The sequence below is a fragment of the Undibacterium sp. Tian12W genome (assembly GCF_049339405.1).
In the GTDB taxonomy this organism is placed as follows: Bacteria; Pseudomonadota; Gammaproteobacteria; order Burkholderiales; family Burkholderiaceae_D; genus Undibacterium.
Genome location: NZ_JBMPPK010000014.1, coordinates 1 through 115343, shown reverse-complemented (window position 1 = coordinate 115343; position 115343 = coordinate 1). Strand labels below are relative to the sequence as shown.

Here is a 115343-nt window from a genome sequence, read left to right as displayed (position 1 = left end):
GAAAGCGTTGCACACCCTTGGTCTTTATCAAGGGCACCGGCGTCGAATCAGCCGCAATCTCAGTTGCTCTGTGCTTTTTTAAGAATGCTGGCACTTTTACTGCGGCCAGCTTGTTAATGTCTTGCAGCAAACGCGGGTCTATCGCAGCATAGCCATAGCGCTGGCCCAGCTCGCTGGCTATGCGCAGGATCAGATTTGATGCGACTTCTGCATCTGCCTCTGCCCTGTGAGCAGAACCTTTGAAACGTATGCCCATGGAAGCCGCCAATGGCCCCAGAGAATAAGTGCTCAAGCCAGGAAATACTCTGCGCGCCAGTTTGACGGAACAAATCACGCCGTCATGAGCAGGCCACAGGCCCAGCCTGTCACTCTCGGCCAACAAGAACTTTTCATCAAAACTGGCATTGTGGGCAGCCAATGTATCAGTACCGATAAATTCCACCAATTCAGGCAGCACTTCGGATGCTGGTGGTGCCCTGTCCACCATGGATTGGGTAATGCCTGTCAATTCAGTAATAAAATAAGGGATACGCACATTGCAATTGATGAGACTGACATAACGATCGACGATTTCACCACCGACTATGCGCAAGGCTGCCACTTCGGTAACGCGCCCTCCCTGGTCTGGTGACATGCCGGAGGTTTCAAAGTCAATCATGACTACTGGTTTTTCAAACATCATATTTTTTTCACTAGCGGGAACTTATGAAGAGCAATACAATCTATTCATATCTTGCGTCAATAAAAATTTTTGGCGCTGGGTAATTATCTGATTCAATTCACATTCACTTTCAACCCTCAGGACTCGGGTAAATGCACTTTCAAACTACAGCGTCACTAGCAACACCGTGGTGCAACCAGGCTTTTCAGCACTGGCGACGTAGCTTTGCGCATACCCCAAGCCCCATTAAGTTCGAATAGCTCTACGAGTTCGACTAATCTGCGCTAGCCGCCAGATGCTCCGATGATACGGCAGTAATCGCTGCCCCAGTTTGTTCAGCCATACAGGCCAAACCAGGCATTACATATCATCCATCTTTGCTTTTTTTGCTACATCCTGGTTGCGCATAGACGCCCAGACCTGTGTACTACTATTCATCTCGTCAAGAATAAAGACACGGGCAAATTATTGTATTGCTCATTATGAAAAATAAAATCTTAGGACTGTTTTCGCTCCCGGAAAGGGATTTATTACGCGATCTTGTGTATCGGCGTCTCTGGACTTCGATATTGATCAGCTCATTTGGTGCCCAGGTCACCATGCTCGCCCTGCCGCTGACTGCCGCCCTGTTGCTGCATGCCAGTGCCACACAGATGGGCATGCTGACCTTCATGGAAATCCTGCCCTTTGTCTTGCTGTCACTGCCCTCTGGCGTATGGCTGGACAGGGTACGCAAGCTGCCAGTGTATGTAGTTGGCGAAATCATGATCTCCATCTCGGTCGCCAGCGTGCCTGTAGCCTGGTGGCTGGGTTATCTGAACATGAGCTGGCTATATGTAGTTGGCTTCATGATAGGTGTGGTCAATACCACGGCGGGTACGGCTTCGCAAATCGTACTGACACAGATCGTGCCACGTGACCGCCTGGTGGAAGCACATGCAAAAAATGCACTGGCAACCTCAGGGGCTGAAGTTGCGGGCCCTGCCACGGCTGGCGCATTGATCAAGTTGCTGGGGGCACCGATAGCCCTGCTGGCTGATGCAATTCTTTTACTGACATCCGCTGTGATCTTGCGCGGCATTCATGTCAATGAAGTCAGGGAGCCACGTGCAGACGCACATTTCTGGCGTGACTTGAAGGCAGGCCTGTCCTTTGTCGTCAATAAACCTTTGCTGATCGCACTGGCACTGACGGTGGGTGGCTGGCAGCTTTGTTATAACGCGGCTCTGGTGGTGCAAATTCTGTTTGCTACTCGCGAACTAGGTTTGTCCGAGCAGGCCGTTGGCCTTAGTTATATGGGTATGGGTGTGGGTACGATTATCGCCAGTGTATATGGCAGCCGTATCAGCCGCAATATCGGGCCTGGCCCATGCATGGTACTGGGCGTGGCAGTCTGCGGTCTGGGCTGGGGCTTGCTGGCTTTAGCACCGACCAATAACTGGGGTATCGCCGCATTTGGTTTCATGCTGATGTGCTTCTCCATAGGTGGCGTGCTGATTTTCATTAACTTCCTGGCTTTGCGCCAAGCTGTCACGCCAGAAGCCATGTTGGGCCGCATGACCAGTACTATGCGCTGGCTGATATTGATACCCGCCGGGCCTGGTGCACTGATAGGTGGCTGGTTGGGTGAACACATGGGTTTGCGCTATGCCCTGGGTTTTGCCGGTGTGGCAGCCTTGTTGCTGGCGATACTTGCCGCAAAAAATCCTATCATCCGGGGCATTACGGTCTTGCCGCGCCTGAGCAAACAGGAGGAGATGCAACAAGTTTAAGGATGGCATTGCAAATAGGCTGAAAAAAGCGTGATAATGCGCGAATATTTATGTTTTTTTAGCTACCCCCCTCAGGAGACCAGAGGGGGATTATTTATTCGCCGTGCTGGAAACAGATCACCCTCTTATTCAGCTTTTTTGACAACAATAGGTAGACCAATGCCAACAGAAATGTCAACACCTGATGCCAAGCCGGGTTTCAAACCCTACATCCCAGCCTCAGCCCAGCTTCCCGAAATGACCGCAAGAGCCCTGATCATGGGTGTCTTGCTAGGCATGGTTTTCGGTGCATCTTCATTGTATTTGGTACTCAAGGTCGGTTTGACCGTCAGTGCTTCTATACCGGTAGCGGTGATTGCCATCACCCTGTTCCGTCTGGGTAATAAGCTGGGCGCAAAAGATGCGACCATCCTGGAAAACAGTATTACCCAGACCGCAGGTTCCGCTGGTGAGTCCCTGGCCTTTGGCCTGGGCGTGACCATGCCGGCTATCCTGATCCTGGGTTTTGACCTGGAAATTTCCCGCGTCATGCTGGTTGGCTGCCTGGGTGGCTTACTGGGTATTTTGCTCATGATCCCCATGCGCAGAACCATGATCGTGGAAAAACATGATGAGCTGAAATACCCAGAAGGCACGGCCTGTGCCGAGGTCTTGAAAGCAGCAGCGACTGACTCTTCCCGCGAAGCTGCTGGTGAAACAAATAATCCCAACGCAGCAGATGATGCCAGCAAACGTGCGGCGATTATCTTTGGCGGCTTTGGTATCGGTCTTTTATACAAGATCGCCAACGTCGCTTTGAAGGGTTGGAAAGATACGCCGGAAGTCGTATTCGGTGCCCCACTCAAAGGTGGTTCGCTGGGCGCAGAAGTATCGCCTGAGCTGCTGGGCGTAGGCTACATCATCGGCCCGCGTATTGCATCCGTCATGGCAGCTGGTGGTGTCATGTCTTATCTCTTGCTGATACCCATGATCAAGTTCTTTGGTGATGCATTGAGTGTGCCTCTGGCCCCTGGAACCAAGCTTATCAGCGAAATGAGCTCACATGATGTGCGTGGCGCTTACATTCTGTACATCGGCGCTGGCGCGGTTGCGGCCGGTGGCCTGATCAGCCTGATGCGTGCGATGCCGACTATCTGGCGCAGCCTGTCGGCTGGTTTGTCCGGTCTCGGTAAAGGCGCAGCGGCAGCCACTGCACCGCTGCGTACTGACCAGGATATCCCGATGAAGTGGGTCGTCATCGGTGCGCTGGCCATTATTGCTGTCATTACATTTGCGACACCGCTGCACATGAACTTCCTGGGTGCCTTGCTGATCCTGGTATTCGGCTTCCTGTTTGCCACCGTATCGTCCCGTCTGACTGGTGAGATTGGCTCTTCTTCCAATCCTATCTCTGGCATGACGGTAGCGACCCTGCTGTTCACCTGCCTGATCTTCCTGATCATGGGCTGGACTGGTGGTCAATACTATGTGACGGCCCTGTCTGTCGGTGCGATCGTCTGTATCGCTTCCAGTAATGCCGGTACGACGTCACAGGATTTGAAGACCGGTTACATCGTTGGTTCGACACCGCGTTTGCAGCAATATGCAATTCTGGCAGGTGCGCTGTCGTCTGCCCTGATACTTGGCCCTATCCTGTTGAAGTTGAATGATTCTGGCACGGTCTATGTACCAGCAGCGCAAGTTGCCCCAGCTCTGCAGACAGATGCATCGAAACTGACTGACACTGCGCAACTGCAAGGACCACAAGCTGATACAGACAAAGGCACATACAAGGTCTGGCACAAGAATGACAATGTCGGCGGCCCTGCCGGTAAATACTTTGTCGACAATGCAGGTAAGGCAGTCTATCTGGTTGACCCGGGTATCAATGGTGCTTACAACAAACGCCCTGATGGTACTGAAGTCAAGAAATACGATGCACCTAAAGCCGTGCTGATGTCTTACATCATCAAGGGTATCCTGGACAGGCAACTACCATGGACCCTGGTCTTGTTTGGCGTGATGATTGCGCTGGTACTGGAAATGGCAGGCATCCCATCGTTGGCCTTTGCGGTGGGCGTGTATTTGCCACTATCATCCTCTGCCCCGCTGTTTGTTGGCGGCATGATACGCTGGGCGGTAGATCGTCGTAACAACAAGCTGGAGCACAACAAGCATCTCAGTGAAGAAGAGAAACAGGCAGCGGGCGACCGCAGTTCTGGTGTCTTGCTGTCTTCCGGCTATATTGCCGGTGGTGCGCTGGCTGGTATTGTGATTGCCTTCACGGCAGGTATCCTGACTGATTTTGACAAGAAAATCGGCGACTGGGCGACGGCAAACAACCCCTTCTTTGAAGGTGTCAATGCCAATGCCCTGTCCATGATCCCTTACGCATTGATCATCATTGCGCTGTATTGGGTAGCACGGGAAAAGAAAACTTCCTGACACCAAGAGTTGAAATCTGAAAGGCTTGATTGCTTGAAACAATCAAGCCTTTTTATTTTGCCTGCGGCAGAATGGCAGAGACCAAGTACAATATCTGAAAATAATTTACCGGAAATAGCCATGTCTGCACCTCAAGCTGCTGTCGATTGCAAAAACCAACCCGTCGTTTTAGGTGATATCGTCCGCGTAGTCAATCTCGACAAAAGATTTATCAAGAGTTTTCCTGCAGATGAACGCATCCTCATAGAATCGATGATAGGTCAGTTTTTCAAGGTCATTGCCATTGATGAAGAAGGCGCACCTTGTGTCGTGCGTGAATGGCATGATGAACGTGGCATCATGCAAACCCATGTCATAGCACTTGATGCAGAAGATATGGAAAAGATTTAAAAGTCAGGATGACCTGAAAAAAAAGCAGCCGAGGCTGCTTTTTGTTTTTGAACCTGAATTTAAACCTGAATTTAAACCTGAATTTAAATCTGAATTTAAATCTGAATATCAGAGACTCTTAACGGATATAGTCAAACAATGACAGGCCAGATGTCTTGACAAATGACTGCTGCGCTGCCTGCAAGGTAGTTTGTTGCTGATTGAGTTCAGTAATCGCCTTGGCATAATCCAGGTCCAGCAAAGAAGACAAATCCTGTTTGAAAGCGACGCCTTTGGCATCACCCTCACTATCAAGGTCATCAATCTCTTTCAGGCTGGTGCCCAGTTGCGCGCGCGCGGTCAATACATTATTCAAAGACTTGTCGATATTGTTATTGCCTTGTGTAAGCGCTGCAGTCAAATCTTTTTTTGCTGCCGCAGTACCCGCAGGCGTGTTCAAGGCATTGATGATATCGGTGACAGTTTCAAAGATATTTTGATTACCTGGCTGCACTGAAAACTTATCGTTTGGGCCTGGCGCGGCAACTGGTGGACCACCCGCGTTGGTGACATTCAAATCTATACCATCAAAAGTAACCGTCGCGCCGCTAACATACGGGGTCAATGGAACCACCACATTACCTGTGGTTTTATTTGTCACAGTGAATGAAGTACCCAGATTATCAAACGCCACTTCGTAATTATTACCCGTCAGATTCGCTGAAGTAGCGGTATTAATTGTAGCTGCAGCGACCGCGGTGCCTACATTAGACGGATTTGGCTGCACATTGAACTGGCCAGCCGAGGTACGGATATTTTGGAAAATATCTATGCCAGGGCTACTGAGGGGTATTTGCCTTGAGGTGTCTGCCTGGATAAAGCGCTGCCCCTGATCACCATTATAAACAGCACTACCCGCTGTCTTGGTATAAGGGGCGGTAGTCGTATTAAAACCAGAAAACAAGTAATTGCCGACACCATCAGTCGCATTTGCCTGACCAAATAACTGATCAAGATTGCCTTGCAATTGCTGGGCGATAAATCCACGGTCGGTATCGTTGTAAGAACCATTGCCCGCCTGCACAATTAACGCCTTGATATTGTGCAGCGTATCGGTAACATTGCTCAGCGTACTTTCAGCAATACTGAGATTATTCTTGGCAGCTTGCCTGTTCGTGGCGAACTGGGTATTTAAAGAATCTGACTGGGAAATCACCAGCGCGCGTGCAGAGGCAATCGGATCATCTTCCGGTGTCAATACACGACGGCCAGCAGCGATTTGCTGTTGGGTCTTGTTCAAACCGAACTGCAGATCGCTAATATTGGAGCCGCCAGTTTGATAAATAGTGCTGGTACTGATACGCATAATAACCTCTATCTGCCCAACGCCAATAAGGAGTCAAACAATGTACTTGCAATTTGCATCAACTTGCCTGCCGCCTGATATGCCTGTTGATAGCGCAATAAGTTGGCGGCTTCTTCATCGAGATTCACACCTGATTCAGTTTGCTGTGCAGTGATATTTTGCGCCAGCAATTTTGTTTCTGAAGCACTGGTAATTTGCAATTCATGTGCCTTGTTACCCACCAGGCTGACGAACTGGGCATAACCACCCTGGAAGGTGGTCGTGCCACCACCTACAGTATTTTTCGTTTGCAGATTGCTCAACAAAACCGCATTACGGTTATCACCAGAGCCATTGGTATTCGGAGCAATATTAAACACATCGCCATTGGCAGGATTGCCAGACACAGAGAAGCTGAAGCCGTTATAACTGATCGTGGAACCAGATGTATATGGTACTGCCGTACCTGCCGGATAAGTGGTTGCTACACCCGCATTTGTTACCGTGACATTGGCCGTAGCCGGGAAACCAGTGAGCGTATTACCAGCGGAGTTAAATGTCAGCGTACTAGGTGCTATCGGCAAAGCCTTGGATACCGTAAACACATCGCCATTGGCTGGCGGAGCAGCACCATCCTTGATAGAAAAGCTGACGCCACTAAAACTGATGGTTGCACCACTGGTGTAAGGAACAGTCGCTGGTGGCGGATAAGTAGTTGTAACAGCGCCGACTTTAACCGATACTGTTGCACCCGCAGGAAAACCGGAAATAGTATTCGCTGGCGAAGCAAATGTCAGGTTGACTGGTGAATTCAGGGTCGAACCAACATAAGAATCATCGGCAGTTGCCGGGCTAATCGTCGCCGTTGCAGAATTGCTGGCAGATGCCACCTGCGAATCGGCAACACCAACACTGATCTTGCCCGTGCCCGTATTGGTGGTCGGGAAAGATGTCGTCAAAGGTCCAGCTGCGGCCAGCTTGGCAGGGTCTTGAATCGCCACCGCCAAACTCGAACCACCTGCTGCTGTCGGCCTGATCAGGAATTCATCGCCTGCTGCCGGAACTGCCGCAGCCGGCGGTGGGGCCAATTGAAAATTAATACCATCAAATTTCAAAGGCAAAGTTGCAGAAGACTGCGTTGCACCATCAGACAAACGGGTAATTTTATAATTGCCACCCACAAATTGCAGGCGATAGTCGCTGGTCGTCAAAGCGCTTGTATCAGTGATAGACGCATTGATCGCAGCCGTAGACGTATTGAGCGCGCTCGGTGTTGATACAGGAGCCGCAACTGTAAAGAAGTCACCGCCAACCTGCCCGTTCAAATCCAGCCCCAGTTTTTGCTGGTCGTTAAATTGCGTGGCCAGGCCTATCGCTATCCTGCCTATGCTGTTTTTGGCGACATCCAGTGTACTTGAGCGGAAGTCGAACAAGCCGCCAAGTTTACCACCGCCAAAGCTATTTTCAGGCAACAAGACTGAAGAACCGTTGACGAGGTAAGAAACTTCAGTACGGCTGGGGTCAGTCAATGACTGGCCGACTTGCAGTTGCGTCACATTGCTGCCAAGTACCAGTGGCTGGCCATTGCCAATAAACACATTATATTTTTCGCCTTGCGGCACAACGCTGACCTTGGTCAGCTTGCTCAGTTCAGTGATCAGTTGATCCCTTTGATCCAACAAATCATTGGGGCCACTATTACTGCTAGACAGACCCTTGGCTCTTTCTATAGTGTCATTCAAACTGGCTATTTGCGAAGCATAGCTGTTGATGGCACCGACAGTCGTACCAATTTGCCCATTGACGTCGTCAGTGATCTGGTCGAGACGTGTTTCCAAACCATTGATGCGGCCAGCCAGCGATTGTGCTGACGACAATGCAGCCTGGCGCGCAGCAGCGCCAGCCGTACCGTTAGGGCTGGCAGCCAGATTCTGGAAAGCCTTGAAAAAATCTTGCAAAGCAGGCGTCACACCTGCGGTGGGGTCTGCCACCAGGTTATTGATCTGACTGATCTGGCTGTAATACACATCAGCCTGGTTTTTTGTTGATTGGGAAGCATTGACCTGACCAGCCAGGAAAGAATTGTATTGGCGCTGTATCTGCGTAACCGACACCCCTTGCCCGATAAATGAGCCGCCGAGATTTTGCGGTTCATTCGCAGCTTGCAGGATAGTTTGGCGGTTATAGCCAGGAGTTGACGCATTGGCAATATTATGACCGGTCGTCGCAATGCCCAGCTGTGCAGCGGACAGTGCTGATTGCCCAATACCAAATATATTTGATCCCATAATTGAACCTGCTCTTTTGCTAAGTTAGCCACCCAGTGCCATCAATCATGTTTTCGGTGCGTTTCGGTAAAACTTTAATCTGATTGCACTTTCACTGGAGAAACCTATGGTGAGATTACGTAGAAAGGGAGTTTTTGATAATCTTTGTCAACTTGTTGGCATACTCAGGGTCGGTCGCATAACCGGCTTTTTGCAAGCCCTGGGCAAAGCTTGTTGCATCTTTGGCATTAGCCATCACGTTTTCATAACGCGGATTCTTGGTGATCAATTTAGCATAGTCTTTGAATGCATCAGCATAAGTATCGTAAGCCTTGAATTTTTCAACCCTGCGCTGGGCTACGCCATTCACATATTCTGTTGTAACTGCATCAACTGTCTTGCCTTTCCAGCCCTTGGTCGCCTTCATGCCAAAGATATTATGGCTGGTCGAACCATCCACGGTCTTGATTTCACGGCGCCCCCAACCACTTTCCAAAGCAGCCTGGCCCAACATGAATTTGGCGGGGATACCGGTTTCCTGGCTGGCCTGCTCAGCATGGGCAGACAATTTCTCCTGGAACTCGCGCACGTGGTTTGGCCCGGTAAACGCGGTTTTTGGCGCATTTGCGGGCATTTGTTCGAATTTGAGGTTATCCAGATAAGTGTTGATACCGCGCATGCTGGCAGGGTTGGTCAGACTACCCGAGCCGGTGGCAGGGTCTGATTCCAGCGCCTGGTTCATGGCATTATTTGATAACTGCCTGACCAGCACATCTCCCAGGCCCACGCCTTTCTTGGCCATGGTCTGTGACAATTGCTGATCCAGCATGGAGGTGTACATACGGCTTTGCTCACTGTCAAACATGCCATCCTGACCACCGGCCTGGCGCATGGACTTCAGCATCACGTTCAAGAACAGCGCCTCAAACTGTTGAGCAGCACCCTTGATTGCGTCGGGCGAATTATTCCTGGCCGATTGCTTGAGTTCATCCAGACCTTTGGTGTCAAAGGCTGTTTTATCGGTGAAATCGGTGCGCCCTATCATCGCGATTCCTTAGATAATTTCCAGGTCTGCACGCAAGGCACCGGATGCCTTGATGGCCTGTAATATGGCCAGCAAATCTTGCGGTGTCGCACCTATGGCATTGAGGGCCTTGACCACTTCAGCCAGTGAAACACCAGCCTTTAGTATCATCAATTGACCCGCATCTTTCGAGATCGTGACGGTTGAATTGGCAGTAGGCGCTGTCTGTCCGGCCGCCAGTGCATTTGGCTGGCTCACTGTATTGTCGGTATTGATGACGACAGACAGATTGCCGTGGGCGACCGCACAGGTTTCCAGCGTCACTGCCTGGTTCATGACGATAGAGCCAGTCCTGGCATTCAAGATCACCTTCGCTGCCATTTGCGCTGGCGTCACATCAATATTTTCCAGATTGCCGAGAAAGCTCACGCGTTGATCGGCAGAAATTGGTGCTTTCACCTGTATCACACGGCCATCCATGGCGGCTGCCGTGTCCGGGCCAAAGCGGCGGTTAATCGCATCCACCACACGGCTGGCGGTAGAAAAATCAGAGCTGTTCAACTCCAGCTGTATGGTAGATCCCTGTGAAACTGAATTGGGTACCGCCCTCTCAACCGTCGCACCACCAGAAATTTTACCGACACTTAAATGATTGACCTGGGCCTTGCTGCCGTTTGCCGAAGCACCCACGCCACCAACCAGCACATTCCCTTGTGCCATGGCATAAATCTGGTTATCCGCACCTTTTAAAGGTGTCATTAACAGCGTGCCGCCACGCAAACTTTTTGCGTTACCCATGGACGACACCGTGATATCCAGGGTCTGCCCGGGTTGGGCAAAAGCTGGCAAGGAGGTAGTCACCATGACTGCGGCCACATTCTTTAATTGCAGGCTGGTTCCCACAGGGATGGCGACGCCCAGTTGCTGCATCATGCTGATGATACTCTGCACTGTGAACGGGGTTTGCGTAGTCTGGTCACCACTGCCATCGAGACCGACCACCAGCCCATAACCAAGCAACTGATTTTGCCGCACGCCCTGTATGCCTGCCAGGTCCTTGATGCGCTCTGCCCGACTTTCCGGCGCGATCATGGCAGTCATGACTGCCATGGCAAGCATGGCTGCCCTGATCATTCTGGAGGTGGAAAGTGCGTTCATAAAACTACCCTGAGAGTTTGCTAAAAAATTCGCTATAAAGGAAGGAAACTAAGGAAAAACCGCGAAAACATCGAACTCATTTCTGTCATATCAATCTTCGATGTAGAGCGATATTCAAATCGCGCATCTGCCACCTGCGTCGAAGCGACAACATTACCTGCTGCTATCGTGGTGGGATTGATCACACCAGAAAAACGCACGAATTCTGCTCCTTTATCAAAGGCCAGTTGTTTCTCACCGCTGACCAGCAAATTCCCGTTAGGCAGCACATCAATGACAGTGACGGCGATCGTGCCGGTAAAATTATTACTGGCAGTCTGTGCGCCCTTTTCATCATATTTGGTCGATGAAGAAGTCGCCAGACCAGCCTGTGCCGTGGTCGTTGCCGGCACACCAAATACCGTAGGGGCAGCAAAGGACGCTGCACCAGATTTGCTGTTCGACGCTGCAGCTGCCTTGCCCGCAGAAGTTTTTTCGACGATGGATATGGTCAGAGTGTCGCCTACCAGACGGGCCCGCGCATCTTCATACAATGGGCGATAAGTGGCTTGCTGGAAAATTGCACCATTCGCCTGCTTTTGCGGCCTGGCTGATTGCGCCGGAATGGATGTGGGCTGGTGCACGATAGGAGGCGGCGTCATCGCGCAAGCCGTCAGTGCCAGCAGCGGCAAGAGTAGGGATAATTTTGTATAGGTCATCATGTGCTCACTCACCAGGGTACATCCATATGGATGCCGGTTAATTCATTACAGTTGCGACAGTCGTTGCAACATCTGGTCTGAAGTAGTGATCGCCTTGCTGTTGATTTCATAGGCTCGCTGGGTCTGTATCATATTGACCAGCTCTTCTGCCACGTTCACATTCGATGTTTCAACAAAGCTTTGCATCAGCAAGCCGGCGCCATTGGTACCAGGCGTATTCGTCCCCGGGTTGCCAGAGGCTGCAGTTTCTACATACAGGTTTTCACCCATCGCCATTAAACCAGCAGGGTTGATAAACGTAGCCAGTTGCAGTGAGCCGACCTGCACAGGTGCTATCGAACCTGGCTGGGTCACCGAGACCGTGCCATCACGCCCGACCGTAATCGATTGTGCATTGGCAGGAATAGTAATCGCAGGCTGAATAACAAAACCGCTGGAAGTGACCAACTGCCCCTGGTTATCAGTCTGGAAGGAACCATCACGGGTATAGGCAGTAGAACCATCAGGCAGCAAGACCTGGAAAAAGCCCTGCCCCTGAATTGCCACATCCTTGCTATTACCAGTTTGCTGCAAATTGCCTTGCGTGAAAATCTTTTCTGTTGCAACCGGGCGAACACCTGTACCGAGTTGCAGGCCAGACGGCAATTGCGTTTGTTGCGAACTTTGTGCTCCAGGTTGGCGTATATTTTGGTACAGCAAATCCTCGAACACGGCACGTGAACGCTTGAAGCCATTGGTGCTGACGTTGGCCAGATTATTGGATACGACATCCATCTGCGTTTGCTGCGCATCGAGGCCAGTCTTGGCTATCCATAGTGAACGTATCATTGCTTTCCCCTTTTGCCCTGGTTTACTTTGCATCGCTTGATTTTCGCGGCAAAGACTTCTACAAGGCTATTGTGCTACATCAGCACTCAACTCAAAGTCAGGATCTGACTGGCTTTAGTGGCGTTATTCTCGGCATTCTGCAAAAGCTTCATTTGCATTTCAAAGCTGCGCGCGAGATTAATCATGTTGACCATGGATTCGACGACATTCACATTACTGTTTTCCAGCATGCCACCAGCCACACCGACCAGAGGGTCAGCATCAACGGCTACGCCGTCCTTGGTTTTGAATAAACCATCATCGCCGCGCACCAGATTTTCTTCTGGTGGGTTGACCAGCTTCAGGCGGCCTATGACTTGCACTGCATTTGGCTTGGTGCCGGTGGGTATGGTCGATACCGTACCGTCTTTGGCAATCGCAATTGATACTTCCGGCGGTATGGTGATGGGCCCGCCATCACCGACGACATTCAAACCACTCTGGGTTTGCAAAATACCGTTTTCATTGACCCTCAAACTGCCATGCCTGGTAAAGGCCTCGGTGCCATCTGCCTTCTCCACCACCAACCAGCCCTTGCCTTCAACTGCCACATCCAGTTCACGCCCGGTGTTTTGCATGGCGCCGGTAGAAAAATCAGTACCGACCGTGGCATCCACGACGAAAGCGCGGGTAGCGAGACCATCGCTTTTGACAGGCACGGCACGGAATGAATCCAGCTGCGCCCGGAAACCAGTGGTCGAGACATTGGCCAGATTATGTGAGACGGTAGCCTGCTGCTCAAGGATATGCTTGGCACCGGTCATCGCGGTATATACCAGTCTATCCATGAGCTGCTCCTGTTTGCCTGAGATTTAAAAGACGCATGTCAATTCAAATAAAAATCACTATTAACGCAGGTTGACCAGCGTCTGCAAAACCTGATCCTGGGTTTTAATGGTTTGTGCATTGGCCTGATAAACACGTTGTGCCGTGATCATATTCACCAACTCACCCGTCAAATCTGTATTGGAATCTTCTGTCGCAGACGAAGTCAAGGTTCCCAATGCGCCAGAATTTGGTGGGCCGACCAGGGAATTACCAGAAGCCGCCGTTTCTATCCACTGGTTGTCACCCGTCGATTGCAAACCGTTAGGATTGGTAAAATTCGCCAGCACCACTTGCGCCAGAACAGATGTCTTGCCGTTGGTGTAACTACCGACGATAGTGCCATCCTTGGCCGTATTGAACTTCGCCAGTTTGCCGGACGCATAACCGTCCTGGGTATTTTTACTGACGCTGAAATCAGAACCGAATTGCGTCGTACCGGTGAAATCGTATTTGATATCCAGTGTTGTATTAATTGGCGTCACCGCACCTGTACTGACGGGCACTGTCAAAGTGGTTGCACGCGGATCAGTTGCAGAAAACTGTGGCGTCACATTACTCAATCTACCCAGGTTATCAAAGCCAAGGCGAGTAATGGAATTTGTTGTAGCACCAGCACCATTAATCAAGACACCATCCACCGTAGCGAAGACATCCCATTCGATGGTGACAGGTAAGGTTGGAGGAGCCGGATTAATATTGTCACGTTTAACAAAAAATGACTGGACCACATGCGAGTTACCCAGACTATCAAATACCGCTACCGAGGTCGAGCTACTATAAGTAGTCGGATCAGTCGCACTGAATGCGATAGGGGTAATCACTGGCGGTATGGTCGCTGGCAATTGCGTGCCTGGAACCAGCTTACGCGAATCGAGATTCATGACTGCATTGATGGTCGTTGTTTGCGCAGGCGGAATATCAGCAGTATTGATATTGATAGGCGCAGCGGCACCAGTCGACAATACACCGGCGGCATTGGCTACATAACCTGTCAATTGTGCACCTTGCGCATTGACGATATTACCGAGTTTGTCGAGCTGGAACTGACCATTACGTGTGTAGGTAATCGCACCATTGGTCGACATGCGGAAGAAGCCGCCACCGTTGATTGCAATATCCAGCGGGTTATTCGTCGTTGAGATATTACCCTGCGTGAATTGCTGCACGACGCCCGACACCTTGGTACCAATACCAACCGTACCTGCAGAAGAGCCATTCAGTGAGTTGGCATAAACGTCGGCAAATTGCGTCTGTCCCTGCTTGAAACCCACGGTGCTGGCATTGGCAATATTATTACCAATCACATCCAGGGATTTGGAAGCGGCGTTAAGTCCACTCAGTCCTTGTTGAAAACCCATGATATTTCTCCCTTACTTAGGCTAGTTCGTTCACTTTTTACTGCAGGATTTGATACAGGATTACTCCAAGGATCAATAAATTTGTCTTACATCATTCATGCTTATATCACCAATATTCGGCAGACTGAGCTTCAAGCCCTGAGAGCCAGAGGTGATGCTGGATACCACGCCAAATGCGAGGCTGGTTGCATCCAGTTTTTTATCTGCCGCATTGGCGACAAATTCAAACTTGTAGGCACCGTTGGCGGCTGTCGTACCCGCATCGGTTTTACCATCCCAGGTCAGGGTATTTACACCTTGTGGCAAAGCACCCAGCGTTATCTTCCGGACTACGGCATCTGAGCTGTCACGGATCACCACGTCAACATTGCTGGCTGCCTGTGGCAATTCAACACCGTAAATCCCTTTGCCATCAGTGACTACCATGGTATTGCCCGGGGCTATCACGCCATGGCCTATCATATTGGCAGCCTGCAGGTTTTGCCCGCTCTGGAAACTGGCACCCAGAGCGGTCACAGATGCATTCAATTTATCGATACCCGAGACCGTTGATAATTGGGCAAGCTGGCTGGTCACCTGGGCATTGTCCATGGGGTTCAGCGGGTCCTGATTCTTTAGCTGGGTGACCAGCAAGGTCATAAAGGTGTTTTTTGCATCTTCAGTCGAATTTGTCGAAGCTTTTGCTCCGTTCATCGTCGCCAGCAATGTTGGATCGACGGTGCTGCTTTGTACGCCAGTGGTAGCCATGATCTATTCCTTACAGAAAATCCTATTGCCCTAAAGTCAAGGTTTTCAGCAGCATGGTTTTTGCTGCATTCATGACTTCTACATTGTTTTGATATGAACGTGATGCTGAAATCATATTCACCATTTCTTCCACTACATTCACGTTCGGCATGGCGACGTAGCCTTTTTCATCTGCCATAGGGTGTTTTGGGTCATACATCAGTTTAGGCGGATTAGTATCTTCTACAACCTCATTTACCTTGACTGCTGTAGAAGCCGTGCCCGCGACCGGCACTGCAGTGAATACCACCTGCTTGGCCTTGTAAGGCGTACCGTCTGAGCTGGTGACACTGTCGGCATTGGCAAGATTACTGGTCACCACATTCAGACGCTGAGACTGCGCACTCATGGCTGATCCGGCAACATTGAAGACATTAAAGAGTGACATGATGGTTATCCTTGATTATCCCTGTATCGCTGCCAACATATTCTTGATCTGCATATTGATGATGGTCAGGCTGGCCTCATAACGCAGGGCATTGTCGGTAAATTGATTGCGTTCCACATCCATATCAACGGTATTGCCATCAACACTGCCCTGTACTGTGGGGCGATATTGTGGTGTCATGCCTGCCACGCTACCCGGAGTGTCTATATGCTGATCTGCAGTCTTGCTCAAGGCGGTTGGCGACTGGTTCAGGTTTTGCCCCAAGGCATGGCTCAGCGCGCTGGAAAAATCAATATCCTTCGCCTTGTAATTGGGCGTGTCAGCATTGGCAATATTGGATGCGAGCAACTGCTGACGCTGTCCACGAACTGATAGTGCAGCCTCATGGAATTTCAAAAAGTCATCTAACCTGCCAACCATCTTCCTCTCCTTCGCCATCGCGCCATACGCTTAAGGCACACAAGGGTTTTCTATACCTTGCATCTTATTCGTCAGGGCGCAAGTTTGATCAGGCGAGCAGAAAGGGAAAAACCCGTTTATTCAAGCATTCAAAAACGCCTGCGAATCCTAAAATGGAGTTCAGCACAACCCCGGCAGAAAACATGATGAAAGCCGCAAAGATATTCAGCAAACCCAACTACAAGCAAGTTTTGGCTCTGTCCTTGCTGAGCCTGACATGCCTGAGTCAGGCTGCACCCATCAGCCAGGTTCAGGACGCTGCGCAGTTGCGCAAGATCGCTCTGGACTTTTTGACAATGCAGGCATCCGGCCTTAGCAATGACGTACAGGTAACAGTGGGCGAAGTCGATAAACGCCTCAATCTGCAAGCCTGCGACAACCCCAGCCCTTATTTATTACCTGGCAGCAAACCCTGGGGGAAAGTCACCCTGGCAATACGCTGCACGGCCCCCGCTCCCTGGCTGGTGTATTTGCAGGCGAACGTGCAAGTGACTGCAGATTATTACGTGGCAGCCAATGCGCTTACCCATGGGCAAGTCATCTCACTCAGCGATTTAAACAAACAAAGGGGTGATATTGCGAAATTGCCCGCCGGCGTCATCACCGCGCCCGAGCAGGCGATAGGCAAAACCATGCAGGTTTCGATGGCTTCTGGCGGCGTCATGCGCCTTGATGCCCTGAAAAGCCCTGCGGTAGTGCAACAAGGACAATCGGTGCGGGTCATCAGCAATGGCCCAGGTTTCCAAGTGACAACAGATGCCATCGCCCTCAATAATGCGGCAGATGGACAAATTGCCAAGGCCAAGACCAGTTCAGGGCAAACCGTCAGCGGTGTTGCCAAGAATGGTGGCATTATAGAAATAGTTTACTGATAGCAAGATATTTGTAGCTGGAATTAAGTACATGCAATATTTTTTCACAGTAAGGTTAAAGTTTAAAATTACACAGCCGATAAACTGGATGTAGATGTTTGTAAGTCCCACACTGAGGGTATCGCTGTGAAAATTGATGACGCACTAAATAAGACCGCGGGACTGCCAGTCAGCCCGCAACAGGCTCGCACGGAAAAACCCGCAGAAACCGCGGTACCCGTGGCGAATTCGTCGAAAGTACAAATTTCGACCCTGTCTTCACAGCTGCAAGCCTTGCAAAGTACGCAAGCAAGCAGTGCTGTGTTTGAGACGAAGAAGGTGGAAGCTATCAAGCTGGCCATTTCTGAAGGACGCTTCCAAGTCAATTCAGAAAAAGTCGCTGACGGGCTTCTAGAAACAGTTAAAGATTTGCTCAACTCCAGAAAACGTTAACAAATGAACGCAACAGGTTCCGGACATAGCGCTATTCAACAATGCCTGCAAGAAGAAGTGAGCATCATGTCTTCGCTCGCTGATTTGCTCAAGCAAGAGCAGGCGGCATTGGTAGAAAGCGATATAGTCCAGCTCAATGATTTTACCCAGAGCAAGGGACAGCTTGTGGTCAAAATGACAGAACTGGAAAAAAAGCGTAACAGCTTTTTGAATGAACTTGGATTTAATGCTGACATAGACGGCATGCAGGCTTATTTGCAGCAAGCTGGCGTCGCTCAAACCAGTGCTCAAGACTGGGATGCGCTATTGCAACTGACTGTGCAAGCCAAAGAAGACAACCGCACCAATGGTTTGCTGATCAATCGCAGACTATCGCTGAACCAGGCAACCTTGCATTTACTGCAAAAAAATAATAATCAGGCCGGCTCCATGTATGGGCCCAACGGTCAATCGACCGTCAAAACTACGCTCGGCAAGGGCTATATCGCTACCTGATCGAGCTTGCACGATCCTGCTTGCGCATTGATGACGCTCTGGTGATTTCGCCGGAGACTATCTCTGATCACGACTTCCTTACCTTTATCGAACTGCGCTGAACATACTCAGCTGACAATACTGCGCTGACTATCCCGCCCGCAACTGGCAAAACTTCTTAATCTCCAGGATTTTCAGGCTTTCAAGGCCCCGGCGCCGTGCCAGACAAGGATGCCGCCACTGGCCGCGCCGCTTGTGCAGGCAATGATGTTGCTGCCGGCCCAGATGCCGGGCTCAAGGGTACCTCTACCGCAGGCTCAGGCAATACTGCCAGTATGGTGACGGATACGCGCCTGTTCCTGGCTCGCCCTTCCGGTGTGTCATTATCACTGACAGGCAGTTTTGCCCCCTGCCCTACAGCAGTCACACGGTTTTCATCCACCCCATTTTCAGTGAGCAAACGGGCAACCGTACTGGCGCGTACAGCCGACAATTCCCAATTTGACGGGAAGATGGGGTTATTGATAGGCAGATTATCAGTATGCCCCTCGACCTGTATCGCATGGGTATCAATCTTGAGAACACCGGCAATCGCCCTCAGTGCCTGTATGGAATCGACATTCAGGCGCGCATCACCAGGAGCGAACAAAAGACTGGCATTGATTTCTATAGTGATACCACGGCTAGTCTGAGTGACCCTGACCTTGCCTTCGCGCACCAGTGGCTCCAGCACGGTCATAATATCTTTGGCCATGGTCGTCATTTGCGCTTTTTCTTTGCGCAAACCTTCATTGATACGGTTTTTAACCAGAGGCAAGGGATCGAGCTTGATTTTTTGCTCAATCTGCGCATCGACAGGCTTGGGATTCACCGTCATGACTTTGCCAAAGGCACCGGTCAGTGAGTTGGACAAGACCCGGTATTTACCCTCATTCAACGAAGAAATGGCATACATGACAACAAAAAAGGCAAACAGCAAGGTAATAAAATCCGCGTAAGAAACCAGCCATCTCTCATGGTTGTCTGGTTCTTCGTGATATTTTTTCCTTGCCATAAGTATATTTTTTCAGTTTCACTGCATCGCTTAATTGCGATGGTTGGTCAGTCTTTCTTCCACCACACGCGGGCTGTCACCCAGAGCGATACTATAAAAAATATCAGACAACATTTCACGGCGCGTAACTTCGCGGCCTATGATTTCTTTTAATTTATTGCTGATTGGCAAAAACAACAAATTGGCCATGCCCACACCGTAAATAGTGGCAACAAAGGCAACAGCGATGCCGCCACCGAGTTTGGACGGGTCGCTCAGATTTTCCATCACATGGATAAGCCCCAGCACCGCCCCCAAAATGCCTATGGTAGGTGAATAACCACCGGCAGCATCCCAGATTTTGGCAGCCTGGCGTTGCTCCATTTCATACAGTGAAATATCGACATCAAGTATGTCTTTCAGGCGTATCGGGTCTATGCCATCGATCACCAGACGCAGGCCCTTGCTGATGAAAGGGTCGGATGAGGCATTCATATAACGCTCAAGGCTCAAAAAACCTTCACGCCTGGCAACCACACTCCAGATCAAAGCATCTGCGATATTTTTTTTACTGCTGTCTGGTGGTTCAGAAACGATCCAGCGCAGCATGCGCACGCCACGCCTGAAGGTATTGAGCCGGCTTTGCAGCAGCACGGCGCCCAGCGTACCCACCACCACGATGACAAAGGCAGCGGGTTGCACCAGAGAAGACAGGCGCCCGCCTTCCATCAACTGTCCGGTGACTATGCCAAATATCACCAGTACCAATCCGATTACGCTAGCCCAGTCCACGCTTTCTCCCTTAAGTATGCCCTGAGCCTGGCAACCGCCTGACTATGTAATTGTGAGACCCGTGACTCTGATACCCCCATCACGGCACCAATTTCCTTGAGATTCAACTCCTGCTCGTAGTACAGACCCATCAGCAGTTTCTCGCGCTCCGGCAAGCTGTCTATCGCACCGATGACGGCGTCACGGAAGTCGTCATTCAGCAAATCCTGCAGCGGATCGCCAGAAAAATCGGAGCAATAGTGGTCAAGGAAATGCTCCTTTGTGTCGGCATCATGAAAGTCTTCGTAATAGACGAGTTGATGCCCGCCGCTGTCGGTCAGCAGGTTCTGGTACTCTTCCAGGCTCAGCTTGAGTGACTTCGCCACCTCGGTTTCCAGCGGTGGCCTGCCCAGCTTTTGCTGTAGCACATTCATGGCATTTTCTATCTTGCGCATGTTCTGGCGCACGCCACGCGGCAGCCAGTCACTACTACGCAATTCATCCAGCATGGCACCCCGTATGCGTTGTACCGCATAGGTTTCAAACTGGGCGCCATGGGTATCTTCGTAGCGGTTAACGGCATCCAGCAGGCCTATCATACCGGCCTGCACGAGATCGTCCACCTCCACACTGGGAGGCAGGCGCGCCTTCAACTGGTAAGCCAGACGCTTGACCAGAGGCGCATGCTCCCTCAAAAGGAAGTTTTTATCTGATTTTCCGCTCGCGGTGTACATTTTTCTGATTACATTCCGAGACCGACACCCAGCTCAGGGACTCCCTCTGCACATAAGGTGGAACGCGCGGTCTTTGCCAATTGTTCAGCCAGCCGGGAGAATGCCAGCGAAGCAAGGGCTTTAGGAAAAGCATCAATCACAGAGCGTCCCAAATGTGCAGCCTTTCTTACGTGTTCATCTTCCGGCACATGGCCAACGTAGTGCAGTGGCACCGCCAGGTAACGGCTGGCCGCCTGCGCCATATTCGTATAAATCAATCTTGCCTCTTTTTCCGATGCACCGGACACTAAAATACCATAACCGCGCCGACCCAGCCTGTTGCTCACACGCTTGATCAATCCATAAGCAGCCTTGATCATGGCAGGATCAGCAGAAACCTGTATCACCAGCTCGCTGTCATCCAGCGTCGCCAGCGGAAAACTGTCATCCAGGTTGATCTCGCTATCCACGATCACCAGGTCCGCACGGTTGGCCGCCACATCAAACACTTTGGACAATTGCCGCGTATTTTCTGGCGGCAGCCATGCATGACGGGCCAGCATCGTCACCGACAGGCCAGCAGCCACCAATTTGACTGCTTCCTTCATTGTACGCTGTTGTCTCGCTACATCCAATAAGGTCTGATCAAGGTTCGCATTCAACCAGGCACCGACACTGTTTTCTGAAGAGCGTGTATCCACCATCAAGACCTGGTTACCCTGGCGTGCCAGTGACACCCCCAGATTCACCAGCATGCCGCTCTTTTCATCTTCCCTCAAGGCGGACAAAAAGGTAAATACCCGTGGTTTTGGCCCCGCCAGCATGCGGCGCAGGCCTTCTGCCTGATCGAAACTAGCCAAGGGACACCTCCTGACCAGCACGTCCTGATGCTTGTGCGGAAACTGCACCCGCCATCAGCAACGGTAATTCTTCATCCAGATAACGGAAAGCTGCCGTCTCACGCTTGAGTTTGAAAGCGCGGTCGATCAAATACAATTTATTGGCTATATGCAGATCCTCGGGCACACGCTGGCCGCTGGCGATGTAATACACCATGAGTTTCTGGCGTATCGCGATATCCAGTGCACCACCGATAGTCGCCGCTTCATCAAGCTTGGTCAGGATGCAGCCTGCCAGGCCATTGCCCTGATAGGCGCGTACAACTTCGCTCAAGGTTTCGCCTGTTGAAGTCGCATTCAGGCACAACAAACGCTTTACCGGAGTGTCTGTTCCAGACAACATCGCCACCTGTTCAGTCACCATTTTGTCGCGCTGACTGACACCGACAGTATCGATCAGGACGGTATGCTTGTTCTTGAGCTCGGACAAGGCAATGCGCAAATCTGCCTCATCCTTGACCGCATGCACCATCACGCCGAGGATTTTGCCGTAGATGCGCAATTGTTCAAAGCCACCGATACGATAACCGTCAGTCGTGATCAATGCCAGCTTGGAAGGGCCATGGCGCATCACGCAACGGGCAGCCAGCTTGGCCGTAGTCGTGGTCTTGCCCACACCGGTAGGGCCGACCAGGGCATACACGCCACCTTTTTCCAGCATTTCGTTTTCATTGTCGATAGTAGAAAGATTGCGCACCAGCACATTCTTGACCCAGTCCAGACCATTTTCAAGCTTGCCAGTTTCAGGCAGTTTTTCTACCAGGTAGCGTGACAGACTGGCGCTAAAACCGGTAGCCAGCAACTCACGCAGGATTTCTGCTTTTTGTGGCTGACGTTTTTGCGTTTGTGTCCAGGAAATTTCTGCCAGCTGAGATTCCAGCATGCTGCGCATGGCCCGGATTTCTGACATGACATCATTCAACTCATTGGCATTGACAGGTGCCTCGATGTCACTGGCAAAGCTGCTCGCACCTGTCTGTGATTTGAAGGTTGGCACATTCATGCTCCGCTCTACTTGCCTTTCCAGAGGGCGATGCAAGCTGACTGCGTCCTCATTCTGGAAGCGTGGCGCAAAGCGTGGCACCTGAGGTACCTGCGGAATTGGCTGCATCTCTGGCATTGCAAGTGCGTCTGCAGCATCCGGTGCAATAGAGTTGATGGCTTCGTCGGCCATGGCCAGAATCTCCACCTTGCCGCCCACATTACGGTTGGACAGGATCACGGCATCTGCCCCCAAAGCATCGCGCAACATGCGCAATGCTTCGCGAGAAGTATTCGCGGTAAATTTTCTGACGTTCATGATTGACCTCCGACCAGACTGGTGACTCTAATGGTTTTTGTTTCAGGTACTTCTGCGTGTGACAAGACTTTAAGTTGCGGCAAATTGCGGCGCAGGAAGCGTGACAGCAAGGCCCGTAATGGCGCGGGCACCAGCAACACCGGTGTCAGGCCCATTTGTTCCTGGTGCTGAGCAGCGGCCTCGGTCTGGCTTGCCAAGGTATCGGCAAGGCCAGGTTCTATGCCTGAGCCATCCGAACCACTGGTTTGCAGGGCCTGCATCAACAGGCGTTCAAGACGGCTGTCCAGGGTCATGACTGTCATCTCATTCCCGGTCGGGAAGATTTGCTGGATGATGGCACGGCCCAAAGCTATCCTGACCTGAGCTGTCAGCTCATTCGCATCCTGGGTATGCATGGCTTGCTCAGACAGAGTCTCAATAATGGTACGCATATCGCGGATATGCACACCCTCGACAAGCAGGTTTTGCAATACTTTTTGCAGGATGGACAAAGGCAGGGCTTTTGGCACCAGCTCTTCCACCATTTTCGGCATGTCTTTTGCCAGGTGATCCATGAGCAACTGTACTTCCTGACGACCCAGCAATTCAGCCGCATGGCTGGTGATCAAATGGTTCAAATGGGTGGCAACCACTGTGCCAGAATCAACCACGGTATAGCCCATTGCTTGAGCCTGTTCGCGCATGGAGGCATCTATCCACACTGCGGGTAGGCCAAAGGCTGGATCATTGGTCAGCGTGCCAGGTAAATTCCCAGTGACCATGCCAGGGTTGATCGCCAGATACTGGCCATTCAATGCCTCACCGGCACCGACTTCAACCCCCTTCAGGGTGATACGGTAGGCAGAGGGTTTCAATTCCAGGTTGTCGCGAATATGTACAGGTGGCGATAAAAAGCCCACTTCCTGAGCAAATTTTTTGCGTATGCCTTTGATACGGCGTAACAACTCACCACCCTGGTTTTTATCCACCAGAGGGATCAGGCGATAACCAACTTCCAGACCCAGGGTATCAACAGGCAGGATATCTTGCCAGGTCGCTTCTTCCATTTCCTGACCAGTGCTGGCAGGAGCATCTACCTTTTCTTCAACCACAGGTGCAACCTGGCCGCGCTTGTTGAGCATATAGCCACCACCAACCAGTATGGCTGCCAGCAGAATAAAGGCGATATGCGGCATGCCAGGTATGATGCCCATGCCGCCAATAATGCCGCCAGTGATGATCATGACCTGAGGTTTGGCGAACAGTTGGCCTATCAACTGACCACTGATATCCTGATCACTGGCCACGCGGGAGACCACGACACCGGCAGCAGTTGAGATAATCAGTGAAGGAATCTGCGCGACCAAGCCATCACCAATCGCCAGCAGCGTATAGTTTTTCAGAGCAGTGGCAAAATCCAGATCATGCTGGACCATACCCACCACCAGGCCACCGACTATATTGATGACCGTGACCATGATTCCCGCAACCGCGTCGCCACGTACATATTTACTGGCACCGTCCATGGCGCCATAAAATTCTGCTTCTTGCGCTACTTCGGTACGGCGGCGGCGGGCTTCCTGTTCGGCGATCAGACCGGCATTCAAGTCCGCATCAATCGCCATTTGTTTACCTGGCATCGCATCCAGGGCAAAACGTGCGCCCACCTCGGCAATACGGCCCGCACCCTTGGTCACTACGGTAAAGTTAATGATGGTCAAGATAACGAAGACAACGATACCGACAGTGTAGTTACCGCCAATCAAAAAGTGGCCAAACGCTTCGATCACTTTACCGGCAGCATCCGGGCCAGTGTGACCTTCTGTCAGCACCACGCGGGTGGAGGCAACGTTCAGGGACAGGCGTAACATCGTACTCACCAGCAGCACAGTCGGGAACACCATGAAATCCAGCGGCTTGACTGTATATAAACTGGTCAGCAAAACGATAATCGCAATCGCAATATTGAAGCTGAAGAACACGTCAAGAATAAAAGCGGGCAAAGGCAAAATCATCATCGCCAGCATCAGGATGATGAGGAAAGGCGCAGCCAGCGCCCTGGTGTTCATGCCATTCATCCAGGCAGGCAAGGTGAAGCTATTCATGCTTGGGCTCCTGCTTGATCAACTGTTTGATTCTGTGCTTGATTTTGCGTTTGATCCTGTATTTGATTATTGGGATCAAGCTCTGGTGGCACATGTAAATCATTTGGTTTGACAGGTTTATTACCGTCACCCTTGCTGTAACTGCGCAACTGGTACACATAAGCGAGTACTTCTGCCACGGCGGCATACAGGGCTTCTGGTATTTCGTCGCCGAGATCAGTGTGTTTGTACAAGGCACGCGCCAGTGGTGGCGCTTCCAGCAGGGGCACATTGTGTTCCTTGGCCAGCTCACGGATTTTTGCAGCGACTGCATCTGCCCCCTTGGCAATGACTTTAGGTGCGCCGTTGCCGCCTTCGGTATATTTGAGGGCGACTGCAAAGTGAGTCGGATTGGTGACGACAACGTCAGCCGTTGGAATCTCAGACATCATGCGGCGGCGTGCCATCTCACGCTGCTGAGCGCGGATTTTCGCCTTGATTTGCGGATTACCGTTGGCCTCCTTGGATTCCTGTATCACTTCCTGATGTGTCATCTTCAGCTTTTCTGCGTACTGCCACATCTGGTAAGGCGCATCAATTGCAGCAATCACTGCCAGCGACCCGACAATAGCCAGAAAACACACACCCATCATGTGGCCTACGTGGGCAGGGCCAGACTTCAACGATTCCAGCGGCAAGGCAAAGATGGCATTCTTTTGCCCCATGATGACGATCCAGGCAACAACGCCAACCAAAATGGTTTTGACAATCGCCTTAATCAATTCCACACCGGCACGGGTAGAAATCATATTACCGAGGCCAGAGATAGGATTCATGCGTGAGAAATTCGGCGTCAGCGCCTTGGTACTGAACAGCCAGCCGCCTATCAACAAAGGTGAACCCAGCGCCACTACCACCAACAACCCGGCAACAGGTGCAAAAGCCATCAGCACCTGCATCAAACTGGCAGCAACCTGCGAAAAAAAGAGTTCATGGTCATAGATGATCGCCCGCTCCAGCGACAGGCCCGACACCAGTGCCTGACTCAGTTGCCGCACCAGGCCATCGCCCATGCCCCAGAGCGCGCCACCTGCTGCCAGCAGGATGGTACAGGTAGATAGTTCGCGCGAACGCGGAACGTCGCCCTCTTCCCGCGCTTGTTCAAGGCGCTTGGGCGAGGCCGGTTCGGTTCTTTCGAGATCGCTATCTTCGGCCATTGCCGACTCCTGTTATTTCCTCAAAGCAAGTGCTGCTTTGATTACGCAAATGTACAGGTGTAATTATTGGCTATGACAGAAGCACAAGATGCGGGGAATAAAGGAGGAAATACCCCTTAGCTCTGGGGAAGGACTGGCCCTTTATGCTTAAAGGACCATGAAAGGGTAATGAATGGCTAAAATCTGAACGCCCGCCTTATGGCAAAGCATCCAGATTTTTTTGAAATCAGTAATTGAAATGCAATTGATCAGGCAGGAACAGCAACAACCGGTCTCGCCACCATACGGTGTATGAAATACATCATGACAGCGGTCAGCAGCACAGTACAAACCAGAATGTCACCCAGCAAATCAAAATGCAATATCACACCACCGTCCGGCTGGCTGACGATCATACCGGCAACCACAGAACCAACACCACCGGCAATTTGCTGCAATGATGAATTGATCGCCATGAATGCACCCCGGCTGTCAGCCGCAGGCACCGCCGACATCATTGCCTGGGCAGGGATCATGCGGGAAAAAATACCGACAAACAGCAAGACATTGACCAGGATAACCATATACAAAGGTGTGACACCAAGCCGGGTATAGATCAGCGCCATGATGATGGTCATTACCGCGCCGAATAAAAATACGCGATATTTACCAAATTTGTCGCTGAGCTTGCCCACCAGAGGGCCAGTAATAATCGCACCGAATCCGGTAACCAGATAAACGATAGGCAATTCCTTCATCGAAATACCCAGGTTATTCACTGAAAAAGCGCTGCTGAATGGCATCAGCATATAGCCGCCAATACTCAGGAAGCCTGTTGCCGCAAATGCAAGCAAATACCTTGGTGTTGCTATCGTGTCTCGCAAATGATGGAAAGGGTTGCGGTCAGATTGCAATTTCAAATGACCGTCTATCGGCTTCAGGTTGGCGATGATAATCACGCCGACCAATGCTGCAATGCCCACGATCATCAGGAAAGGCGCATGCCAGCCCCAGTGAGCAGACAGATAAAGACCAATAGGCAAACCCAGAATCTGGCTACCTGCAAACGCCGACTGCAACACGCCCATGACCCTGCCACGCATGCTGAAAGGGAACAAGTCTGTCGTAATCGCCATCACGATGGAGCCAATGACGCCGCCGAACAGGCCAGTCACGATGCGGGCAAATAACAGGAAGTAGAAATTAGGCGCGATACCGCAAAGGAAGGTACCAAGGATAAAACCAACATAAAAGAACAGCAGCAGTTTTTTACGGTCAAAACGGTCAGCAAAACCCGCTGCCGCAAAACCTGCAATACCCGCGCTAAAGGCATAGGCAGACACCACCACGCCAAATTGTGAAGGCGTGATATTCAATGCCGGCATCAAGATCGCACCCAGGGGTGACATGATCATGAAATCCAGAATAATGGTGAACTGCAAGAAGGCCAGTATGGCGAGTACAAATTTTTGATAGCCAGTAAACTGCGCTGGCGGTTCGGTAGAGACAGCTTGATTCATATTTTCTTTCTTTTGGATGAAAACTCAGACTCCAGGTCATGGTCTGAGTTCATATTTTTATATAGTCTAGGCAGCTTTCCTGAAGCTGTCGTTTTGTAAAAGCACGTCCTGGTTTCCGGTAAAGAATTCCCTGAAAAACGGTACGGCTTCATAGGAATGAAAGACCCTGGTAAATTGCATGGTCTCTGCTGCGGTCTCCGCATTCCGTGAGCGCATTTCTATTTCATAAGCAGCAATGGCGGTCTGCATGTCTGACATATCCGGGTTCAGCAATTGGGTAGCCAGTACCAGGGCATCCTGCATTGCCATATTCACACCCTCGCCCGCATATGGCGGCATGACGTGGGCGGCGTCACCGAGCATGGTCAGGTTAGGCAAAGAGGGCCAGCTTTGATCAAGCGGCGCACAGAATTGCGGGCGTGGCACGAAAGGCAGGCTGGCATGCCGGAACAACTCAGCCCATATATTGCTCCAGCCTTTGAATTCCTGCTGAAACCACGCCAATACCTGCGCCCGGTCAGAAAAATCGATACCGCATTGCGTACTCCATTGTTGATCGGCTTTATGCCCGGTGTAAAAAGCGACACTGCCATCGCCTTTCAACACAATGAACAAAGTCTTTTCATCATCGAGCACACAGACTTTTCCACCGTCGAGCAATTCATACAATTCAGGAATCGTGTTTGCTACGTCTGAAACATTCCCTTCCAGCACAGTCACACCAGAATACTCAGGTGCAAGCGGCGTGATATAGGGACGTATTTTTGAGTTTGCTCCATCGGCAGCGATGAGCAAATCAGCAGTGAATTGATCGCCGTTTTCAAACGATATCTCCACTGATTCATCTGTCCTCTGCAAAGACGAGAAGCGGGCGTCCCACACTACTGTGTCTTCAGCCAGCGCAGCTAGCAACAGATTTCTCAACGGGCCACGGTCTATCTCTGGCCTGTCATTGCTCTCAGCCCCAAGCTCATCGATAATGACTGCAGCCTGCGCATCCACAAACAGCATTTTTTCAGCACCAGGACGATACGCATGCTCAAATGCTTCCATCAAACCTGCAGCACGCAAGGCTGACAAGCCTGAGCCTTCATTCAGATTCAGGGTTGCACCCTGCACTCTGGCGAACTGGTTAATATCTCTTTCAAACACCTTCACTTTTGCGCCCTGCATCTGCAACAGCCGGGCCAGCGTCAGCCCGCCTGGTCCGGCACCTATGATGGCGATTTGCTTGTCTTGTACAGGAGTTTTTTGATGGATTTGAGTCATTGCGGTCATCCTGGTTTTTTTATCCACACATTGCGCACGACCTCAGGCCACATACATGTATTGCGGCTTGAACTTGCGGCTTAATGGATAGACGTTTTGAAATTGCAAATATTGCAGGGAGCTCAGGATTTTTTTAGCCACAAAACCATTTCCCGGAATTTTGCCTTGATCTGCATCATAAGTTAATCAAATTAAAAAGTAAAGTGACTTAATTATTTTATTCAGATAATTAATTCTGTTAAAATGAGGCACCAATCCGGTACAAGCTTGAATGGAAATAAAATGGAACTGAAATGGGACTGAGGGAATTGAAAAAGGCAAAAACCAGGAAAATGATTTCTGACCTGGCGACCGGACTATTCATAGAAAAAGGTTACGATCAGGTAACGACGGCAGAAATTGCCCGCCTTGCTGAAGTGTCAGTACCTACCCTGTTCAAATATTTCCCGACCAAAGAAACCCTGGTGTTCGACGAAGAAGACGAGCGCGAAGCACGACTGATTGCTGCAGTCACAGACAGAAAAGCAGGTGTCTCGATACTTGACGCATTGCTTGAGTATTTCTCAAGCTACATGGCATTTGATGAAACCAAAAAGAAAGAAGTCAAGGCCTTCAGGAACCTTATCCATTCCACGCCAGATTTATATGCTTACGCAAAGCAAGTCTGGATGCGCTATGAAAAATCACTCGCTGTAGCACTCCAGCAAGAAACCAGGAACAAGCTGGAAAAAGCCGAGGCAGAAGCCCTGGCACACTTTATCCTCGATGCATTTCATCGCTCAAAAGATTCAGAAAACCCAAAAGCTTCGCTGCATGCCTTGTTCAATATGATGAAGAATGGCTGGAAAGAGTAGTCTGCCTTAATGCACGCCTGTCTTGTCAATTTCAGACCGGCTCCTGTGCCGTAAGGCTGGTTTCTATGAATGCCCTTGCCGTCGCCGCCGCATAGCCTTGCGGCATGATATCTCCCGCTGCACTGGCAAGTTGAAATGCGCCTTCCATGAAGGCCAGCAAACCAGCAGCCAGCTCAGGCACATGATCTATGCGCTTTTTCTGATCGCGCAGACAGGCTGTCAACAAAGCCTGTATCAATTCCAGCTCGGCAGCTATGGCCTCCTGGAACACTGCCCGCACCTCCGGCTGCCGGACGGCTTCGGCACCTATCACCACCCAGGCAGAAACCGCCTCAGGCAAGGCACCTTCGCCTTTGGCCAGACGGGCATTGATGTACGCCAGCAATTTGTCTTGCGGTGTACTGGCCGCTGCAGCCATCTCTTCATAGCGGATACGCGACAGGCCAGCCAGCAACTTGACCAGGTAAAGCAGAATCTCGCCCTTGCTCTTGAAATGATAATGAATCAAACCCGGAGCCAGGCCAGCCTGCCTGGCAATGGCGAGAATGGTTGCCTTTTCATAACCATGCTCCGCCATGACAGACAGCAGCGCAAAAACAATCTCCTTACGGCGCTGCTCGGTATTGGATTTTCTCGACATAATGAAGGCTTACCCGTTATTTTGGTTATCAAACCAAATTCTACTTGGTTTCACTTATGCAAAGCGCAAGAATGCAAACAAAGTATTCCGGGTCAAATAACAGATAAAAATTCGGGCAATTGCAGAATACAATCTTGCCGTATGAAAACAGGAATTTTGAGACAGCATCCAGATATCCATCTTCATGGTACGAAATGATTCCATGATGCCAATACAAGAAATAATCTGCTTATCAAAATGCAATGCCCTCATTGCGCCACTTAAAGAAATGCCATTTGACAGCTGAACTGTCGTCGAGATTACCTATGCTGCACCGCTTTACACAGTTTGTCTGCCTGCTGATATTGTCACTGCTCGTCCAATTGCCTGCAGTTGCAATGGAAAAGGCCGACGCGAACAAACCCGTGGTCAAACTCTTCCTGCAAGAAAACCTGGACATACACGGCCGGCAATTGCCGCTGGACCGAGACCTGGAAGCCATCCTCATTTATTTTGAACGTGAATCCGGCATACGCTTTGACAAGCAGTTGCTGCCATGGAACCGTGCACAACTCATGGCGCAAAATGGTGAAGGCATGATTTTTGGCATCTCAAAATCCCCTGATCGATTGAAGCTGTATCATTTCTCCATCCCCGTCGTCAGCGAAAAAATCTGGGCGATCACCTATGGTGACCCCCAGCCCAACTTTCAATCAGTGGAAGATTTGCGCGGCAAAACTGTCAGCGTAGGCCGCGGCTTCAGCCACGGCATGGATTTTGAAAAAGCCAAAAATGTCATATTCCAGGTGCAGGAAGACTTCTCTCCACCCCCTGCCCGTTTTAAAAACCTCATGAATCACCGCAGCGACATCATGCTCTGGCCGGTGCGCCAGTTGCAACATGCCAAGCAGGTAGAAGCCTACCTGCGCGACCAGCTCATCCCAAGCTTCAATGACCCTGAACTGACGGGCAAGACCTTCTACGTATCAGCCAAACCCGTGTTTTACGACACCACCCATTTCGCCGCAGCGAATGGCAGATATGAAGCAGAAATGGAAAAATTGAATGTCGTCATACGCAAGGGAACTGCGAATGGAAAACTGTCTAAATTACTGACGAAGTTTTATTAAGAATAAGGCAGCAAACGCAGTTTCAGCATGAATGAAAAAACGCCGCACCATTTAACAACTGGTGCGGCGTTTTTTATGCTAAATCTGAATTTATCAACGGCTAAATTCTTTCAAACGATCACTGAATGAGCGCCCCTGAGAACCGTTGGTTGATTCAAAACGGTTACGCATGACCTTATCCAGATTATCAAGACGGTCAGTTGGCGACGGGTGCGTTTTAAACAATAAGTTGAAATTACCATCCTGTGCACTCTGTGCTTGCAGAGTTTGTAAGACATTGGGTAAACCATAAGGGTCAAAACCTGCGCGAGCGGCAATTACTACCCCTACACGGTCAGCAGCATACTCATCTCCCTTATCAAAACCTTTGGTTATCATATCCTTGCCGAGATTGACTGCCATACTTTTAAATTCTGCCAGATTACCTTTGAACTTACTACTAGCGAAATCACCCGCAACATCTACCCATGCTTTTGATTGCATGGCATTCACGTGATGTTTCAATACAACGTGAGCAATCTCGTGCGATAGCACACCAACCAATTCGGCTTCATTACGCATGCGCGCCAGCAACCCTTTGGTGACAAAAATCTTCCCGCCCGGTGTAGCAAAAGCATTGAAACCTACATCATCAAGCACGCCAAAAGTCCATGGCAAATCAGGCCTCTCGGTTTGCGATGCCAACCAGCGCCCCAGAGTATTTACGTAGCGCTGCAAAGCTGGATCATTCAGCAAAGGTTTCGCCCCCAACAAGACAGCAGCAAACTCATTACCTATTTCGATTTCTTTTGCCTCATCTATCCCAGCATTTTCAATGATGGGTTTAGCTTTATCAAATATGTCACCAGCGACACCCGTTTTTCCTCTTGTGGCGTCGAGAATCTGACCGAAAATACCACCTTGTGCGATTGCAGAACCGCATAGCACCAAAGTCAGTCCGGCAATCGCAAGTTTTTGTAATGTACGCATTTAATTGCCCCCTCTTTTTCCAGCTTTATCCTGGCTTGAATATTCGACATTGCTAGCAACCAGTGGTGATCGCTGGGCGAATGTCTGTGCGCTGTTTTTATCGGTCGCAAATTTCTGCATTTTCTGTAGCTCGGCATAATTTGGTGAGGCCCTGCGTATATCTTCCTCATCCAGACCTTTGACACCGTTGCCGACCGTACTGGTATTGGACGTACGCCCACTGCTCGTTAATGAGCCCAGCAGGTTACCGCCAGAAGCTGGTGCTGCATTACTGTTGGGGCTGGCATCCAGACGCAAAACCGCGTTTCTGACCCACCCGCCTTGCCCGGCAGAAGTTTTCACCTGAGCCCACGCACCGCTGTGCTGAATGATATCCACTTTGGACTGGTTGGCCAAGGTGCCGATGACAGCGCCATCGACACTAGCCTTGTCCATTAACTCGGTAGATTTGGAAGTAGTCGCGGACTCGGCTAGCGCATTGCCAGTCAGCATGGCTGCCGCAATTAAAATTGGTATCTTCATGGGATTTTCCTCAGAGGTTCGTACAATTCAACTTCTGCAGCCCTGCCCTTGACGGCAAACGAGCCACGCAAACTAAAAGTAATATCGGCATTGTCGCCGCAGGCCAGCATGGTTTCTTTGGTTACCAGGGCTCTGGCAATGCCCTTGGTCAGGCCCTCTACCCGGCTGGCGAGATTGACGTTGTCGCCAATAGCGGTGTAATCGAGCTTGCGTTTGGCACCAATAAAGCCTACCACAGCAGTTCCTGTGTGTACACCGATGCCCACGTCAAAGTCAGTCAGGTCTGAATCTTCTTCCGCAAGCAGCTCTTGCCTGAAGGCAAGTAAGTTATCCTGCATTTCCAGGGCGGCGGCTACAGCATGGGAGGCATGCTCGGGGTCATCCATAGGGGCGCCCCAAAAAGCCATGATGCAGTCGCCTATGTATTTATCCAGCGTACCACCATGCTTCCAGACGACTTCTACCTGGCGTTCAAAATAACGGTTAAGAATATTCACAACATCTTGTGGGGCCTTGCTTTCTGCCAGCGTGGTAAAACCACGTATATCAGAAAATAGCACGGTGATAAGGCGCATCTGGCCCGAGAGACTTTCTACCGTCTCGCCGTGATCCACGATCTTGCGTACCACCTGGGGATTAAGGAAGCGGCCAAACAGTGACACGGTACGGTCACGGGTGCGGCGCTCGCGCAGGTAACCGGCAAGTGCCGCCGACACAAACCAGGCCCAGGCAAAGATCAGGGGAGTCACTACCGGCAACATCCAGTGATGGGCTACCATCTGGTCTGCAAGATACACTGCCGCCAGTGACAATATCAGCAAAGCACCACCCGTGAGGCCCGGATGCAGACGCTGCCGGAATGCCAGCACCAGCAAGGCAATCAGCCCAAACCCGGCAGCAAAAGGCCATTGGGGAGGTACCTGAAGTATGCTGCGCCCATTTTTTAAATTATCCATGGCAACAGCCAGAATATCGACACCGGGATAACCAGGTGCCAGCGGCGTTAAGTGGTGGTCAAACAGCCCAGGAGCCGACGAACCTATGATGATAATCTTGTTGCGAAAGAGCTGGTCAAGAGCTGCTTCTGCCCCCGGTGCTAAATGCTGTCGTTCTTCTGTGAGAGTTTTAAACAAATCAGCATAGGCAAACCGCTTGTGTCCCTGCGCAGGCCAGAACATCTGAAAATTTGCGCCTTGCGGCAAAGTAAAGCCCAGATCCTGTACAACCCGTGCTGGCAGTGACGGCACATGCCAGCCAGCCACATCGGCATACAGGCGATAACGCCGCACCACGCCATCAGCATCAACCATACTATTCACCAGACCCAAACGCCAGGCACTACGCTCTATCGCCAGTGGCAGTTGCATGCTGACCTTGGCGTTTGCCTTACCCTGATTTTTCATGGCAAAAGCATCTTTTAAATCAGCCAAGGCGATAGCATCGCTGCTATTCGCATCGTCCAACAGCAAGCTTTGTTGATAAGCATGCGGAAAATCCCGGATCTGATCCGATAGAAATGCATCACTTTTTGGCGACCCCAAATCACGTTCCTGAAAGCTGATATCGAACGCGATCGCTTTGGGAGAAAAACCAGCGAGTGCCTCCAGCAAAAAACCATGTATCTCTCGCTTCCATACCCACAGACCAGCAATTTTTTGCATGGCCAGCATGCTGGGATCATCAATATCCACCACCACAATATCAGGATCAGGCTGATATGTCGGGGCATGGTGCCGGAGATACACATCCCCCAGGCGCGACTCTGTCGTCGCCAGCAAATTCAGGCCAAACAATTCCCCTGCCATTGCCACCAATAGCAATAGCGTCAGCGCGGCATACCAGCGTATGGTTGCACTTTGGATGAAAGGGAACAGGATTTTCAGCATGCCTTAAGGCTTATACAGGTAAAGTCAGATGTGAATTCAACAGACAATTTCTCATCGTCAGAAGTTTACACTTGTTTATTGCACAAAAACCATATTTGCCGGCAACAGCATTTAAGTTCCTTGAAATCTGTGGATTTACAGACATAAGATCGGGCAGTTATCTCATCGCTAGGACACTGACAGGCACATTTCACTCCGATCAAGAGCAGTAGCAAAACCGAAACCCATATTGAACAATGCAGAAAAATATCTGCCTGTCTCGAACTGGGCTTGCTGGCTAATGATCTGAGATTGACCTGCTACAAATTGCAGGTACAAAAACCCGGAATGTTGACACTAAAACCCCTTGCAGGTGGCGACACATTCAGCGACACTAGCCGGCCTGACATCAAGCTTCACACTTGGCCAAGTTCAAGACTGCATACCACTCCATGATTAAAACCATTCCTGTCGATTGACACCCGCGAGTCAGACAAGTCATAGCGCAACATCAAAACCCGGCCTTACACTATTCCTGCATCAACGACACAATAATGCCCCACAAAAGAATCAACGGCCTCGACACCCTGCGCGCCATCGCCATATTGCTGGTACTCATGTCACACTACTGTGGCTTTGTCAGCAAACACCAGACCTTTGGTTTTGCGGGCGACATAGGCTGGGCAGGTGTGGATTTATTTTTTGTATTGAGCGGCTACCTTATAGGCAACCAGATCATGTCTGGTATCGCAAAAGGCGAGCCGCTGTCGCTAAAGAATTTTTTTGCCCGGCGCCTGCTGCGCACCCTGCCCAATTACTATGTTGTGCTGGCAGCGTATTTTATTTTTCCCGCAGCACTGGCTGGGCGCAGCACCTCATCAATATGGCAGTTCCTTACATTCACCCAAAACATAGGGCTGGAATATGGGCAAACCTTTACCCATTCCTGGTCGCTGTGTATAGAAGAACAGTTTTACCTGATACTGCCCATAGTCAGCCTCATCCTGATCAGACTCAAGAGCCCACTATGGCTGGCCTGGGGGCTGCTCATTGCAGCAATAGGCGGCGGTATGCTGTTTCGCGGCATGGCATTTATGGATGGGCATCCTGCATTTGATGCGCAAGTTTACTACTCCAGCTTTGGCCGCTTTGATGAACTGCTCCCCGGCGTCGCCATCGCCATGCTCAAGAATTTTCACACAGGTTTATACGACAGGCTCATGCGTCACGGCCAGGCCATATTCATCACCGGCTTGCTCGCCGCTGGTGGCGTGCTGTATTGCATCAGCAACAGCGACTACAACAAACTGCTGATCGTCAACTCACTGGGCTTTTCAGCAATAGCAATCAGCTTCGCCATCCTCACGCTCGCTGCTCTCAGCCCCAACAGCTATCTACACCGCCTGCGCCTGCCCGGCGCCGCGCAACTGGCGTTATGGTCGTATGCGGTATATCTGGTACACAAACCTGTGTTCATGCTGATTGGTGAACAGTTAGCCAAGCGGCATATAGACGCGAATGCGCCCTTGACTATTATTCTGGTCACTGTTGCGGGGGTATTTGGTGGATGGTTGTTGTATAGAATGGTAGAGACACCGTTCATGCAACTACGGGCGCGTTGGTTTCCAGGCACAGTCGGGCAGACACAGACTGACCAACCAATTCAACGGCCCGCTTAGTTTGATCTGAGTATAAAAATCAGATTACGGCTCGCCCATTTTTTGATGACGAGCCATCTCTTCTTGGCTCAATCTTAAAAACCGTGCTGCATTGTTGTACAAAATATCTCTTTTTTGGTCGGCGCTCAGGAAAGCTGCATTTTCAATCACCTTGACCGAACGCTCGATCACGCCAGGCCATACCATTTGGTCAGACCCGAACATGACGCGCTTGCCAAAACCGGCATTGACGATCGCTTGCAAGTAAGCATAGAAGGCTGCGGGTGGCTGGGTATAAACGATAACACCAACATCCACATAGACTTGTGGATGCGCGTAAAGAACCGCCAGCATGTCATCAAATTTAGGGTAGCCAGCGTGCATGATGTAGACGCGCAGTTTTGGATGCCGCACCAGAACCTCTTCTATCGTCAGGGCACTATGTAGTCGCGCGCGATAGTTGACACTGCCGAGGTAGATAACTCCTGGTGGACCAGTGCCGATATGAATACCAACCGGAATATCCAGTTCTTCCGCCAGCGCCCAATATGGTTCCATGCGTGGATCGTCGGGCGCTATACCCGCATATTGATTGGTGATTTCGCCCAGTACTGCGAGCCGCCCTTCCTTGTTCAGCGCGCGCATGTCTTCAGGTGTAGCCTTAGATATGCCAAGTTGAAACTCAAGCCCGGGAATGAATCTGCCGGGCGCAGCATTGCGCCATGTCGCCACGCGCTTTGCAGAGCCGCTCAACACACCAACGATGTTCAGTTTTTCCATCGCTGCAATGGTCTCGTCCATCAGGGCCTTATCTGTCAAAGGCGACCAGACTGGATCTTTGCATGGCGGTTTTTTGAACATCTCCATGAACACGTCTGCATAAGAAGACTTGGCAGGATCCCATGCGGGAAAATTGGAGATAGGAGTACACATCCCCAAAGGCGGTGGCCCCTGATCACCCGCACCCATCGCATGCATATGCACGTCAATGATAGGCGGGCGTACCTGGGCAAACAGCGAAAGAGGCAAAAGCAACGTCACAAGTAAAATGAGGCGAAATTTCATATCATCCCCTGAAATAGTAAATAAATAACAACTATTAAACTGCGATTAAAATGAGGCCGAATTGACTGGTGCTGGCTAATTGTACTAAAAAGCTGATGTTAATTATTAAATAATATGCGCACCATTCTTTATTCCTCCAAAAATAGAAGAATCACCAAAAAATCGATGGGCTCTTGTGCATTGAAGTTGTGCAGACTACAAGATACATACTCGAATCGCAATGTGATAAATGATGCTACAATCACAATACTGACGCAAGAAAACAAAGATAAACTAAACCTGATTTCGATGCCAGTTATTTGCGCTGCAAATTACAGCCCACATCAGATTAGACCGAGCCCGACACCGCCTCACCCGGAAGGAGTATGACTTTGGAAAGACGCACTTTCTGCATCAGTGCCGCAGCGTTTGCCGCCGCCATACAATCCTCTTCATCCTACGGAGCATCCAGCATGAACAGACGCGCCATCAATCCTTCAAAGACTGGCTGGGCACACGGCCACGAGGTATCCAACCCTTCACGCATCCTCTTCATTAGTGGCCAGGTACCAGAAGCAAGTGACGGCACCGTCCCAAAAGATTTCAAAGATCAATGTCGTCTGGCTTGGGCCAATGTCGAAAAGCAGCTAATAGCAGCCGAGATGACACTCAACAACATCGCCAAGATGACGATCTTCCTGTCTGACCGGCGCTATATCCAGGATGCCTACGAAGTGCGGGCAGAGGTGCTTGGCAAAAACACTGTGCCACCTGCCATGACCATACTCATTGCGGGTATCTATGATGAAGCCTGGCTGCTGGAGATTGAAGCGATCGCGGTTGCATAGGCCGGGTGTGTTTCCTTCGGTTCTTCAGCTCGCTCAAGCCCCCCAGATAGTGACTCCGGTCACGCGACTGCTTGTATAGCATGGCAAATGGTGACCTGAACGACAGTAACAAATTTCTTCTCGCGAAAGCACATGTTGCTTTCGCTTTTAAAAGCTTGAACTTAACGTGATTCTTTCGACTCAAAGTCCCTCAGCAATGAAATAATCGCTAGTTTAGATGCCATAATAAATCCATCCTTTAGCGTAGCAGGATCCTTTACCCATTCCTCCAAAGTATGAATTGGCAATTCAGTCGTTGCGCCGCCAACAAATTCCTCTTGTTTCCAAACTATTTTTCCATGCTGATCTGACAAGGTTGCCATTATTTTTACCGATGGCCTCATATCATTAGAAACCCTAACCTTTACGCAATCCGTACTCGACGATACTCAGGGTAATTTCGTAGTCACTCTTCTCCTTTATTTTTGAAGAAAGAATTGTGTGCTTTAATTCCTCCAGAAACTGCGCCTGCACTATTTCTCTAATATCTATTTTTTTGTTTTTGAGATCAACATCCGCAGCCAAGTAATGTGCATATTTACCGAATACGCATCAATGCATGAGGTCTATAGCTCTAGCCCAAGTTTACAGTCATCAAAATAAAACGCCGCTCAGATTAACTGAACGGCATTAGTGTGGAGCTGCTTTTGATTGCTTACTGCCGGTTTAATGATTATTTTTGTTGAAAGTTTGGCTTAACTAATACATAGGTAATTTCTTCACGATTAGCCTTCAAAACCTTCAGCTTCACATCGCGAAATACGATCACCGAAGTACCATCAGGATCTATTTCGTAAGTTAAATCTTGCGTGAATGCCGGACGAGCCAGACCTCCTTTAAATTCACGATAGGAGATACGGATCTCTCCTTTCGATACGCCCTGGTACAGCATCTCTGTAACATAATCAAATTCTTCAATCGATCGCGTCTCTATCGTCTTTGTCTCTGCCACAAGTTCATAGGCTGCAGGGGCGTCCATTTTGTGTCGAATATTGTATGTTGGGTATACCGACACATCAAATTTTCCGTCGTTATCTGTGTCGACGAAACAGCCTGACATTTTCCCAAGGTCCGTCTCATACTGCCCAGCAGGATTAACACAAATCATCGGAAATCCAGAATCCCCCCACTTAGTCAACATCCCAGTAAGTCCGGGAAGCGCAGACACTTTACGAAACATTTCCAAAAAACCCCAAGTAGAACTCGCTGGTTCCAGCAGTTTAATAGTCCCCTTGGGTATAGTCTTTGTCGTGTCTCGAATTGCGCCAAAACGAACTAGGTTGTCACCGACACGTCGGGTAGTAGGGATATCAGGACTTGGATCAGTAAATAATTGCACCTTTAATTTTTCAGATACAACTTCAGTGCTGTTACCTATAGTTTGCCCTATTGCAACCGCGCCAATCAAAGAGGTGCTTAACAAAAGAAAGGCAGCGACAATTCGCAAGCCAACAAGTCTTGAAAGTTTTTTCATTTATTTTTTCTAAATTTAAGATTCGAATAATTTGCCGGTAACGGCAGATCATGAGGTCGTAAAAAGGAATTTTGCGCACAATAACTCCATTTTGCGGAAAAAACAACCGCAAAATGTTAGTTACGACGATAGAGGAAAGTATGTGGTGCCCGAGGCCGGAATCGAACCGGCACGCCCGCTATTAACGAAGCGGCGGATTTTAAGTCCGATGTGTCTACCAGTTTCACCACTCGGGCCCACTACTACAACCTGCTTAGCGAAACGCTAAGTCGGGTTCTGGAAAAAAAGCGCTCTAAAAGCGCTTTTTGTATTTGGAGGCGGGGGTCGGGATCGAACCGGCGTCTACGGCTTTGCAGGCCGCTGCATAACCACTTTGCTACCCCGCCAGGGGTGCTATCTCTGCTAATCGTCTAATGTGATTTTATCACGCTTGATGATTGCTGAAATGCGGTGCAACTTGAACAAAAAAGGGAAGCCTTGCTTCCCTTCAGAATCTGGAGCGGGAGAAGAGTCTCGAACTCTCGACCTCAACCTTGGCAAGGTTGCGCTCTACCAACTGAGCTACTCCCGCAGATGTGCTGCTGATACTTCAGGTACTACGCCATTTTGGAGCGGGAGAAGAGTCTCGAACTCTCGACCTCAACCTTGGCAAGGTTGCGCTCTACCAACTGAGCTACTCCCGCATTTTTACTACTGTATTACTTTACTGCTTTTCGCTGCCATTCCAAAACTTTGGAGCGGGAGAAGAGTCTCGAACTCTCGACCTCAACCTTGGCAAGGTTGCGCTCTACCAACTGAGCTACTCCCGCATCGCGAAGACCAGAATTATATATCATCCAGCCATTCTGTCAACTACCCATTCCAAGATCACTGCGCGCTTATTCAACGCTTACTCAACGATCATTCCACGCTTATCCCATTTTGTCGGTAGTTTCCTTGATTAAAGGCCATGCCTTGCGCAAATAATAAAACATGGACCAGACTGTGAGGATGGCGGCAATAATCAATAACCATGAGCCAAAGAAGCTGGTATCGATTACTCCGAACAAGACATCGTTAAATAACAGCATAGGTATCGCAGTCATTTGTGCCGCTGTCTTGATTTTGCCAAGAGAGCTGACTGCGACTGACTTGGAGGCACCAATCAGTGCCATCCATTCACGCAGCGCAGAGATCGTGATTTCACGGCCTATGATAATGAAAGCGAAAACAGTATTGACGCGATCCAGCTGAACCAGTGCCAGCAATGCACCTGCCACCATCAGTTTGTCTGCCACCGGGTCAAGGAAGGCACCAAATGAGGAAGTCTGGTTCCACCGCCTTGCCAGGAAACCGTCAAACCAGTCGGTTACCGCCGCAACAATAAAAATCGCGGTCGCAACGACGCCTTGCTCAAACCGGGTCAACCAGACTTCAGGCAGGTAAAAAACACCGACCACCAGCGGTATCAGTGCGACACGTAGCCAGGTCAGCAGGATAGGAAAATTGAAAGGCATGTCTTTTTTGGTTTTTATTCGGTTTATGCATCAGGCTCGCTGACTACAATGCCAGCATCTGACGCAATTATATTTCCCTATCGCAGCCGCTTGTAAATTTCTTCTGCCAATTGGCGGGAAATACCTTCGACACTGGCCAAATCGGCGACGCTGGCATCGCTGACCCCCTTTAAACCTCCAAAACGCACCAGCAAACGCTGGCGGCGCTTGGGGCCTATGCCCTCTATCTCTTCCAACTGCGAGGTCTGTCTGGCCTTGTCGCGCTTGGCACGCATGCCGGTAATGGCAAAGCGGTGGGCCTCGTCGCGGATCTGGGCAATCAGCATGAGGGCGGCAGATTCTTTACCCAGTTCCTTTTCTGTGCGGCCATCGACAAACACCAGGGTCTCAAGACCTACCTTGCGGCCCTCACCTTTGGCGACGCCGACGATGAGGCTGATATCGAGACCAAGCTCGACAAAGACTTGCCTGGCAATCTCGACCTGGCCTTTGCCGCCGTCAATGAGCACGATATCTGGCATGCGGCGTTCATTGGTCTCGTCACCACTGGCATCACCACTAGCGACTTTTTCATAGCGACGGAACAGCACCTGGCGCATGGCGGCATAATCGTCGCCTCCAGTAATATCCTTGATATTGAAGCGGCGGTATTCACTGTTTTGCATGGCATGGTGGTGGAACACCACACAGGATGCCTGGGTAGCTTCGCCCTGGGTGTGGCTGATATCAAAACACTCCACGCGCAATTCTTCAAGGTTTTCTACATCGAGCTCCAGCACACTTGCCAGGGCGCGCGTGCGGGCCTGTTGCGAGCCCTGCTCTGACAGCATGCGCGCCAGCGCCAGCCGGGCCCCTTTGACTGCCATATCCAGCCAGGCGCGGCGTTGCTCTTGCGGCTGAAAAGACAAGTGAATACGATGACCGCATTGCTCGGCCAGTGCCAGTATCAAATCAGGTGCATCGAGTTCCACATTCATGACGAGCGTTGCTGGAATGAATTGATCGACATAATGTTGCGCCAGAAAGGCAGAGATGACCTCGACTTCGATTTCATTTTCTGCGACGCTGAGGGCATCATCGACATGCGTGGGGAAATAAGCCCGGTCACCCAGATGCCGCCCGCCCCTGACCATGGCCAGGTTGACGCAGGCACGACCGCCCTCCACTACCACAGCGAGAATATCGATATCAACATCGCCGGCGGTTTCCATGCTTTGCTGATGCAAGACTTTGGACAGGGCCTGCATTTGATTGCGCACTGCGGCTGCCTGCTCGAATTTGAGCTCCATGGAAAAATCCAGCATCTTTTTTTCCAGAGTCTGCATGACTTCGAGCTGGCGGCCGCGCAAAAAGTCTGCGGCATTGTTGACGTCTTGCTGGTAGTCTTCTGGCGTAATAATCTTGACGCAAGGCGCGCTGCACCGACCGATCTGGTGCAACAGACATGGGCGGGTGCGGTTGGAGAATACACTGTCTTCGCAACTGCGCAGCAAAAAGACTTTCTGCAAAATCTGCATCGATTCCTTGACAGCCCAGCTGGATGGAAACGGTCCGAAGTATTGGTGTTTTTTATCGATCGCACCACGGTAATACATCATGCGTGGCGTTTTTTCTGTGGTGATTTTCAGATATGGATAAGACTTATCATCACGAAACAGGATGTTATAACGCGGCTTTAAGGCCTTGATGAGATTGTTTTCAAGGATCAGGGCTTCCGCTTCGCTGCGGGTGACCGTGGTTTCAAGTTTTGCGATTTTCTCTACCATCATCGCAATGCGCGGGCTGGAGAGGTTTTTGAGAAAATAGCTGGAAACACGTTTTTTTAAATCACGCGCCTTGCCGACGTACAGCACTTGGTCATTGCTATCAAAATAGCGATATACACCCGGCAGGTTGGGTAATTTGGCAACCAGATCGAGCACCTGCTGGCGTGCTTCTGAGATATTTGGTTCGGTCATGATGCATTCAATCTGCGGCGCTGGTAGAAGGTAGAAGGTAGAAGCCGCTACTTTAGCAGGGATTGTTCAGTTCGATGATGACGAAGGCAATGGCGTAATCAGTTTCATCACTAACAGAGATGCTTGCCTTCAGATTACGCTCCTGCATCCACGCCAGCATATTGCCATTGACCTGCACCTGAGGCTGGCCCTGGTCATTATTCAGGGTTTGCATGACATGCCAGTTCATGGGGTCACGCATGCCCATGCCAACGGCTTTGGAGAAAGCTTCTTTTGCAGCAAACCGGGTGGCCAGATAACGCAGGCCGCGTGCTTCGACCAGGGTTTTGCGTTCGCGATAAATCACCAGCTCTTCTGGTCCCAGGATTTTTTCAGCAAAGCGTTCACCGTTGCGCGCAATGGCTTCTTGCATGCGCGAGATTTGTACGATGTCGGTGCCTATGCCGTAGATCATGTCAGGCCGCTCTATGCAAGCTTGCCAGGCGAGCCTTGACCATCAGGGCCTTCATGTCGCTGATGGCTTTTTGCCAGCCTACGAACAAAGCGTGCGCAACAATGGCATGGCCTATATTCAATTCTGAAATTTCAGGGATGGCAGCGATTGCGGCAGTATTAGTCATGTGCAAGCCATGGCCGGCATTCACTTTCAAACCGTGGCGTATGCCAGCAATAGCGGCTTGTGATATGCGCGCCAGCTCTTTCGCCTGCAACGCTGGATCAGCCGCATCAGCATAGCGTCCAGTATGAATTTCTATGACACTCGCGCCTGCCTCTGAACTGGCCTGTATCTGCTGCTCATCTGCATCAATGAATAGTGACACACGTATGCCTGCCGCCTGCAATTGCCTGATCGCAGCCTGCACTCTGGCAAAATCACGGGCGACATCCAGGCCACCTTCTGTCGTGACTTCTTCACGGCGTTCTGGCACCAGGCAAACGTCTTGCGGCAGGATGCGGCACGCCAGATCCAGCATTTCATTATTGACGGCTGTTTCCAGGTTCATGCGCGTCAAGATGCGTGGGCGCAATTGTTCTACGTCTGCATCGCGGATATGGCGGCGGTCTTCACGCAGATGCAGGGTGATGCAATCTGCGCCTGCTTCTTCTGCCAGCAAGGCGGCTTGCAAGGGATCCGGATAAGTCGTACCGCGCGCATTGCGCAGAGTAGCGACGTGATCAATATTCACGCCCAGTTCTATCAACTGGCTTTGTTGATGGATATTCATAGATTTTGCAAATCAATCAGTATTTGCCGTGTGTTCAGTGCAGCACCATGCAAGTGATGGGCAAGCAAAAAGCGCATCAGCAACTTGCTTTGTAGTTGCGTGCTTTGCTCAGTATAGTCGCCGCGCTGCATGGCCAGCAAAGTTTTGCCACTGACCCTGGGCACGCTGTCTGCATGCATGGCAGGCCTGGGGCCGCGTTCAGGATCAAGCACATAGAATTGCTCTGCCTGTACGCGTTCACGCTGTTGCGTACAACGAGTCAGATCACCCAGCAAACCGGATTCGCGCAGCAAGGCCAGCTCAAAGCGGCGCAGCACGATGGTAGCTGGCTCATCATGGGCAAGCTGGTTTAGCGTGGAGACATACAGATCAAACAATTCCGGGTGCGCTTCATCACGCATGAGGAACTTGACCAGTAATTCATTAAGATAAAAACCACACAGCAAGGCTGATTTTTCCAGTGGCAGCATGCCGCCTACCCAGTCTGCTGTCGTCAACGTGCGTATCTCGCCCTTGCCTGTCCAGCCCAGTTGCAAGGGCTGGAAGGTTTGCAAGACGCTACGCAATTGTGAATGTGGGCGCTTTGCGCCTTTGGCAACCAAGGCTATGCGTCCATGGTCACGCGTCAATACATCAATGATGAGGCTGGTTTCTTTGTAGGGCCAGGAATGCAGGACAAACCCTGGCTGCTCCAGTATGCGCAAGTCTTTGGCGGGGTACTTGCTGGCAGCGCGCGGGCTTGCTGAGCTTGCCGTACTTGCTTTAGGTGCGCGTGGTCTTGCAGCAGTTTTTTTTGCAGCAGGTGGCGCTGGCGGCACAGCCGCCGCATCTGTTACGGCGCTGTCTTCCTGCACGGCGACTGCCTGCTCATCCATGGATAGATTTACTCGTAACCGTAGGCACGCAAACCGGCTTCATTGTCTGCCCAGCCGGATTTGACCTTGATCCAGATTTCCAGATACACGGGGCCACCAAACAGTTTTTCCATATCCTGGCGCGACTGGGTGGAGATATCTTTCAAGCGTGCACCCTTGTTACCGATGACCATGGATTTATGACCGTCCCTATCGACCAGAATGGCGACAAAGACACGACGCAGATTACCTTCTTGCTCAAACTTTTCTATCAACACGGTGCTGGTGTAAGGCAGTTCATCACCAACAAAGCGGAACAGTTTTTCACGGACGATTTCTGCTGCCAGGAACTTCTCGCTACGGTCAGTGATATCGTCTTCACCAAACATCGGTGGGTTCAGTGGCAGGTATTTGCGGATTTCACTTTCCAGGTTTTCCAGCTGGAAGCGCAGAGTTGCCGACACCGGCACGATTGCTGCGAAATTATGCAGTGCTGCCACTTTTTGGGCGAAAGGCATCATCACGGCTTTGTCTTTAACGCGGTCTGATTTGTTGATGACGAGGATACAAGGCACATCTTTAGGCAGCAGATTAATAACCTGCTGATCTGCCGGTCCAAATGTGCCTGCTTCTATGATGTACAAAATCACGTCTGCAGCTGTCAGTGTTGTCGTGACAGTGCGGTTCAACGTGCGGTTCAGTGCGTTCGAATGGCGGGTCTGAAAGCCCGGCGTATCAATATACACAAACTGGGTATTGTCTTTGGTCTGTATGCCGGTAATGCGATGGCGCGTGGTTTGTGCCTTGCGCGACGTAATACTGACCTTGGCGCCTATCAGGGCGTTCATCAGGGTCGATTTACCGACATTAGGTCGCCCGACGATGGCGATATAACCACAGCGGAAATCAGGATTGTCTATTAATTCAGTCATGCGGTCGTCAGGCAGTCTTAGGGTGAGTCTCGGGTTGTGCATCATGCGTCAGCAGTTCATCTGCTGCAGCGGCGCTGGTAACGGCGCTGTTTGTAGTTTTGGTTTTCTCAGCCTTGGGTACTTCTGCATCCAGCAGGCTTTTTTGCTTGGCGGATTGCGGCTTGGTCTCAACAGCAGCCTCACCTTGCACGGTGGCTATGCCAGCCAGCTTAAGCTGCGAAGCACGGGGTTTGGTTTTTTTAGCTGCAGGTGAACGCACCAGCATGGCGAGCGCTGTTTCCAGTGCCAGCTTGGCTGCTGCCTGCTCCCCGGCGCGGCGACTACCACCAGTGCCAAATACTTGTATTTCCAATTTGGGGACCAGGCATTCAATTTCAAATTCCTGGTTATGTGCTGCGCCATGTGTTGCTACTACATTGTATTGCGGCAAAGCGATTTTTTTACTTTGCAAGAATTCTTGCAGCAGAGTCTTGGCGTCCTTACCCAAAGTAGTAGGATCAACACTGGCCAGCACGGGCGCATACAGTGAACGTATCACTTCACGCGCGGCGTCAAAACCTGCATCCAGGAAAATCGCACCAAACAAGGCTTCCAGCGTATCGGCCAGAATAGATGGGCGACGGAATCCACCGGATTTCAATTCACCCTCGCCCAGACGCAAGAATTGCGACAACTCTATTCGCTGGGCGATTTCATACAGTGACTGTTGCTTGACCAGATTGGCACGTACACGCGACAAATCACCTTCATCAATATTGGCAAAACTGTCAAACAACAGGGAGGCGACCACGCAATTCAAGACAGAGTCACCAAGAAATTCCAGACGTTCATTATGCAAAACACTATGACTACGATGTGTCAAAGCCTGCTGCAACAAAGCGGGGTTGCTAAACTGGTGCCCCAGCCTTTTCTGCAATAGTTGTTGATTCATACGAGTAGCTTATTCTGCCTTGGCAGGTTTTGTAATGACGACACCATTCTTTGCAGTAGTGTTCGAGTACTCCATCAATATGCTGGCTGGACCAACCAGGGGAATTTTTTTGGAGTAAGAAAAATGCAGGTCATATCCACCCTCGTTATTTTTGATGATAAGGAGGTCCTTGCCTGTCACCGCATCAAAATAACCAACTTCCCTTTGTTTATCAAAGGCGATCTGTATTTCCCTGGGATTGGTTCCATTCTTGACGTTATTCATCGCTTTATTGATGGAATTATATTCAATCGCAGTAGGCACCACTTTCATTGCAACCATGGCAATAACAATGATGACGGCAATCGCCATGATCAAGCCAATCAGGGTAATACCTTTTTGTTTTTTGAATGCGGAATATTGAATATTTGACATAGATTTTTCCTGATTAAAACTGAAATTTAATGAAAACTACCAATGCGTTCGATATCACCAAAATTCATCCAGATGAAAAATGCTTTTCCAACAATATTTTCATCTGGCACAAAACCCCAGTAGCGGCTGTCAGCACTATTGTCACGATTATCACCCATCATGAAATAGCGATTCTGTGGAACAGTACAGCTAAAGCCGTCAATTTCATAAGAGCAAGACTCTTTGTCCTTAAAATCGAGCACCTGGCCCCTGTCGTAAACCGGTTTTTGCTCATTGACAAGAATGTTATGAGTAACGCCAGTCAATTGCTCTTTGTATTGTTTCAGATAATTAAGATTATCACGGAAGTCGGGCATATTCGCATATGAAACTTCTTTACCATTCACGGATAAACGTTTGTTTTTATACACAATTTTATCACCAGGCACACCAACCACACGTTTAATATAGTCCACGCTAGGATCTTCAGGGTATTTAAATACCATGACATCCCCTCTTTGTGGATCATTGATAGAGATGATTTTTTTATTAATCACTGGCAAACGTATGCCGTAAGTAAATTTATTCACCAGTATCAAATCACCAACATACAATGTCGGCAACATTGAGCTGGAAGGGATTTTAAAAGGCTCAAACAAGAAAGAGCGTAAGAAAAATACCAAGGCAATCACCGGAAAAAAGCTGCCTGAATATTCTATCCAGACTGGTTGCCTGAGCAGATTTGCTTCTATGTCATGACGGGTATTTTCTTCCAGGCGTATGCCTTCGGCAGACAGCTTGGCGCGGCGAGCGTCGTATTCGGCTAGAGCCTTGTCAGCATTCTGGCGGCGTTGCTTGGCAAAGACAAAAACATCCAGAAACCAGATAATGCCGGTCACTATGGTCAGGACAAACAGGATCAGGGCAAAATTACCCAAGATTGATTGGAAATTCATTTTTCATCCACTTGTAAAATCGCCAAAAACGCTTCTTGCGGGATCTCTACCGAGCCCACTTGCTTCATGCGTTTCTTACCTGCTTTTTGTTTTTCCAGCAATTTGCGCTTACGGCTGATATCGCCGCCATAACATTTGGCCAAAACGTTTTTACGTAAGGCCTTGACGTTTTCACGCGAGATAATGTTTGAGCCAATTGCAGCCTGGATCGCCACGTCAAACATCTGGCGCGGGATCAGTTCGCGCATTTTGGCGGCCACAGCGCGGCCACGGAAATGGCTGTTTGCCCTGTGCACGATAATTGCCAGCGCATCCACCTTTTCGCTATTGATCAGCATGTCAACCTTGACCACGTCTGCGGCTCGGTTTTCCTTGAACTCATAGTCCATGGACGCATAGCCACGAGAAGTCGATTTCAGGCGATCAAAGAAATCCAGAACAATCTCAGCCATCGGCATTTCATAAGTCAGCTTGACCTGGCGACCGTGGTAATTCATATCCATCTGCACACCGCGCTTCTGGGTACAGAGGGTAATCACCGAGCCCACATATTCTTGCGGCATGTAGAGATTGACGGTGACGATAGGTTCGCGGATTTCTTCTATCTTGGATGGCTCAGGCATTTTGGAAGGATTATCCACCATCAGGATGGAGCCATCAGCCATGACCACTTCATACACCACTGTTGGGGCAGTAGTGATCAGGTCCATGTCGAATTCACGCTCCAGACGTTCCTGGACGATTTCCATGTGCAATAAACCCAGGAAGCCGCAACGGAAGCCAAAGCCCAGCGCCTGCGACACCTCAGGCTCATACATCAGGGCAGCGTCATTGAGCTTGAGCTTTTCCAAAGAATCACGCAAGGCATCGTATTGATTGGCTTCAACCGGGAACAGACCGGCAAACACTTGCGGCTGCACTTCTTTAAAGCCCGGCAAAGGCTCGGCAGCAGGTTTATTGGCAACAGTAATCGTGTCACCAACTTTGGCTGACTTCAATTCTTTAATACCCGCAATAACAAAACCTACCTGACCAGCCGACAATTCTGTACGGCTCAGTGATTTAGGGGTAAATACGCCTACACTTTCCACCAGATGCTGCGCTTCTGTTGCCATGAACAGTATCTTGTCTTTAGGGCGCAAAGTACCGTTCTTGATACGCACCAGCATGACAACACCGACGTAATTATCAAACCAGGAATCGACAATCAGCGCTTGCAAAGGCGCTGTTGGATCGCCTTGCGGAGGTGGCACCTTAACAATCAGGGATTCCAATACATCTTCAACACCCAGGCCGGTTTTAGCGGAGCAATGCACTGCATCTGAAGCATCTATGCCGATAACTTCTTCAATTTCCTGGCAGGCATTTTCAGGGTCGGCGGACGGCAAATCAATCTTGTTCAAGACCGGCACGACCTCAACACCCAATTCAATGGCGGTATAGCAGTTCGCTACTGTCTGCGCTTCCACACCTTGTGATGCATCGACCACCAGCAATGCGCCTTCACATGCAGACAGGGAACGGCTGACTTCATAACTGAAATCGACGTGACCGGGAGTATCGATCAGGTTCAGGTTGTATATCTGACCGTCGCGTGCCTTGTAATGCAATGCCGCTGTCTGAGCTTTGATCGTGATACCACGTTCACGCTCAATATCCATGGAATCAAGCACTTGCGCTTCCATCTCGCGGTCGGAGAGGCCGCCACAAAGCTGAATAATACGATCTGCCAAGGTGGATTTGCCGTGGTCAATATGGGCAATAATTGAAAAATTGCGGATGTTATTCATTGAAATTACGAAAAAAACAAAGGTGAAGCGAATACCGGCTATAAAAAAAGCGCTCTGAGCTGGGCAAGCTTCCCCAGGCGAGCGCCTTCAATTTGGGTTTTGCAAAACGCCATTTTACCGGATTTCACCCCGGAAAGCCGAGAAATCGTCGGCCTGATGTCAGTTGATCACTACAAAAAAGACAAGAAAGCCAAGGATTCCACTAAATCTCTTTGCGGCAAGCCCCATTTATCCTCATAGTCTATCCTTGCCAGATACAAACCATCAGGCATAAATGTAGGCGCAGCAATTTCACGGTTCTTGCTGAGCAAAACCTCTCCCATCCATTCCGGCTCTCTTTTGCCAGTACCAACAAAGATCAGGGAACCAACGATATTCCTGACCATGTGATGTAGGAAGGCGCTGGCGCGCAAGGTGAAGATAATCATTTCACCCTGGCGCTGTATCCGTATCTCATACATGTGCTTGACCGGCGTCTTCGCCTGGCAGCCAGAGGCACGGAAAGCAGAAAAATCATGCTCACCCAACAGGTGCGAAGCGGCGGCACGCATACGCTGTACATCAAGTGGACGAAAAGTCCAGCCTGCCCTCCCACTCCACATGGGTGAACGGATGGCGGCATTATGCAAAATATAATGATAAGTACGGGCGCGGGCACTAAAACGCGCATGGAAATTGTCTTCTGACTCAGGGTCCATCGGCAATTCTTTCGCCCACTGAACAGCAACAGAGGCGGGTAAAAAGGCATTCACGCCATTCACCCAGGAATAAGATTCGCGCACCAGTTCGGTATCAAAATGGACGACCTGCTCAATACCATGTACGCCAGCGTCTGTGCGCCCGGCGCAGGTGGTTTTGATGTCACTTTTACTAAATTGTTGCAAAGCCCGTTCCAACGCGTCTTGCACGGTATTACCAGAAGGCTGCGTTTGCCAGCCTTGCCAGGAATTACCGTCGTACTGCACACCTAAAACTAATCGTTTCAACACAATGCGATTTCCAAAAAACAAAACGGGCGCCAGCATGCGCTGCGCCCGTTATGACTACGACAAGACCATTAAGCCATTTGAGCTATCATGGACTTGGCTCTTTCTACCTGATCAGTAGTACCGCCCTTGAGTACTTCATCCAGCAATTCGCGGGCACCTTCTTTATCACCGATTTCATGATAGGCAACTGCCAGATCCAGCTTGGTTGCCATTTCAGCATTGTGCGCCGGAGCCTCTTCTGCTGCGGGTGACGCAGGTGCTGCACCCGGATCCAGATCAAGGTCAATACCGGACAAATCAAATTCAAAAGCAGACATGGCATCCGCCTCAGCTTTTTGCGCTGCCAGCTCAGGCAATGGTGTCTCTGCAGACTCTCCAGCCAGGGATGCTGCCAACAGATTTTCATCCAATTTTTCATCTGGTGGCAAGATATCCAGAGACAAATGATCTGCTGCCGGTTTGTCCGCCGCGAAATCTATATGACCCAAATCCAGCTCGAACTTCTCAGCTTCTGGCTCTGCTGCAACGACGGGGGTCGCCTCTGCCACCACATGAGCAGGTGCAGGTGCAGGCACATCATCCTTGCTGCCAAAATCAAAGTCTATCGTACCAAAATCGACTTCTGGTGCTGCAGCAGGCTCTGCGGCTGGCGCAGCATGGGCAACAGGCTCAGGAATTTTTGGCACTTCTGGTTCAGGAATAGCCGAGATGTCGAGATCAAAATCCAGCGCATGCTCATCCATCGCCGCTTCTTCTGCAATCGCATTGGCTTTTGCGGCACCGCCATCACGCTGGGCTGTGTCAATGATACTGATCGCTTCCAGCATGTCCTGGGACAGGGAATTGGCCAGCAGCGCCTCAGGATCAAGGTCTTCCAATGGTTGCGTACCAGAACCCAGACCAGATGCAGCAGCCATGTCAGCTTTGGCTTTGCCACCGGCGTACAGAGGATTGCCTGGTTCAAGCACGATACCCATGGAGGCAGCTTGTGCCCAGTCATCACCTTCACCACTGGTCATGCCATACAACTCACTGGCCAGACGCTCAAAAGTTTTGGCATCTTTTCGGCCAAAATAAATTTCCAGCAATTTGACCCTGACCGCATGACGGTCTGGCTGTGTACGCAAAGCTTCTTTCAGGATTTCTTCTGCCTGAGAATCACGGCCATAGGCGATATACACATCGGCCTCAGCAACAGGATCAACTTCATTGGCATCCAGCTGGCTCGCAGATGGTGCAAAATTGGAGTTGAAAACGCTGTTATTCGTATCAACACTCTGACCACCGGTAGAGCCAAACATGGAGTTGGCCTTCATGCTGGAACCGGTCAAGATGCTGTCTTCAAAGTGCTGCAATTTTTTCTTGCGCTGACTGGTCCAAATACCAATACCACCCAGGATACCTATTAAAGCTATGCCTCCTAGCAACAGATTGTCTGAAATAATATCAAAGAAACCAGGCTCGGGAGGTGGTGGCGGAGGTGGCGGTGCCGTTATCTTGCGCTTGACCGGTGGTTTTGGCGTAGCAACAGAAGCTGCGGACGCTGCAGCGGTTGGCGTGCTAGCTGGTGCTGGCGCACTTGCCTGCGCGGAAACAGATGCCGGAGCAGACGCTGGCGCTGAAGCCGGTGCGGGTGCAGGTGCAGGTGCAACTACGGGAGCGGACGCTACACTTGCCAACGCTGGCGCAGGTGTTGATGCTGGAGCTGGGGCACTTGCCTTGGTTTCAGGCTTAGCCTTGGCCAACTCTGCCTGCTTGGCTGCCAGCTCCTTGTTTTTGATTTCTATCTTCTGCGCTTCGAGCAAGCCTTTGAGGTCAGTGACGTTTTTCTCAAGTTCTTTGACGCGCGCATTGGCTTCTTGCGCTGCCCTTTCCTTGGCGAGCTTATCTTCTTCACCGCCCTTGCCTGAGGTACGTGCAGAAGCAGGTCCAGCCTTGGACAATTTCAGTTTATCTGGCGAATCAGTCGTCGCGCTTGGGACTTCTTTTACCTTGGCAGTAATCTTGCCGGCACCACTTTGTTTGGTGGACGGTGCTTTTTCTGCTGGAGCATCTGCCACCTGACCTGCCAGTTTGTTGCGGTAGGCATTGAAATCAGCGGCGTGCGCTACCACAACTGAGTGGGCCTCATTGGTGTTGCCTGCACTTGTGTTGGCAGAAGCAGCGTCCGGCACGGTCAGTATCTGGCCGGATTTCAGGCGATTCATGTTATTACCGGCAAAAGCCTGTGGATTGGCGCGGTAAATACTGACCAGCATCTGATCCAGGGAAACGCCTTCAGCACGATAACTACCGGCTATCTTGCTTAAAGTATCACCAGCCTTGACCTGATATTCGCCGGCGGATTTGATTTCCTTGCCGGCTTCAGCGTTTTTTGGCGCTGGTGACCTGTCATTTCTTAAACCAGGATTATTTGCAATCGTATTTGAACGGGTGTTTTTGGCTGCATTGGATGCAGACGTATTCTGTGGCTGGTTAGCAACAACAACGGGATTACTGACTTGCGCAGATTGACTGTTTCGCAACTCAGCGGGGTCCAGCAAGAAGGTGTATTCTCTCAGCAGCTTACCATTGGCGGAGTTTAACTCCAGCAGCATATCAACGAAAGGTTCGTTCATTGCCTGCGATGAGCTAATGCGGATGACGTAATTCGCACCGCGCTGCTCAACTGCAAAACGCAGTGACAATAATGCGACATTAAAGTCTATGTTCGCCTGTTTGAAAGCTTCCTGGGATGCCAGCCTGGGCACCAGGGAATCGATTTCTTCCTTGGCGGGAGAGGTAAGTTCTACCTCTGCGCGCAAGGGTTGCCCAAGAGCGGAAAGTACGGTCAGCTTACCGAGACCGGTAGCATGCGCACTGGACAACATGAACAAGGACGAGGCTACAGCAACACTTAACGCCTTGCGTCCCACGGTAATCACAGACGATTTTTTTTGATTATGCATTTTGTCAGACATATTGGGAATTTTTGGCGAACAAAGTCCGCTGGGTGACGCTTTACACATTGCTTAGCGACTCGTCCTAATGTTTCACATTAACATTACAAACATTGCCACGCAAGCTTAACGCGATTTATCACAGTGGTAAATACATTAAGAACCCTGAAGTGCAAGGATATCGCATAAATGTTGTTGCCAAATGACAAGTGAAAAATAATCGCCAAAATCCTAATTGTTTATTTATTAAAATTAATTCCAAAAAAGACAACAAATTAGATTTTTCTGGAGTTTCAAAAACAACAAGGGGGCGTTAAACGCCCCCCTATATTCTACAACAAGTTTTAACAATTACTTTAAAACATCAAGTTTTGCTGAGTTTTTAGTCAATCAGAATGCGCAGCATACGACGCAGCGGTTCTGCCGCACCCCACAATAATTGGTCACCCACGGTGAATGCACCAACATACTCCGGGCCCATCGCCAGTTTGCGGATACGGCCAACCGGAATAGTCATGGTACCAGTAACAGCAACCGGTGTCAGATCACGAATACTGGCTTCGCGGGTATTTGGTACAACTTTTACCCATTCATTGTCAGCAGCGATCATGGCTTCGATATCTGCCAGCGGCACGTCTTTTTTCAGTTTGAATGTCAAAGCCTGGCTGTGGCAACGCATGGCACCAATACGCACGCAGAAACCATCGACCGGAACAGCGGCTGTACCAAATCCTTCGCCCTGACCCAATATCTTGTTGGTCTCGGCCATGCCTTTCCATTCTTCCTTGGACATGCCGTCGCCGAGATCCTTGTCTATCCAGGGAATCAGCGAACCACCCAGTGGTACGCCAAAGTTGGCAGTTTCATCGGCAGTCAAAGAACGTTGCTTGGCAATGATTTTACGGTCGATTTCCAAAATCGCGCTTTTCGGGTCATCGAGCAGTGAACGAACTTCTGCATTCAAAGTGCCATATTGCGTCAACAGTTCGCGCATATGCTGGGCACCGCCGCCAGATGCTGCCTGGTAAGTTTGCGTACTCATCCATTCAACCAGGCCTGCCTTATACAAAGCACCAACACCCATGAGCATGCAGCTGACTGTGCAATTGCCGCCTATCCAGTCTTTTTGACCATTGACCAGAGCTTGCTTGATCACAGGCAAATTCACCGGATCCAGTACGATGACAGCATTTTCATTCATGCGCAGACTGGACGCAGCATCAATCCAGTGACCGTTCCAGCCACTAGCGCGCAATTTTGGGTAAATTTCATTGGTGTAGTCACCGCCCTGGCAGGTAATAATAATTTCGCACTTCTTGAGCGCATCAATATTATTTGCGTCTTGCAAGGTCTTTTCATTTTTCGCCATTGCAGGGGCCGCGCCACCTGTATTGGACGTTGAAAAGAACACGGGTTCAATATGATCGAAATCACCTTCTTCCTGCATGCGTTGCATCAGGACAGAACCCACCATACCGCGCCAACCTACCAGACCTACCAGTTTCATCATTTTTCCCTAAAATTTTGCAGGACGTCCCTGCCCTTCACGAACAAATAGGATTTATGCAAAATTGTCCTAGCAAGGCTTTGCGACAAAGACAGTACTTTAGTACGACTAGTCGCTGCAACGCAGCTGGGGCGGTTTTGCGTAAGGACTAAATTAACTCAATGCCTGCAATACGGCTTGTCCCATCTCGCCAGTACCAACCTTGGTGGTACCTGCCTCATAAATATCAGGAGTACGCAAACCCTGCGCCAATACTTTCTTGACCGCATTTTCTATACGGTCGGCCTGCTCTGCTTTATTCAGAGAATAACGCAACATCATCGCTGCGGACAGAATGGTTGCCAGCGGATTCGCTACACCCTTGCCCGCGATATCTGGCGCTGAACCATGTGAAGGTTCATACAGGCCCTTGTTATTTGCATCCAATGAGGCGGATGGCAACATGCCGATGGAACCAGTCAACATGGACGCCTGATCAGACAAGATATCGCCAAACATGTTGCCAGTGACGATAACGTCAAATTTCTTCGGTGCGCGCACCAGTTGCATTGCGGCGTTATCGACGTACATATGATCAAGCGCCACATCCGGGTATTCTTTATGCACTTCAGTGACGATGTCTTTCCAGAACTGGAAAGTTTCCAGCACATTGGCTTTATCGACGCTGGTCAGACGCTTGTCGCGCTTTTGTGCAGCCTGAAAAGCCACGTGGGCAATACGACGGATTTCTGACTCAGCATAACGCATGGTATCAAAACCTTCGCGCTCACCTTTGAATGGGCCATCAGGACATACGCGCACACCGCGTGGCTGACCAAAATAAATATCGCCGGTCAATTCGCGGATTATCAGGATATCCAGACCAGAAACCACTTCTGGTTTTAATGTCGATGCACCTGCCAGTTCGGGATACATGATGGCTGGGCGCAGATTGGCGAACAACTTGAGGTTTTTGCGCAAACCCAGAATGGCTTGCTCAGGACGCAGTGGACGGTCCAGAGTGTCATACTTCCAGTCGCCTACTGCGCCAAACAAAACGGCATCGGCTTCCAGTGCCAGTTTCAGCGTCGCTTCTGGCAAAGGATGGCCAGATGCTTCATAGCCTGCGCCACCTACTGGTGCGGTTTCCATTTCAAAAGACTCGCCCAGCGCATTCAACACCTTGACTGCCTGCTCAACAATTTCCGGACCGATGCCGTCACCCGGCAAAATAGCAATTTTCATATTCTCAACAAATTAATTTAGATAGCTTATTTTTTAGCTTATTTTTAAGCACATTCAGACGACTTAGATAGTATTGGCGAGCCAGGGTTGCGCTGCTATATGGCGCTCTTCAAAAGCGCGTATCCTGTCAGACTGGCGCAGAGTCAGACCAATATCATCAAGGCCATTGAGCATGCAGTATTTGCGGAATGCGTCAATATCAAAACCATAGCCGGCACTGCCATTACTGGTGCGCACAACTTGCTGTTCAAGATCGACGATCAGACGATAACCAGGGAAAGCCTTGACTTCATTGAACAATGTATCGACTTGAGCCTCGCCCAGGACGATAGGCAGCACGCCGTTTTTATAGCAGTTATTAAAGAAGATATCTGCAAAGCTCGGGGCAATAATCGCGCGAAAGCCAAATTGCTCCAAAGCCCATGGCGCATGCTCGCGCGAAGAACCGCAACCGAAATTTTTACGTGCGAGCAAAATCGAAGCACCCTGATAGCGCTGCTGGTTCAGCACAAAATCTGGATTCACAGGACGCTTGCTATTGTCCATGCCAGGTTCGCCATGATCGAGATAACGCCATTCATCAAACAGATTGGGGCCAAAGCCACTACGTTTGATGGATTTCAAGAACTGCTTGGGGATAATGGCATCGGTATCGACATTAGCCCTGTCCATGGGCGCAACCAGGCCATCGAGTAAAGTAAATTTTTCCATGTTGTTGCTTATTTTTTACCTACATTCTCGACTGCTTCACCAGCCTTTTTAACGTCTTTGCCTATACCTTGAACGGTATTACATGCAGTCAGCACCAGTGCGCACATCGCCAATACAAATATCTTTTTCATGTCATCTCTCCTAGCAAATTAAGATAATCCACGTACATCTATAAAATGTCCTGCTACACCTGCGGCAGCTGCCATTGCGGGTGATACCAGATGAGTGCGGCCACCCTGCCCCTGACGGCCTTCAAAGTTACGGTTGGAAGTGGAAGCGCAGCGCTCACCCGGCTCCAACCTGTCGGCATTCATGGCCAGGCACATGGAGCAACCTGGTTCGCGCCATTCAAAGCCAGCAGCTTTAAATATCTGATCCAGGCCTTCACGCTCAGCCTGCTCCTTGACCAGACCAGAGCCCGGCACCACCATCGCCAGTTTGACATTTGATGCGCGATATTTGCCACGCACCACGGCAGCTGCTGCACGCAAATCTTCTATGCGCGAATTGGTGCAGGAACCGATAAATACTTTATCAATGCGGATATCAGAAATAGCCGTATTCGGTTGCAGCGCCATGTAGATCAGGGCTTTTTCTATCGCATCACGCTTGACTGCATCTTTTTCCTGCTCAGGATCAGGTACACGGCTATCTATTGCCACCACCATTTCAGGTGAGGTACCCCAGGTGACTTGCGGTTTGATTTCGGCAGCATTCAAGGTCACGACCATGTCGAATTTGGCACCGGCATCCGTGTGCAAGGTTCTCCAGTATTCGACTGCTCTGTCCCAGTGCGGGCCGACGGGTGACAAGGGACGGCCTTTGACATAGTCAATAGTAACCTGATCCACCGCCACCATACCGGCACGCGCACCAGCTTCAATCGCCATATTGCAAACCGTCATGCGGCCTTCCATCGACAGGCTGCGAATGATTGAACCAGCAAACTCAATCGCATAACCAGTACCACCAGCAGTGCCGATTTTGCCAATCACCGCCAGCACGATATCTTTAGCTGTCACGCCGACAGGCATGGCGCCATCAACCTGTACCAGCATGGATTTGGATTTTTTAGCGATCAGGGTTTGTGTCGCCAGCACATGCTCAACTTCAGATGTGCCTATACCATGCGCCAGGCAGGCAAACGCACCATGGGTCGATGTATGCGAATCACCACAGACGACTGTCATGCCCGGCAAAGTTGCGCCCTGCTCCGGCCCGATAACGTGAACGATGCCCTGGCGTTTGTCTGCCATGCCAAAATAGGTTAAACCATATTCTTTGGCGTTGGCGTCGAGCGTTTCTACCTGCAGACGTGAAATCGGGTCATCAATACCATTGACGCGGTTTGTCGTTGGCACATTATGATCTGCCACCACCAGATTGGCGGATAGTCGCCACGGTTGGCGTCCGGCCAGCTTCAAACCATCAAAGGCTTGCGGGCTCGTGACTTCATGCAACAAATGGCGGTCTATGTAGAGAATTGCAGTGCCATCGTCTTCGGAATGGACTACGTGGGATTCCCATAATTTATCGTAAAGCGTTTTAAGCATAATCTGAAGCCTGGAAATAAGTCATTGGTTCTTGCTACATCCTGTACTGCATCTTTTTTTCGCATTTGATTATGCCACAATTGTGCAACGCAAAACCAACCCTCACGCCAAATTGGTGCATGAAAGTTTCAGTATAAATGCAGGAGTTTGATGAAAATCGCCAAATTTTCATCTGGATTCCGATGGTATTTTGGAAAATTACCAGTGAATATTTTGGAATAGAGCAACAAAAACAGCGTGCAGAATTGCACAGACGATGACAGGGCAAGGCATTCACAAATCACTCAACAGGAACGCACCAAAGCTGCGCGCCCAGTGTAGCATGATCCCGACTAAACCCAGAGAAAGGTGAATGGTGACCTGGTATCAGGCACCCAGCTTGACATCACCACATTGCGCCCTGTGGCGCAGGGCATGGTCCATCAGGACCAGCGCCAGCATGGCTTCCGCAATCGGGGTGGCGCGGATGCCAACGCAGGGATCATGACGACCAAAAGTTTCCACCATGACAGGATTACCGTCTTTATCGACTGATCTTCTCGGGGTACGGATTGAAGATGTAGGCTTGATCGCAATTGAAACCGTAATATCCTGACCAGTAGAAATGCCTCCCAATATGCCGCCGGCATTATTGCCAACAAAACCCTCAGGCGTCAGTTCATCACCATGTTCAGAGCCGCGTTGTGCAACTGAACGGAAGCCTGCACCGATCTCCACACCCTTGACTGCATTGATACCCATCATTGCATAGGCGATTTCTGCATCAAGTTTGTCATAGATAGGCTCACCCAGACCAACTGGTACATTAGAGGCCACGACATCGATTTTGGCACCGATGGAATCACCATCTTTGCGCAAGGCATCCATGTAATCTTCAAGTTGCTGTATCAATGCAACATCAGTCGTTGGTGCAAAGAACGGGTTAGTTGACGCATGTTCCCAGGCTTGAAATGGAATGACAATTTCACCCAGTTGACTCATACCGCCATGAAACACTGTCCCATATTGCTGATGCAACCACTTTTTTGCGATTGCTGCGGCACCAACAACGGGCGCAGTCAAACGTGCAGAAGAGCGCCCACCGCCACGCGGGTCGCGAATGCCGTATTTATTCCAGTAAGTGAAATCGGCATGCCCTGGACGAAAAGTTTCGGTGATGTTGCCATAATCCTTACTGCGCTGGTCCTGGTTGCGGATCAGCAGGCCTATCGGCGTACCTGTCGTCTTGCCCTGATATATACCGGACAGAATTTCCACCGTATCAGGTTCCTGGCGCTGGGTCACATGGCGCGATGTACCGGGGCGGCGGCGGTCAAGTTCTGGCTGTATGTCTGCTTCAGACAATTCCATGCCCGGAGGGCAGCCATCAATCACGCAACCGATAGCTGGACCGTGGGATTCGCCGAAGGTTGTAACAGTAAACAAGGTGCCAAAAGTATTACCGGACATATTATTTCGAAAATGAGAGGTTAGACAGAATAAATTCCATTTTACCAGTGAAGCGCCCAGTACAGAATTTAGCCTCTGTATGATGTAGCAAAAGATTTCACTATTTTTCGCACATTCCAGTCAAATTCAGGGCATTTTTATCCCCGCTCGGGTGAATCTTGTTTTATTCTTACCAATGATAAATATTTGAAGCTTGGCTCCCGATACTTTTAATGTCATAGTTCCGCAAGGAACCAATTTTGCAGTGCCCTTACCATACGATATGCCAAGCATGGAGCCGCATTACAGATGAATTCAACGATCCACTCTTCTGAAGATGATCTGGTTTTCCTTGATGAACCAGACAGCGACGAAACTGCGGCGGCTTCGCGGCCTGCGCAGACTTGGCGGATCATGATTATTGATGATGATCCGGATGTCCATTCCGCCACAACCTTTGCGTTGGGTAGCCTGGAGATCCAGCACCGCGCCCTGAGTTTCCTGCACGCGTATTCCGCCGCAGAAGCCCGCGACATCCTGAAAAATGAAACTGATATTGCCATTATCCTGCTGGATGTGGTCATGGAGCAGGAGGACGCCGGCCTGCAACTGGTCAGTCATATCCGCAAGACCCTGGGCCTCACTGATGTCAGGATCATCCTGCGTACCGGCCAGCCAGGCTATGCGCCAGAAATCGATGCGATACGCGATTACGACATCAATGATTACAAAACCAAATCAGAACTGACCCGCACCAAGCTATATACCGCCGTCACCTCGGCCATACGCTCTTACGAACAGATTTGCGCCATCAGTGCCAGCAGGCGCGGCCTGGAGATGATTATCCATGCCAGCACCGAATTGATGGCACTGCAGGGTCTGCAAAATTTTGCGGCCGGAGTGCTTGTGCAGATTGCCGGCTTGTTAGGACTCAATACAGAGGGATTCGTTTGCGCCCGGCAGGTACCGGTAGAGTTACAGGAAGAAAGTGATGACCTGTACATTATCGCCGCCACCGATATGTACCTGGGCAGCCTGAACAAACCACTAGAGCAATTGGACAACCATGCAATTGGCGATATCGTCACACGCTCGCTGGAAGCCCGCCAAAGTGTGTTTGAAGCAGAATCGACCGCACTCTACTTCAACAATGTCGCACAAAAGGATTTCACGCTCTACCTCAACACCGGCCTGCATCTGAATGAGATGGACAAGCGCCTGCTGGGTGTGTTTTGCGGCAATGTATCTGTGGGTCTGGACAATGTTATGCTGACTTCACGTCTGCATAACTACGCCTTCTATGACCCGCTGACAGGCCTGGCGAACCGCCTCAAGCTGCTGCAGACCTTGAATGAGACGCTGATGACCTCACTCAAAAACCACAGTTCACTGTCGCTCATAGATATCGACCATTTTGCCGAGACCAATGATGCACTTGGTCATCAGTTTGGTGATCAGCTTCTGTATTCCGTTGCGCAAAGACTGGTTGCCAATTTTGGTGAGCATTGCCAACTGGCAAGGGTTGGCAGCGATACTTTTGCCTTGCTGGGCGACGAAAGCCTGGTATGCCCGGATAAGATCCTGGCTTTGTTCAACTCCCCCTTCGACGTCGATCAACAAGACGTTCAGCTTTCAGCGACCATAGGCCTGATCAAGCTTGATGATTATGAAAGCGATGGCTCAGAAGCCCTGAAAGACACCAATATTGCCCTTAAGCGCGCCAAGATGAACCGTAGGGGTGGTTATGAATACTTCACCCGCAATATGGGGGTGGAGATACGCGAACGCGTCTTGCTCATGCATGCCCTGCGTGCGGCATTCGAGCAAAAAAAATTATTTCTGGTTTTCCAGCCCCAAATTGACATGCGCGATGGACGCGTACTTGGGGCAGAAGCCTTGTTGCGTTGGAAAACCGATGAAGGCAAATTCATCCCGCCGGATCAGTTTATTCCCATCGCCGAATATTCCGGCCTGATTGTCGATATCGGTGAATGGGTCTTGCGTACCGCCTGTCTTGAACTGGTGCATTTGCGCAGCCTGGGTTATACCAATTTCCAGATGGCCATCAATGTCTCACAAGTTCAGTTTTCACATCCCTTGTTCATGCAATCACTGAACAAGGCCTTGGCAGATACCCAGGTGCCGCCGCAATATGTGGAACTTGAAATTACTGAATCCATGGCCATGAAAGACCCGGAATTGCTGATCAAGACCCTGCACCAGATCAAGCAACTGGGCATGAGCATCTCGATTGATGACTTTGGTACCGGCTTCTCGTCACTGAGTCACTTGCAAAAACTCGATGTAGATAAATTGAAAATTGACCGCGCCTTTGTCAATGAAATCCAGAAAAATCCAAATGAAGGCAGTATTGCCAAAATGATTGTTCAGCTTGGCAAAAACCTCGGGCTGTCCATTATTGCCGAAGGTGTGGAAAGTGAAATGCAGGCAAACACCCTGCTTTCTTACGATTGCCATATCGCCCAGGGTTATCTGTATTCCAAACCCCTGACCCGCGATGATTTGCATGCCTGGCTGGCAAGCAGATAATCCCATTGCATGCAACAGGCCGGATTTTGTGGCCTGACGCGTGCAGCCAGACACCCACTCTTGCTACTCCCTGCGCCAGTAACCATGCATACTAAATGTGGCATTTTCCATTCTGTCCTGCATTTTTTGCAGACTGTCGCAAGTCACTATCAAAGCCAGCACGATTTCCCTACAGTATCAACATGGACTGAAAAGTCGCCAGCAGCCTGTGCATGACATATGGCTGAAATGTCAGGGACAACCGTTAAAAGAGAAGCATCATGAATAATACCAACGCAGACACGATCAAGCAGCTCATCGCCGACCTGATGACTTGGCTTAGCAAAAGCTTTGACACAACGGCAGCCTGGGTGACCAAATTATCCTGGTGGAAGTTTTTCTTGTTTGCCATTATCACCATCACTGCGGGTAGCATGCTGCAGGACATGCTGTTCACGTCCCAAGAAAATATCGTCATCAAAAAAAGCAACCCATCTGGCAAATCCAGCAAGGCAAAAAAAACCAGCAAGATCAGCGATGGTGATACCAGCATAGAAATAGACAATACTGGCCTGCGCATCCGCAAGAACAATACCGATGGCAAGGGTAAGTTCATAGAAATTGATGAGAATGGCATTCATATCAATAAAGATAACGGCATTGCGCCACCTGCTCCACCGGCACCACCATCTGCCCCTGCAGCACCGAATGCACCGGCTGCCCCCGAGGCGACCACACCACCAATACCCCCAACCCCGCCATCCATCTCTGACAGCGATGACATCCACATCAAATTACCCGCTGAAATAGCCAAGCAGATCAGCGAAGAGATCAATGATGCAGTTGCCGATGCCGCCGATGAAGAAGTACGCAGTTTTAAGCGCACGTCCTCCAAATGGTTTATCAATTTCGTGGTCTTGCTGGTATTTGGTCTGTTTGGCATGAAAGCCTTAATGAGTGGCAAAGTACGCGCCGAAGAAAAAGCCAAGGCAGCTGGCATGACGGCAGAGCGCGAATCCCTGTTGCGCCAGGTCAGTGAAGCACAGATGCAAATGATGCAGGCACAGGTAGAACCCCATTTCCTGTTCAATACCCTGGCCTCGGTTGAACATCTGATAGAAACCGATCCTCCGCGTGCCGCCGCCATGCAGCGCAGCCTGATTGCTTACTTGCGTGCTGTCTTGCCACAAATGCGTGAAAATGCCAGCGTGACCAATTTGGGCCGGGAAGCGGATATGGTTAAATCTTATCTGGAATTGCTGAAAATGCGCATGGAAGAAAGACTGAATGTCGATTTCATCATGCCTGAAGGTTTGCGCAGTGCCTCTTTCCCGCCAATGATGTTGCAGTCGCTGGTCGAAAACGCCATCAAGCATGGCCTGGAATGCAAGGCAGAAGGCGGCACCATTCGCTTCCATGCCGAGGTTGCGCATAACAAGTTGCGTGTCTCTGTGACGGACGATGGACTTGGATTTGGCGCCATGCCCAGCAACGGTACCGGACTGGGATTGCAAAATATACGTGAACGCCTGAAATTGATTTACAAAGAAAAGGGTCAAATGATCATTACCCCTAATCAACCCAGTGGAGTTTGCGTTACTATAGAAATCCCTTACGAATTAGCCAACTAGATTTCAATTACGCTGACCATGCCTACTGCCATAATTGCTGATGATGAAAGACTGATGCGCGACCAGTTAAAGTCGCGCCTGGAACAGGTCTGGCCCGAGCTGGAAATTCTGGACGAAGCCAAGAATGGTGAAGAAGCCGTCACCTTGGTAGAAACACATAAGCCAGACCTGGCTTTTCTCGACATACGCATGCCGGTCAAGACCGGGCTTGAAGCCGCCAAGGACATAGGCAACAAGGCGCATATCGTATTCATTACTGCTTATGACCAATATGCGATACAGGCTTTTGATCATGGCGCAGTTGATTATGTTTTGAAGCCCGCAGATGTAGAGAGGCTGACGCGCACCGTAGAAAGACTCAAGGCCAGATTAACTGCTCAAAGCCAGCCCAACGACATGAGCAGCATGCTGTCGCAACTGGCCAAGCAAATGGGCATCAGCCCCAAGCCAAATTATCTGCAATGGATACAGGCCTCGATAGGCCAGGAATTGCGCCTGATACCAGTAGAAGAAATTCTGTTCTTTCAGTCTGATGAAAAATATACGCGGGTACAGACAGCCACTTATGAAGCGTTGATACGCAAGCCTGTACGCGACTTGGCAGATGAACTCGACCCCGCCCTGTTCTGGCAAATCCACAGATCGACCCTGGTGAATGCCAAAGCTATTTCAGGCGTGGTGCGCGACCTGCGTGGCCGCCATCTGGTGCAGATCAAAGGGCTGACAGAAAAGCTGGAAGTCAGCCGCAGTTTCGTGCATTTATTTAAACAGATGTAAGCGTAAGCGCCCAAGAAAAAACGCCTCAGTTCATGTGAACTGAGGCGTTTTTTTATACATCAATATTTTTCACTACAGGATATGTCTGCCTATCCACCACGCGATGGCTGCCACAAAAGCAGAAGCCGGGATTGTCAAAATCCATGCCCAGACGATATTGCCAGCAACGCCCCAGCGCACTGCAGACATTTTTTGCGCTGAACCTACACCAACGATCGCACCAGTAATGGTGTGCGTTGTTGATACAGGAATACCAAGTACAGTTGCCATGATCAGGGTGATGGCACCACCTGTTTCGGCACAAAAACCACCGACAGGTTTGAGCTTGGTGATTTTCTGACCCATGGTCTTCACGATACGCCAGCCACCAAACAAAGTACCCAGGCCGATAGCTGCATAGCAGGAATACACTACCCAGCCTGGTGGACCTTTATCAGCTTCGGTGGAGTAACCCGCTGCAATCAACAGCATCCAGATAATACCCATGGTCTTTTGCGCATCATTACCACCGTGACCAAGGCTGAAAACAGAAGCCGACACCAGTTGCAGACGGCGGAACCATTTATCCACTTTTCTTGGTGTCGATTTAACGAACAGCCAGGACACGATCAGCATCATCACGGAACCCAGCACAAAGCCCAGCAAGGGTGACAAGACGATAAACAAAATGATCTTGTACAGACCTGCTGCAATCAGTGCACCAGTGCCTTCTTTAGCTACTGCGGCACCAATCAAGCCGCCGATCAGGGCATGGGAGGACGATGAAGGGATACCAAAATACCAGGTCACCAAATTCCAGAATATCGCCCCGACCAAAGCACCAAAGATCACATAGTGATCGACAATGACAGGATCAATCGTGCCCTTGCCTATGGTTTTGGCTACTGACAGATTAAAAACGAAAAAAGCAAAAACATTGAATAAGGCAGCCATGGCTACCGCCTGGCTAGGCTTCAATACCCCTGTCGAAACAACGGTTGCGATTGCATTTGCGGCGTCATGGAAGCCGTTCATGAAATCGAATAACAATGCCAGCACCACCAATAAGATGACAACGTGCAGGCTCATATGAAAGGATTGCATAAAAGTGAATTCCCTTGTTCGCTCTCTGCATTGACAGAGAACTGTTAAGCGTCAATTAAGCGTCAAAATAAAAAAGTCAGACGCTTAAGCGTTCTCAACAATAATGCCTTCTATGATATTGGCAACATCTTCACAACGATCCGTCACTGTTTCCAGTATTTCGTAGATCGCTTTGAGTTTGATCAGATTGCGGACATCAGGTTCATCGCGGAACAGTTTGGACATGGCAGCACGCATGACGTGATCCGCATCCGATTCCAGGCGGTCGATTTCTTCGCACAAGGCCAGGATTTCACGGGAGTTATCCATGTTATGCAACAAGGCCACAGCGGCCCTTACTTTTTCAGCGCAACCCAGGCAAAGTTCAGCCAGACGCTTTGCTTCTGGTGTGATTTCGCGGATATCGTACAGAGAGATAGTCTGACCAGCATCTTCCAGCAAGTCCAGAATATCATCCATACGTGTGATCAGTTTATGGATGTCATCACGGTCCAGTGGTGTGATGAAGGTTTTGTGCAACAATTCTATCGTATTGTAAGTGACAGTATCGGCCTGCTTTTCTATGCTCTCTATCGCGTGAACACGGATCTCCAGGTCATCAAAGTTCGTCATTAGGGCAACCATTTCTTTGGAGCCTTTGACACATAACTCAGCATGTTGATTGAAGAGTTCAAAAAATTTGCCCTCGGTGGGCATCAAGCGTCCAAACATTTTATTCTCACTGAAAATATAAGATTTCTAGAATTGTCCAGGAAAGCGCATGCATACAAACATGCCTGGCAACACTGTTCTACATTTAAGTCTTTACAACACCACTTCGTCTCTACCAAACAATCAATATCAGTTCATACTTTTTTCAATATTATTCGTTATCACCAAACACGGACAAATGACCGACATAGTTATCGAATTTGGTGTACTCACCCAGGAAAGTCAGGCGCACACTACCAATAGGGCCGTTACGCTGCTTACCAATAATGATTTCTGCCGTGCCCTTATCAGGTGAATCCGGGTTATATACCTGGTCACGATAAATAAACATGATGACGTCAGCATCCTGCTCAATCGCACCCGATTCGCGCAAGTCAGACATGACTGGGCGCTTATTTGGTCTTTGCTCCAGAGAGCGGTTCAACTGGGATAAGGCAATCACTGGACAATGCAGTTCTTTTGCCAGACCCTTCAAGTTACGGGAAATTTCAGAAATCTCAGTCGCACGGTTTTCACCAGCAGAGTTGGCTGACATCAATTGCAAGTAATCGACAATCACCAGGCCTAGTTTGCCACACTGGCGCGCCAGGCGGCGTGAGCGTGCACGCAACTCAATTGAACTCAGCGCTGGTGTTTCATCAATGTACAACTGTGCATCATTCATTTTTTGTATCGCATGCGTCAGGCGGGGCCAGTCTTCATCAGTGAGCTTGCCGACCCGCAGGCGGCTTTGATCCAGACGGCCTACCGAGCCCAGCATACGCATCGCCAGCTGGGCGCCGCCCATCTCCATCGAGAACACGGCGACTGGCAAACCACTGTCTATTGCTACGTTCTCACCGATATTCAATGAGAACGCGGTTTTACCCATGGAGGGACGTCCCGCCACAATCACCAGATCGCCCGGCTGCAAGCCTGAAGTCATTTTGTCCAGATCAACAAAACCGGTAGGTACACCGGTAATATCGTTCTGGTTGTCGCGGTTATACAATTCATCAATGCGCTCAACGACTTGTGTCAACAAGGGCTGGATGGCCTGGAAACCTTGCGCCCCGCGCGCGCCCTCTTCGGCAATCGCGAAAATCTTGGATTCCGCCGCGTCCAGCATCTGCTTGACCTCTTTCCCTTGGGGGTTGAAGGCATCTCCTGAAATCTCATCTGCCACGGTAATCAGCTTGCGTAAGACACCGCGGTCGCGCACGATCTCTGCGTAGCGGCGTATATTCGCAGCCGAAGGTGTATTCTGCGCAAGTGCGTTAAGGTAGGTCAGGCCACCGGCATCTTCTGCCTTACCCACACTATTCAGCGCTTCATATACAGTAATGACGTCAGCAGGACGCGAAGAATTGATCAATTTGACCATGCACTGGAAAATGATCCTGTGGTCATAACGATAAAAATCTTCTTCGTTGATGAAGTCGGCAATACGATCCCAGGCGGCATTGTCAAGCAGCAAACCTCCGAGAACAGATTGCTCTGCTTCTATGGAATGAGGGGGGACACGCAAGGCATCAAGTTGAGGATCAGAACCAGCTTTCATGGCGCGCATTATAACCGTTAAATCAGACTATCAGAACGTCCCAGCATGGAGAAATGAACCAGTTTGTGACAAGTTTGTGACAAATAGCCAAATAGCCCAAAATTCAGCCATCGACATAAAAAAAGCCGGGAAAACCCGGCTTTTTTTTGAATTTGCCAAGACAGCAAATTAAGCGTGTTCGCCTACTACTGCAACATTAACGTCAACAACAACGTCAGTATGCAAAGCAACGGAAACACTGTGCTCGCCAGCGATCTTCAACGGACCTTGTGGCAAACGTACTTGTGCTTTTTCTACTGCGAAACCTTGTTTAGTCAGGGCTTCAGCGATATCAGCATTAGTGACGGAACCAAACAAACGGCCATCTACACCAGATTTTTGTGTGATTTGTACGGTCAGACCGGACAGTTTTTCGCCTTGAGCTTGAGCTGCTGCCAATTTGGCTGCTGCTGCTTTTTCCAGTTCAGCGCGTTTTGCTTCGAATTCAGCAACTGCAGCTGTCGTAGCACGACGAGCCATACGTTGTGGAATCAAAAAGTTACGTGCATAGCCGTCTTTAACGCGAACTACATCACCCAGATTGCCGAGATTAACGACTTTATCCAACAGAATAACTTGCATATTTTTCTCCTTTACCTTGTCGTCAATTACGCTGTGTGCAAATCAGTGTATGGCAGCAACGCGAGGTAACGTGCACGTTTGATTGCAGTGTCAACTTGACGTTGATACAGCGCTTTTGTACCGGTCAAACGTGCTGGCATGATTTTGCCGTTTTCTTGCACGAAATCTTTCAGTGTGTCGATGTCTTTGTAGTCAACTTTTTCTACATGTGCTGCTGTGAAGCGGCAGAATTTTTTGCGTTTGAACAAAGGGTTTTGTTGTTGACGCTTTTGCTTCAATTTGCTTTTGTCGAATTTTTTACCGAATGCCATTTTTGGCTCCTAATCTAGTAAATGTGTCTCGAATTCAGTGATGTGAAAAACGAGACTTTTGCTATTGCGATTTTTGCGCGCTAAAAAACCGGTGAATTCCATGGGCTGTTCCAAGGCAATTTCTGTAAAACGCTGGGATATTTCACCAGCAGCCATCGCAGAAATTTCAAACTCGACCTGCCGAACTGTGTTCGCCTCACGAGCCTCTGAACTATGCATCAAGGTAGCAGAAGCTATCGGGATACCGGCCGGGGTGTAGCGCAATGCGCTTTTTTCCACAATCCGGGCTACGAGCTTCAGCTGATTCACTATTTTTTTACGCGACCTTTGTCAATTATTAAGCAGCAGGCGCTTCAACACGTTGCGCTTTTGCAGCATCTTCTTTCTGAACAGCTTTCATCATAGGAGAAGGTGTTGTTTCTGCTTTTTTCAATTTGACTGTCAGGTGACGCAAGACAGCATCATTGAATTTGAATGCTGTTTCCAACTCGAGCAGAGTTTCAGCATCGCATTCGATGTTCAAGCAAACATAGTGTGCTTTTGCCAATTTTTGAATCATGTAAGCCAATTGACGACGACCCCAGTCTTCAACGCGGTGGATTTGACCACCACGGGCTACAACACTTGCCTTGTAGCGCTCGATCATTGCAGGAACTTGCTCGCTCTGATCTGGATGTACGATAAATACGATTTCATAATGACGCATATATTCTCCTTGTGGACAATAAAAATAGCCCGCCTCGGCGTCAAGACGAGTGCGGGAAGAGGAAAGCCGACAATAATAACCCAGTTTTTCATATTGATCAATTAGATCAGTGACTTAGGCTATTTATCTGCCAATTCCCGAAGGTAAGTGAGGTATTTTTTTCACATTTCTCAGTAATTGCGGTCATTTTGACTTGCATATTCAGCTTTACTGTATAAAAATACAGACTGCTTGTATATACAGCACCTTAACACTAGAAAACGCCATGCTCAAACTCACTTCCCGCCAGGAACAAATCCTGAACCTGATCAAAGACGCCATTCAAAACACGGGCTTTCCTCCTACCCGCGCCGAGATTGCGACAGAACTGGGGTTTCGCTCCACCAATGCGGCAGAAGAACATTTGCAAGCACTGGCACGCAAAGGCGTTATAGAAATTGCGGCAGGCACTTCACGCGGCATACGCCTGCTGGAGTCAGAGTTGTCCAGCCATATCACAGGCAAGCAACTGGCCTTGCCCCATCCTGCCCTGCTGCAACTAGCCCTGCCACTGGTTGGCCGGGTTGCTGCCGGCTCGCCGATACTGGCAAGTGAACATATAGAATCGACTTACCACGTAGATCCTGCCCTGTTCTCTGCCAAACCAGATTTTTTACTGAAGGTACGTGGCATGTCCATGCGTGACGCTGGCATACTTGATGGCGACTTGCTGGCAGTCAAAAAGGCAGACAGTGCCCGCAATGGCCAGATCGTTGTTGCCCGCCTCGGTGATGATGTTACCGTCAAACGCTATAAAAAAACTGGCAGTTTGATCGAGCTGATGCCAGAAAACCCGGATTATCCTGTGATCAAGATTGGTGATACGGAAGAAGATTTCGCGCTGGAAGGCCTGGCTGTCGGCCTAATGCGCAACTGGGTTTGAGGTCAGCCCGGGCGTGATCCTCCCCTCTCATCCGGATCACGCCCGGCTCGTCCCCAAACTTTTTTGATAGTGGCGCCAAAGGATGCACCTGCTATCAACAGTTCACGTGCTGAATTTGCGAGTTGACATAATCTCAGCCAACCCCCAACAGAATTTACTTGGGGCAGCGCAAAGATCAGAAGCAAAAAGTTCGCGAAACACTACTCCACGCCCACCCAATAGTCTCGCCTTGCAAGACGAGACTATTCATACTGCTAAAAGCATTTCGAGCGCGCATCGCGATAACATAACTAATGAACTCTTTTACGTCACTCTTTATGATTGATGCCTTATAGTTTCGCTGACTCTATACTTGCCGAGATATTGATGTTGATCATGTAAGCGATATTGATCGCAACATTTCTAGCGTACTTTTACAGAAAAACAGGCATTCTTACTTGCATAGGACCTGAGTTGATTTATCCGGATACTGTCAGCTATTCTCCATCCAAATCCAATATCAATTCAGCCTCTGCTTTCTTGCCATAGGCAATCGCATCTTGCGACTTGATGAAGGGTAGTCCATCCTCATCATTCAGAATTAATCCGTTGGACATTGAACACAAGACTGCTGACGCAATAGTCGACGCTATCAGTTCAGTTAAATCACTGTGCGTCGAAAAGGTCACCAGATAATCTCTACCCTTAAGCTGCGGTGTCGCATCTTCGTCCAAAAAATCGTCTTCCAACTCTTCGAAAAAATATTCGAACCCAGTTTCTTCACCCTTGTATATGCAGGGCAAAAACCCGGAAAATTCTTCAACATCAAAATCCGTGTCAATTTGCAGATCAAACTCTGCATCCGCAATTGCTTGCGCCCATCGCTTGGGGATAGGCATTTTCTCTTTTTCTAGAATCACAAAAATATCGACAGACATATTTCACCTGGTAAAAAATCAAATATATGGCTCTTGCTGGAAGCCTCGTGCAATTCCGGCTTTTACCATTTCTATCCGTTCGGGAGTCGGATGATAGCCACGCTTCCCAACGTAGGCCACATACGTTTCATATGAACGAACTGTCGGAAACCAGGGTAGAGCGTATTTATCAATTAATTCCAATACAGATCTTAAAACTTGTTCAATATCTTCCTCATTTTCGACAGAAAACATTGGGTCGCTAAACATATTTTTGGGAAAATCCTCAGAGAGGCGGCCACCAATCAATATATAGTCGGGTGGGAACTCTCCAAGTTCACCATTTGGATGATTTACCCAAGGCGACCAGATCGTTACATTGATATCAAGAAATCCGCCTGAACTTATTCTTGCGACAAACATATCAAATAAAGGCCCGCGCTTACGCCAAAAAGTAAATTTCTTTTCTACGGCAAACCCGCGCCGCCGCATCGCGTCGTGGAACCATTTGCTCGCGTGTTTATCAAGTTGCGCCAAAGTAGTCATAGAACCAGACCATTTCCAATCTAAAAATAAAGAGAATGAATCATAGATTAAATTGAACCCGTGTTGACAACAATTTAACATTACCGCAATTGCGCAACGACATAAAACTGCCTGCAAAAAAAATCGCCCGATTCAAAAATCGGGCGATTTCATTTTTTTGTTGCCAGCACTTGGCTGGCAAGCACCAACAAATGCTGACTAACTTAGTGCTTTACCACAGTCGTATCCGCTGGTGTTTCTGGCGTTGCCGGTGTTGCTGCGGCAGCCACAGGGACTGGTTCGTCAACCAAAGGAACAGGCTGGGTTTCCAGTGCAATTTCCAGGACCTTGTCTATCCAGCGTACCGGGATGATTTCCAGTTTGTTTTTGACATTGTCCGGGATCTCAGCCAGATCCTTGGCATTTTCCTCAGGTATCAATACTGTCTTGATACCACCACGGTGAGCAGCGAGCAATTTCTCTTTCAAGCCACCGATAGGCAATACTTCGCCGCGCAGGGTGATCTCACCAGTCATGGCGACATCAGCACGAACCGGGATGCCAGTAAATACTGACACCAGAGCCGTAGTCATGGCGATACCGGCAGATGGACCATCTTTTGGTGTTGCGCCTTCTGGTACGTGGATATGGATATCACTCTTCTCGAATACATCCGCCTTGATACCAAGACGCTTGGCGCGGCTGCGTACCACTGTGCGGGCTGCTTCTATCGATTCTTTCATGACATCGCCCAGAGTACCGGTACGGATAACCCCGCCTTTACCTGGCATGTTCACAGCTTCTATAGTCAAGAGATCACCACCAACTTCAGTCCAGGCCAAACCAACTACCTGACCAATCTGGTTATCCTTGACGGCGACACCAAAGTCATAGCGGCGCACACCCAGGTACTTGTCCAGATTTTTTGAATTGACCGTGGCTTTTTTCTCGGTCTTTTTGAGCAAGAGCATTTTCACGACCTTGCGGCAAATCTTGGAGATTTCCCTTTCCAGCGAACGCACGCCAGCTTCACGGGTGTAATAGCGAATGATGTCGCGTATTGCACTCTCAGCCACAGTGATTTCGCCTTCTTTCAAACCATTATTCTTGATTTGCTTGGGCAATAAATAACGCTGCGCAATGCTGGTTTTTTCATCTTCGGTGTATCCCGACAGACGTATTACTTCCATCCGGTCCAGCAAGGCTGGCGGGATATTGTAAGAATTGGACGTCGCTACAAACATCACATCGGACAAATCGAAATCGACTTCGATATAGTGATCCGAGAAAGTGTGATTTTGCTCAGGGTCCAACACCTCCAGCAAAGCCGATGAAGGATCACCACGGAAGTCTGCCCCCATCTTGTCCACTTCATCCAACAGGAACAAAGGATTACGCACACCAACCTTGGACAGGCTTTGCAAAATCTTGCCTGGCATGGAACCTATGTAGGTACGGCGATGACCGCGAATTTCTGCCTCATCACGCACGCCACCCAAAGCCATGCGCACAAACTTGCGGTTCGTAGCGCGGGCAATGGATTGCCCCAGCGAGGTTTTACCCACACCTGGAGGACCTACCAGACACAAGATAGGCGCTTTGAGCTTGTCGACACGCTGTTGTACTGCAAGATATTCCAGGATGCGTTCCTTGACCTTATCGAGGCCAAAGTGTTCGTCTTCCAATACTTTTTCGGCATTCGTCAAATCATTATTGACCTTGGATTTTTTCTTCCATGGCAAATTAACGATAGTGTCGATGTAATTACGGACGACAGTAGCTTCTGCCGACATAGGCGACATCATCTTGAGTTTTTTCAACTCATTCTGTGCTTTGTCGCGGGCTTCTTTAGGCATCTTGGCGGCCAGGATTTTTTTCTCCAGCTCGTCAATATCCGCACCTTCTTCACCCTCGCCCAGCTCTTTCTGTATCGCCTTGACTTGCTCGTTCAGGTAATACTCGCGCTGGGATTTTTCCATCTGACGTTTGACGCGACCACGGATGCGCTTTTCAACCTGCAGGATATCAAGCTCACCTTCGAGCTGACCCAGCAAATGCTCAAGACGTTTTGCCACACTGAAAATTTCCAGGATGACTTGTTTTTGTTCCAGCTTCAAAGGCAGGTGCGCGGCGATGGTATCAGCCAGGCGACCAGCATCATCAATGCCGGACAGGGATGCCAGAATTTCTGGTGGAATCTTTTTGTTCAGTTTGACGTATTGGTCAAATTGCTGAACGATAGTACGGCGCATAGCTTCGACTTCCGACTCATCACCTTCATCGACGGCGATAGGTGTCAGGTCGGCAAAGAAATGCGATTCAGAATCATGGATCTTGCTGATGCGCGCACGTTGCGCACCTTCGACCAGCACTTTGACAGTGCCGTCGGGCAATTTCAGCATTTGCAAAATATTGGCAATACAGCCAATTTCATAAATATCATCTGCCGAAGGTTCATCCTTGGCAGCGGCTTTCTGGGCGGCAAGCATGATGCTCTTGCCCTGATCCATGGCGGCTTCTAAGGCTTTAATGGATTTGGGGCGGCCCACAAACAGGGGGATTACCATGTGCGGGAATACAACGACATCACGCAGTGGCAACAACGGCAATTGGGTTTGTTCGGTAATCAGAGTAGTCGTCATGGCGCACCTTTCATAAATACTGGTTAACAATGTTGGCGCACTGGGCGGAAACACAAGCCCATTCTGGAAAAAAACAATAAAAAAAGCCACTCAGAGAGCTTCTCCGGGTAGCTTTACGATTGAAGCCAGAATCGTTTTGTTAATCCATTGTACTTCGAATCAAATTAAAACGAGGCAAAATAAATAAAAATGGGGAGCTAAGTCCCCATTTTGTTACTTTGCAGCAAACAATACCATCAGGCGCCTGAAACTTTTGGTTGCTCATGGTAAATCAACAATGGTTTTGCGCCGTTAGTGATCGTACTTTCGTCAATAACAACCTTCTCCACATTCTGATGGCTAGGCAAGTCATACATGACATCCAGCAAGGCGTGCTCGAGGATGGAACGCAGGCCACGGGCACCGGTTTTACGCATGATCGCTTTCTTGGCGATGGCTTGCAAGGCAGCCGGACGAATTTCGAGCTCAGTGCCTTCCATCTCTAGCAATTTTGCATATTGCTTGATCAGGGCATTCTTAGGCTCAACCAGAATCTGGATCAGGGCAGCCTCGTCCAGCTCATTCAAAGTGGCGATAACAGGCAAACGACCAACCAGCTCGGGAATAAGACCGAACTTGATCAAATCTTGTGGCTCTGCATCTTGCATCACTTCGCTGGCACTCTTTTCTGCCTGGCTCTTGACGCTGGCGGAAAAACCTATGCCACTGCGCTCAGAACGGTCAGAAATGATCTTGGCCAGACCATCAAATGCACCACCGCAGATGAACATGATGTTGGTGGTATCGATCTGTATGAAATCCTGATTCGGATGCTTGCGACCACCCTGAGGCGGCACAGATGCCATGGTACCTTCAACCAGCTTCAGCAAAGCTTGCTGCACGCCTTCACCAGAAACATCACGGGTAATGGATGGATTATCAGATTTACGGGAAATCTTGTCGATCTCATCAATATAAACGATACCTTTTTGCGCGCGCTCGACTTCATAGTTGCAATTTTGCAGCAATTTTTGAATGATGTTTTCTACGTCTTCACCGACATAACCAGCTTCAGTCAGGGTAGTCGCATCGGCAATAACGAAAGGCACGTTCAACATGCGTGCCAGTGTTTGCGCCAGCAAGGTTTTACCTGAACCAGTAGGGCCAACCAGCAAGATATTACTCTTAGCCAGCTCGACATCGTCTTTTTTACCCAAGTGCTTAAGGCGCTTGTAATGGTTATATACCGCTACCGCCAGAATACGCTTGGCACCAAGCTGACCAATGACGTACTGATCCAGCAAGTCAGTGATTTCTTGCGGCGTAGGCAACTCAGTTTTCGCACTGGCAATATTATCAATCTCTGACACTTCGTCACGAATGATGTCGTTGCACAAATCGATACACTCGTCGCAGATGAATACGGATGGCCCAGCTATTAATTTTTTAACCTCATGCTGACTCTTGCCGCAAAACGAGCAATAGAGCAACTTTTCTCCGCTGGAGGATTTTTTATCGGGCATGATACGTATATGAAATAAACAAAATTAATCTATAAACTGATGATTACACGCTGACTGGACAGAGTCTGGACTCAGGCCTCGGCCACGCATATTAAGCATTAATAATCTCAGCTTCTTGGTCTTGCATATTACCTGCAAAAACGTCTTTCGTCATGACATCAATATGCAACAATGGGAAGCAAAGAGACATTATAGAACAGAATAAAAAAACGCCCGAACCGTCATGGAACAGGCGTTTTTCTTTTGATAAGCAATGTGCTTGGAGGATTTAAGCGCGATGGGCCAGCACCTTATCGATCAAACCATATTCCGCAGCAGCATCTGCTGACATGAAATTATCACGGTCTGTATCTTTGGCAATTTGCTCCAGGCTGCGGCCAGTTTTTTCAGCCAGTATGCCATTCAGGCGCTCACGCAAATACAAGATTTCACGCGCCTGGATTTCAATATCAGATGCCTGACCTTGAGCACCGCCCAGAGGTTGATGAATCATGATACGGGAATTTGGCAAGGAGAAACGCTTGCCCTTGGCACCTGCCGCCAGCAAAAAGGCACCCATGGATGCCGCCATACCGGTACACAGGGTAGATACGTCAGGCTTGATGAACTCCATGGTGTCAAAGATGGCCATACCAGCAGATACCGAACCACCAGGGGAGTTGATGTAAAGTGAAATATCCTTGTCAGGATTTTCACTTTCCAGGAACAGCAACTGTGCAACAACAAGATTGGCAGTCTGATCATTGACCGGACCCACCAGGAAAATCACACGCTCCTTGAGCAAGCGTGAGTAGATGTCGTATGAACGCTCACCCCTGCCGCTTTGCTCAATCACCATAGGCACCATGCCCAGCATGTTTGTGTCCAGTGCCGAATTACGGATGATGCCTGTCATGTGTTTTCCTTTATTTGTTACGCTTGTGCGTTGTTACCCATCAATTCGTCGAAAGGCAGAACTTTGTCTGTAACTTTCGCTTTACCCAGCACATAGTTAACGACGTTTTCTTCTAATACAAGGGCTTCAACTTCAGCCAGACGGTTGCGGTCGCTGAAATAATATTTAACGACTTGCTGCGGGTCTTCATAGCTTTGAGCAAAATCTTCAACTTGCGCTTTGATTTGTTCAGTTGTTGCTTGCAGATTGTTTGCCTTGACCAGTTCAGCCAGGATCAGACCCAGGCGAACGCGACGCTCAGCTTGTGCATTGAACAAGTCTGTAGGGAAAGGCACGTCTTTGACGTTCATGCCGCGTTGCGCCATGTCTTGACGTGTCATTTCTGCCAAACGTTCGCTGTCTTGCGTTACCAAAGTTTTAGGTACGTCAAATTCAACAACCTTGACCAATGCGTCCATGACGCTTTCTTTAGTCTTGGATTTAACACGGCCGCGTACTTCGCGTTCCAGATTGTCCTTGATATCTGCGCGCATTTTGACCAGGTCGCCATCTTCCACGCCCAGCATTTTGGCAAACTCGGAATCTACTTCAGGCATATGCGCCCATTCCAGTTTTGTCAAAGTGATCGTGAATTCTGCAGTTTTACCTGCGACATCCTTGCCATGATAGTCTTCAGGGAAAGCCAGTGGGAAAGTCTTGGACTCGCCAACTTTCAGACCGATAGTTGCTGTTTCGAACTCAGGCAACATGCGGCCTTCACCCAATACGAAGGCGAAACCATCAGCTTTGCCGCCAGCAAATTCGACGCCGTCGATTTTGCCTACGAAATCTACTGTAGCGCGGTCGCCATTTTGTGCGGATTGATCTGCACCGCCGTCACCGTGCGCGCCCTGCTCCCCTTTAACGTGGAAATGCACGCGTTGCTTGCGCAGGATATCGATGGTTTTATCGATTTCGGCATCAGTTACGTCAGACTTGACTTGCTCAACTTCAGCAACAGTCAAGTCACCAACGGTGATTTCTGGATACACTTCAAAAGTTGCATCGAATGCCAAGCTGCCTTCAGCCACGTCTGATCCAGACTTTGGCTCTATGCTTGGGTAACCAGCAACACGCAATTTGTTTTCATTTGCAGCAGCAGCAAAAGCCTGGCCGACTTTGTCGTTCAGCACTTCTGTTTCTACTTGATAGCCATATTGCGCAGCTACCATTTTCATAGGTACTTTACCAGGACGGAAACCAGGCGCTTTTGCTGTGCGTGCGCGCTGTTTCAAACGCTTTTCAACTTCCGATTGCACATCAGCGACCGGGAAGGAAATCGTCAAACGGCGTTCCAATTTATCTAAAGTTTCGACTGCAGTTGCCATGAAAATCGTCCAAATAGTAAAAATTCTGTGGTGCGAGGAGGGGGACTCGAACCCCCACACCATTGCTGGCGTCAGGACCTAAACCTGGTGCGTCTACCAATTTCGCCATCCTCGCGGGATGTATGTTTATGTTCACCGGCGCAATGCCGCCACACGTTCTGCACGGCCGTCACAAAAGCAAAGGGCGACCCGAAATTCAAGCGTCGCCCAAAACTGATGTATGTGGCATTACAACTCCAGCCCGATATTCTACTGGATTTTACCGGCATGTGCCTTATTTTTTTAAATACAAGCCCAATACAGCGGCGGAAACGCCATAAAAGGCTATAAAACACTATATAAGGGCAGTATTGCTAGGCATTTCCAGCAATTCCACCTCTGTCAGCATAGCTAACCTGACAGGGGTGGAACCCAAAAATACCGCAAATACTCTAAATACTGGTCTTCTTGACCCTGAACCATGCCGCATACAAAGCTGGCAAGAACAGCAAGGTCAGAGCAGTCGCAATAATCAAACCACCCATGATAGCGACCGCCATCGGACCCCAGAACACGGAACGGGACAAAGGTATCATCGCCAGCACTGCCGCTGCTGCCGTCAGGATGATAGGACGGAAGCGGCGTACGGCCGATTCCACAATCGCATCCCATGGTGCAGCGCCCTCACCTATATCGTGCTCGATCTGGTCAATCAAGATCACCGAATTACGGATGATCATACCGAACAGGGCAATCACACCAAGTTGCGCGACGAAGCCGAATGGACGTTGCAATATCAACAAAGCCATCGCCGCCCCCGCCACACCCAGAGGGCCCGTCAGGAATACCAGCAAGGATCTGGAGAAACTATGCAACTGCAACATCAGCAAAGTAAAGATGATGAAAATCACAAATGGAACATTGGCTGCAATCGATTCCTGCGCCTTGCCACTATCCGCTGCTGCACCTGCCAACTCTATCTTGTAACCTGGCAAGAGGCTGGCCCTGATCTGATCCAGTTTTGGTGATACCTGGCTTGATACTGTCGGACCCTGTATGCCATCAACCACGTCAGACTGCACCGTCACCGCCCACTCACGGCCTTCCCGCCAGACCACACCCGGCTCCCATACCAGATTGATACGGGCGACCTGAGACAAAGGCACAAATTTGCCACTGCCGGTTGGTACATTAGCATTACCCAATGCCTCTATCGTAGAACGCTCATCGACTGGCTGACGCACGACAATATCAATCAGTTTATTACCATCACGGAACTGACCAACGGTAGTACCCGTCAGTATGGTATTCGCAGCACGCATGACAGCTTGCGATGTAATACCCAGGGCACGCAATTTATCCTGATCCAGATCAATACGCACTACCTTGACTGACTCGTTCCAGTTGTCATTCACACCCACCGTATTTGGGTTAGCACGCATGACTTCTTTGACACGATCTGCAATTTCCCTGACCTTGTTCACTTCCAGACCTGTGACACGGAACTGCACCGGATAAGGAACTGGTGGGCCGTTAGGCAAGAGCTTCACACGACCACGCACCTCAGGAAAATCTTTCTTGAAGGCTTCGATAATTTTCAAACGCAATGCGGAACGTGCTTTCAAATCCTTAGGCAAGACCACGATCTGCGACACGTTGGTTTGCGGGAAAATCTGATCCAACGGCAAATAGAAACGAGGACTACCCGTACCGACATAGCTGGTCACGCTTTCCACCCCTTCCTGCTTTTGCATGAAGGCTTCAAACTTCTTGGCTTGCGCTTCTGTTGCCTGGAAGGACGAGCCTTCTGGCAACCACAACTCCACCATCAATTCAGGGCGACTGGAGTCAGGGAAGAATTGCTGCTCAATGAACTTGAATCCATATACACCCAACATGAACACGCCAAGCGTAATGACTATCGTCGTCTTGCGCCAGGTCACGCACCAATTCACCAGCGCACGGAAACGCGAGTAAAACGGTGTGTCAAAGATCTCATGCTCACTACCACCGCCACCTGCATGTGGTTTGACCTTCAACAGCAGATAACCCAGATAAGGCGTAAAAATAACCGCAGCCAGCCATGAGATCAGCAAAGCCAGGGCATTTACCGAGAACATTGAGAAGGTATACTCACCCGCTGCAGATTTTGCCAGACCGATAGGCAAGAAACCTGCCGCCGTAATCAGCGTACCCGTCAACATCGGCATGGCCGTAGAAGTATAGGCAAAGGTTGCAGCATCAAAGCGCGAGAAACCTTCTTCCATCTTCCTGACCATCATTTCAACCGCGATAATCGCATCATCGACCAGCAAACCCAGGGCAATGATCAGAGCACCCAGCGATATCTTGTGTAAATCGATATCAAAGATGCGCATGAACAAGAAGGTAATTGCCAATACCAACGGTATCGTCAAACCAACCACCAGGCCAGGCCAGATATCTAGGCGGAAAGGTTTTGTATGCAAACCCAAGGCCAGGAAGCTGACTGCAAGAACAATGACGACGGCTTCTATCAGCGTGCGGATAAATTCACCAACGGAAGACTTCACGGCGTCCGGCTGATTGGTCACCTGCTCCAGCGTAATACCTACTGGCAGTTTTGCCTTGATTTCAGCAACATCAACTTGCAAGTGTTTGCCCAACTCAATGATATTGCCGCCCTTTTCCATGGAAATACCCAGGCCGACAACTTCTTTGCCGTTGAAACGCATCTTGTCTTGCGGTGGGTTCTTGTACTCACGTTTGACCGTGGCAAAATCACCAAGGCGAAAAGTCGTGCCATTGGCGCGCAACTGCAAATTCTCCAGCTCTTTCACCGTCATCAGCGCGCCAGAAATACGGACTTGCAGATTGTCTGTGGAGGTCGTTAACACACCGGTAGCTTCAACACCATTTTGCGAATTGATTTGCCCTACGATGGCATCAAAAGGCACGCCCAGTTGTGAGAATTTCTTTTGCGAGAATTCAATATTGATTTTCTCGTCCTGCACACCAAACAGTTCAACCTTGGATACAGAAGGGATACGCAAAAATTGCTGACGCACGAAGTCGGCATATTCCTTAACCTCTTCATACTTGAAACCATCGCCAGACAAGGCAAAGATGGAGCCGTAGGTATCGCCGAATTCATCATTGAAGAAGGGACCTACGACACCCGGCGGCAAAGTCCCGCGTATATCGCTGATCTTTTTACGCACCTGATACCAGGATTGCGCCGTATCTTTAGGCGGCGTCGATTCGCGCAATTGCAGGATGATTAAAGTTTCGCCTGGTTTGGAGTAGCTGCGTATCTTGTCTATATAAGGCGTTTCCTGCAGCTTTTTTTCCAGCTTGTCAGTCACCTGATCAGCCATTTGCAAAGCGGTGGCACCTGGCCAGATAGCCCGCACCACCATGGCACGGAAAGTAAACGGCGGATCTTCATCCTGCCCCAGTTTGCCATAGCTTAGTATGCCACCCAGCAAAAGCACGACCATCAGATAGCGCGTCAGCGGAATATGCTCCAGCGCCCATCTGGATAAATTGAAACCACGTGAAGAATCACTCATTTGGCCGCTCCTGCGGCTGCCGCTGGTGCTGCCGGGGTGGCAGACGCTGCATCACTGGCCGCTGCCACAGACTTGGCCGGGGCTGGAGCAGTTTCCACACCGAGTATGGTCACTTTCTGACCATTTTTGAGCAGGTTGGCACCCGCCGTCACCACTACCTGACCTGGCTTGACACCACCAGCCAGCAAGGCTTCTTCGCCAGAAGAACCGGCTACCTGAACCGGCACCAGCCTGACCACGCCAGACTCAACCACCCAGACTGAAGAAGCATTCTTTTCCTGGAACAAGGCAGTCAAAGGCACTTTGATTGCGCTATTCGGATTTTTCGCATTAAAGCTGACATAGGCCGTCATGCCCAGTTGCACATCTTTGTTATCACCAGCAAGGCTGACCTTGGCAGTATAAGTGCGGGTGACAGGGTCAGCCATAGGTGACAATTCACGCAATTTGCCAGGTATGGTTTGGCCCGGGTTGGCCCACAAACGTACGTTGACATCCGTCAGTTGACGGATAGAATTGACCTTGTCTTCTGGTACACCTACGATAACATCCATGGCCCCCAATTGGGCTACACGCACGACCGGTGTACCCGCTGCAACCACCTGCCCTACCTCGGCATCAATACCAGTTACCACGCCATCAACATCAGCCACCAGGCTGGTATAAGAAGACTGGTTGGACTGGTTTTTATAAGCTGCCAGAGCCTGTTCATAAGTTGATTGCGCCGATTTGTAGGCTACTTCTTTGCCATCCAGTACGGCAGCGGCCACAAAATTCTTGGAGCGCAACTCCTGATAACGCTTCAATTCAGCCTTGGCCAGATCACGGTTACTCTCAGCCGCCGTCAAGCCCGCCTTGGCCTGAACCTGTGCCAGCGCCAGGTCCTGAGGGTCAAGCTGCATCAATACCTGGCCACGCTTGACCAGGGTACCTGCATCTACTTTGCGGGCAACTATTTTGCCCGGCACGCGAAAACCCAGGCGCGACTCTATGCGTGGACGCACTTCACCGGTCAGCTCGGCATTAATATCTATATTGCTGCTCGCCAGGGTAATGGTTCTGACCGGGCGTATGTCTTCGGTTTTCTCGGCAGGTTTGGAGCAAGCCAGCAAAAGTGTTGCAGAAGCAAGAATGAAGGCGAATTGGGCAGCGCGCCTTCCAGCAAACTGCCTCGCTTGAGGATGGATGGTAGTTTCTGGTGTTAACACAGGAGTTTTCCTTTACTATGCTGGCTTTCCGGGCCGGAACAAAACGGGCAAAAATAACAATGCGATTTTATTAATATTTAATATTGACTGCGTGCTACTATCAAGTAACTGACTTTACGGTTAGTAATTATAGTTAAGCATCTTGTTTTTGCCAATGACTTTTCGGTCATTAAGACTTTTCATGGAATTTAGCTCAATAAATGTCGCAAATGTCAGTTAACCATTACGAAAACTTCCCTGTTGCCTCCCTCTTGCTTCCTGCCCGCTTAAGGCCAGCGGTCAAGGTCATCTATGCTTTTGCCCGCAGTGCCGACGACATTGCCGATGAGGGAGATGACAGCCCGGAGCAAAGGCTGGCGCAACTGGCAGAATATGAACGCGAACTCGATAACATAGAGAAAAATAGTAGCAGCGAATCACAACTATTCAAGGCACTGGCTGAGGTAATACGTGAATATAAACTGCCTTTGCAAAGCTTTCGCGATTTGCTGTCGGCATTCAAACAGGATGTTGTCACTACCAGATATACAGACTTTACCGGACTGCTGGATTATTGCGCCCGCTCGGCAAATCCGGTCGGCACACTGATGCTGTACCTTTATGAACAGGCCAGTACTGAGAATTTGCGCGATTCAGATGCCATCTGCAGTGCACTGCAACTGATCAATTTTTGGCAGGATGTCGCCATTGACTGGCAAAAACAAAGAATTTACCTGCCGCTGGATGACTTGAGCCGGTTTGGCATAGGAGAACAGCAAATTGCCAGTGGCATGCAAAATGAAGACTGGCGCAATATGATGCGCTTTCAGGTGGCACGCGCCAGGAATATGATGCAATCAGGCAGCGGCCTGGCAAAGCGCCTGCCCGGCAGACTGGGATGGGAATTGCGCCTGGTAGTACAGGGCGGTTTGCGCATACTGGAAAAAATTGAAGCGGCGAATTACAACGTATTTCAGCACAGGCCCAAATTGACCAAGACCGACTGGATCAGGCTGGCATGGCGGGCAACACGTATGTGAGGTAGGTTTGTGAGGTAGGTATGTGAGACATGTGAGACATGTGAGGCATGTAAAACTGAACGCGAAGTCCGGCTGATACAAATCAATACAGATCAATATAGATCAATCGCCTCACCTGGCAAACGTTTGCCCGCACCCGCTGTGTCTGCAAATTGCAGCAACATGTAAATCATTATTGTTTTTGACCAATAGCAATAGGAGATACGTGGGATTGAACTTAAAATCAATCTACCAATCACACCAACAGCAAACCCATGGCGACTCTTTCATGAGCAAGCGGGTCTGCACAGGATTCTGGAGTTTGAATGCGAACTTGTATAACTTGTATATATCGATGTGTTTTCCTACTATCTTTATTGTCACTCAACGGCTGCACCGTCATTGCGATTGCTGATGCGGCTGTCTCGACTACCGTTAAAGTCGGCAGTGCCGTCGTTGGCACCGCAGTAGATGTCACGCGCGCTGGCGTAAGGGCAGTCACCAGCGATAGTGATGACAGCAGTGGGGACAATCAGGACGGCGATAGCGGCAATACCGACAACGAATCCTCCAGCAAGCACCATAAATAATAGATAAGCTTCCGCATTTTGTACGATAGCCAACTCAATATCATGCCCACAGCATTGCAAATTGCCAAGCACAGGGAAATACAGGCAGCTGCCAAGACGGTACTTGCACGTCTGGCTGGCATGATCACTGCTGAAGACACAGAACAAAGCATCGCCGACAAGGCCTATTCCATGTTGTGCGAATCAGGTTACTCCAAAACCTGGTACCACCAATGCCCTGCCCTCGTGTTGCTAGGGTCACGCAGTTGCGTTTCCATCTCTGGCAGCGACTATCAACCCGGCAAGGAAACCGTTGGCAAAGCCAACCTGATTACCGTGGATTTGAGTCCGGTCCATGATGAATATTGGGGTGATTGCGCGCGCTCCTTCCCGGTTGAAAATGGCAGAGTGACGCACACACCGCAATTGCTGGAGTTTCGCAACGGGCTTTGCTTCCAACAGCACCTGCATGCGCAAATGCTGGAAACCGTGACACCCAAAACCACTTTTGGCCAGTTATTTGACTGGGCCAATTTACGAATACGGCAAAATGGCTTCGTGAATCTCGATTACCGCAACAATGTCGGGCACAGCATCGTCACAGACCGCGACCAGCGCCAATACATCCATTCTGATAACAGCCAGGAGTTGGGAGAAGTCGCCTTTTTCAGCTTTGAACCCTTCATACGCCTGAAAGGCGGCAAATGGGGCTTCAAGCATGAAGGGATTTTCTACTTCAATGAGCAGGGCAAGCTGGAAGAAATATAAAAGCGAAGGGAGCTTGCATGCCTATGCAACTGGCCTTGCAAGTAAAAAAGCTGGACAGATGTTAATCTGCCCAGCTTTTTCATTTATATCAACTACCTGCTATCAAGTCTTGGCGCAATCTACCACTGCATTTCTTGAGGCAGCAGGATTAGACGCATCGACCACACCAGTACCATTAGTGACCTTGCAAGTCTGACCGGTAGCCTGGGTATCAACCGTGATATTGAATGGCTTGCCACTCAACCAGCTCCAGTTAAACTGATAATTACCTGGTGCACTGACGGCAAATTTATCAGCAAAACCATCTACTGTATTCACCATGGTCAACACGGTGCCTGCTGTCAGGCCATTGACGGTAAATTGAACTGGCACGGCAGGTACACAAGACACCAGGGCCGTCAGCGAAGCTGCAGGATTTGCGTTATTGACCGTGCCTGTGCCATTGGCGACTGTACAGTATTGAGATGCGGGCGGGATACCTACAGTCACTGCAAACGGCTGGCCGCTAACACCATAAGATGCAAACTGAAAGCTGCCATTGGCCGTCACCGTAGTAGTTGCCAACAAATTATTGAGCAATACCATGGAGCTATTGTCAGCCATGCCAGAAACCGTACCACCCACTGGCACATTCGGCACACAGGTTACGGCGATGTTCTTGACTGCTGAATCACTGGACATCTTGCCTGTGCCATTGACAACCGTGCAGTTCACAGAATTTGGCTGGGTCAGCACAGTGATGGAGTAAGCACCATTGCTGGCAACATTGAATGAGAAAGTACCATCTGCCGTCAGCGTCTGGGTGTAATTGGCTTCATTGCGCAAAACCAGAACATCACCAGTACCCAGACCAGTGACATTACCGCCAACTGTCGTATATACAAAGCCACCACATCCAGCGAGGACTATGCCTGCGCCAACGATCAATGCTGCAAATTTCGATTTATTCAAGATATTCGTCCGAATGAGTAATTATTTTCAATGCCGCGCCGATTTTCCATGGCGCTCTATCGCTCTATAACGCGCCGCCTATTATACGTTTAGTCCCGGATAAGAAAGCAGTTCTTCGTTTTCATTACAATATGTTACGATAAAACAGACTAATCCCGGCATCAAAATACACTTCTTATACAAAACCCATGGCTTTGCCTATCCAGCAAAAAAACGGCCTTAGCCCATCTACTGACTCACTTTATTAATAATAATTTCATATTTCTACTGTAAACTGCGTAGAAATCATCCTTACTGGCCACACAATAAAGCGCAAGAGATTTGTGAGCTTTGCCACAGTTTGTTAACATAGCTACTTTTTTGGCTTTATTTTTGGCCTTAATTTTGGCTTTAGCCGCCACTTCTTACTCATTCAGCATGTCTCCAGACGAATATTGCCAGCAAAAAGCTGCACAAAGTGGCTCCAGTTTTTACTATAGTTTCCTGTTTTTGCCCCAGGCCAGAAGGCGGGCAATCACCGCCCTGTATGCATTTTGCCGCGAAGTCGATGATGTTGTGGATGAAAGCACTGACGATATGGTGGCCCGCAGCAAACTGGGCTGGTGGCGCAAGGAAGTGCAGGCGATGCTGGCGAATCAGCCTACACATCCGGTGACCAAGGCTTTGCTGCCGCACATGGCAGACTATCAGCTGGATGGAGCACACATGCTGGCGATTATCGATGGTATGGAAATGGATTTGAACCAGACCCGCTACCTCGACTTCAATGCGCTGCAAAAATATTGCTGGCATGTTGCTGGCGTCGTCGGCATTTTATCAGCCAGTATTTTCGGCATCACCAATCCGCAAACCCGTGAGTTTGCTGAGAAACTGGGCTTGGCTTTTCAGATGACTAATATCATCCGCGACGTCGGTGAAGATGCACGCAAAGGCAGGATTTACCTGCCCGTCAATGAGCTACAGCAATTCAATGTCACTGCAGCCGATATTCTGAATGCCCGCCATAGCACGCAATTTGAAACCCTGATGCAGTTCCAGTATGAGCGCGCACAAAAGCTGTACGAAGAAGCCTTTGCCCTGCTTCCGCCGGAAGACCGCAAGGCGCAAAGAACTGGCCTGATCATGGCGGCAATTTATCGCGCCCTGTTGGTGGAAATACAGCGTGACGGTTTCCATGTACTTAATCAGCGCATCTCGCTGACACCGATACGCAAACTCTGGCTGGCCTGGAAAACCTACGTCCGTGGCTAAAAAAGAGGCGCTGAAAAACAAGTCAGTCGCCGTCATCGGTGCTGGCTGGGCTGGTTGCGCGGCTGCCTGTGAACTGGTACAACAAGGTGCTACTGTCACATTATTCGAATCCAGCCGCAATCTGGGTGGACGTGCGCGTGGTGTCACCGTGCACGGGCAAGAACTGGATAATGGCCAGCATATTTTGCTGGGCGCCTATACCCAGAGTCTGCGTCTGATGCGACTGCTTGGTGTTGATACTGAAACAGCACTATTGAATTTGCCGCTGCAAATGGTCTATCCCGCGCTGGAAGACGGCATGTCATTCATTGCCCCTCGCTTGCCCGCCCCGCTACACTTATTAATCGCACTGATTAAATCCAGCGGCCTCAGTTTTGCCGACAAAATGGCGCTGGCAAGATTTTCATCCACCGCACGCTGGATGGGCTGGCGTCTGAATGAAGATTGCAGCGTCCTAGAATTACTGGAGCGTTTTGACCAGACACCGCGGCTATGTCGTTTGATGTGGATACCACTCTGCATCGCTGCCCTGAATACTCCACCTGAACGCGCCTCGGCCCAGGTATTTTTAAATGTCCTGCGCGATAGTCTGGGAGCAAAACGCGCAGCATCCGACATGCTGATACCTCGGCTGAATCTGAGCAGCGTCTTCCCTGAAAAAGCGGCTGCCTACGTTCGTGTTCAAGGCGGACAAGTTTTGCCGGCACATACCGCAACTGGCCTTATGCAAAATGAAGATGGCAAATGGCAAATTGAACTGAAGCAGGCAGAAGCACAACTGCCGCTCTATGATGCAGTCATACTTGCCTGCGATTTTGCCAATGCAGACAGACTATTAGCCACATTGCCAGTCAAAGATCAGGCAACAGCCTTGCCAGCTATGACTTACGAGCCCATCACTACCTGTTATCTGCAATATGCATCAAACGTGAGGCTGCCACGCCCCATGCTGGCACTGCTTGACGATGTGGGTCAGAAAAAATGGGGACAATATGTATTTGACCGTGGTCAGCTACAGCCCGATCAGGCGGGCTTGCTGGCAGTGGTCGTGAGTGTTTCGCAAACTGCCACAGAAATTGACAGGCATGAACTGGCAATGGATATTGCCACACAACTGGCGCAGAGTCTGGGCATGCCAGAACTCGCGCAGCCCATCTGGCATCAATGCATCTCGGAAAAGCGCGCTACCTTTAGTTGCGCACCTGGTTTGAACCGGCCAGACAATCACACTGCTTACACTGGCTTGTATCTGGCAGGCGACTATACCAAAGGCGACTACCCTGCCACGCTGGAAGGTGCAGTACGCAGTGGCATAGCAGCCAGCCAGGCTATCGCCAAAGATTTGAAAGCGTCAAAAATCTAATCCGGGATTTCACTATCCACATCGCGAATTCTGGACAGGGCCTCTTCTATCCTATCGACCCCTATGATGGTCAGGCCTTCGATTTTTTGCTTGGGTGCATTTGATTTGGGGATCATGGCGATGGAAAAGCCCAGCTTGGCCGCTTCGCGCAAGCGCTCCTGCCCGCGTGGCGCTGGGCGTATCTCACCCGCCAGCCCAACCTCACCAAATACCACCAATCCACGGGGTAAAGGTTTATTGCGCATGGAAGAGTTAATCGCCAGCAGCACAGCCAGATCGGCGGCAGGCTCGGCAATTTTGACACCGCCCACTGCATTGATAAAGACATCCTGATCAAAAGCCGCCACACCGGCATGCCTGTGCAGCACTGCCAGCAGCATGGCCAGGCGGTTTTGCTCCAGACCTACCGACAAACGGCGTGCATTCGGCGCATGTGAACTGTCAACCAGCGCCTGTATCTCTACCAGCAAGGGCCGCGTGCCTTCTTGCGTAACCATGACGCAAGAGCCGGCGACCTGGGTATCATGTTGCGACAGGAACAAGGCCGAAGGATTGGACACCCCTTTCAAACCTTTTTCCGTCATGGCAAACACACCAAGCTCGTTGACGGCACCAAAACGGTTCTTGATGGCCCGCACCAGGCGGAAGCTGGAATGAGTGTCGCCCTCAAAATACAAGACCGTATCAACGATATGCTCAAGCACCCTTGGCCCGGCCAGTGCACCTTCTTTAGTAACATGACCGACCAGTATCATGGTGATGTCCATGGTCTTGGCAACACGCGTCAGCTGGGCCGCACATTCGCGTACCTGGGCAACCGAGCCTGGCGCAGAGCTCAGGGCATCGGAATACATGGTCTGGATAGAATCAATGACCACGACCTGTGGCTTATGTTCAGCAAGGGTATTGAGAATTTTTTCCAGTTGTATCTCAGCCTGTAATTGCAAGTCCTTGGCGTCCAGCGACAAGCGTTTGGCGCGCAGGGCGATTTGAGCGCCCGACTCTTCACCACTCACATACAAGACCTTTTTCTTTTGAGCCAAGTTAGCCAGCGCCTGCAACAGCAAGGTGGATTTACCTATACCAGGGTCACCACCTATCAGCACAACGCCGCCAGCAACCAACCCGCCACCGAGCACGCGGTCAAATTCATCGATATCAGTACCAAAACGCGGCACATCCAGCGCCTCAATTTCTGCCAGGTTCAGCACAGGTGCAGATTGCGCCAGCCCCTGGGGTTTAGCACTAAAACGGTTGCCAACTGATTCAACGATGGTTTCGACCAGGGTGTTCCATTGGCCGCAAGCCGGGCATTGCCCCGCCCACTTATTAACAATACCACCACACTCAGTACAGGTAAAATTGGTTTTTGCTTTTGCCATCGTCAGACCTGAAGAAATTTTAAAAACATGCAGCAGCGCAAACTGCATGCATACCAGCCATAAAAACACTGATATTTTAACCAGTATTCAGTAATTAGCTTGCCTTATTTCACTAATTCCGCACAATTTTCATGGTATAAAGCTGCCAGTGACATTTTGTAGCAGGTAGACATAGAGCATGAATAAAGCATGAAGAGCGGTTTTTATACGATCATGGCGGCGCAGTTTTTTTCTTCACTGGCCGACAATGCCTTACTGATAGCCGCGATGGCACTGTTGACGTCCATGCAATCTCCAGAATGGATGTCGCCGCTGTTGAAGTTGTTTTTTGTGCTGTCCTATGTTTTGCTGGCCCCCTTTGTTGGTGCCTTTGCTGACTCCCTGCCCAAGGGCAAGGTCATGCTGATTACCAACATGATTAAAGTCGGTGGCTGCGCCCTGATGTTTTTTCATGTACATCCCTTGATCGCCTATGCCGTCGTCGGCTTTGGAGCTGCCGCCTACTCCCCTGCCAAATATGGCATCCTCACCGAACTATTGCCACCAGAAAAACTGGTAGCCGCGAATGGCTGGATAGAAGGATTGACCGTTTCATCCATTATCTTTGGTACGGTATTGGGTGGTGCGCTGGTGAACTCAAAAGTCTCGACAGTGTTGCTCAACTTTGACTTTCCTCTCATCGACTTTAATATCACTACCCCGTCCGAGGCAGCGCTGTGTGTAGTGACTGCCTGCTATGCCACGGCTGCATTATTCAATATGCACATCCCGGATACTGGCGCACGTTACAAGCACCAGCAGCGCAATCCTGCCAAGCTGGTGACTGAATTTGCCGAGTGCGTGACTATTCTGTGGAAAGACAGACTCGGTCAAATCACACTGGGCGTCACCACTTTGTTATGGGGCACTGCAGCAACCTTGCAATTCATCGTCTTGAAATGGGCTGAAAAATCCCTGCACATGACGTTGGACAGAGCCGCCATCCTGCAAGGTGTAGTTGCCATCGGGGTTGCTCTGGGTGCCGTTGCCGCAGCCCGTTTTGTACCGTTGAAAAAATCCCTGAGCGTCATGCCTCTGGGGGTAGCCATGGGCCTGGTAGTGATCACCATGATCTTTGTACATACGATCTGGATCGCTTATCCATTACTGATACTGGTGGGTGCACTGGCTGGCTTCTTTGTGGTTCCCATGAATGCCTTGTTGCAGCATCGCGGCCACGTATTGATGAGCGCAGGACATTCGATTTCTGTGCAGAACTTCAATGAAAACCTGTCTGTCCTGACCATGCTGGCGCTGTATACCTTGCTCAACTCCATGAAGATAGACATCATGGTCATCATTGTATTGTTTGGCCTGTTCGTTTCCAGCACTATCTATGCCGTCATACGCAAGCACATGGCCAATCAACGCGAGTACGATTCACTGGCACTGATAGGCGAGCACAAGCACTGATCAAGCGAAGGGCGATTACAGCCCTGCTGCATGTGCTTTTGATTGAGCGTGATGAGCAGTGCGCTAAGGAATGCGCTTCAGCTTAACCATGTCGGCCTGTATAAACCAGTCATCCGGCACCACCATACCCCGGCGGTATTCCTGCATCAGCCCCTGGTTTTCTTGCATCAGGGCGAGCATGAGTGGCGCACTGGGAGTAGCAAAGTAAGTTTGCATGTCATTCAGTATGCTTCCCTTTTCCTGCACTGCATTCTTGTCTGACTGTGCGGGTGCCAGCCACTCCAGCCTGTCCAGCAACAAGGCATGTTCAAAATCCAGCGACCGCACTTCTGCTTGCGTCCATATCGCTCCACGGCAGTGATTCTGTGTCAGCCCGGCGCTAAAGTTATCAGCTGTTTGTTCAGTTTGTTCATCTCGGTAAAACAACCATCCCAGTATCAAGGCTTGCGCACTTTGCACTGCCCCCGGCAAGACTTGCCGTGCCAGCGGATGTGCTGACAATTGCAATTGCTGCCCCATGATCTTGTGCAGCTTGGCACCCAGGCTGTCTGCCAGATTGGGGCCAAGATAATCATATAAATCTGGTACCCCTGCCGCATCGGCATGGAACAAATAAAATTTTGTTGCCAGCTCCAGATGCTGCAGACCAGCCTTGGTCTGCAATAGAAAATCAAACTCCCCTATGGTGCTGGCCCCTTTGTTATGTACCTGCAAACCGTGGGCAGCTAACAAGCCGTGTGCAGTTAAATAGAATTCGTAGAGCCTCTCCGCATACAGGCCAAGCCGGCGTGAAGGATGGCGCTGCAACAAGTCCAGTAAGGGGGCAGGATTACTGTCAAGCTCTGCCAGCCATTGCGGCAATACTTGAGCATCAGAAAAAACTGCGTTTGCCAGTTTACCTTCCCAGGAAACATCATGGGTATCCAGCAGACCCGGCGCTGTCAGCATCCATGCCAGTGCCCGCACATGAGGATTGTGGAGATGCTGCCATTGCCGGTGAAATGCAGCTTGTGCGCTCTCCATATGGCTCAATGTGCTGGCAGTGCTTTAATAGCGAGACACAAATCTGCCCAGGCTTTGGCCTTGTCCGCAGGTTTGCGCAAGAGATAAGCCGGGTGATAAGTCGCCACCACCGGTATGCCATTGAATTGATGCACCTTGCCACGCAACTGTCCCACCGGGGTTTCAATATCCATACCCAGCAAAGACACGGCAGCAGTCTTGCCTAGTGCGACAATGATTTGCGGTTTGATCATGGCGATCTGTCTGTGCAGGTAAGGCAGGCAGGCAGCGATTTCATCGGCAGTCGGTGGCCTGTCCTTGCCTTGTGCATCTGTCGGACGGCATTTGACGATATTGGCGATATAGCTTTGCTCACCACGTGGCACGCCCAGGGACTTGAGCATATTGTCGAGCAACTGTCCGGCAGCACCTACAAATGGCAAACCCTGCAAATTCTCGTTATAGCCCGGTCCTTCACCGACAAACAGCCATTTGGCTTGTTTGTCACCGGTGCCAAATACGGCTTTTTTCCGGCCCTGGCACAGGCCACACTGACGGCAGCTTTCCACCATGGGCTGCAATTCATCCCAGGATAAAGTAGCGATCGCAGGCTCACTATCGAATGACGGGACAGGCTGCACTTCTTGCGGCATCCAGTCATCTGCTTCAGGCGGGCTTTCAAAAGCCTGGGCTAAAGACGGGGCTTCCGGCGGGTGTTTGTGCGGCACAATCTCTGTTTCAGTCCACGCCGTATTTACGGCTGGGGCTGGGGCTGGGGCTGGGGTTACTATTATTGGCTCGGCAGTTTTCGCAGCAACAGACCCAGACTCAGGATCAGGCCCGACTTCAACTCCAGCCTCCAAGGCAGGTACAAGCGCAACTTGCTCTGCTTCGCGCAATAACCACATCGGGCCCAAACCGAGTTCATGCAAGGCTCTTTGCCTGTTATGACTGTCAAACGTTTGCATCAATAAGCCTCCGCATTACGATCGCATCTTCGCGCTGATTATCATGCGCGGGGTAATAGCCCTTGCGCACACCGATAGCGGCAAATCCAGCGCCTTCATACACAGAAATGGCGCGCGCATTGCTGCGCCGTACTTCGAGCAAAATCGAGGCATGGGCCTGCTCTCTGGCATAAGTGAATAGTTTGTCCATCAATAATTTTGCATGGCCTTGTCCCTGATATGACAGATCGACTGCAAAATTCAGCAAATGCAGCTCATCCAGTATCGGCATCACGACAAAATAGGCAAACAAATCCAGTTCTGCATTCCTGAAACCAAAAGCTTCATAGCCACTGGAAAAAGAGTCAGTAAAATTCCCACGTGTCCAGGGATGCGCATACACCCGTTCTTCTATGCTGAGTATGCTATCGACATCAGCAAACCCCAATTTGCCATAATGTGGTGTGATCAATTTCAAATCCATGACCAACTCCATTACACAGGCGCCTTGGCTGCCTGGAGTTTAACTTGTTCACGCTCAGCGGTAGTCAGGGCAATTTTATTGCGCAGGTACAGGGGCTGCGCCTGGTCTGCAGGCAGGCTAAGACCAGCGGCGAAATCCAGTTGTCCCAGTATGCCGACTTGTTTTGCGTGCGGCATACATAGCACCACTTGATATTTTGCCTGCTCAGACTCAGGCAAAGTCAGGCCATTGCCCAGTACCAGCTGCGGGTTTTCCAGCGTGATGGCCGCCAATGCAGCATCCAGCCCTATCAGCGCGGGAGCACTTATTTCTGTCCAGCCAGCCACGTCATCAAAGCGGTATTGTGCCCAGTACACTTCATTCATGCGCGCATCGAGTATGCAGACAAATTCATTTGATGTTGCCTGCTCGCGCGCGGCTTCAGCCATGGCCAGCAGGCTCACCACGGGCATCACTGGCAAGTCTGCACCATAGGCCAGACCCTGCACAATGCCGCAAGCTGTGCGTATGCCGGTAAAAGCACCGGGGCCACAGCCAAAGGCAATAGCATCGCAATCCTGCAAGCGCACACCCGCCTCGGCAAGCAAAGCCTGTATGGCAGGCAAAATACCCTGGGAGTGTGTCTGAACACCGCTGAGTTCGCGGACAAATATGCCACCATCAGTCAAGATGGCTGCGGTGGCGAGCTCGGTAGAGGTTTCAATTGCTAAAATTCTGGTCATACGCGTATTTTACCGTGTTCCACCTGTTTCAAGACTGGCTGTTTGCCAAAGCTTATGCCTTGGCCATGCCTGGCCATGCCTTAATTACGCTTCAGTTCATCACTTGGTTTAAAATTACGTGATGAATACCATCATGAATACCGAAGATATTTCCGCAATAAAGGCTGACCTGGCAAATAAAGACTGGTTAATCGCCTGCCTGTGCGCCGCCTGGTGCGATACCTGCAATTTTTACAGGGCGTCTTTTGACGAACTGATGATTAAACATCCTGACAAATGCTTTGCCTGGATAGACATAGAAGATCAGGCGCATCTGGTGGATGAAGTGGATATAGAGAACTTTCCTACCATCCTCATACAGCATCGCGACCAGGTGATTTTTCTTGGCACCGTATTGCCAGACGCAGCCCAGTTGCAACGTCTGATTCTCTCCATGACAGAAGAAACGCCAGGCCAGCAAGTCAAGCGCAGCGCCTTGAACCAGGCAGCCCCGGAAGACTGGAACATACGGGAACTGATACTCGCAAGCTAAGCATATGCCGCGATCTGCTGTAATCAGGCAGATCAAGTCAGTTTGTTTCCATCGCAAAAAAGACAAAAGGGACTAGATTTGCATCTAGTCCCTTGAATCTGGTGCGGCTGGCAGGAATCGAACCCACGACCCCTTGGTTCGTAGCCAAGTACTCTATCCAGCTGAGCTACAGCCGCGAAAAACAAGATTATAGCCGGACTGGTGCAAAATGGAAAGCCCCTAAAGCCAGATTATTTTTTAGCTTAATTAAAAGGCATTTCCTTGAAGCCAAGCCGGATACCAAGCCTGATATCCCCACGTCTCTGCCATATTTCTATGGAGATATCAAAAATCGCGAATAAAAAAGACAAAAGGGACTAGATTTGCATCTAGTCCCTTGAATCTGGTGCGGCTGGCAGGAATCGAACCCACGACCCCTTGGTTCGTAGCCAAGTACTCTATCCAGCTGAGCTACAGCCGCGAAAGACCGAGAGTATAGCACAGGCATTTTGGTTTGATAAGTGCCCGTGCCAAGTTTTTAGATTTCGACCTGAGAACCCACCTCAATGACACGATTACTCGGTATCTGGTAAAAGTCAGCCGCATCACGGGCAATACGGGACATGGCAACGAATACGCTCTCACGCCACATCGCCATACCACTGCCAGGGCTGGAAATAATGGTTTGACGAGAAATAAAGTAAGAAGTTTCCATAGGTTCAAATGTCAGACCAAAGGGTTCGCATAAAGCCAAGGCACCTGGAATATCCGGCTCATTCTTAAAGCCGTAGAACACGTCAATTTGGAAGCAGGCATTCCCCAGATCAGCAACCTTGACACGCTCTGAAGTGGCTACCCAGGGGATTTCGCGGTTATGCAGGGTCAGGAAAATCACTCGCTCATGCAAAATCTTGTTGTGCGACAGATTATGCAACAAGGCATGCGGTACACCATCGGCCTCGCCACGCAAGAATACCGCTGTTCCTGACACTCTAATCGGTGCAGAGACAAACAGGGATTCAAGAAAATCTTCTAATGGAATTGCATGCTTTTTCAGATTATCAAAGACCAGTTCGCGACCACGCTTCCAGGTCATCATCAGGGTAAACATTACTACACCTAATATCACCGGGAACCAACCGCCTATGCCGTGGAATAATTTAAGTACGTTGGCAGAAAACAATGAGACATCAATGAACAAGAAGAAACCGGTTGCAAGGAAACACAATACAGGATTGTATTTCCAACCATAGCGTATAACGAAAAAAGTAAGCAGTGACGTCACTAACATAGTTCCTGTCACGGCAATACCATAAGCAGATGCCAGGCTTGATGATGAGCCAAATCCCACCACAGCAGCCACGACAGCAGCAAGCTGCAACCAATTGACTGCAGGAATATAGATTTGCCCTATTTCTTTCGATGACGTATGGACAATTTCCATCCTTGGCATGATGCCGAGGGAAATCGCTTGTTTGGTCATGGAGAACGTACCTGAGATCGTGGCCTGTGAGGCAATCACTGTCGCCACCGTGGATAAAATAACCAATGGGTAGATGCTCCAGGCACCAAGTTGCTGGTAAAACGGATTGCCAACTGCATCTGGATTTGCCATCAGTAATGCCCCTTGCCCAAGATAGTTTAAACCCAAAGAAGGGAAAACGATCATGAACCAGGCGGCACGAATGGGTTTGCTGCCAAAATGCCCCATGTCTGCATACAGTGCTTCTGCACCCGTAAATGCAAGCACAACAGCGCCCAAAGCCAGAAATGCCAGCCCCTTGTTCAAGGCCATGAAAGCAACGGCATGCATAGGATTGAGCGCCCATAAAATGCCGGGCATTTTAGCAATGTTATAAATCCCCATCCCTGCCAGCACAAAAAACCAGACGACCATGATGGGACCGAACCACTTGCCTATCCCTGCAGTACCCTTGTACTGCACAGAATACAAAAGTAAAAGCACGACTAGCGTAATCGGTACTACGTAGGGTGTGAATGCAGGCGTGGCCACCTCCAGCCCTTCAATAGCAGACAACACCGAAATCGCTGGCGTAATAACGCCGTCGCCATAAAACAGGGCCGCACCAAACAAGCCAAGAACGAGTAAAGTGAAATGAGATTTGGCAGATTTGCCAACAGATTCTAGCGCTAAAGCAGTCAGCGCCATGATACCGCCTTCACCACGATTGTCAGCTCTTAGTATCAGGGTGACATATTTGACCGCAACGATGATGATCAAACCCCATAGTATCAGGGATACGACACCAAAGATATTCGCCTCATTGAGTGCTAGACCATGCTCTTTTGAAAACACCTCTTTCATCGTATAAAGAGGACTCGTACCTATATCGCCATAAACGATGCCGACAGCAGCCAGGGTCAAGCCCGCCAGGCTGCTTTTTGTGTGTTGATTAGCCAATTGTGTACCTTGTTATTATTGGTGCATTGCACAATAGGTGAATTCGTTCAGATTTTCAAGTAAGTGCAACAAAAAAAGGATACTTGACAAGGATCAAATTCAAGCGTTGATTTTTTCTAAAGACCTGACTTTGTGCATACTGTTTTTTACAATTATTGTTATTTCACAAACTCAAACAAAATTCAAAAAAATTCAAACAACGAGAGGCAAATCCAGATAAAAACTGGTGCCACTTCCAAGACTACTTTTAACGCTGAGTTGTCCGTGCAAAATCGAGGCAGTGATGTTGTAGCAGATATTCAGCCCAAGACCGCTGCCTCCCTGCCCTAACTTGGTGGTAAAGAACGGGTCAAAAATCCGTTTCTGGTTTTCTTCAGGTATGCCTTCGCCATCATCACTAAAGACGATCAGGACGCGCTCTCCATCTACCGTGCTGACATTGATTTCCATGTGGCCCGCCTGCCTCTTGTCAAAGGCGTGCAAGATGGAATTCTCCACGAGATTGCTGATCACCTGGCCCAAAGAGCCTGGATAGCTGTCCATATGAATGTTATATGGCACGTTCACTTGTATGCTGTGACCAGTCTGGGTAATGCGGATGTTGAGGGTGGCGATAATATCGTGCAAGACCTGGCGCAGATCAAAGCTGCGTCTGTGCTCAGAGGTGCGATCTACCGCCACCTGTTTGAAACTGCTAACCAGTGTCGCAGCACTGCTCAGGCCACGCATTAATATTTCTGACGAGGTTTTAACCTCTTCACAAAAATTATTCAAGTCTGAGCGGCGCAAGGTTTGCCCTGCCAGTTTGCTGCTGAGGAAGCGGCTACCATCCTGCAAGGTGCTGGCAACCAGCAGGCAATTCCCAATCGGCGTATTGAGTTCATGCGCAACGCCCGCTACCAGCGAACCCAGGGCCGCCAGTTTTTCCTGCGCCAGCAAATGCTCCTGGGTTTTTTGCAAGCGCAGATAAGCATCCGCATTACCGAGAGCAATCGCACCATACGCGCATAGCGAACGGAAAATCATTTTTTCCCTGTCGCCATATACATGCTGACGCGAAGACTGTATGGTCATCGCACCAAGTATCCTGTCGCCTATGATCAGCGGCGCAAACAGCATGCTGTGTACCATTTCAGTACCGGGTATCAGACCTGGCAATTCATCCTCGGCTGCCAGTTCGATGGCAACTTCACGGCGCTCTTTGACGCAGCGCACAGAGTTCGACACCGGGCTGGACATGTAAACGGTATCCGGCTCTATCGGCATACCATTTTCGACACCAAAGGCTGAGGTCATGCTTTGCTGATCATCATCCATCATGTAGATGACAAAAGCGGTCACATGCAGCAAGTCGTGCACATGGCGATTCAAGGCTTCAAAGACTGCCGCCGCATCCAGGCTGGCAGTAATTTCCTGCCCTATGGTTCCCAATTTTTCCAGCACGATGCTAGTTTGTTGCAAGACTTTGGCACGTTGCGCTTCTGCTGCTGCGAGCTGACGCAGATGCTCACTCTCAGCCTTCATGCGCTCAGTCTGCTGGCTCAGTTGCATGGCATTGAGCCGGTTCGCAGAAGCAAGCTTGTTACTTTTTTCTCGGGCGATGAGTGCCAGTTGCCCAAACTCATAGGCCTGGCGAAAATTGTCGGCAGCCGCATAGGCATGGGCAATTTCTTCGTACAAATCTGGGGGTATGCTAAAACCGCTGATATTGTCAGCGAGGTCAAGTGCCATGCGCAGATAATGCAAGGAAGCGCTGGCAGCTTGCATTTGTGCAGGTTCTGGCAAGTTATGGCGCGTGTATAAAGCGGCGAGCACACGCAAGACTTCAATATGCCGGTAGCCATCAGAACTCTGGCGCGCCAGCGTCAATGCCTCAAGCGCGACAGCCAATGCCGTCTTGGCCTGTCCTTGCATGGATAAGGCATTGGCATAACCACGACGTGAGCCTATGCGAAAATCCAGATGATTCTTTTTATCCGCCCAGGAAATCAATTCATAAAAAGTGGTCAGCGCAGTTGCATAGTCACCCATGTCCAGTGACAAATCACCGAGATAACGCAAGGCCAGTAAATGGGCGCGCGCCCCTACCACTTTGCCCAGTATGGGCAAGGCATTTTCAAGCATCTGCTTGGCAGCATCCAGGCGGCCCAGCCTGCGCAGGGTCTCTGACATCTGCACGAGGCAACTGGCTATGCTGTTGGGCCATCCGGCTGCTCTGGCCAGATCAAGCCCATCCTGTATCCAGTGCAAGGCAGACTGATGATCGCTCATGCTGTTAAAGGCATCACCTATATTGCTGGCAGCAGTGATCATGCGGCGCTTTTGCCCATAATTCCTGGCGAATTCAAATACCTGTATGCCACGCCCTGCGGATGCACCAAAGTCACTGGTGAGGGAGTAGGTATACATTAAAAATTCATTGATATAACTGCGCAAGAACAGATCGCCACTCTGGCTTTCAGGATTGCGGCTTTCTCCCCAGCGTTCAAGCGCCAGAGGCAAGTTGCGCAACACCAGTTGATTGGCCAGCAGGGATTCTGCCGCGGTTTCGCGCATCTTGTCTTTTGCCACAAGGGCAAACTGAACAGCCAGGCCAATTTCTGCTTCAACTACTGGCACCTCGCCTTTTTGCAAATTAACACTAGCAAGCAAAAAATGTGCATCTGCAGTGCAGCACGCAGCCAGGTCAGAGCCATTACCAGTTGACAGTTCCAGCGATTGCACAGACAACTGTGCCGCCTGATCAAACTCGCCAAACAGCCATGCAGCTTCAGCGCGGATCAGCAGCAAGCGGGCGCGTATGAGCCGTTCAGCGCTGCCTGCATCACTATCATCAGAAGGAAACAATTCGCCGGTGAGATTTTCCGTGGCCTGGGCCAGCTTAAGTGCCCTGAGTGTGTCACGCTGGCGCAAATGCCAGGCAAGCTTTAACTGCAGATCCAATAATTCCATCCCCCGCAAACCTGGCAATTCGCGTTCCCACTGTTCTACTTCGTCATTGGTAACGAATATGTCCATGGGGTGAAATTAAGGAGGTTGGATGATTTTGACGGCTTGGGTATTGAAGAAATAGTATCAGATCGGGCAAGAATTTGAAGATAATCCCGAAGCCAGAAGAGCGTATTTGAAGAATATTGACAAAACCTTACACTGAAAAGTAACACAGGCTGGTATTTCAAATGAATTTTTCATTGAAATACCAGCCTGCTCATTAACTTCAAGACAATTAATTAAATTTCAAACAATTTTTATATCTATGCGACTACTGCGTCTGACTTTTTGGCTACCAGGGTCAAAATATCATAAGACGCCACCAGTTCATTATCCTGATTAGTCACTTCCACATCCCAGGCCACCACCCCCTGCCCTACACCCTTGGCATCTTTCTTTTGCCTGTCTATCTTGCGCTTGCAAGTCAGGCGTGCACGGATGGTGTCACCTATGCCTACCGGTTTGATGAAACGCAGGGTGTCGAGGCCGTAGTTGGCCAGTACAGGGCCAGGTGCAGGAGACACAAATAAACCGGCAGCAGCCGACAACACAAAATAACCATGCGCAATACGCTTGCCGAAAGGGCTTTCTTTGGCAGCGATCTCATCGAAATGCATGTAGAAAAAGTCACCGGACAAACCACCAAAGGCAACGATATCTGCTTCACTGACAGTACGCCTGTGTGTCAGCAAGGACATGCCAATCTGCAGGTCTTCAAAATAGCGGCGGAAGGGATGGACATCAGATTCCAGTACAACCGCTCCACGTACGTGCTCTGCCGTCACTGCGGCCAGCATCGTAGGTGATCCCTGCACAGCGGCTCTTTGCAAATAATGTTTGACTGCCCTACTACCACCCAGTTCTTCACCACCACCGGCACGGCCAGGGCCGCCATGCTTCAATTGTGGCAAGGGTGAACCATGGCCAGTTGATTCTGGCGCTGATTCGGCATTCAAGATCATCAGGCGACCATGGCGTGCCGCCATATGCGGTATCGCCATGGCGGCGATATGCGGGTCTTTGGTGACCAGGGTAGCTACCAGGCTGCCGCAACCTTTTGCCGCCAGCGTCAGAACCTCCTGCATATCCTTGTAAGGCATCAGGGTCGTCACCGGGCCAAAGGCTTCAATCTCGTGTACTGCCGAATTTTCCATAGGCTGGCGGCAAACGATCAGGGTCGGTGCAACGAAAGCACCCTGTTCGAGCCCTTCCCCTTGCAATTGCACTGGCACAGCACCGCCGCAAATGATTTGATTGCCTGCTGCCAGTTGTTGAATACTGGCGAGTACATCGTGCTGCTGGGCACGACTGGCAAGCGGCCCCATGCGTACACCTTCGAGACGGGGGTCACCTACTATTGTTTTATCCAACCTGGCGCGTATTTTTTCTGCCACCACATCCAGTTGCGCAGCGGGCACCATGGCCCTGCGTATGGCCGTGCATTTTTGCCCGGCCTTGGCTGTCATTTCACGCACCACTTCTTTGACGTACAAATCCAGTTCCTCATCACCTGCTTCAATATCCGGCCCCAGTATCGCGCAGTTCAGTGAATCAGCTTCGGCATTGAAGGGGATGGAACGGCGCACGATATTTGGATGCACCTTCAATTGCGCTGCCGTGGCCGCAGAACCGGTGAAGGTGACAACGTCAGTTTCTTCCAGCAGATCAAGCAAGTTGCCAGTGGAACCGATGATCAGTTGCAAACTACCTTCAGGCAGCAAACCACTGGCATGAATTTGCCTGACCAGTGCCTCGGTAAGATACGAGGTCGCAGTTGCCGGTTTGACTATGCAAGGCATGCCCGCCAAAAAACTGGGCGCAAATTTTTCCAGTAAACCCCAGACGGGAAAATTGAAGGCATTGATATGCACTGCCACACCCTGACGCGGAACCAGAATGTGTGTGCCTGAAAAATGCCCCTGTTTGCCTAAAGGCATGGCCGGGCCTTCATGTACCACATTCGCGGACGGGAATTCATTCGTGCCTATGCTGGCGTAGGCAAATACGGTACCTGCGCCACCTTCTATATCTATCCAGCTATCACTGCGGGTTGCGCCTGTGTGGGATGAAATTACGTATAACTCCTCCTTATGTTCAGTCAGGTATTTGGCCAGAGTGCGCAAAATAGAAGCACGCTGCTGGAAGTCCAGCGCAAGCAAGTTTTTCAGGCCAATCTTCCTTGCATAAGTCAACGCTGCACCAAAGTCCAGGGCTTCGGCATGGCTGGCGTAGATCGCACTGCCATCAATGGCGCTATGCAGGATTTGTTGTGGCTCTGTACCGGTCCATACACCAGCTATCCAGCTTTGCAAAATTTTCATGGATTACTCTCTTAAATAATCAAATATTCAGGATCAGGACTTGGTGCCATCAGGTTTTAGTACTATATGCTGGCAAGCCTGCTGCCAGCGCAATACGTGGGCGATTTTCTTCGACTGCAGTCAGCGCTTCTACTTCCTGCATGCTGGCGAGTGAGCGCCGTGTCAACGCATGGTATTGAGCCGTGCCTTCGGTCTTCCAGGCGATTTCTTCATCGCGCAAAAAACGTGCAATGCGGGCTGGTGCACCAATGACCAGGCTGCGTGGCGGAACTGCCATACCAGCCTTGACAAAGGACATGGCAGCGACGATCGACGATTCACCAATCACAGCCTTGTCCATGACCACGGCATTCATTCCCACCATGGCATTTTTACCTATGCGGCAGCCATGCAAGACCGCGCCATGGCCGATATGTCCATCCTGCTCAACCACGGTATCGCTATCAGGGAAGCCATGGATGACACAGGTATCCTGCACATTCGCGCCGTGTTCCAGAACAATGCGGCCAAAATCACCACGCAGGCTGGCAGACGGGCCGATATAACAGCCAGGCCCGACGATCACATCGCCTATCAGCGTGGCGCTGGGGTGCACATAGGCGCTGGGATGCACCACCGGTATCAGGCCATCGATTGCATATATAGTCATGCAGCTTCCTTAGCTTCAGGCACGTTCTATGATGAGGGCAATGCCCTGCCCTACGCCTATGCACATGGTGCACAAAGCATAGCGGCCATTGATGCGTTCCAACTGGTTCAGTGCTGTGGTTACCAGACGCGCACCAGATGCCCCTAGTGGATGGCCTATTGCGATCGCGCCGCCATTTGGATTGACATGTGCCGCATCATCAGCAAGGCCAAGATCACGCGTGACTGCCAGTCCTTGTGCAGCAAAGGCTTCATTAAGTTCTATGACATCCATCTGCGCCAGGCTCAATCCTGTCTGCGCCAGCAATTTACGGGTTGCTGGTGAAGGGCCAAAACCCATGATGCGTGGTGCCAGACCAGCTGTTGCCATGCCGACGATACGTGCACGTGGTGTCAGGCCATGCTGTTTTACTGCCGCATCGGAAGCCAGCAATAAAGCGCAGGCACCGTCATTAACGCCAGATGCATTACCAGCAGTGACTGTGCCATCCGGTTTGACCACGCCTTTGAGGCGGGACAACATGGCGATATCTGTATCCGGACGTGGATGTTCATCGGCAGTGAACAAAATGGCGTCACCTTTTTTTTGCGGGATGCTGACGGGAATAATTTCTCCGGCAAAAAAACCGGCAGCGTGGGCTGCTGCCCAGCGTTGCTGGCTACGCAAGGCAAAGGCATCCTGATCTGCGCGATTGATGCCAAATTGTTCGGCAACGTTTTCTGCAGTTTCGGGCATGGAATCTATGCCATATTTTGCCTTCATCAGGGCATTCACAAAACGCCAGCCTATAGTCGTATCTTCTATTTTTGCTGCACGTGAAAATGCGCTGTCGGCCTTGGCCATGACAAAGGGTGCGCGCGTCATGCTCTCCACACCACCAGCAATAATCAGTGATGCTTCACCTGATTTGATGGCGCGCCCGCCTATGCCTATGGCATCCAGGCTGGAACCGCATAAACGGTTGATGGTATTGGCAGGCACGTCTACCGGCAAACCTGCCAGCAGTGCCGCCATACGACCAACATTGCGGTTATCTTCACCGGCCTGGTTGGCACAACCGTAGTACACGTCATCTACCATTGTCCAGTCGACGCCAGCATTACGCTCTATCAATGCCTTGATCGGCAAGGCTGCCAGGTCATCTGTACGTACGCTTGCCATGGTACCGCCGTAACGGGCGAATGGGGTCCTAACAGCGTCGCATATCCATGCTTCCATTTTCTTTCCTTTGTCTCTTATTTTTTGACTGGCTTACTCAATTACTCAAGCCTTTTTACGATTATCCACTACACGCCTGGCCTTGCCGACCATGGTGCGTTCTATGCTGTTGGCTGGCAGTATGCTGACCTTGCAACTGACTCCGATAAAAGTCTTGATGTGATGCTCAAGCTGCTGGTGCAATTGCTGCACATCTTGCTCTGACAAGGTACCTGATACTTCAGGACGTAATTCCGCCACGATAGCTAGCTTGTCCATATGACCTTCACGCGTCACTACCAGTTGATATTGTGGTGCCAATTGCGGGTGTTTGAGTATCAGTTCTTCTACTTGTGTAGGGAACAAATTCACACCACGGATGATGAGCATGTCGTCAGAACGGCCAGTGATCTTGCCCATGCGGCGCATGGCGCGTGAAGTCGGTGGCAGTAAACGTGTCAGGTCGCGGGTGCGGTAGCGTATGACTGGGAAAGCCTCTTTACTCAGAGATGTGAACACCAGTTCACCTTCTTCGCCATCTGGCAAGACTTCGCCTGTTTCGGGATTGATAATCTCTGGATAAAAATGGTCTTCCCAAATCACCGGACCATCTTTGCTTTCTATGCATTCGCTGGCGACACCCGGCCCCATGACTTCTGACAAGCCATAGATATCAACGGCATCAATACCTGCACGCGCTTCGATTTCACTGCGCATGGCATCGGTCCACGGCTCCGCACCGAAGATACCTATACGCAGGGAGGTGTTGGCAGCGTCGATGCCCTGACGCGTCATTTCTTCTATGATATTGAGCATATAAGAAGGCGTGACCATGATGATGGAAGGCTGGAAATCCTGTATCAGTTGCACCTGTTTTTCTGTCTGGCCACCAGACATGGGGATGACGGTACAGCCGAGGCGCTCTGCGCCATAATGCGCACCCAGACCACCAGTGAACAGGCCATAGCCGTAAGAGACTTGCACGATGTCGCCAGCACGGCCACCGGCAGCACGAATAGAACGCGCCACCAGGTCTGCCCAGTGATCAATATCTTTTTGCGTGTAACCAACTACCGTTGGTTTGCCTGTGGTGCCACTGGATGCATGTACCCTGACCACTTTTTCACGCGGTACGGCAAACATGCCAAAGGGATAGTTGTCGCGCAAATCCTTCTTGCCTGTGAAGGGGAATTTCGCCAGATCAGCCAGGGTTTTCAAATCATCGGGATGTACGCCCGCCGCATCAAAACTGGCGCGATAATGCGGAACGTTGTCATACACGTGTTGCAAGGTCCATTTCAGTCGCTGCAATTGCAGGGCCTGAAGTTCATCCTTGCTAGCCGTTTCTATCGCGTCCAGACCCGCAGTTTTTTTTACGTGTGTTTTTCTGTCTGTGTTGTCTGCCATGTTTTGTCTCCCGCTCACTTATCCTGATTTCGTTTCTATGATTGATGGCTAAACACAAGTTCAGGTTGGAATTGCGTTTTCCTGCAATACCAGACCTGGTACAACTTCCGCATTCAGCTTATGCGACTTGCCACGGAACAGCGCGATCAATTGGCCATGCTGATTAGTCAGGCGCGCATCGTAGATGCCGGTACGGCCAGTCAATGATTGTTCTGTTGCAGTCGCGGTGATGACATCACCCTCGCTCCCAGGTGACAGAAACTCTATGCTGCATCCGGCAGCAACAGTCACCTGATTGCGGCTATTGCAGGCGAAGGCAAAAGCACTGTCGGCCAGGGTAAACAAATAACCACCATGACAGGTCTTGTGCCCATTCAGCATATCAGGTCTGATCACCATGCTGAGTGTTGCCGTACCTTCAGCTACATAAGCTATCTGCATATTCAGCCCGCGCGTTGCGGCATCGCTGGCGAACATGGCGGCGGCAGTGAGTTCTGCCATGTGCTGACTGTCTTTGGCAAATTGCTTACTTACTTGACTGATTTCTGTGCTCATCTATGCTTTTCCTTGGCCAATCAAACTTACTTGCCAACAAAATGGGGCGCGCGCTTCTCTACAAATGCCGCGACGCCTTCGCGATAATCCTGGCTCTGCCCCAGTTCACGCATCATATTGGTTTCCAGTATGAGTTGCTGCTCCAGAGTATGTTGCGGGCTGGCATAGATTGCCTGCTTGGTGAAGGCCAGTCCCTTGGTTGGAGCAGATGCAAAATGCGTGGCTAAAGCCATGGCTTCAGCCTGCAATTGATCATCATCCACACATTTCCAGATCAGGCCCCATTGCTCTGCCTGTTCAGCACTGATTTTGCCACCGAGCATGGCTGCCCCCATGGCCCTGGCAGTACCCAATGCGCGTGGCAGGAAGTAAGTGCCGCCAGTGTCCGGTATCAGGCCCAGCTTGCAAAAAACTTCAACAAAACTGGCTGAACGTGCTGCCAATACGATGTCGCAGGCCAGCGGCAGGTTGGCACCGGCACCGGCTGCTACACCATTCACTGCGCAAATAACCGGGATGGGCAAGGCGCGCAAGGCAAGTACCAGCGGTGCATAATATTTTTCTACTGACTCACCCAGATCTGGAGGTGCACCGTCGGCCGCATTGTCTCCCTTCACGGCACGGTCAGATAAATCCTGACCCGCACAAAAACCCCGCCCGGCACCGGTCAATACCATGACGCGCACCGAAGCATCTGCCCGCAAGGTGGCCAGTGCATCCTGTATCTCCAGATGCATGGCGACGTTGAAGCTATTCAGTTTTTCAGGCCGGTTGAGAGTCAGGTGGGCAATGCCGTCGCTGACGTGAAACAGGATGTGGGAATAGTCCATTCAATTCTCGCTATCAAAATCCAGAGTCAAGGTATCGCTGACCGGGAAACTCTGGCAGGTCAGCACGAATCCGCGTGCCACTTCGTAATCTTCGAGGGCGTAATTCCTGTCCATATCTACCTTGCCTTCCACGACTTTGGAACGACAGGTAGAACACACACCGCCCTTGCAGGAATAACGCATATCATGCCCCAGCTTCAGGGCGGCATCCAGTACAGATTCCTTATCTTTTTCCATGTCGAAATGCGTGTGATGACCATCCATGATAATCGTCACGGCACAGGAAGATTTGCCTGGCAAAGGCTTGGCGCTGGCGACATGCCGGTGCGCAGGTATGCTGGCGGCAAACAACTCGACCTTGATCTGCTCTTTGGGCATGCCACGCTGTTGCAAGGCTGCGCTGACGGCATGCATCATTTCTTCTGGCCCGCAGATGAAGGCAGCATCCATGTCATCTATGCGTATCCATTGATCAAACAAGTTCAGGCATTTTTCAGCGGTGATGCGGCCATTAAACAAGTCTATATCCTGCTGCTCGCGGCTCATGATGTAGATCAGGTTCAGGCGCTGCAAATAACTGTCTTTCAATGCCGCCAGTTCTTCCTTGAACATGACAGTCGATGATGCCCGGTTGCCATACACCAGGGTAAATTTGCTCTGCGGTTCTGTCTGCAACGTGGTCTTGATGATGGACAGCAAAGGTGTAATGCCACTGCCTGCGGCAAATGCCAGATAATGTTTTTCATGCTCGGTAGCCAGCGGCAAATTGAAATGGCCCATGGCAGGCATGACTTCGATCTCCATACCGGCACGCAAGCTGTCATGTACCCAGTTGGAAAATGCACCACCTTGCACGCGCTTGATGGCAACCCGCAACTGCCCATCCTGCACAGCCGAACAGATAGAGTAAGAACGGCGTACGTCTTCACCGTCTATCTTGGCGCGCAAGGTCAGATGTTGTCCTTCACGATAGGCAAACTGCGCCTGCAGATCTGCTGGCACGGCAAAACTCAAGACTACGGCATCGCGGGTTTCTGGCCGTATCTGGCTGACTGTCAGTGGGTAAAATTTGCTCATGTATTGTCGTCTCCTTTTTATTTTTATTCTTCGCTCAATGCGGTTTGAAGTAATCAAAAGGTTCCAGGCAAGCCTTGCATTTATGCAGCGCCTTGCAGGCAGTTGATCCAAACTGGCTGACCAGTTGAGTATCGACAGAACCACATTGCGGGCAAGTGATGGCTGGCTGTACTTCACGATAACGCTGGATGGCGGAGATATCCACTACCTGTTGCTGTGGCGGTGCGATGCCATAGCCACTGAGTTTTTGCTTGCCGGCTTCTGTCATCCAGTCGGTACTCCAGGCGGGTGACAATTGATAAACAATGCTGGGTGGTTTGATGCCATGCGCCTGTAGTGTCTTTCCAATTTCTTCGGCAATCACATCCATGGCCGGGCAACCAGAGTAAGTGGGGGTAATTGTGATGACACACTCGCCCTCCTGCCATTCCACTGCGCGGATAATACCCAGGTCCGTCACCGAAATGACCGGGATTTCAGGGTCACTGACCTCACCCAGCCATTGCCATATCTGATTAGTACTGGCAGGTGGATTTAGTACCTCGGCCATGGCAGAACCTACCATTGCGCCCCCGGATAGGCGCGCTGCAGAAACTGCATTTCTGCCAGCAGATAACCCATATGTTCAGTATGTACACCTTGCTTGCCACCCTTTTGCATCCAGCTATTGGCATCAGGCAGGCGCAAGGTGGCGGCATGCATGACATCGGCCAGATGTGTATCCCAGGCGGTTTTCAAATCTGAAGGTAAAGGAGCTATATCTGCCGCATGCATGGCGACATCAATCTCATCATCCATAAACATTTCGCCAGTGAAGCGCCACAATTCTTCGAGAGCGGTCTGCATCATTTTCTGACTCAATTCAGTACCATCACCAAGACGTACCACCAAATCGCTACTGCGGCGCAAATGGTAAGTGACTTCTTTCAGTGATTTTTCTGCGATGGCAGCAATCTGCTGATCGGTAGATTGCTTCAGCGCTTGCAGATAATGGTAATGCCAGGTGTCAAACAAAAATTGCCGCATCAGGGTGTCGGCATAAGTACCGTTAGGCTGTTCGAGCAATAAAAAATTATGAAAGTCGTGGGCATCACGCAAGAACGCCAGATCATCTTCGGTACGTCCCTTGCCTTCCAGCTCTGCCGCATAGGCATACCACAGCCTCGCCTGGCCTATCAGATCCAGCGCCACATTGGTCAATGCCATGTCCTCTTCCAGCGCAGGCCCCTTGCCACACCATTGCGACAAACGCTGGCTGAGTATCATGGCATGGTCTGCCAGACGTAAAACATGATTGAACTTATCCTCTGACATCTCAATTCTCCAGAATTATTTAGCTATGATGTATAGACAGAGTTCAATTACAGATTCTTGACTTCATCCGGCATGGGGAAGAAGGTTGGATGACGGTAGACCTTGCTATTTGATGGCTCAAACAAAGCTTCTTTATCGCCGGGGCTGCTGGCAAAAATATCACCAGCCCGTGCCACCCAGATGCTGACACCTTCATTGCGTCGGGTATAGACATCGCGCGCATGGTTGATCGCCATTTCTGCATCAGGTGCATGCAGGCTACCTACATGTTTATGCGCCAGGCCGTGCTGGCTACGGATGAATACTTCCCACAAGGGCCATTCTTTGCTCATGATCTGTCTCCTGCTCTCTTATCTATTTTTATGCGCTTTTTTTATTTTCTTGCTGCTTATCGGCATGGGCCTGCAAGGCATCGCGGAACCATGCGCCATCGTCATAGGCTTTGACACGGGTACGCAGGCGTTCACGGTTACAGGGGCCATTGCCTTTCAAGACCTGGTAAAACTCATCCCAGTTAATTTCACCAAAATCATAATGGCCGCGTTCTTCATTCCATTTAATAGCAGGGTCAGGCAGTTCCAGACCCAAGTATTCAATCTGCGGCACGGTCTGGTCCACCATGCGCTGACGCAGTTCATCATTGGAAAAAAGCTTGATACGCCATTGCGCCGATTGAGCACTATTCACCGATGCCGCATCAGACGGGCCAAACATCATCAGCGCTGGCCACCAGTAACGATTCAATGCATCTTGCGCCATGGCTTTTTGTTCTGCTGTGCCACGGCACAGTGTCATCATGATGTCGTAACCCTGGCGCGCATGGAAGGACTCTTCCTTGCAAACGCGTATCATGGCGCGTGAATACGGGCCGTAAGAGCAGCGGCACAAAGGTATCTGGTTGATGATGGCTGAGCCATCAACCAGCCAGCCTATTGCCCCCATATCAGCCCAGCTCAGGGTCGGGTAATTGAAGATGCTAGAATACTTGGCTTTACCGGAATGCAGGTCGGCCAGCAGCTCATCACGTGATACACCCAGGGTTTCAGCAGCGCTGTAAAGATACAGACCGTGCCCTGCTTCATCCTGGATTTTTGCCAGCAAGATGGCTTTGCGTTTTAAACTAGGTGCGCGGGTAACCCAGTTGCCTTCTGGTAGTTGGCCAACGATTTCGGAATGCGCATGCTGGGAGATTTGCCGTATCAGGGTTTTTCTGTAGGCATCCGGCATCCAGTCTTTGGCTTCAATACGAATACCGGCATCGATTCGCTCTTGAAAAGCACGCTCGGCATCGCTCAACTCTTCTGCAGTTTTGAGCTTGCTCAAGCCGGTCTCGACTAATTGTGCATACATGAAACACTCCTTGGCATCCTGAGGATGCGAACATGGAAGATTGATCTGCGTCAAACAATTATATGATACAGTTTTTATTGATGTTGATGTTTTTTTGTATCATTTTAATTTTTTAATAGATTTACGCCTTATCAGCTACACCATAGGTAAAATCTGGACAACAACCAATACTTACCTACCATCACTTACACAGCCGCATGCAGACCAGCACTGCCATCCAAACCTGGATAGACCAGCAACTAACCAATAATCCGCCAAGGGCAAAATCCCTGGTGATGACGGTCTTTGGCGATGCCATTGCCCCACATGGCGGTACGATATGGCTAGGTAGTTTAATCTCATTAATGAGTCATTTTGGCATTAATGACAGATTAGTACGCACCAGCGTATTCAGACTGGCCGAAGAAGGCTGGCTGGAAGCCAAACGGGACGGCCGACGCAGCACTTACCAGCTGGCAACCGCAAGCTATGCCAGGTTCCAGCATGCGTACAAGCGCGTGTATGTGCCACAAACTGGCAAGTGGGATCACTACTGGACCCTGGTCATCATGAGTGGTGACGATACATCCACCGGCAATAAAGCGAGCCTGAAAAAAGAATTGCTGTGGGAAGGTTTTCGCATGATCAATGCCGGAGTATTTGCCCATCCCCAGGCAGATACTGCTGCCTTGCAAAATGTGCTGGGACGTAACGGCTTCGCTGGATTATGTACGGTATGCCGCACCAGTGATTTGAACTTGCCAAATGCCCGCCCGCTACCATCACTGATCGCCAGCCACTGGCAGCTCGATGAAGTGAATATCGCCTACAAGAATTTTATTGAAGCATTCTCGCCACTGAAAAAACTGGTGCAAGGACAGCATTTGCCTGAGCACGCGGCCTTTGTTATCCGCAGTCTGTTGATACATAGCTTCCGCCGTACCCAACTGCACGATCCCAATTTGCCGAGCAGTTTGCGACCCGAAGGCTGGCTAGGTGATGAGGCGTACCGGTTATGCCGCGATTTATACCGGGCTTGTTTCCGGCCAGCAGAAAACTTGTTGAGTCAGGCGCTGGATCCTGAACATCGACAGGATGGCGGTTTGAGTCTACAGGAAAGGTTTGGCGGGCTTTTTTAAAGCCATGAATTTGCTTTATGTCCTTTTGCCTTATGCCATATTGAAAGCGATGCGTTTGTTGAAGCAACTGCTTATAGTCACGTCTCAGGGCAGTTGCTCGGCGAGCGCAACAATAATGCCCTCAGGTCCCCGGATATAAGCCAGCTTATACGTATTCTCATACTGCATTTCGCCAATCAGCTCGGCCCCGTGTTCAAGCATGCGGGCCACAATATCGTGAATACCATCGACGGCAAACATGATGCGACGCAGGCCCAGCGTATTCACCGGCGCATCCACAGGCCCGAACCTGATCGCTTCCGGTGTGTGAAATTTATCCAGCTCAATTCCTTGTCCATCGGGAGTCCGCATCATTGCAAGAGTTGCGCGCACATCCTTGAGACCGATCAAGCTACCTATCAAAGGGCCTTCGACTGTAGTCTCTCCCTCAAGTGTGAGGCCAAGCGCAATGAAGAAGGCTTTGACGGCTTCCAGATCATCGACAACGATGAGGATGTTGTCCATACGTTTAATTGTCATAGGCTTTCTCACCATCTAATTGCTGAAGCACATGCTCGCCACACTTGATGTGTGGCGAGTTCTCATCCAGGGCATTCATCGTCATACAGAAGTTATCATAAAAGTCGGATGGATTCTTTCCAGACCTGTGGTTTGTGAATGCAAACTCAATCAAATTACTTAGCAACAACATGGATTGATATTGACGGTAAGTCGATGCAAGAGATTTACGCCAAAGAAAAAATGATACTCAAATAGTAGCCACAAGAAATCCACGCATACATCATAAAAGGCTCGATTAATGCAAATCCTGAAGCGAACATCTACGTGATCCACGAAAGCCGCTGGGCTCCTGCCTACGCAGGAGCGACGGTTTAAAGGTGCATCGTTGAAATGTGTGCATGTAGATGCAAAGACTTGAACTAACCAGCAAGTTGATCAGCGACGCTGGCCGCGAACCACATAGGTCGCAAGAGAGCTACCCTCAAATTCGTCGCTCCAGCGCAGGCTGGAGCCCAGTGTCGTTGGTTGAGGTGCCGTGCGGTGAGTAAGAGAGCGATGGATAGTGCGCGCAGCGCACCCTACTGAGATGAATTGGATACCAGCACTTCGAGAATGAAATACAAAGGGTGTGAGTCACAGAGTAAAAACAGAGAAGTTCGCATGTTTTTGCTGTTCTTTTGCCGTTCTCGCCTTTCTCAGTGTCGCTTTGTGTCTCGGTGCCTCAGTGTTGAGAGGTCTTGACGTAGTTTTTGATTCTTTTGATGTTTGTTACTGCTAGAAGCTTGGTGTGTTTTCCGTCCGCACAAAAGCAAAACCCCCACTCAATTAAATGAGTGGGGGTATGCGGAATAAAAGCCTGACGATAACCTACTTTCACACTGGTTGCAGCACTATCATTGGCGCGTAATCGTTTCACGGTCCTGTTCGGGATGGGAAGGGGTGGTACCGATTAGCTAT

Annotated in this window: 103 protein-coding genes, 8 tRNA genes and 1 rRNA gene (1 of these 112 running past the window's edge); 21 read left to right on the top strand and 91 right to left on the bottom strand. The window is 50.1% G+C overall.

The genetic code is table 11. The features are described from left to right. Window positions 1–679, bottom strand: the 5' portion of a protein-coding gene (locus tag ACO0LI_RS18650; protein WP_423034391.1) for a DUF1653 domain-containing protein. 182 nt of this gene lie to the left of the window's left edge; only the first 679 of its 861 coding nucleotides appear in the window; it begins with the start codon at window positions 677–679; its stop codon lies beyond the left edge, outside the window. A 464-nt stretch (window positions 680–1143) separates the two neighbouring features. On the opposite strand from ACO0LI_RS18650, the gene ACO0LI_RS18645 reads away from it, so the two are divergent. From ACO0LI_RS18645 to ACO0LI_RS18635, 3 genes are all read left to right on the top strand, one after another. Further along, a complete protein-coding gene (locus tag ACO0LI_RS18645) occupies window positions 1144–2433 on the top strand; it encodes an MFS transporter (RefSeq protein ID WP_423034389.1) in 1290 nt (429 codons plus the stop codon). Between the two features lie 159 nt (window positions 2434–2592). Then, window positions 2593–4857 (top strand): OPT family oligopeptide transporter, encoded by a 2265-nt coding sequence (locus tag ACO0LI_RS18640; RefSeq protein ID WP_423034387.1) that lies wholly within the window; start codon window positions 2593–2595, stop codon window positions 4855–4857. Between the two features lie 120 nt (window positions 4858–4977). Then, window positions 4978–5247, top strand: coding sequence for a hypothetical protein (locus ACO0LI_RS18635; protein WP_423034385.1), 270 nt, complete (start codon window positions 4978–4980; stop codon window positions 5245–5247). 118 nt (window positions 5248–5365) lie between these two features. On the opposite strand, the gene flgL is transcribed toward ACO0LI_RS18635, so the two are convergent. From flgL to flgB, 11 genes are all read right to left on the bottom strand, one after another. Beyond that, complete coding sequence (gene flgL / locus ACO0LI_RS18630) at window positions 5366–6592, bottom strand: flagellar hook-associated protein FlgL (RefSeq protein ID WP_423034383.1); 1227 nt, start codon at window positions 6590–6592, stop codon at window positions 5366–5368. Window positions 6593–6600: 8 nt separating this feature from the next. After that, a complete protein-coding gene (flgK, locus tag ACO0LI_RS18625; protein ID WP_422952093.1) occupies window positions 6601–8859 on the bottom strand; it encodes a flagellar hook-associated protein FlgK in 2259 nt (752 codons plus the stop codon). A gap of 115 nt (window positions 8860–8974) precedes the next feature. After that, window positions 8975–9883 carry a flagellar assembly peptidoglycan hydrolase FlgJ gene (flgJ, locus tag ACO0LI_RS18620; RefSeq protein ID WP_423034381.1) on the bottom strand — a complete coding sequence of 303 codons (909 nt, stop codon included), beginning with the start codon at window positions 9881–9883 and terminating at the stop codon, window positions 8975–8977. Between the two features lie 9 nt (window positions 9884–9892). Further along, window positions 9893–10981 (bottom strand): flagellar basal body P-ring protein FlgI, encoded by a 1089-nt coding sequence (locus tag ACO0LI_RS18615; protein WP_422952181.1) that lies wholly within the window; start codon window positions 10979–10981, stop codon window positions 9893–9895. A gap of 71 nt (window positions 10982–11052) precedes the next feature. After that, window positions 11053–11721: a flagellar basal body L-ring protein FlgH gene (locus ACO0LI_RS18610; RefSeq protein ID WP_422952095.1), complete on the bottom strand. Its 669-nt coding sequence runs from the start codon at window positions 11719–11721 to the stop codon at window positions 11053–11055. A 45-nt stretch (window positions 11722–11766) separates the two neighbouring features. Then, window positions 11767–12549, bottom strand: a complete 783-nt coding sequence (gene flgG / locus ACO0LI_RS18605) for a flagellar basal-body rod protein FlgG (RefSeq protein ID WP_422952096.1) — start codon at window positions 12547–12549, stop codon at window positions 11767–11769. Window positions 12550–12635: 86 nt separating this feature from the next. Beyond that, complete coding sequence (flgF, locus tag ACO0LI_RS18600; RefSeq protein WP_423034379.1) at window positions 12636–13376, bottom strand: flagellar basal-body rod protein FlgF; 741 nt, start codon at window positions 13374–13376, stop codon at window positions 12636–12638. Between the two features lie 60 nt (window positions 13377–13436). Continuing rightward, on the bottom strand, window positions 13437–14774 hold the full coding sequence (gene flgE, locus ACO0LI_RS18595) for a flagellar hook protein FlgE (RefSeq protein WP_422952098.1): 1338 nt from the start codon (window positions 14772–14774) through the stop codon (window positions 13437–13439). A 72-nt stretch (window positions 14775–14846) separates the two neighbouring features. Further along, entirely contained in the window at window positions 14847–15521 is a 675-nt protein-coding gene (locus ACO0LI_RS18590; protein ID WP_422952099.1) for a flagellar hook assembly protein FlgD, read from the bottom strand. Window positions 15522–15543: 22 nt separating this feature from the next. Further along, window positions 15544–15948, bottom strand: a complete 405-nt coding sequence (gene flgC / locus ACO0LI_RS18585; RefSeq protein ID WP_422952100.1) for a flagellar basal body rod protein FlgC — start codon at window positions 15946–15948, stop codon at window positions 15544–15546. Window positions 15949–15963: 15 nt separating this feature from the next. Next, complete coding sequence (gene flgB, locus ACO0LI_RS18580; protein WP_422952101.1) at window positions 15964–16368, bottom strand: flagellar basal body rod protein FlgB; 405 nt, start codon at window positions 16366–16368, stop codon at window positions 15964–15966. A 182-nt stretch (window positions 16369–16550) separates the two neighbouring features. On the opposite strand from flgB, the gene flgA reads away from it, so the two are divergent. The 3 genes from flgA (at window position 16551) to ACO0LI_RS18565 (ending at window position 18206) form a co-directional block, all read left to right on the top strand. Further along, window positions 16551–17279: a flagellar basal body P-ring formation chaperone FlgA gene (gene flgA, locus ACO0LI_RS18575; RefSeq protein ID WP_423034377.1), complete on the top strand. Its 729-nt coding sequence runs from the start codon at window positions 16551–16553 to the stop codon at window positions 17277–17279. 126 nt (window positions 17280–17405) lie between these two features. Then, window positions 17406–17711, top strand: a complete 306-nt coding sequence (gene flgM, locus ACO0LI_RS18570) for a flagellar biosynthesis anti-sigma factor FlgM (protein WP_423034375.1) — start codon at window positions 17406–17408, stop codon at window positions 17709–17711. Window positions 17712–17714: 3 nt separating this feature from the next. Then, window positions 17715–18206, top strand: a complete 492-nt coding sequence (locus ACO0LI_RS18565) for a flagella synthesis protein FlgN (protein ID WP_162040918.1) — start codon at window positions 17715–17717, stop codon at window positions 18204–18206. A gap of 181 nt (window positions 18207–18387) precedes the next feature. On the opposite strand, the gene motD is transcribed toward ACO0LI_RS18565, so the two are convergent. From motD to ACO0LI_RS18520, 9 genes are all read right to left on the bottom strand, one after another. Beyond that, complete coding sequence (gene motD, locus ACO0LI_RS18560) at window positions 18388–19239, bottom strand: flagellar motor protein MotD (RefSeq protein WP_423034373.1); 852 nt, start codon at window positions 19237–19239, stop codon at window positions 18388–18390. Between the two features lie 30 nt (window positions 19240–19269). Continuing rightward, a complete protein-coding gene (locus ACO0LI_RS18555; protein ID WP_422952105.1) occupies window positions 19270–20010 on the bottom strand; it encodes a flagellar motor protein in 741 nt (246 codons plus the stop codon). Continuing rightward, window positions 19992–20723 (bottom strand): RNA polymerase sigma factor FliA, encoded by a 732-nt coding sequence (locus tag ACO0LI_RS18550; protein WP_162040915.1) that lies wholly within the window; start codon window positions 20721–20723, stop codon window positions 19992–19994. Before ACO0LI_RS18550 ends, ACO0LI_RS18555 begins: the two co-directional genes overlap by 19 nt. An 8-nt stretch (window positions 20724–20731) precedes the next feature. After that, window positions 20732–21562: a MinD/ParA family ATP-binding protein gene (locus ACO0LI_RS18545; protein WP_422952106.1), complete on the bottom strand. Its 831-nt coding sequence runs from the start codon at window positions 21560–21562 to the stop codon at window positions 20732–20734. Continuing rightward, the gene (flhF, locus tag ACO0LI_RS18540; protein WP_423034371.1) at window positions 21555–22901 is read right to left on the bottom strand and encodes a flagellar biosynthesis protein FlhF; all 1347 of its coding nucleotides are present in this window, start codon (window positions 22899–22901) and stop codon (window positions 21555–21557) included. Before flhF ends, ACO0LI_RS18545 begins: the two co-directional genes overlap by 8 nt. Next, on the bottom strand, window positions 22898–24985 hold the full coding sequence (gene flhA, locus ACO0LI_RS18535) for a flagellar biosynthesis protein FlhA (RefSeq protein ID WP_423034369.1): 2088 nt from the start codon (window positions 24983–24985) through the stop codon (window positions 22898–22900). The genes flhF and flhA overlap by 4 nt, the downstream gene beginning before the upstream one ends. Then, window positions 24982–26181: a flagellar biosynthesis protein FlhB gene (gene flhB, locus ACO0LI_RS18530; RefSeq protein ID WP_423034367.1), complete on the bottom strand. Its 1200-nt coding sequence runs from the start codon at window positions 26179–26181 to the stop codon at window positions 24982–24984. Before flhB ends, flhA begins: the two co-directional genes overlap by 4 nt. A gap of 248 nt (window positions 26182–26429) precedes the next feature. Continuing rightward, on the bottom strand, window positions 26430–27680 hold the full coding sequence (locus ACO0LI_RS18525) for an MFS transporter (RefSeq protein ID WP_423034365.1): 1251 nt from the start codon (window positions 27678–27680) through the stop codon (window positions 26430–26432). A 66-nt stretch (window positions 27681–27746) separates the two neighbouring features. Beyond that, entirely contained in the window at window positions 27747–28949 is a 1203-nt protein-coding gene (locus tag ACO0LI_RS18520; protein ID WP_423034363.1) for an FAD-dependent oxidoreductase, read from the bottom strand. Between the two features lie 293 nt (window positions 28950–29242). On the opposite strand from ACO0LI_RS18520, the gene ACO0LI_RS18515 reads away from it, so the two are divergent. Then, window positions 29243–29803 (top strand): TetR/AcrR family transcriptional regulator, encoded by a 561-nt coding sequence (locus ACO0LI_RS18515; protein WP_423034361.1) that lies wholly within the window; start codon window positions 29243–29245, stop codon window positions 29801–29803. A gap of 31 nt (window positions 29804–29834) precedes the next feature. Here the strand turns inward: ACO0LI_RS18515 and ACO0LI_RS18510 are convergent, their stop codons facing one another. After that, on the bottom strand, window positions 29835–30443 hold the full coding sequence (locus ACO0LI_RS18510; RefSeq protein ID WP_423034359.1) for a TetR/AcrR family transcriptional regulator: 609 nt from the start codon (window positions 30441–30443) through the stop codon (window positions 29835–29837). Window positions 30444–30820: 377 nt separating this feature from the next. Between ACO0LI_RS18510 and ACO0LI_RS18505 the strand changes: the two genes are divergently transcribed. Then, window positions 30821–31552 carry a substrate-binding periplasmic protein gene (locus ACO0LI_RS18505; protein ID WP_423034357.1) on the top strand — a complete coding sequence of 244 codons (732 nt, stop codon included), beginning with the start codon at window positions 30821–30823 and terminating at the stop codon, window positions 31550–31552. A gap of 93 nt (window positions 31553–31645) precedes the next feature. Here the strand turns inward: ACO0LI_RS18505 and ACO0LI_RS18500 are convergent, their stop codons facing one another. The 3 genes from ACO0LI_RS18500 to ACO0LI_RS18490 are packed head-to-tail and all read right to left on the bottom strand — an operon-like array spanning window position 31646 to window position 34929. Further along, the gene (locus ACO0LI_RS18500; RefSeq protein WP_423034355.1) at window positions 31646–32521 is read right to left on the bottom strand and encodes a M48 family metallopeptidase; all 876 of its coding nucleotides are present in this window, start codon (window positions 32519–32521) and stop codon (window positions 31646–31648) included. Continuing rightward, entirely contained in the window at window positions 32522–33043 is a 522-nt protein-coding gene (locus tag ACO0LI_RS18495) for an SH3 domain-containing protein (RefSeq protein WP_423034353.1), read from the bottom strand. Next, on the bottom strand, window positions 33040–34929 hold the full coding sequence (locus ACO0LI_RS18490) for a CHASE2 domain-containing protein (RefSeq protein WP_423034351.1): 1890 nt from the start codon (window positions 34927–34929) through the stop codon (window positions 33040–33042). Before ACO0LI_RS18490 ends, ACO0LI_RS18495 begins: the two co-directional genes overlap by 4 nt. Window positions 34930–35462: 533 nt before the next feature. On the opposite strand from ACO0LI_RS18490, the gene ACO0LI_RS18485 reads away from it, so the two are divergent. Beyond that, complete coding sequence (locus tag ACO0LI_RS18485) at window positions 35463–36587, top strand: acyltransferase family protein (protein WP_423034349.1); 1125 nt, start codon at window positions 35463–35465, stop codon at window positions 36585–36587. 24 nt (window positions 36588–36611) lie between these two features. Here the strand turns inward: ACO0LI_RS18485 and ACO0LI_RS18480 are convergent, their stop codons facing one another. Further along, the gene (locus ACO0LI_RS18480; RefSeq protein ID WP_423034347.1) at window positions 36612–37631 is read right to left on the bottom strand and encodes an amidohydrolase family protein; all 1020 of its coding nucleotides are present in this window, start codon (window positions 37629–37631) and stop codon (window positions 36612–36614) included. A 365-nt stretch (window positions 37632–37996) separates the two neighbouring features. Here ACO0LI_RS18480 and ACO0LI_RS18475 point away from each other — a divergent pair, with 365 nt between their 5' ends. Beyond that, a complete protein-coding gene (locus tag ACO0LI_RS18475; protein ID WP_422952120.1) occupies window positions 37997–38458 on the top strand; it encodes a RidA family protein in 462 nt (153 codons plus the stop codon). A 161-nt stretch (window positions 38459–38619) separates the two neighbouring features. Here ACO0LI_RS18475 and ACO0LI_RS18470 read toward each other — a convergent pair whose 3' ends face one another. The 25 genes from ACO0LI_RS18470 to aroC form a co-directional block, all read right to left on the bottom strand. Beyond that, complete coding sequence (locus ACO0LI_RS18470) at window positions 38620–38820, bottom strand: hypothetical protein (protein ID WP_423034345.1); 201 nt, start codon at window positions 38818–38820, stop codon at window positions 38620–38622. A 350-nt stretch (window positions 38821–39170) separates the two neighbouring features. Further along, window positions 39171–39971 (bottom strand): hypothetical protein, encoded by an 801-nt coding sequence (locus ACO0LI_RS18465; RefSeq protein ID WP_422952122.1) that lies wholly within the window; start codon window positions 39969–39971, stop codon window positions 39171–39173. Between the two features lie 143 nt (window positions 39972–40114). Further along, a tRNA-Leu gene (locus tag ACO0LI_RS18460) sits at window positions 40115–40207 on the bottom strand. Window positions 40208–40283: 76 nt separating this feature from the next. After that, window positions 40284–40357: transfer RNA gene (locus tag ACO0LI_RS18455), tRNA-Cys, on the bottom strand. Between the two features lie 109 nt (window positions 40358–40466). Then, a tRNA-Gly gene (locus tag ACO0LI_RS18450) sits at window positions 40467–40542 on the bottom strand. 36 nt (window positions 40543–40578) lie between these two features. Further along, window positions 40579–40654, bottom strand: a tRNA-Gly gene (locus ACO0LI_RS18445). A 50-nt stretch (window positions 40655–40704) separates the two neighbouring features. After that, window positions 40705–40780 (bottom strand) — tRNA-Gly (locus ACO0LI_RS18440). A 102-nt stretch (window positions 40781–40882) separates the two neighbouring features. After that, complete coding sequence (gene pgsA / locus ACO0LI_RS18435; RefSeq protein WP_162058533.1) at window positions 40883–41467, bottom strand: CDP-diacylglycerol--glycerol-3-phosphate 3-phosphatidyltransferase; 585 nt, start codon at window positions 41465–41467, stop codon at window positions 40883–40885. A gap of 77 nt (window positions 41468–41544) precedes the next feature. Next, window positions 41545–43425, bottom strand: coding sequence for an excinuclease ABC subunit UvrC (gene uvrC, locus ACO0LI_RS18430; RefSeq protein ID WP_423034343.1), 1881 nt, complete (start codon window positions 43423–43425; stop codon window positions 41545–41547). 52 nt (window positions 43426–43477) lie between these two features. Continuing rightward, window positions 43478–43879, bottom strand: coding sequence for a holo-ACP synthase (gene acpS, locus ACO0LI_RS18425; RefSeq protein WP_423034341.1), 402 nt, complete (start codon window positions 43877–43879; stop codon window positions 43478–43480). A gap of 1 nt (window position 43880) precedes the next feature. Beyond that, window positions 43881–44651: a pyridoxine 5'-phosphate synthase gene (pdxJ, locus tag ACO0LI_RS18420; RefSeq protein WP_423034339.1), complete on the bottom strand. Its 771-nt coding sequence runs from the start codon at window positions 44649–44651 to the stop codon at window positions 43881–43883. Beyond that, the gene (gene recO / locus ACO0LI_RS18415; protein ID WP_422952126.1) at window positions 44648–45526 is read right to left on the bottom strand and encodes a DNA repair protein RecO; all 879 of its coding nucleotides are present in this window, start codon (window positions 45524–45526) and stop codon (window positions 44648–44650) included. The genes pdxJ and recO overlap by 4 nt, the downstream gene beginning before the upstream one ends. Before the next feature lie 8 nt (window positions 45527–45534). Beyond that, window positions 45535–46437 carry a GTPase Era gene (era, locus tag ACO0LI_RS18410; RefSeq protein ID WP_423034337.1) on the bottom strand — a complete coding sequence of 301 codons (903 nt, stop codon included), beginning with the start codon at window positions 46435–46437 and terminating at the stop codon, window positions 45535–45537. Between the two features lie 7 nt (window positions 46438–46444). Further along, a complete protein-coding gene (gene rnc / locus ACO0LI_RS18405) occupies window positions 46445–47368 on the bottom strand; it encodes a ribonuclease III (RefSeq protein ID WP_423034335.1) in 924 nt (307 codons plus the stop codon). Between the two features lie 9 nt (window positions 47369–47377). Then, entirely contained in the window at window positions 47378–47782 is a 405-nt protein-coding gene (locus tag ACO0LI_RS18400) for a DUF4845 domain-containing protein (RefSeq protein ID WP_422952129.1), read from the bottom strand. 26 nt (window positions 47783–47808) lie between these two features. After that, a complete protein-coding gene (gene lepB, locus ACO0LI_RS18395; protein ID WP_423034333.1) occupies window positions 47809–48717 on the bottom strand; it encodes a signal peptidase I in 909 nt (302 codons plus the stop codon). Continuing rightward, window positions 48714–50507: a translation elongation factor 4 gene (gene lepA, locus ACO0LI_RS18390; RefSeq protein ID WP_422952131.1), complete on the bottom strand. Its 1794-nt coding sequence runs from the start codon at window positions 50505–50507 to the stop codon at window positions 48714–48716. The genes lepB and lepA overlap by 4 nt, the downstream gene beginning before the upstream one ends. Window positions 50508–50677: 170 nt before the next feature. Beyond that, window positions 50678–51493: a tRNA pseudouridine(38-40) synthase TruA gene (truA, locus tag ACO0LI_RS18385; protein WP_422952182.1), complete on the bottom strand. Its 816-nt coding sequence runs from the start codon at window positions 51491–51493 to the stop codon at window positions 50678–50680. 71 nt (window positions 51494–51564) lie between these two features. Then, entirely contained in the window at window positions 51565–54444 is a 2880-nt protein-coding gene (locus ACO0LI_RS18380) for a FimV/HubP family polar landmark protein (protein WP_423034331.1), read from the bottom strand. A 373-nt stretch (window positions 54445–54817) separates the two neighbouring features. After that, window positions 54818–55945 carry an aspartate-semialdehyde dehydrogenase gene (gene asd / locus ACO0LI_RS18375; protein WP_422952133.1) on the bottom strand — a complete coding sequence of 376 codons (1128 nt, stop codon included), beginning with the start codon at window positions 55943–55945 and terminating at the stop codon, window positions 54818–54820. Between the two features lie 150 nt (window positions 55946–56095). Continuing rightward, window positions 56096–57166 (bottom strand): 3-isopropylmalate dehydrogenase, encoded by a 1071-nt coding sequence (leuB, locus tag ACO0LI_RS18370; RefSeq protein WP_422952134.1) that lies wholly within the window; start codon window positions 57164–57166, stop codon window positions 56096–56098. A 63-nt stretch (window positions 57167–57229) separates the two neighbouring features. Beyond that, a complete protein-coding gene (gene leuD / locus ACO0LI_RS18365) occupies window positions 57230–57877 on the bottom strand; it encodes a 3-isopropylmalate dehydratase small subunit (RefSeq protein WP_423034329.1) in 648 nt (215 codons plus the stop codon). 8 nt (window positions 57878–57885) lie between these two features. Then, window positions 57886–58008 (bottom strand): entericidin A/B family lipoprotein, encoded by a 123-nt coding sequence (locus ACO0LI_RS18360; protein WP_162040888.1) that lies wholly within the window; start codon window positions 58006–58008, stop codon window positions 57886–57888. Window positions 58009–58026: 18 nt separating this feature from the next. Then, entirely contained in the window at window positions 58027–59430 is a 1404-nt protein-coding gene (leuC, locus tag ACO0LI_RS18355) for a 3-isopropylmalate dehydratase large subunit (RefSeq protein WP_422952136.1), read from the bottom strand. 366 nt (window positions 59431–59796) lie between these two features. Then, the gene (gene aroC / locus ACO0LI_RS18350) at window positions 59797–60879 is read right to left on the bottom strand and encodes a chorismate synthase (RefSeq protein ID WP_422952137.1); all 1083 of its coding nucleotides are present in this window, start codon (window positions 60877–60879) and stop codon (window positions 59797–59799) included. Window positions 60880–61167: 288 nt separating this feature from the next. Between aroC and ACO0LI_RS18345 the strand changes: the two genes are divergently transcribed. The 3 genes from ACO0LI_RS18345 (at window position 61168) to ACO0LI_RS18335 (ending at window position 65795) form a co-directional block, all read left to right on the top strand. After that, a complete protein-coding gene (locus ACO0LI_RS18345) occupies window positions 61168–63408 on the top strand; it encodes a GGDEF/EAL domain-containing response regulator (protein ID WP_422952138.1) in 2241 nt (746 codons plus the stop codon). A 260-nt stretch (window positions 63409–63668) separates the two neighbouring features. Beyond that, window positions 63669–65018: a sensor histidine kinase gene (locus ACO0LI_RS18340; RefSeq protein ID WP_423034327.1), complete on the top strand. Its 1350-nt coding sequence runs from the start codon at window positions 63669–63671 to the stop codon at window positions 65016–65018. An 18-nt stretch (window positions 65019–65036) separates the two neighbouring features. Then, window positions 65037–65795 (top strand): LytR/AlgR family response regulator transcription factor, encoded by a 759-nt coding sequence (locus tag ACO0LI_RS18335; protein ID WP_422952140.1) that lies wholly within the window; start codon window positions 65037–65039, stop codon window positions 65793–65795. Between the two features lie 72 nt (window positions 65796–65867). Here ACO0LI_RS18335 and ACO0LI_RS18330 read toward each other — a convergent pair whose 3' ends face one another. The 7 genes from ACO0LI_RS18330 to rpsF form a co-directional block, all read right to left on the bottom strand. Continuing rightward, on the bottom strand, window positions 65868–66878 hold the full coding sequence (locus tag ACO0LI_RS18330) for an inorganic phosphate transporter (protein WP_423034325.1): 1011 nt from the start codon (window positions 66876–66878) through the stop codon (window positions 65868–65870). Window positions 66879–66962: 84 nt separating this feature from the next. Then, window positions 66963–67589 carry a DUF47 domain-containing protein gene (locus tag ACO0LI_RS18325; RefSeq protein ID WP_422952142.1) on the bottom strand — a complete coding sequence of 209 codons (627 nt, stop codon included), beginning with the start codon at window positions 67587–67589 and terminating at the stop codon, window positions 66963–66965. 151 nt (window positions 67590–67740) lie between these two features. Further along, window positions 67741–69129, bottom strand: a complete 1389-nt coding sequence (locus tag ACO0LI_RS18320; RefSeq protein ID WP_423034509.1) for a replicative DNA helicase — start codon at window positions 69127–69129, stop codon at window positions 67741–67743. 168 nt (window positions 69130–69297) lie between these two features. Beyond that, the gene (rplI, locus tag ACO0LI_RS18315) at window positions 69298–69750 is read right to left on the bottom strand and encodes a 50S ribosomal protein L9 (protein WP_110252961.1); all 453 of its coding nucleotides are present in this window, start codon (window positions 69748–69750) and stop codon (window positions 69298–69300) included. 26 nt (window positions 69751–69776) lie between these two features. Then, window positions 69777–70061, bottom strand: a complete 285-nt coding sequence (gene rpsR, locus ACO0LI_RS18310; RefSeq protein WP_110252960.1) for a 30S ribosomal protein S18 — start codon at window positions 70059–70061, stop codon at window positions 69777–69779. Window positions 70062–70070: 9 nt separating this feature from the next. After that, entirely contained in the window at window positions 70071–70370 is a 300-nt protein-coding gene (gene priB / locus ACO0LI_RS18305) for a primosomal replication protein N (protein WP_423034323.1), read from the bottom strand. A gap of 28 nt (window positions 70371–70398) precedes the next feature. Further along, a complete protein-coding gene (gene rpsF, locus ACO0LI_RS18300) occupies window positions 70399–70767 on the bottom strand; it encodes a 30S ribosomal protein S6 (protein ID WP_110252958.1) in 369 nt (122 codons plus the stop codon). Window positions 70768–71032: 265 nt separating this feature from the next. On the opposite strand from rpsF, the gene lexA reads away from it, so the two are divergent. Continuing rightward, window positions 71033–71689 carry a transcriptional repressor LexA gene (lexA, locus tag ACO0LI_RS18295; RefSeq protein ID WP_422952144.1) on the top strand — a complete coding sequence of 219 codons (657 nt, stop codon included), beginning with the start codon at window positions 71033–71035 and terminating at the stop codon, window positions 71687–71689. A 476-nt stretch (window positions 71690–72165) separates the two neighbouring features. On the opposite strand, the gene ACO0LI_RS18290 is transcribed toward lexA, so the two are convergent. From ACO0LI_RS18290 to ACO0LI_RS18250, 9 genes are all read right to left on the bottom strand, one after another. Next, complete coding sequence (locus ACO0LI_RS18290) at window positions 72166–72606, bottom strand: hypothetical protein (RefSeq protein ID WP_422952145.1); 441 nt, start codon at window positions 72604–72606, stop codon at window positions 72166–72168. An 18-nt stretch (window positions 72607–72624) separates the two neighbouring features. After that, a complete protein-coding gene (locus tag ACO0LI_RS18285) occupies window positions 72625–73131 on the bottom strand; it encodes a hypothetical protein (protein WP_422952146.1) in 507 nt (168 codons plus the stop codon). A 203-nt stretch (window positions 73132–73334) separates the two neighbouring features. Beyond that, a complete protein-coding gene (gene lon, locus ACO0LI_RS18280; protein ID WP_422952147.1) occupies window positions 73335–75752 on the bottom strand; it encodes an endopeptidase La in 2418 nt (805 codons plus the stop codon). 236 nt (window positions 75753–75988) lie between these two features. Next, window positions 75989–77254, bottom strand: coding sequence for an ATP-dependent Clp protease ATP-binding subunit ClpX (gene clpX / locus ACO0LI_RS18275; RefSeq protein WP_422952148.1), 1266 nt, complete (start codon window positions 77252–77254; stop codon window positions 75989–75991). A gap of 268 nt (window positions 77255–77522) precedes the next feature. Beyond that, a complete protein-coding gene (gene clpP, locus ACO0LI_RS18270; protein WP_162040873.1) occupies window positions 77523–78149 on the bottom strand; it encodes an ATP-dependent Clp endopeptidase proteolytic subunit ClpP in 627 nt (208 codons plus the stop codon). A gap of 17 nt (window positions 78150–78166) precedes the next feature. After that, on the bottom strand, window positions 78167–79516 hold the full coding sequence (gene tig, locus ACO0LI_RS18265; RefSeq protein ID WP_422952149.1) for a trigger factor: 1350 nt from the start codon (window positions 79514–79516) through the stop codon (window positions 78167–78169). A gap of 28 nt (window positions 79517–79544) precedes the next feature. Continuing rightward, a tRNA-Leu gene (locus tag ACO0LI_RS18260) sits at window positions 79545–79631 on the bottom strand. A gap of 316 nt (window positions 79632–79947) precedes the next feature. Further along, window positions 79948–83046 carry an efflux RND transporter permease subunit gene (locus ACO0LI_RS18255; RefSeq protein ID WP_423034321.1) on the bottom strand — a complete coding sequence of 1033 codons (3099 nt, stop codon included), beginning with the start codon at window positions 83044–83046 and terminating at the stop codon, window positions 79948–79950. Then, entirely contained in the window at window positions 83043–84254 is a 1212-nt protein-coding gene (locus ACO0LI_RS18250; RefSeq protein WP_423034319.1) for an efflux RND transporter periplasmic adaptor subunit, read from the bottom strand. Before ACO0LI_RS18250 ends, ACO0LI_RS18255 begins: the two co-directional genes overlap by 4 nt. A gap of 209 nt (window positions 84255–84463) precedes the next feature. Here ACO0LI_RS18250 and hpnC point away from each other — a divergent pair, with 209 nt between their 5' ends. Then, window positions 84464–85273, top strand: a complete 810-nt coding sequence (gene hpnC, locus ACO0LI_RS18245; RefSeq protein ID WP_423034317.1) for a squalene synthase HpnC — start codon at window positions 84464–84466, stop codon at window positions 85271–85273. Window positions 85274–85632: 359 nt separating this feature from the next. On the opposite strand, the gene ACO0LI_RS18240 is transcribed toward hpnC, so the two are convergent. Further along, complete coding sequence (locus ACO0LI_RS18240) at window positions 85633–85875, bottom strand: hypothetical protein (RefSeq protein ID WP_423034315.1); 243 nt, start codon at window positions 85873–85875, stop codon at window positions 85633–85635. Between the two features lie 9 nt (window positions 85876–85884). Here ACO0LI_RS18240 and ACO0LI_RS18235 point away from each other — a divergent pair, with 9 nt between their 5' ends. Continuing rightward, window positions 85885–86589: a M24 family metallopeptidase gene (locus ACO0LI_RS18235; protein ID WP_422952154.1), complete on the top strand. Its 705-nt coding sequence runs from the start codon at window positions 85885–85887 to the stop codon at window positions 86587–86589. Window positions 86590–86691: 102 nt separating this feature from the next. On the opposite strand, the gene ACO0LI_RS18230 is transcribed toward ACO0LI_RS18235, so the two are convergent. Next, window positions 86692–87540, bottom strand: coding sequence for a hypothetical protein (locus ACO0LI_RS18230; protein WP_422952155.1), 849 nt, complete (start codon window positions 87538–87540; stop codon window positions 86692–86694). A gap of 417 nt (window positions 87541–87957) precedes the next feature. Between ACO0LI_RS18230 and hpnD the strand changes: the two genes are divergently transcribed. Beyond that, the gene (hpnD, locus tag ACO0LI_RS18225; protein ID WP_423034313.1) at window positions 87958–88791 is read left to right on the top strand and encodes a presqualene diphosphate synthase HpnD; all 834 of its coding nucleotides are present in this window, start codon (window positions 87958–87960) and stop codon (window positions 88789–88791) included. Then, a complete protein-coding gene (gene hpnE / locus ACO0LI_RS18220; RefSeq protein ID WP_423034311.1) occupies window positions 88784–90154 on the top strand; it encodes a hydroxysqualene dehydroxylase HpnE in 1371 nt (456 codons plus the stop codon). Before hpnD ends, hpnE begins: the two co-directional genes overlap by 8 nt. Here the strand turns inward: hpnE and radA are convergent. Further along, a complete protein-coding gene (radA, locus tag ACO0LI_RS18215) occupies window positions 90151–91536 on the bottom strand; it encodes a DNA repair protein RadA (protein WP_422952159.1) in 1386 nt (461 codons plus the stop codon). The genes hpnE and radA overlap by 4 nt on opposite strands. Before the next feature lie 189 nt (window positions 91537–91725). Between radA and lplT the strand changes: the two genes are divergently transcribed. Further along, window positions 91726–92988, top strand: coding sequence for a lysophospholipid transporter LplT (gene lplT / locus ACO0LI_RS18210; RefSeq protein ID WP_422952160.1), 1263 nt, complete (start codon window positions 91726–91728; stop codon window positions 92986–92988). Between the two features lie 63 nt (window positions 92989–93051). Here lplT and ACO0LI_RS18205 read toward each other — a convergent pair whose 3' ends face one another. Genes ACO0LI_RS18205 through tsaB form a run of 4 tightly spaced genes read right to left on the bottom strand, consistent with a single transcriptional unit; the run spans window position 93052 to window position 96143 of the window. Further along, the gene (locus ACO0LI_RS18205; RefSeq protein ID WP_423034507.1) at window positions 93052–94011 is read right to left on the bottom strand and encodes a DUF1853 family protein; all 960 of its coding nucleotides are present in this window, start codon (window positions 94009–94011) and stop codon (window positions 93052–93054) included. Window positions 94012–94016: 5 nt separating this feature from the next. Continuing rightward, window positions 94017–94958, bottom strand: coding sequence for a uracil-DNA glycosylase (locus ACO0LI_RS18200; RefSeq protein ID WP_422952162.1), 942 nt, complete (start codon window positions 94956–94958; stop codon window positions 94017–94019). Then, entirely contained in the window at window positions 94945–95421 is a 477-nt protein-coding gene (rimI, locus tag ACO0LI_RS18195; protein ID WP_422952163.1) for a ribosomal protein S18-alanine N-acetyltransferase, read from the bottom strand. The genes ACO0LI_RS18200 and rimI overlap by 14 nt, the downstream gene beginning before the upstream one ends. Window positions 95422–95432: 11 nt before the next feature. Next, window positions 95433–96143, bottom strand: a complete 711-nt coding sequence (gene tsaB / locus ACO0LI_RS18190; protein ID WP_422952164.1) for a tRNA (adenosine(37)-N6)-threonylcarbamoyltransferase complex dimerization subunit type 1 TsaB — start codon at window positions 96141–96143, stop codon at window positions 95433–95435. A gap of 133 nt (window positions 96144–96276) precedes the next feature. Between tsaB and ACO0LI_RS18185 the strand changes: the two genes are divergently transcribed. Beyond that, on the top strand, window positions 96277–96675 hold the full coding sequence (locus ACO0LI_RS18185; RefSeq protein WP_422952165.1) for a thioredoxin family protein: 399 nt from the start codon (window positions 96277–96279) through the stop codon (window positions 96673–96675). Window positions 96676–96774: 99 nt separating this feature from the next. Here the strand turns inward: ACO0LI_RS18185 and ACO0LI_RS18180 are convergent. From ACO0LI_RS18180 to paaA, 15 genes are all read right to left on the bottom strand, one after another. Continuing rightward, window positions 96775–96851, bottom strand: a tRNA-Arg gene (locus ACO0LI_RS18180). A 207-nt stretch (window positions 96852–97058) separates the two neighbouring features. After that, a tRNA-Arg gene (locus tag ACO0LI_RS18175) sits at window positions 97059–97135 on the bottom strand. A gap of 57 nt (window positions 97136–97192) precedes the next feature. Then, the gene (locus tag ACO0LI_RS18170; protein ID WP_422952166.1) at window positions 97193–99076 is read right to left on the bottom strand and encodes a potassium transporter Kup; all 1884 of its coding nucleotides are present in this window, start codon (window positions 99074–99076) and stop codon (window positions 97193–97195) included. Between the two features lie 192 nt (window positions 99077–99268). Then, window positions 99269–102094, bottom strand: coding sequence for an ATP-binding protein (locus ACO0LI_RS18165; RefSeq protein ID WP_423034309.1), 2826 nt, complete (start codon window positions 102092–102094; stop codon window positions 99269–99271). Window positions 102095–102330: 236 nt separating this feature from the next. Continuing rightward, on the bottom strand, window positions 102331–104388 hold the full coding sequence (paaZ, locus tag ACO0LI_RS18160) for a phenylacetic acid degradation bifunctional protein PaaZ (RefSeq protein ID WP_423034307.1): 2058 nt from the start codon (window positions 104386–104388) through the stop codon (window positions 102331–102333). A gap of 49 nt (window positions 104389–104437) precedes the next feature. Further along, a complete protein-coding gene (locus ACO0LI_RS18155; protein WP_423034305.1) occupies window positions 104438–105037 on the bottom strand; it encodes a phenylacetic acid degradation protein PaaY in 600 nt (199 codons plus the stop codon). Window positions 105038–105052: 15 nt separating this feature from the next. Beyond that, complete coding sequence (gene pcaF, locus ACO0LI_RS18150; protein ID WP_423034303.1) at window positions 105053–106255, bottom strand: 3-oxoadipyl-CoA thiolase; 1203 nt, start codon at window positions 106253–106255, stop codon at window positions 105053–105055. A gap of 45 nt (window positions 106256–106300) precedes the next feature. Beyond that, a complete protein-coding gene (gene paaK, locus ACO0LI_RS18145) occupies window positions 106301–107641 on the bottom strand; it encodes a phenylacetate--CoA ligase PaaK (RefSeq protein WP_423034301.1) in 1341 nt (446 codons plus the stop codon). A 60-nt stretch (window positions 107642–107701) separates the two neighbouring features. Beyond that, window positions 107702–108196: a hydroxyphenylacetyl-CoA thioesterase PaaI gene (gene paaI / locus ACO0LI_RS18140; protein WP_422952172.1), complete on the bottom strand. Its 495-nt coding sequence runs from the start codon at window positions 108194–108196 to the stop codon at window positions 107702–107704. Window positions 108197–108222: 26 nt separating this feature from the next. After that, a complete protein-coding gene (paaG, locus tag ACO0LI_RS18135; protein WP_423034299.1) occupies window positions 108223–109026 on the bottom strand; it encodes a 2-(1,2-epoxy-1,2-dihydrophenyl)acetyl-CoA isomerase PaaG in 804 nt (267 codons plus the stop codon). After that, the gene (paaE, locus tag ACO0LI_RS18130) at window positions 109027–110103 is read right to left on the bottom strand and encodes a 1,2-phenylacetyl-CoA epoxidase subunit PaaE (protein WP_423034297.1); all 1077 of its coding nucleotides are present in this window, start codon (window positions 110101–110103) and stop codon (window positions 109027–109029) included. It abuts the gene before it with no gap. Window positions 110104–110137: 34 nt separating this feature from the next. After that, window positions 110138–110653 carry a 1,2-phenylacetyl-CoA epoxidase subunit PaaD gene (gene paaD, locus ACO0LI_RS18125; RefSeq protein WP_423034295.1) on the bottom strand — a complete coding sequence of 172 codons (516 nt, stop codon included), beginning with the start codon at window positions 110651–110653 and terminating at the stop codon, window positions 110138–110140. An 8-nt stretch (window positions 110654–110661) separates the two neighbouring features. Beyond that, window positions 110662–111417 carry a 1,2-phenylacetyl-CoA epoxidase subunit PaaC gene (gene paaC / locus ACO0LI_RS18120; RefSeq protein ID WP_423034293.1) on the bottom strand — a complete coding sequence of 252 codons (756 nt, stop codon included), beginning with the start codon at window positions 111415–111417 and terminating at the stop codon, window positions 110662–110664. Between the two features lie 47 nt (window positions 111418–111464). Beyond that, entirely contained in the window at window positions 111465–111749 is a 285-nt protein-coding gene (paaB, locus tag ACO0LI_RS18115; RefSeq protein WP_110252930.1) for a 1,2-phenylacetyl-CoA epoxidase subunit PaaB, read from the bottom strand. Between the two features lie 28 nt (window positions 111750–111777). Continuing rightward, window positions 111778–112767 (bottom strand): 1,2-phenylacetyl-CoA epoxidase subunit PaaA, encoded by a 990-nt coding sequence (paaA, locus tag ACO0LI_RS18110; protein ID WP_423034291.1) that lies wholly within the window; start codon window positions 112765–112767, stop codon window positions 111778–111780. 197 nt (window positions 112768–112964) lie between these two features. Between paaA and paaX the strand changes: the two genes are divergently transcribed. Then, window positions 112965–113885 carry a phenylacetic acid degradation operon negative regulatory protein PaaX gene (paaX, locus tag ACO0LI_RS18105; protein ID WP_422952178.1) on the top strand — a complete coding sequence of 307 codons (921 nt, stop codon included), beginning with the start codon at window positions 112965–112967 and terminating at the stop codon, window positions 113883–113885. 84 nt (window positions 113886–113969) lie between these two features. Here the strand turns inward: paaX and ACO0LI_RS18100 are convergent, their stop codons facing one another. Continuing rightward, window positions 113970–114404: a VOC family protein gene (locus tag ACO0LI_RS18100; RefSeq protein ID WP_422952179.1), complete on the bottom strand. Its 435-nt coding sequence runs from the start codon at window positions 114402–114404 to the stop codon at window positions 113970–113972. A gap of 836 nt (window positions 114405–115240) precedes the next feature. Continuing rightward, a 5S ribosomal RNA gene (gene rrf / locus ACO0LI_RS18095) occupies window positions 115241–115343 on the bottom strand; the annotation flags it as partial.

What these genes read in the sequence shown, in the direction of transcription:
- ACO0LI_RS18645 (WP_423034389.1), top strand. Translation starts at nt 1,144, where the DNA reads ATGAAAAATAAAATCTTAGGACTGTTTTCGCTCCCGGAAAGGGATTTA.
- ACO0LI_RS18640 (WP_423034387.1), top strand. Translation starts at nt 2,593, where the DNA reads ATGCCAACAGAAATGTCAACACCTGATGCCAAGCCGGGTTTCAAACCC.
- ACO0LI_RS18635 (WP_423034385.1), top strand. Translation starts at nt 4,978, where the DNA reads ATGTCTGCACCTCAAGCTGCTGTCGATTGCAAAAACCAACCCGTCGTT.
- flgL (WP_423034383.1), bottom strand. Translation starts at nt 6,592, where the DNA reads ATGCGTATCAGTACCAGCACTATTTATCAAACTGGCGGCTCCAATATT.
- flgK (WP_422952093.1), bottom strand. Translation starts at nt 8,859, where the DNA reads ATGGGATCAAATATATTTGGTATTGGGCAATCAGCACTGTCCGCTGCA.
- flgJ (WP_423034381.1), bottom strand. Translation starts at nt 9,883, where the DNA reads ATGATAGGGCGCACCGATTTCACCGATAAAACAGCCTTTGACACCAAA.
- ACO0LI_RS18615 (WP_422952181.1), bottom strand. Translation starts at nt 10,981, where the DNA reads ATGCTTGCCATGGCAGTCATGACTGCCATGATCGCGCCGGAAAGTCGG.
- ACO0LI_RS18610 (WP_422952095.1), bottom strand. Translation starts at nt 11,721, where the DNA reads ATGATGACCTATACAAAATTATCCCTACTCTTGCCGCTGCTGGCACTG.
- flgG (WP_422952096.1), bottom strand. Translation starts at nt 12,549, where the DNA reads ATGATACGTTCACTATGGATAGCCAAGACTGGCCTCGATGCGCAGCAA.
- flgF (WP_423034379.1), bottom strand. Translation starts at nt 13,376, where the DNA reads ATGGATAGACTGGTATATACCGCGATGACCGGTGCCAAGCATATCCTT.
- flgE (WP_422952098.1), bottom strand. Translation starts at nt 14,774, where the DNA reads ATGGGTTTTCAACAAGGACTGAGTGGACTTAACGCCGCTTCCAAATCC.
- ACO0LI_RS18590 (WP_422952099.1), bottom strand. Translation starts at nt 15,521, where the DNA reads ATGGCTACCACTGGCGTACAAAGCAGCACCGTCGATCCAACATTGCTG.
- flgC (WP_422952100.1), bottom strand. Translation starts at nt 15,948, where the DNA reads ATGTCACTCTTTAATGTCTTCAATGTTGCCGGATCAGCCATGAGTGCG.
- flgB (WP_422952101.1), bottom strand. Translation starts at nt 16,368, where the DNA reads ATGGTTGGCAGGTTAGATGACTTTTTGAAATTCCATGAGGCTGCACTA.
- flgA (WP_423034377.1), top strand. Translation starts at nt 16,551, where the DNA reads ATGATGAAAGCCGCAAAGATATTCAGCAAACCCAACTACAAGCAAGTT.
- ACO0LI_RS18565 (WP_162040918.1), top strand. Translation starts at nt 17,715, where the DNA reads ATGAACGCAACAGGTTCCGGACATAGCGCTATTCAACAATGCCTGCAA.
- motD (WP_423034373.1), bottom strand. Translation starts at nt 19,239, where the DNA reads ATGGCAAGGAAAAAATATCACGAAGAACCAGACAACCATGAGAGATGG.
- ACO0LI_RS18550 (WP_162040915.1), bottom strand. Translation starts at nt 20,723, where the DNA reads ATGTACACCGCGAGCGGAAAATCAGATAAAAACTTCCTTTTGAGGGAG.
- flhF (WP_423034371.1), bottom strand. Translation starts at nt 22,901, where the DNA reads ATGAACGTCAGAAAATTTACCGCGAATACTTCTCGCGAAGCATTGCGC.
- flhA (WP_423034369.1), bottom strand. Translation starts at nt 24,985, where the DNA reads ATGAATAGCTTCACCTTGCCTGCCTGGATGAATGGCATGAACACCAGG.
- flhB (WP_423034367.1), bottom strand. Translation starts at nt 26,181, where the DNA reads ATGGCCGAAGATAGCGATCTCGAAAGAACCGAACCGGCCTCGCCCAAG.
- ACO0LI_RS18525 (WP_423034365.1), bottom strand. Translation starts at nt 27,680, where the DNA reads ATGAATCAAGCTGTCTCTACCGAACCGCCAGCGCAGTTTACTGGCTAT.
- ACO0LI_RS18520 (WP_423034363.1), bottom strand. Translation starts at nt 28,949, where the DNA reads ATGACTCAAATCCATCAAAAAACTCCTGTACAAGACAAGCAAATCGCC.
- ACO0LI_RS18515 (WP_423034361.1), top strand. Translation starts at nt 29,243, where the DNA reads ATGGGACTGAGGGAATTGAAAAAGGCAAAAACCAGGAAAATGATTTCT.
- ACO0LI_RS18510 (WP_423034359.1), bottom strand. Translation starts at nt 30,443, where the DNA reads ATGTCGAGAAAATCCAATACCGAGCAGCGCCGTAAGGAGATTGTTTTT.
- ACO0LI_RS18505 (WP_423034357.1), top strand. Translation starts at nt 30,821, where the DNA reads ATGGAAAAGGCCGACGCGAACAAACCCGTGGTCAAACTCTTCCTGCAA.
- ACO0LI_RS18500 (WP_423034355.1), bottom strand. Translation starts at nt 32,521, where the DNA reads ATGCGTACATTACAAAAACTTGCGATTGCCGGACTGACTTTGGTGCTA.
- ACO0LI_RS18495 (WP_423034353.1), bottom strand. Translation starts at nt 33,043, where the DNA reads ATGAAGATACCAATTTTAATTGCGGCAGCCATGCTGACTGGCAATGCG.
- ACO0LI_RS18490 (WP_423034351.1), bottom strand. Translation starts at nt 34,929, where the DNA reads ATGCTGAAAATCCTGTTCCCTTTCATCCAAAGTGCAACCATACGCTGG.
- ACO0LI_RS18485 (WP_423034349.1), top strand. Translation starts at nt 35,463, where the DNA reads ATGCCCCACAAAAGAATCAACGGCCTCGACACCCTGCGCGCCATCGCC.
- ACO0LI_RS18480 (WP_423034347.1), bottom strand. Translation starts at nt 37,631, where the DNA reads ATGAAATTTCGCCTCATTTTACTTGTGACGTTGCTTTTGCCTCTTTCG.
- ACO0LI_RS18475 (WP_422952120.1), top strand. Translation starts at nt 37,997, where the DNA reads ATGACTTTGGAAAGACGCACTTTCTGCATCAGTGCCGCAGCGTTTGCC.
- ACO0LI_RS18470 (WP_423034345.1), bottom strand. Translation starts at nt 38,820, where the DNA reads ATGGCAACCTTGTCAGATCAGCATGGAAAAATAGTTTGGAAACAAGAG.
- ACO0LI_RS18465 (WP_422952122.1), bottom strand. Translation starts at nt 39,971, where the DNA reads ATGAAAAAACTTTCAAGACTTGTTGGCTTGCGAATTGTCGCTGCCTTT.
- pgsA (WP_162058533.1), bottom strand. Translation starts at nt 41,467, where the DNA reads ATGCCTTTCAATTTTCCTATCCTGCTGACCTGGCTACGTGTCGCACTG.
- uvrC (WP_423034343.1), bottom strand. Translation starts at nt 43,425, where the DNA reads ATGACCGAACCAAATATCTCAGAAGCACGCCAGCAGGTGCTCGATCTG.
- acpS (WP_423034341.1), bottom strand. Translation starts at nt 43,879, where the DNA reads ATGATCTACGGCATAGGCACCGACATCGTACAAATCTCGCGCATGCAA.
- pdxJ (WP_423034339.1), bottom strand. Translation starts at nt 44,651, where the DNA reads ATGAATATCCATCAACAAAGCCAGTTGATAGAACTGGGCGTGAATATT.
- recO (WP_422952126.1), bottom strand. Translation starts at nt 45,526, where the DNA reads ATGGATGAGCAGGCAGTCGCCGTGCAGGAAGACAGCGCCGTAACAGAT.
- era (WP_423034337.1), bottom strand. Translation starts at nt 46,437, where the DNA reads ATGACTGAATTAATAGACAATCCTGATTTCCGCTGTGGTTATATCGCC.
- rnc (WP_423034335.1), bottom strand. Translation starts at nt 47,368, where the DNA reads ATGAATCAACAACTATTGCAGAAAAGGCTGGGGCACCAGTTTAGCAAC.
- ACO0LI_RS18400 (WP_422952129.1), bottom strand. Translation starts at nt 47,782, where the DNA reads ATGTCAAATATTCAATATTCCGCATTCAAAAAACAAAAAGGTATTACC.
- lepB (WP_423034333.1), bottom strand. Translation starts at nt 48,717, where the DNA reads ATGAATTTCCAATCAATCTTGGGTAATTTTGCCCTGATCCTGTTTGTC.
- lepA (WP_422952131.1), bottom strand. Translation starts at nt 50,507, where the DNA reads ATGAATAACATCCGCAATTTTTCAATTATTGCCCATATTGACCACGGC.
- ACO0LI_RS18380 (WP_423034331.1), bottom strand. Translation starts at nt 54,444, where the DNA reads ATGCATAATCAAAAAAAATCGTCTGTGATTACCGTGGGACGCAAGGCG.
- asd (WP_422952133.1), bottom strand. Translation starts at nt 55,945, where the DNA reads ATGATGAAACTGGTAGGTCTGGTAGGTTGGCGCGGTATGGTGGGTTCT.
- leuB (WP_422952134.1), bottom strand. Translation starts at nt 57,166, where the DNA reads ATGAAAATTGCTATTTTGCCGGGTGACGGCATCGGTCCGGAAATTGTT.
- leuD (WP_423034329.1), bottom strand. Translation starts at nt 57,877, where the DNA reads ATGGAAAAATTTACTTTACTCGATGGCCTGGTTGCGCCCATGGACAGG.
- ACO0LI_RS18360 (WP_162040888.1), bottom strand. Translation starts at nt 58,008, where the DNA reads ATGAAAAAGATATTTGTATTGGCGATGTGCGCACTGGTGCTGACTGCA.
- leuC (WP_422952136.1), bottom strand. Translation starts at nt 59,430, where the DNA reads ATGCTTAAAACGCTTTACGATAAATTATGGGAATCCCACGTAGTCCAT.
- aroC (WP_422952137.1), bottom strand. Translation starts at nt 60,879, where the DNA reads ATGTCCGGTAATACTTTTGGCACCTTGTTTACTGTTACAACCTTCGGC.
- ACO0LI_RS18345 (WP_422952138.1), top strand. Translation starts at nt 61,168, where the DNA reads ATGAATTCAACGATCCACTCTTCTGAAGATGATCTGGTTTTCCTTGAT.
- ACO0LI_RS18340 (WP_423034327.1), top strand. Translation starts at nt 63,669, where the DNA reads ATGAATAATACCAACGCAGACACGATCAAGCAGCTCATCGCCGACCTG.
- ACO0LI_RS18335 (WP_422952140.1), top strand. Translation starts at nt 65,037, where the DNA reads ATGCCTACTGCCATAATTGCTGATGATGAAAGACTGATGCGCGACCAG.
- ACO0LI_RS18330 (WP_423034325.1), bottom strand. Translation starts at nt 66,878, where the DNA reads ATGCAATCCTTTCATATGAGCCTGCACGTTGTCATCTTATTGGTGGTG.
- ACO0LI_RS18325 (WP_422952142.1), bottom strand. Translation starts at nt 67,589, where the DNA reads ATGTTTGGACGCTTGATGCCCACCGAGGGCAAATTTTTTGAACTCTTC.
- ACO0LI_RS18320 (WP_423034509.1), bottom strand. Translation starts at nt 69,129, where the DNA reads ATGAAAGCTGGTTCTGATCCTCAACTTGATGCCTTGCGTGTCCCCCCT.
- rplI (WP_110252961.1), bottom strand. Translation starts at nt 69,750, where the DNA reads ATGCAAGTTATTCTGTTGGATAAAGTCGTTAATCTCGGCAATCTGGGT.
- rpsR (WP_110252960.1), bottom strand. Translation starts at nt 70,061, where the DNA reads ATGGCATTCGGTAAAAAATTCGACAAAAGCAAATTGAAGCAAAAGCGT.
- rpsF (WP_110252958.1), bottom strand. Translation starts at nt 70,767, where the DNA reads ATGCGTCATTATGAAATCGTATTTATCGTACATCCAGATCAGAGCGAG.
- lexA (WP_422952144.1), top strand. Translation starts at nt 71,033, where the DNA reads ATGCTCAAACTCACTTCCCGCCAGGAACAAATCCTGAACCTGATCAAA.
- ACO0LI_RS18290 (WP_422952145.1), bottom strand. Translation starts at nt 72,606, where the DNA reads ATGTCTGTCGATATTTTTGTGATTCTAGAAAAAGAGAAAATGCCTATC.
- ACO0LI_RS18285 (WP_422952146.1), bottom strand. Translation starts at nt 73,131, where the DNA reads ATGACTACTTTGGCGCAACTTGATAAACACGCGAGCAAATGGTTCCAC.
- lon (WP_422952147.1), bottom strand. Translation starts at nt 75,752, where the DNA reads ATGACGACTACTCTGATTACCGAACAAACCCAATTGCCGTTGTTGCCA.
- clpX (WP_422952148.1), bottom strand. Translation starts at nt 77,254, where the DNA reads ATGCCCGATAAAAAATCCTCCAGCGGAGAAAAGTTGCTCTATTGCTCG.
- clpP (WP_162040873.1), bottom strand. Translation starts at nt 78,149, where the DNA reads ATGACAGGCATCATCCGTAATTCGGCACTGGACACAAACATGCTGGGC.
- tig (WP_422952149.1), bottom strand. Translation starts at nt 79,516, where the DNA reads ATGGCAACTGCAGTCGAAACTTTAGATAAATTGGAACGCCGTTTGACG.
- ACO0LI_RS18255 (WP_423034321.1), bottom strand. Translation starts at nt 83,046, where the DNA reads ATGAGTGATTCTTCACGTGGTTTCAATTTATCCAGATGGGCGCTGGAG.
- hpnC (WP_423034317.1), top strand. Translation starts at nt 84,464, where the DNA reads ATGTCAGTTAACCATTACGAAAACTTCCCTGTTGCCTCCCTCTTGCTT.
- ACO0LI_RS18235 (WP_422952154.1), top strand. Translation starts at nt 85,885, where the DNA reads ATGCCCACAGCATTGCAAATTGCCAAGCACAGGGAAATACAGGCAGCT.
- hpnD (WP_423034313.1), top strand. Translation starts at nt 87,958, where the DNA reads ATGTCTCCAGACGAATATTGCCAGCAAAAAGCTGCACAAAGTGGCTCC.
- radA (WP_422952159.1), bottom strand. Translation starts at nt 91,536, where the DNA reads ATGGCAAAAGCAAAAACCAATTTTACCTGTACTGAGTGTGGTGGTATT.
- lplT (WP_422952160.1), top strand. Translation starts at nt 91,726, where the DNA reads ATGAAGAGCGGTTTTTATACGATCATGGCGGCGCAGTTTTTTTCTTCA.
- ACO0LI_RS18205 (WP_423034507.1), bottom strand. Translation starts at nt 94,011, where the DNA reads ATGGAGAGCGCACAAGCTGCATTTCACCGGCAATGGCAGCATCTCCAC.
- ACO0LI_RS18200 (WP_422952162.1), bottom strand. Translation starts at nt 94,958, where the DNA reads ATGCAAACGTTTGACAGTCATAACAGGCAAAGAGCCTTGCATGAACTC.
- rimI (WP_422952163.1), bottom strand. Translation starts at nt 95,421, where the DNA reads ATGGATTTGAAATTGATCACACCACATTATGGCAAATTGGGGTTTGCT.
- tsaB (WP_422952164.1), bottom strand. Translation starts at nt 96,143, where the DNA reads ATGACCAGAATTTTAGCAATTGAAACCTCTACCGAGCTCGCCACCGCA.
- ACO0LI_RS18185 (WP_422952165.1), top strand. Translation starts at nt 96,277, where the DNA reads ATGAATACCGAAGATATTTCCGCAATAAAGGCTGACCTGGCAAATAAA.
- ACO0LI_RS18165 (WP_423034309.1), bottom strand. Translation starts at nt 102,094, where the DNA reads ATGGACATATTCGTTACCAATGACGAAGTAGAACAGTGGGAACGCGAA.
- paaZ (WP_423034307.1), bottom strand. Translation starts at nt 104,388, where the DNA reads ATGAAAATTTTGCAAAGCTGGATAGCTGGTGTATGGACCGGTACAGAG.
- ACO0LI_RS18155 (WP_423034305.1), bottom strand. Translation starts at nt 105,037, where the DNA reads ATGACTATATATGCAATCGATGGCCTGATACCGGTGGTGCATCCCAGC.
- pcaF (WP_423034303.1), bottom strand. Translation starts at nt 106,255, where the DNA reads ATGGAAGCATGGATATGCGACGCTGTTAGGACCCCATTCGCCCGTTAC.
- paaK (WP_423034301.1), bottom strand. Translation starts at nt 107,641, where the DNA reads ATGGCAGACAACACAGACAGAAAAACACACGTAAAAAAAACTGCGGGT.
- paaI (WP_422952172.1), bottom strand. Translation starts at nt 108,196, where the DNA reads ATGAGCACAGAAATCAGTCAAGTAAGTAAGCAATTTGCCAAAGACAGT.
- paaG (WP_423034299.1), bottom strand. Translation starts at nt 109,026, where the DNA reads ATGGACTATTCCCACATCCTGTTTCACGTCAGCGACGGCATTGCCCAC.
- paaE (WP_423034297.1), bottom strand. Translation starts at nt 110,103, where the DNA reads ATGAGCAAATTTTACCCACTGACAGTCAGCCAGATACGGCCAGAAACC.
- paaD (WP_423034295.1), bottom strand. Translation starts at nt 110,653, where the DNA reads ATGGCCGAGGTACTAAATCCACCTGCCAGTACTAATCAGATATGGCAA.
- paaC (WP_423034293.1), bottom strand. Translation starts at nt 111,417, where the DNA reads ATGTCAGAGGATAAGTTCAATCATGTTTTACGTCTGGCAGACCATGCC.
- paaB (WP_110252930.1), bottom strand. Translation starts at nt 111,749, where the DNA reads ATGAGCAAAGAATGGCCCTTGTGGGAAGTATTCATCCGTAGCCAGCAC.
- paaA (WP_423034291.1), bottom strand. Translation starts at nt 112,767, where the DNA reads ATGTATGCACAATTAGTCGAGACCGGCTTGAGCAAGCTCAAAACTGCA.
- paaX (WP_422952178.1), top strand. Translation starts at nt 112,965, where the DNA reads ATGCAGACCAGCACTGCCATCCAAACCTGGATAGACCAGCAACTAACC.
- ACO0LI_RS18100 (WP_422952179.1), bottom strand. Translation starts at nt 114,404, where the DNA reads ATGACAATTAAACGTATGGACAACATCCTCATCGTTGTCGATGATCTG.